The 112,522-nt window shown below is 71.6% G+C and carries 98 protein-coding genes and 1 other RNA gene (2 of these 99 cut by a window edge); 44 read left to right on the top strand and 55 right to left on the bottom strand.

Annotated features, from left to right (window positions below):
• The 3 genes in view from ACFQ2D_RS10025 to ACFQ2D_RS10015 are tightly spaced (at most 16 nt apart) and all read left to right on the top strand, a layout consistent with a single transcriptional unit that may run on beyond the window.
• A protein-coding gene (locus ACFQ2D_RS10025) for an NAD(P)-dependent alcohol dehydrogenase (RefSeq protein WP_280941485.1) crosses the window boundary here: on the top strand, window positions 1-1,021 show its 3' portion. It extends 20 nt beyond the left edge of the window; the window shows 1,021 of its 1,041 coding nt (coding positions 21-1,041); its start codon lies beyond the left edge, outside the window; the stop codon is at window positions 1,019-1,021.
• Complete coding sequence (locus ACFQ2D_RS10020; protein ID WP_280941486.1) at window positions 1,021-1,932, top strand: DMT family transporter; 912 nt, start codon at window positions 1,021-1,023, stop codon at window positions 1,930-1,932. The genes ACFQ2D_RS10025 and ACFQ2D_RS10020 overlap by 1 nt, the downstream gene beginning before the upstream one ends.
• A gap of 16 nt (window positions 1,933-1,948) precedes the next feature.
• The gene (locus ACFQ2D_RS10015) at window positions 1,949-2,497 is read left to right on the top strand and encodes a DUF1453 domain-containing protein (RefSeq protein ID WP_280941487.1); all 549 of its coding nucleotides are present in this window, start codon (window positions 1,949-1,951) and stop codon (window positions 2,495-2,497) included.
• A 69-nt stretch (window positions 2,498-2,566) separates the two neighbouring features.
• Here ACFQ2D_RS10015 and ACFQ2D_RS10010 read toward each other — a convergent pair whose 3' ends face one another.
• Window positions 2,567-3,184, bottom strand: a complete 618-nt coding sequence (locus ACFQ2D_RS10010; protein WP_280941488.1) for an OmpW/AlkL family protein — start codon at window positions 3,182-3,184, stop codon at window positions 2,567-2,569.
• 341 nt (window positions 3,185-3,525) lie between these two features.
• Between ACFQ2D_RS10010 and aceF the strand changes: the two genes are divergently transcribed.
• The 13 genes from aceF to ACFQ2D_RS09945 all read left to right on the top strand — a co-directional run bounded on the left by aceF (window position 3,526) and on the right by ACFQ2D_RS09945 (window position 18,414).
• Complete coding sequence (gene aceF, locus ACFQ2D_RS10005; protein ID WP_386795640.1) at window positions 3,526-5,064, top strand: dihydrolipoyllysine-residue acetyltransferase; 1,539 nt, start codon at window positions 3,526-3,528, stop codon at window positions 5,062-5,064.
• A 131-nt stretch (window positions 5,065-5,195) separates the two neighbouring features.
• Window positions 5,196-7,382: a dihydrolipoyl dehydrogenase gene (lpdA, locus tag ACFQ2D_RS10000; protein ID WP_280941490.1), complete on the top strand. Its 2,187-nt coding sequence runs from the start codon at window positions 5,196-5,198 to the stop codon at window positions 7,380-7,382.
• A gap of 926 nt (window positions 7,383-8,308) precedes the next feature.
• Complete coding sequence (locus tag ACFQ2D_RS09995) at window positions 8,309-8,629, top strand: hypothetical protein (protein WP_280941491.1); 321 nt, start codon at window positions 8,309-8,311, stop codon at window positions 8,627-8,629.
• 34 nt (window positions 8,630-8,663) lie between these two features.
• Entirely contained in the window at window positions 8,664-9,461 is a 798-nt protein-coding gene (atpB, locus tag ACFQ2D_RS09990; RefSeq protein WP_280941492.1) for a F0F1 ATP synthase subunit A, read from the top strand.
• Window positions 9,462-9,522: 61 nt separating this feature from the next.
• On the top strand, window positions 9,523-9,804 hold the full coding sequence (gene atpE / locus ACFQ2D_RS09985) for a F0F1 ATP synthase subunit C (protein ID WP_013534007.1): 282 nt from the start codon (window positions 9,523-9,525) through the stop codon (window positions 9,802-9,804).
• A 116-nt stretch (window positions 9,805-9,920) separates the two neighbouring features.
• Complete coding sequence (locus ACFQ2D_RS09980) at window positions 9,921-10,406, top strand: F0F1 ATP synthase subunit B (RefSeq protein WP_280941493.1); 486 nt, start codon at window positions 9,921-9,923, stop codon at window positions 10,404-10,406.
• Window positions 10,407-10,410: 4 nt separating this feature from the next.
• The gene (locus tag ACFQ2D_RS09975) at window positions 10,411-10,938 is read left to right on the top strand and encodes a F0F1 ATP synthase subunit delta (RefSeq protein ID WP_280941494.1); all 528 of its coding nucleotides are present in this window, start codon (window positions 10,411-10,413) and stop codon (window positions 10,936-10,938) included.
• Between the two features lie 137 nt (window positions 10,939-11,075).
• Window positions 11,076-12,641, top strand: coding sequence for a F0F1 ATP synthase subunit alpha (atpA, locus tag ACFQ2D_RS09970; RefSeq protein WP_280941495.1), 1,566 nt, complete (start codon window positions 11,076-11,078; stop codon window positions 12,639-12,641).
• Window positions 12,642-12,734: 93 nt separating this feature from the next.
• Window positions 12,735-13,598, top strand: coding sequence for a F0F1 ATP synthase subunit gamma (atpG, locus tag ACFQ2D_RS09965; RefSeq protein ID WP_280941496.1), 864 nt, complete (start codon window positions 12,735-12,737; stop codon window positions 13,596-13,598).
• Between the two features lie 37 nt (window positions 13,599-13,635).
• On the top strand, window positions 13,636-15,039 hold the full coding sequence (atpD, locus tag ACFQ2D_RS09960) for a F0F1 ATP synthase subunit beta (RefSeq protein ID WP_280941497.1): 1,404 nt from the start codon (window positions 13,636-13,638) through the stop codon (window positions 15,037-15,039).
• Window positions 15,040-15,183: 144 nt separating this feature from the next.
• Window positions 15,184-15,606 carry a F0F1 ATP synthase subunit epsilon gene (locus tag ACFQ2D_RS09955; RefSeq protein WP_027071026.1) on the top strand — a complete coding sequence of 141 codons (423 nt, stop codon included), beginning with the start codon at window positions 15,184-15,186 and terminating at the stop codon, window positions 15,604-15,606.
• Window positions 15,607-15,757: 151 nt separating this feature from the next.
• Window positions 15,758-17,056 carry an alpha/beta hydrolase family protein gene (locus ACFQ2D_RS09950; protein ID WP_280941498.1) on the top strand — a complete coding sequence of 433 codons (1,299 nt, stop codon included), beginning with the start codon at window positions 15,758-15,760 and terminating at the stop codon, window positions 17,054-17,056.
• Between the two features lie 215 nt (window positions 17,057-17,271).
• A complete protein-coding gene (locus tag ACFQ2D_RS09945; protein ID WP_280941499.1) occupies window positions 17,272-18,414 on the top strand; it encodes a P1 family peptidase in 1,143 nt (380 codons plus the stop codon).
• Window positions 18,415-18,453: 39 nt separating this feature from the next.
• Here the strand turns inward: ACFQ2D_RS09945 and ACFQ2D_RS09940 are convergent, their stop codons facing one another.
• On the bottom strand, window positions 18,454-18,837 hold the full coding sequence (locus tag ACFQ2D_RS09940) for a GtrA family protein (RefSeq protein ID WP_280941500.1): 384 nt from the start codon (window positions 18,835-18,837) through the stop codon (window positions 18,454-18,456).
• Between the two features lie 169 nt (window positions 18,838-19,006).
• On the opposite strand from ACFQ2D_RS09940, the gene glmU reads away from it, so the two are divergent.
• Window positions 19,007-20,374, top strand: coding sequence for a bifunctional UDP-N-acetylglucosamine diphosphorylase/glucosamine-1-phosphate N-acetyltransferase GlmU (gene glmU / locus ACFQ2D_RS09935; protein ID WP_280941501.1), 1,368 nt, complete (start codon window positions 19,007-19,009; stop codon window positions 20,372-20,374).
• Between the two features lie 153 nt (window positions 20,375-20,527).
• On the opposite strand, the gene ACFQ2D_RS09930 is transcribed toward glmU, so the two are convergent.
• The 8 genes from ACFQ2D_RS09930 to ACFQ2D_RS09895 form a co-directional block, all read right to left on the bottom strand.
• Entirely contained in the window at window positions 20,528-21,844 is a 1,317-nt protein-coding gene (locus ACFQ2D_RS09930) for a sensor histidine kinase (protein ID WP_280941502.1), read from the bottom strand.
• Window position 21,845: 1 nt separating this feature from the next.
• Entirely contained in the window at window positions 21,846-23,186 is a 1,341-nt protein-coding gene (locus ACFQ2D_RS09925) for a sigma-54-dependent transcriptional regulator (protein ID WP_280941503.1), read from the bottom strand.
• Between the two features lie 39 nt (window positions 23,187-23,225).
• A complete protein-coding gene (locus ACFQ2D_RS09920) occupies window positions 23,226-23,705 on the bottom strand; it encodes a nuclear transport factor 2 family protein (RefSeq protein WP_386795639.1) in 480 nt (159 codons plus the stop codon).
• 29 nt (window positions 23,706-23,734) lie between these two features.
• On the bottom strand, window positions 23,735-24,967 hold the full coding sequence (locus tag ACFQ2D_RS09915; RefSeq protein WP_280941505.1) for an ABC transporter permease: 1,233 nt from the start codon (window positions 24,965-24,967) through the stop codon (window positions 23,735-23,737).
• Window positions 24,968-24,993: 26 nt separating this feature from the next.
• Complete coding sequence (locus tag ACFQ2D_RS09910; RefSeq protein ID WP_280941506.1) at window positions 24,994-26,295, bottom strand: ABC transporter permease; 1,302 nt, start codon at window positions 26,293-26,295, stop codon at window positions 24,994-24,996.
• Window positions 26,296-26,356: 61 nt separating this feature from the next.
• Window positions 26,357-27,088, bottom strand: a complete 732-nt coding sequence (locus ACFQ2D_RS09905) for an ABC transporter ATP-binding protein (RefSeq protein WP_280941507.1) — start codon at window positions 27,086-27,088, stop codon at window positions 26,357-26,359.
• A gap of 105 nt (window positions 27,089-27,193) precedes the next feature.
• Entirely contained in the window at window positions 27,194-27,403 is a 210-nt protein-coding gene (locus ACFQ2D_RS09900; protein WP_280941508.1) for a hypothetical protein, read from the bottom strand.
• Window position 27,404: 1 nt separating this feature from the next.
• Window positions 27,405-28,700, bottom strand: a complete 1,296-nt coding sequence (locus ACFQ2D_RS09895) for an efflux RND transporter periplasmic adaptor subunit (protein ID WP_280941509.1) — start codon at window positions 28,698-28,700, stop codon at window positions 27,405-27,407.
• Window positions 28,701-28,878: 178 nt separating this feature from the next.
• Between ACFQ2D_RS09895 and glmS the strand changes: the two genes are divergently transcribed.
• Window positions 28,879-30,708 (top strand): glutamine--fructose-6-phosphate transaminase (isomerizing), encoded by a 1,830-nt coding sequence (gene glmS, locus ACFQ2D_RS09890; RefSeq protein WP_280941510.1) that lies wholly within the window; start codon window positions 28,879-28,881, stop codon window positions 30,706-30,708.
• A 345-nt stretch (window positions 30,709-31,053) separates the two neighbouring features.
• On the opposite strand, the gene ACFQ2D_RS09885 is transcribed toward glmS, so the two are convergent.
• Window positions 31,054-31,293, bottom strand: a complete 240-nt coding sequence (locus tag ACFQ2D_RS09885) for a hypothetical protein (protein ID WP_280941511.1) — start codon at window positions 31,291-31,293, stop codon at window positions 31,054-31,056.
• Between the two features lie 205 nt (window positions 31,294-31,498).
• On the opposite strand from ACFQ2D_RS09885, the gene ACFQ2D_RS09880 reads away from it, so the two are divergent.
• Window positions 31,499-33,565 (top strand): TonB-dependent copper receptor, encoded by a 2,067-nt coding sequence (locus ACFQ2D_RS09880; protein WP_280941512.1) that lies wholly within the window; start codon window positions 31,499-31,501, stop codon window positions 33,563-33,565.
• A gap of 244 nt (window positions 33,566-33,809) precedes the next feature.
• Here the strand turns inward: ACFQ2D_RS09880 and ACFQ2D_RS09875 are convergent, their stop codons facing one another.
• From ACFQ2D_RS09875 to ACFQ2D_RS09835, 9 genes are all read right to left on the bottom strand, one after another.
• On the bottom strand, window positions 33,810-35,030 hold the full coding sequence (locus ACFQ2D_RS09875; protein WP_280941513.1) for a Wadjet anti-phage system protein JetD domain-containing protein: 1,221 nt from the start codon (window positions 35,028-35,030) through the stop codon (window positions 33,810-33,812).
• Window positions 35,027-38,452, bottom strand: coding sequence for an SbcC/MukB-like Walker B domain-containing protein (locus ACFQ2D_RS09870; protein WP_280941515.1), 3,426 nt, complete (start codon window positions 38,450-38,452; stop codon window positions 35,027-35,029). Before ACFQ2D_RS09870 ends, ACFQ2D_RS09875 begins: the two co-directional genes overlap by 4 nt.
• Window positions 38,439-39,086, bottom strand: coding sequence for a DUF4194 domain-containing protein (locus ACFQ2D_RS09865; RefSeq protein WP_280941516.1), 648 nt, complete (start codon window positions 39,084-39,086; stop codon window positions 38,439-38,441). Before ACFQ2D_RS09865 ends, ACFQ2D_RS09870 begins: the two co-directional genes overlap by 14 nt.
• Entirely contained in the window at window positions 39,083-40,531 is a 1,449-nt protein-coding gene (locus ACFQ2D_RS09860) for a Wadjet anti-phage system protein JetA family protein (RefSeq protein WP_280941517.1), read from the bottom strand. Before ACFQ2D_RS09860 ends, ACFQ2D_RS09865 begins: the two co-directional genes overlap by 4 nt.
• A gap of 106 nt (window positions 40,532-40,637) precedes the next feature.
• Window positions 40,638-41,504 (bottom strand): pyridoxine/pyridoxal/pyridoxamine kinase, encoded by an 867-nt coding sequence (gene pdxK / locus ACFQ2D_RS09855; RefSeq protein WP_280941518.1) that lies wholly within the window; start codon window positions 41,502-41,504, stop codon window positions 40,638-40,640.
• Window positions 41,501-42,259 carry a YggS family pyridoxal phosphate-dependent enzyme gene (locus ACFQ2D_RS09850; protein WP_280941519.1) on the bottom strand — a complete coding sequence of 253 codons (759 nt, stop codon included), beginning with the start codon at window positions 42,257-42,259 and terminating at the stop codon, window positions 41,501-41,503. The genes pdxK and ACFQ2D_RS09850 overlap by 4 nt, the downstream gene beginning before the upstream one ends.
• Before the next feature lie 10 nt (window positions 42,260-42,269).
• The gene (hemF, locus tag ACFQ2D_RS09845; protein ID WP_280941520.1) at window positions 42,270-43,199 is read right to left on the bottom strand and encodes an oxygen-dependent coproporphyrinogen oxidase; all 930 of its coding nucleotides are present in this window, start codon (window positions 43,197-43,199) and stop codon (window positions 42,270-42,272) included.
• A gap of 83 nt (window positions 43,200-43,282) precedes the next feature.
• Complete coding sequence (locus ACFQ2D_RS09840; protein ID WP_280941521.1) at window positions 43,283-43,774, bottom strand: hypothetical protein; 492 nt, start codon at window positions 43,772-43,774, stop codon at window positions 43,283-43,285.
• A gap of 29 nt (window positions 43,775-43,803) precedes the next feature.
• Complete coding sequence (locus ACFQ2D_RS09835) at window positions 43,804-46,176, bottom strand: S9 family peptidase (RefSeq protein WP_280941522.1); 2,373 nt, start codon at window positions 46,174-46,176, stop codon at window positions 43,804-43,806.
• Between the two features lie 170 nt (window positions 46,177-46,346).
• Here ACFQ2D_RS09835 and ACFQ2D_RS09830 point away from each other — a divergent pair, with 170 nt between their 5' ends.
• The 3 genes from ACFQ2D_RS09830 to ACFQ2D_RS09820 all read left to right on the top strand — a co-directional run bounded on the left by ACFQ2D_RS09830 (window position 46,347) and on the right by ACFQ2D_RS09820 (window position 51,260).
• Window positions 46,347-46,619: a YcgL domain-containing protein gene (locus tag ACFQ2D_RS09830; RefSeq protein ID WP_280941523.1), complete on the top strand. Its 273-nt coding sequence runs from the start codon at window positions 46,347-46,349 to the stop codon at window positions 46,617-46,619.
• Window positions 46,612-49,905, top strand: a complete 3,294-nt coding sequence (locus tag ACFQ2D_RS09825; RefSeq protein ID WP_280941524.1) for an ankyrin repeat domain-containing protein — start codon at window positions 46,612-46,614, stop codon at window positions 49,903-49,905. Before ACFQ2D_RS09830 ends, ACFQ2D_RS09825 begins: the two co-directional genes overlap by 8 nt.
• A gap of 434 nt (window positions 49,906-50,339) precedes the next feature.
• Window positions 50,340-51,260 (top strand): energy transducer TonB, encoded by a 921-nt coding sequence (locus ACFQ2D_RS09820; RefSeq protein ID WP_280941525.1) that lies wholly within the window; start codon window positions 50,340-50,342, stop codon window positions 51,258-51,260.
• A 3-nt stretch (window positions 51,261-51,263) separates the two neighbouring features.
• Here the strand turns inward: ACFQ2D_RS09820 and ACFQ2D_RS09815 are convergent, their stop codons facing one another.
• From ACFQ2D_RS09815 to trxA, 3 genes are all read right to left on the bottom strand, one after another.
• Entirely contained in the window at window positions 51,264-51,794 is a 531-nt protein-coding gene (locus ACFQ2D_RS09815; RefSeq protein WP_280941526.1) for a GAF domain-containing protein, read from the bottom strand.
• 170 nt (window positions 51,795-51,964) lie between these two features.
• Window positions 51,965-53,725, bottom strand: a complete 1,761-nt coding sequence (rho, locus tag ACFQ2D_RS09810) for a transcription termination factor Rho (RefSeq protein WP_386795638.1) — start codon at window positions 53,723-53,725, stop codon at window positions 51,965-51,967.
• A 263-nt stretch (window positions 53,726-53,988) separates the two neighbouring features.
• Window positions 53,989-54,315, bottom strand: a complete 327-nt coding sequence (gene trxA / locus ACFQ2D_RS09805; protein WP_280941527.1) for a thioredoxin TrxA — start codon at window positions 54,313-54,315, stop codon at window positions 53,989-53,991.
• Window positions 54,316-54,683: 368 nt separating this feature from the next.
• On the opposite strand from trxA, the gene rhlB reads away from it, so the two are divergent.
• From rhlB to ung, 5 genes are all read left to right on the top strand, one after another.
• Window positions 54,684-56,441: an ATP-dependent RNA helicase RhlB gene (rhlB, locus tag ACFQ2D_RS09800; protein WP_386795637.1), complete on the top strand. Its 1,758-nt coding sequence runs from the start codon at window positions 54,684-54,686 to the stop codon at window positions 56,439-56,441.
• A 196-nt stretch (window positions 56,442-56,637) separates the two neighbouring features.
• Window positions 56,638-57,327, top strand: a complete 690-nt coding sequence (gene ftsE, locus ACFQ2D_RS09795) for a cell division ATP-binding protein FtsE (protein ID WP_280943753.1) — start codon at window positions 56,638-56,640, stop codon at window positions 57,325-57,327.
• Window positions 57,320-58,267, top strand: coding sequence for a permease-like cell division protein FtsX (gene ftsX, locus ACFQ2D_RS09790; RefSeq protein WP_280943752.1), 948 nt, complete (start codon window positions 57,320-57,322; stop codon window positions 58,265-58,267). Before ftsE ends, ftsX begins: the two co-directional genes overlap by 8 nt.
• A 4-nt stretch (window positions 58,268-58,271) precedes the next feature.
• Entirely contained in the window at window positions 58,272-59,117 is an 846-nt protein-coding gene (locus ACFQ2D_RS09785; protein ID WP_280943751.1) for a response regulator, read from the top strand.
• Window positions 59,114-59,815 carry a uracil-DNA glycosylase gene (gene ung, locus ACFQ2D_RS09780; protein WP_280943750.1) on the top strand — a complete coding sequence of 234 codons (702 nt, stop codon included), beginning with the start codon at window positions 59,114-59,116 and terminating at the stop codon, window positions 59,813-59,815. Before ACFQ2D_RS09785 ends, ung begins: the two co-directional genes overlap by 4 nt.
• Window positions 59,816-59,819: 4 nt before the next feature.
• Here the strand turns inward: ung and ACFQ2D_RS09775 are convergent, their stop codons facing one another.
• The 7 genes from ACFQ2D_RS09775 to aroQ form a co-directional block, all read right to left on the bottom strand.
• The gene (locus tag ACFQ2D_RS09775; RefSeq protein ID WP_280943749.1) at window positions 59,820-61,085 is read right to left on the bottom strand and encodes a copper resistance protein B; all 1,266 of its coding nucleotides are present in this window, start codon (window positions 61,083-61,085) and stop codon (window positions 59,820-59,822) included.
• Window positions 61,082-62,881, bottom strand: coding sequence for a copper resistance system multicopper oxidase (locus tag ACFQ2D_RS09770; protein WP_280943748.1), 1,800 nt, complete (start codon window positions 62,879-62,881; stop codon window positions 61,082-61,084). The genes ACFQ2D_RS09775 and ACFQ2D_RS09770 overlap by 4 nt, the downstream gene beginning before the upstream one ends.
• Before the next feature lie 102 nt (window positions 62,882-62,983).
• Window positions 62,984-63,352, bottom strand: coding sequence for a CopL family metal-binding regulatory protein (locus ACFQ2D_RS09765; protein ID WP_386795636.1), 369 nt, complete (start codon window positions 63,350-63,352; stop codon window positions 62,984-62,986).
• An 87-nt stretch (window positions 63,353-63,439) separates the two neighbouring features.
• Complete coding sequence (gene accC, locus ACFQ2D_RS09760; protein ID WP_280943746.1) at window positions 63,440-64,807, bottom strand: acetyl-CoA carboxylase biotin carboxylase subunit; 1,368 nt, start codon at window positions 64,805-64,807, stop codon at window positions 63,440-63,442.
• A 3-nt stretch (window positions 64,808-64,810) separates the two neighbouring features.
• Window positions 64,811-65,095: a hypothetical protein gene (locus tag ACFQ2D_RS09755; RefSeq protein ID WP_280943745.1), complete on the bottom strand. Its 285-nt coding sequence runs from the start codon at window positions 65,093-65,095 to the stop codon at window positions 64,811-64,813.
• Between the two features lie 7 nt (window positions 65,096-65,102).
• Entirely contained in the window at window positions 65,103-65,591 is a 489-nt protein-coding gene (gene accB / locus ACFQ2D_RS09750; RefSeq protein WP_280943744.1) for an acetyl-CoA carboxylase biotin carboxyl carrier protein, read from the bottom strand.
• A gap of 37 nt (window positions 65,592-65,628) precedes the next feature.
• Window positions 65,629-66,075 carry a type II 3-dehydroquinate dehydratase gene (gene aroQ, locus ACFQ2D_RS09745; protein WP_280943755.1) on the bottom strand — a complete coding sequence of 149 codons (447 nt, stop codon included), beginning with the start codon at window positions 66,073-66,075 and terminating at the stop codon, window positions 65,629-65,631.
• 187 nt (window positions 66,076-66,262) lie between these two features.
• On the opposite strand from aroQ, the gene ACFQ2D_RS09740 reads away from it, so the two are divergent.
• Window positions 66,263-66,880 carry a glutathione S-transferase family protein gene (locus tag ACFQ2D_RS09740; protein ID WP_280943743.1) on the top strand — a complete coding sequence of 206 codons (618 nt, stop codon included), beginning with the start codon at window positions 66,263-66,265 and terminating at the stop codon, window positions 66,878-66,880.
• Window positions 66,881-66,884: 4 nt separating this feature from the next.
• On the opposite strand, the gene ACFQ2D_RS09735 is transcribed toward ACFQ2D_RS09740, so the two are convergent.
• From ACFQ2D_RS09735 to cutA, 3 genes are read right to left on the bottom strand one after another with little or no spacing between them, the layout of a single operon-like run.
• The gene (locus tag ACFQ2D_RS09735) at window positions 66,885-67,481 is read right to left on the bottom strand and encodes a TlpA family protein disulfide reductase (RefSeq protein ID WP_280943742.1); all 597 of its coding nucleotides are present in this window, start codon (window positions 67,479-67,481) and stop codon (window positions 66,885-66,887) included.
• Complete coding sequence (locus tag ACFQ2D_RS09730) at window positions 67,478-69,865, bottom strand: protein-disulfide reductase DsbD family protein (RefSeq protein WP_386795635.1); 2,388 nt, start codon at window positions 69,863-69,865, stop codon at window positions 67,478-67,480. Before ACFQ2D_RS09730 ends, ACFQ2D_RS09735 begins: the two co-directional genes overlap by 4 nt.
• On the bottom strand, window positions 69,862-70,191 hold the full coding sequence (gene cutA / locus ACFQ2D_RS09725; protein ID WP_280943741.1) for a divalent-cation tolerance protein CutA: 330 nt from the start codon (window positions 70,189-70,191) through the stop codon (window positions 69,862-69,864). The genes ACFQ2D_RS09730 and cutA overlap by 4 nt, the downstream gene beginning before the upstream one ends.
• A 167-nt stretch (window positions 70,192-70,358) precedes the next feature.
• Here cutA and ACFQ2D_RS09720 point away from each other — a divergent pair, with 167 nt between their 5' ends.
• The gene (locus ACFQ2D_RS09720; protein ID WP_280943740.1) at window positions 70,359-70,853 is read left to right on the top strand and encodes an acyloxyacyl hydrolase; all 495 of its coding nucleotides are present in this window, start codon (window positions 70,359-70,361) and stop codon (window positions 70,851-70,853) included.
• Between the two features lie 30 nt (window positions 70,854-70,883).
• On the opposite strand, the gene alr is transcribed toward ACFQ2D_RS09720, so the two are convergent.
• Window positions 70,884-71,960, bottom strand: coding sequence for an alanine racemase (alr, locus tag ACFQ2D_RS09715; RefSeq protein ID WP_280943739.1), 1,077 nt, complete (start codon window positions 71,958-71,960; stop codon window positions 70,884-70,886).
• A gap of 2 nt (window positions 71,961-71,962) precedes the next feature.
• A complete protein-coding gene (locus ACFQ2D_RS09710) occupies window positions 71,963-73,246 on the bottom strand; it encodes a D-amino acid dehydrogenase (protein ID WP_280943738.1) in 1,284 nt (427 codons plus the stop codon).
• A 226-nt stretch (window positions 73,247-73,472) separates the two neighbouring features.
• Between ACFQ2D_RS09710 and ACFQ2D_RS09705 the strand changes: the two genes are divergently transcribed.
• The 3 genes from ACFQ2D_RS09705 to groL all read left to right on the top strand — a co-directional run bounded on the left by ACFQ2D_RS09705 (window position 73,473) and on the right by groL (window position 76,544).
• Window positions 73,473-73,946, top strand: a complete 474-nt coding sequence (locus tag ACFQ2D_RS09705) for a winged helix-turn-helix transcriptional regulator (protein ID WP_280943737.1) — start codon at window positions 73,473-73,475, stop codon at window positions 73,944-73,946.
• A gap of 603 nt (window positions 73,947-74,549) precedes the next feature.
• Window positions 74,550-74,840 (top strand): co-chaperone GroES, encoded by a 291-nt coding sequence (gene groES / locus ACFQ2D_RS09700; RefSeq protein ID WP_280943736.1) that lies wholly within the window; start codon window positions 74,550-74,552, stop codon window positions 74,838-74,840.
• 63 nt (window positions 74,841-74,903) lie between these two features.
• Entirely contained in the window at window positions 74,904-76,544 is a 1,641-nt protein-coding gene (groL, locus tag ACFQ2D_RS09695) for a chaperonin GroEL (protein ID WP_280943735.1), read from the top strand.
• A gap of 154 nt (window positions 76,545-76,698) precedes the next feature.
• Here groL and ACFQ2D_RS09690 read toward each other — a convergent pair whose 3' ends face one another.
• From ACFQ2D_RS09690 to ACFQ2D_RS09665, 6 genes are all read right to left on the bottom strand, one after another.
• Window positions 76,699-78,810: a hypothetical protein gene (locus ACFQ2D_RS09690; RefSeq protein ID WP_280943734.1), complete on the bottom strand. Its 2,112-nt coding sequence runs from the start codon at window positions 78,808-78,810 to the stop codon at window positions 76,699-76,701.
• Between the two features lie 336 nt (window positions 78,811-79,146).
• On the bottom strand, window positions 79,147-80,337 hold the full coding sequence (locus ACFQ2D_RS09685; RefSeq protein ID WP_280943733.1) for a hypothetical protein: 1,191 nt from the start codon (window positions 80,335-80,337) through the stop codon (window positions 79,147-79,149).
• A 239-nt stretch (window positions 80,338-80,576) separates the two neighbouring features.
• Window positions 80,577-82,202 (bottom strand): hypothetical protein, encoded by a 1,626-nt coding sequence (locus ACFQ2D_RS09680; protein WP_280943732.1) that lies wholly within the window; start codon window positions 82,200-82,202, stop codon window positions 80,577-80,579.
• Between the two features lie 82 nt (window positions 82,203-82,284).
• On the bottom strand, window positions 82,285-83,112 hold the full coding sequence (locus tag ACFQ2D_RS09675; protein WP_280943731.1) for a hypothetical protein: 828 nt from the start codon (window positions 83,110-83,112) through the stop codon (window positions 82,285-82,287).
• A 210-nt stretch (window positions 83,113-83,322) separates the two neighbouring features.
• On the bottom strand, window positions 83,323-85,980 hold the full coding sequence (locus ACFQ2D_RS09670; RefSeq protein ID WP_386795634.1) for a serine/threonine-protein kinase: 2,658 nt from the start codon (window positions 85,978-85,980) through the stop codon (window positions 83,323-83,325).
• Window positions 85,964-86,545: an ECF-type sigma factor gene (locus ACFQ2D_RS09665; protein WP_280943729.1), complete on the bottom strand. Its 582-nt coding sequence runs from the start codon at window positions 86,543-86,545 to the stop codon at window positions 85,964-85,966. Before ACFQ2D_RS09665 ends, ACFQ2D_RS09670 begins: the two co-directional genes overlap by 17 nt.
• 110 nt (window positions 86,546-86,655) lie before the next feature.
• Here ACFQ2D_RS09665 and ACFQ2D_RS09660 point away from each other — a divergent pair, with 110 nt between their 5' ends.
• Window positions 86,656-86,973: a GIY-YIG nuclease family protein gene (locus tag ACFQ2D_RS09660; RefSeq protein ID WP_280943728.1), complete on the top strand. Its 318-nt coding sequence runs from the start codon at window positions 86,656-86,658 to the stop codon at window positions 86,971-86,973.
• 43 nt (window positions 86,974-87,016) lie between these two features.
• Here ACFQ2D_RS09660 and ACFQ2D_RS09655 read toward each other — a convergent pair whose 3' ends face one another.
• On the bottom strand, window positions 87,017-88,531 hold the full coding sequence (locus tag ACFQ2D_RS09655) for an acetyl-CoA hydrolase/transferase family protein (protein WP_280943727.1): 1,515 nt from the start codon (window positions 88,529-88,531) through the stop codon (window positions 87,017-87,019).
• Between the two features lie 197 nt (window positions 88,532-88,728).
• Here ACFQ2D_RS09655 and ACFQ2D_RS09650 point away from each other — a divergent pair, with 197 nt between their 5' ends.
• From ACFQ2D_RS09650 to hemC, 6 genes are all read left to right on the top strand, one after another.
• On the top strand, window positions 88,729-89,838 hold the full coding sequence (locus ACFQ2D_RS09650; RefSeq protein ID WP_280943726.1) for a UDP-N-acetylglucosamine--N-acetylmuramyl-(pentapeptide) pyrophosphoryl-undecaprenol N-acetylglucosamine transferase: 1,110 nt from the start codon (window positions 88,729-88,731) through the stop codon (window positions 89,836-89,838).
• Window positions 89,839-89,896: 58 nt separating this feature from the next.
• Window positions 89,897-91,525: a phytoene desaturase family protein gene (locus tag ACFQ2D_RS09645; protein ID WP_280943725.1), complete on the top strand. Its 1,629-nt coding sequence runs from the start codon at window positions 89,897-89,899 to the stop codon at window positions 91,523-91,525.
• A 324-nt stretch (window positions 91,526-91,849) separates the two neighbouring features.
• A complete protein-coding gene (gene glnE / locus ACFQ2D_RS09640) occupies window positions 91,850-94,648 on the top strand; it encodes a bifunctional [glutamate--ammonia ligase]-adenylyl-L-tyrosine phosphorylase/[glutamate--ammonia-ligase] adenylyltransferase (RefSeq protein ID WP_280943724.1) in 2,799 nt (932 codons plus the stop codon).
• A gap of 31 nt (window positions 94,649-94,679) precedes the next feature.
• A complete protein-coding gene (locus tag ACFQ2D_RS09635; RefSeq protein WP_280943723.1) occupies window positions 94,680-95,366 on the top strand; it encodes an alpha/beta hydrolase in 687 nt (228 codons plus the stop codon).
• A 71-nt stretch (window positions 95,367-95,437) separates the two neighbouring features.
• Window positions 95,438-96,166 (top strand): LytR/AlgR family response regulator transcription factor, encoded by a 729-nt coding sequence (locus ACFQ2D_RS09630; RefSeq protein ID WP_280943722.1) that lies wholly within the window; start codon window positions 95,438-95,440, stop codon window positions 96,164-96,166.
• Window positions 96,167-96,203: 37 nt separating this feature from the next.
• Complete coding sequence (gene hemC / locus ACFQ2D_RS09625) at window positions 96,204-97,115, top strand: hydroxymethylbilane synthase (RefSeq protein WP_280943721.1); 912 nt, start codon at window positions 96,204-96,206, stop codon at window positions 97,113-97,115.
• Window positions 97,116-97,127: 12 nt separating this feature from the next.
• On the opposite strand, the gene ACFQ2D_RS09620 is transcribed toward hemC, so the two are convergent.
• The 3 genes from ACFQ2D_RS09620 to ACFQ2D_RS09610 all read right to left on the bottom strand — a co-directional run bounded on the left by ACFQ2D_RS09620 (window position 97,128) and on the right by ACFQ2D_RS09610 (window position 100,571).
• Window positions 97,128-98,000: a DUF481 domain-containing protein gene (locus tag ACFQ2D_RS09620; RefSeq protein WP_280943720.1), complete on the bottom strand. Its 873-nt coding sequence runs from the start codon at window positions 97,998-98,000 to the stop codon at window positions 97,128-97,130.
• Between the two features lie 67 nt (window positions 98,001-98,067).
• Window positions 98,068-98,745: a DUF481 domain-containing protein gene (locus ACFQ2D_RS09615; RefSeq protein WP_280943719.1), complete on the bottom strand. Its 678-nt coding sequence runs from the start codon at window positions 98,743-98,745 to the stop codon at window positions 98,068-98,070.
• Window positions 98,746-98,816: 71 nt separating this feature from the next.
• Window positions 98,817-100,571, bottom strand: a complete 1,755-nt coding sequence (locus ACFQ2D_RS09610) for an SLC13 family permease (RefSeq protein WP_280943718.1) — start codon at window positions 100,569-100,571, stop codon at window positions 98,817-98,819.
• A 174-nt stretch (window positions 100,572-100,745) separates the two neighbouring features.
• Here ACFQ2D_RS09610 and ACFQ2D_RS09605 point away from each other — a divergent pair, with 174 nt between their 5' ends.
• The 3 genes from ACFQ2D_RS09605 to ACFQ2D_RS09595 all read left to right on the top strand — a co-directional run bounded on the left by ACFQ2D_RS09605 (window position 100,746) and on the right by ACFQ2D_RS09595 (window position 103,033).
• Window positions 100,746-101,714 (top strand): helix-turn-helix transcriptional regulator, encoded by a 969-nt coding sequence (locus ACFQ2D_RS09605; RefSeq protein ID WP_280943717.1) that lies wholly within the window; start codon window positions 100,746-100,748, stop codon window positions 101,712-101,714.
• Window positions 101,714-102,622: a patatin-like phospholipase family protein gene (locus ACFQ2D_RS09600; protein ID WP_280943716.1), complete on the top strand. Its 909-nt coding sequence runs from the start codon at window positions 101,714-101,716 to the stop codon at window positions 102,620-102,622. Before ACFQ2D_RS09605 ends, ACFQ2D_RS09600 begins: the two co-directional genes overlap by 1 nt.
• 90 nt (window positions 102,623-102,712) lie before the next feature.
• The gene (locus ACFQ2D_RS09595) at window positions 102,713-103,033 is read left to right on the top strand and encodes a hypothetical protein (protein WP_386795633.1); all 321 of its coding nucleotides are present in this window, start codon (window positions 102,713-102,715) and stop codon (window positions 103,031-103,033) included.
• Window positions 103,034-103,081: 48 nt separating this feature from the next.
• On the opposite strand, the gene rpiA is transcribed toward ACFQ2D_RS09595, so the two are convergent.
• The 7 genes from rpiA to ACFQ2D_RS09560 form a co-directional block, all read right to left on the bottom strand.
• Window positions 103,082-103,732, bottom strand: coding sequence for a ribose-5-phosphate isomerase RpiA (gene rpiA, locus ACFQ2D_RS09590; protein ID WP_280942292.1), 651 nt, complete (start codon window positions 103,730-103,732; stop codon window positions 103,082-103,084).
• Between the two features lie 31 nt (window positions 103,733-103,763).
• Complete coding sequence (locus ACFQ2D_RS09585) at window positions 103,764-104,231, bottom strand: EVE domain-containing protein (protein WP_280942291.1); 468 nt, start codon at window positions 104,229-104,231, stop codon at window positions 103,764-103,766.
• Complete coding sequence (locus tag ACFQ2D_RS09580) at window positions 104,228-104,809, bottom strand: 5-formyltetrahydrofolate cyclo-ligase (protein WP_280942290.1); 582 nt, start codon at window positions 104,807-104,809, stop codon at window positions 104,228-104,230. The genes ACFQ2D_RS09585 and ACFQ2D_RS09580 overlap by 4 nt, the downstream gene beginning before the upstream one ends.
• A 102-nt stretch (window positions 104,810-104,911) precedes the next feature.
• Window positions 104,912-105,097, bottom strand: a non-coding RNA gene (gene ssrS / locus ACFQ2D_RS09575) — 6S RNA.
• A 101-nt stretch (window positions 105,098-105,198) separates the two neighbouring features.
• A complete protein-coding gene (locus ACFQ2D_RS09570; RefSeq protein ID WP_280942289.1) occupies window positions 105,199-105,498 on the bottom strand; it encodes a cell division protein ZapA in 300 nt (99 codons plus the stop codon).
• Between the two features lie 10 nt (window positions 105,499-105,508).
• Window positions 105,509-105,730: a TIGR02449 family protein gene (locus ACFQ2D_RS09565; protein ID WP_280942288.1), complete on the bottom strand. Its 222-nt coding sequence runs from the start codon at window positions 105,728-105,730 to the stop codon at window positions 105,509-105,511.
• A 30-nt stretch (window positions 105,731-105,760) separates the two neighbouring features.
• Entirely contained in the window at window positions 105,761-107,968 is a 2,208-nt protein-coding gene (locus tag ACFQ2D_RS09560; RefSeq protein WP_280942287.1) for a putative bifunctional diguanylate cyclase/phosphodiesterase, read from the bottom strand.
• A 169-nt stretch (window positions 107,969-108,137) separates the two neighbouring features.
• Between ACFQ2D_RS09560 and ACFQ2D_RS09555 the strand changes: the two genes are divergently transcribed.
• Both ACFQ2D_RS09555 and ACFQ2D_RS09550 read left to right on the top strand, forming a co-directional pair.
• Complete coding sequence (locus ACFQ2D_RS09555; RefSeq protein WP_280942286.1) at window positions 108,138-108,671, top strand: UPF0149 family protein; 534 nt, start codon at window positions 108,138-108,140, stop codon at window positions 108,669-108,671.
• Window positions 108,672-108,737: 66 nt separating this feature from the next.
• The gene (locus ACFQ2D_RS09550; RefSeq protein ID WP_280942285.1) at window positions 108,738-110,081 is read left to right on the top strand and encodes an aminopeptidase P N-terminal domain-containing protein; all 1,344 of its coding nucleotides are present in this window, start codon (window positions 108,738-108,740) and stop codon (window positions 110,079-110,081) included.
• On the opposite strand, the gene thrC is transcribed toward ACFQ2D_RS09550, so the two are convergent.
• The 3 genes in view from thrC to thrA are tightly spaced (at most 6 nt apart) and all read right to left on the bottom strand, a layout consistent with a single transcriptional unit that may run on beyond the window.
• Window positions 110,078-111,376, bottom strand: coding sequence for a threonine synthase (thrC, locus tag ACFQ2D_RS09545; protein WP_280942284.1), 1,299 nt, complete (start codon window positions 111,374-111,376; stop codon window positions 110,078-110,080). The genes ACFQ2D_RS09550 and thrC overlap by 4 nt on opposite strands.
• 6 nt (window positions 111,377-111,382) lie before the next feature.
• Complete coding sequence (locus ACFQ2D_RS09540) at window positions 111,383-112,357, bottom strand: homoserine kinase (RefSeq protein WP_280942283.1); 975 nt, start codon at window positions 112,355-112,357, stop codon at window positions 111,383-111,385.
• On the bottom strand, window positions 112,354-112,522 hold the 3' end of the coding sequence (gene thrA, locus ACFQ2D_RS09535; protein WP_280942282.1) for a bifunctional aspartate kinase/homoserine dehydrogenase I. It continues 2,384 nt past the right edge of the window; only the last 169 of its 2,553 coding nucleotides appear in the window; its start codon lies off the right edge, out of view; the stop codon is at window positions 112,354-112,356. Before thrA ends, ACFQ2D_RS09540 begins: the two co-directional genes overlap by 4 nt.

Below are 112,522 nucleotides of genomic sequence, written 5' to 3'. Positions count from 1 at the left end.
CCAGGCCGCCGGCGCGCCGCTGGCGCCCTTCATGCTCGAGCGCCGCCGTCCCGGTCCCCGCGACGTGCAGATCGAGATCCTGTACTGCGGCGTCTGCCATACCGACATCCACCAGGCGCGCGACGAGTGGGGCGGCTCGATCTTCCCGATGGTGCCGGGGCACGAGATCGTCGGCCGGGTCTCGGCGGTGGGCACGCAGGTCGACCGCCACAAGGTCGGGGACGCGGTCGGGGTGGGCTGCTTCGTCGATTCCTGCCGCGCCTGCGCGCCGTGCCGCAGCGGCATGGAGCAGTACTGCGACGAGGGCATGACCCCGACCTACAACGGCCGCGAGCGCGGCACCGGCATGCCGACGCAGGGCGGCTATTCCACCCGGATCGTGGTCGACCAGGACTACGTGCTGCCGATTCCCGCCGGCATCCCGCTCGACCGCGCAGCGCCGCTGCTGTGCGCCGGCGTGACCACCTGGTCGCCGCTGCGCCATTTCGGCGTGGTCGCCGGCCACCGGGTGGCGGTGATGGGCCTGGGCGGGCTGGGCCACATGGCGGTGAAGCTGGCCGTGGCGATGGGCGCCGAGGTCACCGTGCTCTCCAGCAACGCGTCCAAGCGCGAGGATGCGCTGGCGCTGGGCGCGCAGGATTTCGCCACCACCGGCGACGGCCGCGCGTTCAAGAGCCATGCCCGCCAGTTCGACCTGATCATCGATACGGTCTCGGCGCCGCACGACTACAACGCCTGCCTGGGCCTGTTGCGCGTGGACGGCACCCTGGTGCTGCTCGGCATTCCCGAGCCGTCGCCGGTGTCGGCCTTCCCGCTGGTGTCCAAGCGCCGCCGCATCGCCGGCTCGATGATCGGCGGCATCGCCGAGACCCGGCACATGCTCGATTTCTGCGCCGTGCACGGCATCGCCGCCGACATCGAACTGATTTCCGTCGACCGGATCAACGACGCCTACGAGCGCATGCTGCGCGGCGACGTGCGCTACCGCTTCGTGATCGACATCGCCAGCCTGGCGCGCTGATGTCCCGCCCGCTGGAACTTCGGCCGGGCGTGGCCGCGGCGTGGATGCTCAGCGCCGGCGCACTGTTCGCGGTCATGGACGCGGGCATGAAGTGGCTGGCCGCCGACTACTCGCCGTTCCAGGTCGCGACCCTGCGCAGCCTGGCCGCGCTGCCGCTGGTCGCGGCCTGGGTGCTCGCGCGCGGGCGCGCCCACACCCTGCTGCGGGTGCACTGGCCCCTGCACGTGCTGCGCGGCCTGCTGAGCGTGGGGATGATGGTGGGTTTCGTCTACGGCCTGGCCCGGATGCCGCTGTCGACCGCCTACGTGATCGTGTTCGTCGCGCCGCTGATGATCACCGCCCTGGCGGTGCCGCTGCTGGGCGAGAAGGTCGGACCGCGCCGCTGGACCGCGATCGCGCTCGGCCTGGTTGGCGTGCTGGTGGTGCTGCGGCCCACCGGCGACGGCGTGGCCACAACCGCCGGCCTGGTCCTGGTGCTGGCGGCGCTGTGCTACTCGATCGCGGCGATCACCGTGCGCAAGCTGGCGATGCGCGACAGCCCGGAGGCGATGGTGTTCTGGTTCCTGGCCCTGCTGGCGGTGTTCGCCGGCAGCGTGGCCGCCTTCGACTGGCGCCCGGTGCAGGCCGCGCACCTGTGGGTGATCGGCCTGGTCGGGCTGAGCGGTGCGATCGGGCAGGTGGCGCTGACCCAGGCATTCCGGGTCGGCGAGGCCAGCCAGATCGCGCCGCTGGAATACGCGGCGCTGTTGTGGGTCGTGCTGATCGACCTGGTGGTGTGGCAGGCCTTGCCCGACGGCAAGACCTGGCTGGGCGCGGCCATCATCGTCGCCAGTGGCCTGTACCTGATCCGTCGCGAGCGCGTGGTCGGCGCGTCGCACGCGGCCGGGTCCGCGCAGACGCCCCCGCCCTGAGCCGGCGCCGACCGCCATGCCGCTGCTGCTGTTGCCGGTCCTGCTGCTGTCGCTGCTCGCGCTGATGCTCCTGCTGTGGCCGATCGGGCTGTGGCAGCGCTATCGCGCCGGGCGCTCGCGCCGCCGCGCGCGCCCGGGCTGGGTGACGTTCAATGCGCTGGGCCTGGCGCTGTCGTCGGTCCTGTTCCTGGTGGGCGCGGCGCTGACCGCGCTGTGGATCGACGGGGCCGGCTGGAATGCCGCGGGCGGTCTGCTGGCCGGCCTCGTGCTGGGAGCGGCCGGCCTGCGGCTGGCACGTCTGGAGGCGGGCCAGGGGCAACTGCACTACACCGCGAACGCATGGCTGGTGACGGGTTTGACCGTCCTGGTCGCCATGCGCGTGGCGCTGGCCGCCTGGCAGCTCTGGCATCGCGCGCGGTCGGGCGCGCCGGCGCCCTTGCCTTGGGACTGGCTGGCGCAGCCTGCCAGCCTGTGGGCGATCGGCGGCCTGCTGCTTGGTTACCACCTGGCCTTCGCCTGGGGCCTGCGCCGCACGCTGCGGCGGCTGGGCATGCTGCGCCGCTGATTCCGGTGTCCGGATACGGCAACGGGCCCCGCAGGACCCGTTGCCTCGTAGGCGCGACAGCGGCGGGGATCAGAACCGGGCGCCGATACCGAAGCCCAGCGTCCACGGATCGAAGCCGACGTCGCGCTCGACCGTCTCGCCGGCGACCTTCAGGTCGGCGTCGCCATCCAGGTAGCGCGCGTCGACGCGCGCGAACCAGGTCGGGTTGATGTTGATGTCGAGGCCCACGGTGCCGATCGCGCCCTTGGGCGTGGTCATGCTGACGTGCTCGCCGGTGCCGATCGACTCGTCGCTGATGTTGGTCTGGTGGTAGCCCAGGCCCAGGAACGGGCGGAAGGTGTTGTCGGCGGCGCCGAAGTGGTACTGGCCGCTCAGCGCGATCGGCTGCGCGTCCACGGTGCCGAGGTTGCCGGCCTGGTTGCGCACGCGATGGTTGAACTTGTCGGCCGCGCCCCAGAGCTCGATGCCGATGTTGTCGTTGGCGTGCCAGGTGGCGCTCAGGGTCGGCGCGACGTCGCCGCGCACTTCGGCGCCCAGCGGGTCGGAATCGGGCTCCAGGATGGTCGCGCTGCCGACGACGGAGAAACGCTTGCCGGAAGCGGTATCGCCATCCTGGGCGAACGCGGCCGGGGCGGCCAGGAGGGCGGCGATGGCGGCGGAAATGCCGTAAAGACGCATGGACTGCATGGGGGACTCCTCAGTGGTTGTTGTAGATCGCCCTTGAGGTGGGCGGCGCCTAACCTAGGGATGCGCGGATGAACCTTCGCCGTGGCGAGGGTGAATCCACGCCGGCTCGTGCGGCCTGCATTCAGTGCGGTGAGTGCAGGCGATGCGAAGGTCGAACGTCGCGGTTGGCGCACGGATCGCGCAACCATGCGGCGCGGCGGCTATCGGGATTGCGCCGGGACGACGGCCCGTCGCGCGGTGGATGTGAAAGAAACCCGCGAGGCTGGGAAGCGCGTCGCATGCGGTTGCAGTCGCAACCATGCGCATTGCGGCGCGCTGGCAGGTCGGCACGGCGTCGGCCCGTGCGGATCCGACCCTGCGACCGCGCCCGCAAACCCCTTGGTCCAAGGCATCCGCGTGGCCGCGACGGACTGCATGCGGTGGCGCATTGCCGCGGTGGCTGGCGAGCCGGGGGGCATGCGGCCACAATAGGAATCCCCTTGCCGCTGGAGGGCCGCATGGCCGACCTCAAAGAATCACGCGTCCCCGATATCGGCGGTTACGACGATGTCCCCGTCATCGAGGTGCTCGTGGCGATTGGCGACACGGTGGCCCAGGACCAGGGCCTGGTCACGCTGGAGTCGGACAAGGCCACGATGGAAGTCCCCTCCCAGCATGCCGGCGTGGTGAAGGAACTCAAGGTCAAGGTCGGCGACACGCTGTCGGAAGGTGGCGTGGTGGCGGTGATCGAGGTGGCGGAATCCGGCGGCGAAGCGGCCCGGCCCGCCGCGGCCGCCGCCACCCCGGCCGCGGTGCCGCCTGCGCCCGCCAAGGGCAGGGAACCCGATCCGGTCGTCGAACCGGTGGCCACCTCCGGCCAGGCCGACAAGCTGGCCCAGGCCTCGATCGATGCGCAGGCCAAGGCGTCGCCGCAGGGCCAGCCGCCGCTGCGTTTCGAGGCCGACGCGCTGATCCCGGGCAAGGTGCCCTATGCCAGCCCCGCGGTGCGCCTGTTCGCGCGCGAGCTGGGCGTGGACCTGGGCCAGGTGGCCGGCAGCGGGAACGGCGGCCGCATCACCAGGGAAGACGTGCAGAAGTACGTCAAGGGCGTGCTGTCCGGCGCGGGCGCGGCGCCAGCGGCCGCAGCTGGCGGCGGCGCGGGCCTCAACCTGCTGCCCTGGCCGAAGGTGGACTTCTCCAAGTTCGGCGAGATCGAGGAAAAGCCGCTGTCGCGCATCAAGAAGATCTCCGGTGCGAACCTGGCGCGCAACTGGGCGATGATCCCGCACGTCACCCAGCACGACGACGCCGACATCACCGACCTCGAGGCGCTGCGCGTGGCGCTGAACAAGGAGAACGAGAAGGCGGGCATCAAGCTCACCATGCTCGCCTTCCTGATCAAGGCCAGCGCCAATGCGCTGAAGAAGTTCCCCGATTTCAACGCCTCGCTCGACGCTTCGGGCGAGACGCTGACGCTCAAGAAGTACTTCCACATCGGCTTCGCCGCCGACACGCCGAATGGCCTGGTGGTGCCGGTGGTCCGCGACGTCGACAGGAAGGGTGTGATCGAGATCGCGCAGGAAACCGGCGCGCTGGCGAAGAAGGCGCGTGACGGCAAGCTCGGCCCGGCCGACATGTCCGGCGGCTGCTTCTCGATCAGCTCGCTCGGGGGCATCGGCGGCACCGCGTTCACGCCGATCGTCAATGCGCCGGAAGTGGCGATCCTCGGCGTGTCGAAGTCGTCGATCAAGCCGGTCTGGGACGGCAAGGCCTTCCAGCCGCGGCTGGTGCTGCCGCTGTCGCTGAGCTACGACCACCGCGTGATCGACGGCGCGGCCGCCGCGCGCTTCACCGCCTATCTCGCCCAGCTGCTCGCGGACATGCGCCGCGTGCTGCTCTGACCGGCGAGCCGGTTGCGCGGCATGTCGCGCAATCCCGGAGAGCGCCCGGCCATGGATGGCCGGGCCGGACGTTCCGAGGTCGTTGCGATGACGCCAGGAGCGGCAACAACCCAATTCAAGCGAGGCCGTGAATGGCGAACACGATCGAAGTGAAGGTGCCCGACATCGGCGGCTACGACGATGTCCCGGTGATCGAGGTGCTGGTGGCGGTGGGCGACACCGTCGCCAAGGACCAGGGCCTGGTCACCCTGGAGTCGGACAAGGCGACGATGGAAGTGCCGTCCTCGCACGCCGGCGTGGTGAAGGAGATCAAGGTCAAGGTCGGCGACACGCTGTCGGAAGGCGGCGTGGTGCTGTTGCTCGAGGCCGAGGGCGCGGCTGCGCCTCCCCCGCCTGCGGGGCAGGGCGACGCGCGCAGCGCGGCGGGCGGGGGCAAGCGTGATGCTGCGTCCTCGCCCCCAGCCCAACCCTCCCCCGCGAGCGGGGCAGGGCGCGAGAACGCGAGCGGGGGCGGGAGCGGTGCTGCCGGTGGCGAGGGCGACGGCGTGGTCGAAGCCAAGGTGCCCGACATCGGCGGCTACAGCGACGTGCCGGTGATCGAGGTGCTGGTGGCCGTGGGCGATACCGTCGCCAGGGACCAGGGCCTGGTCACCCTGGAATCGGACAAGGCGACGATGGAAGTACCGTCCTCGCACGCCGGCGTGGTGCGCGAGCTGAAGGTCAAGGTAGGCGACACGCTCTCCGAAGGCGCCGTGGTGGCGCTGATCGAGGCCGAAGGCGATACGCCGCCCTATGCGCGTCCCGCGGAGAAGGTGGCGCCGGGCAGCAAGCCGCCGGTGGCGCCCTCGCACCGGGCGCCCGCCGGCCCGGCACCGGAAGCGGCCGCCGCGTCCGGCCGCAAGGCCGACGTGGAATGCGCGGTGGTGGTACTGGGCGCGGGGCCGGGTGGCTACACGGCGGCCTTCCGCGCCGCCGACCTCGATCTGGACACCGTGCTGATCGAGCGCTACGCCTCGCTCGGCGGCGTCTGCCTCAACGTGGGCTGCATCCCGTCCAAGGCGCTGCTGCACGCGGCCGACGTGATCGAGCAGGCCGCGCACGCCAGCGACTACGGCGTGGATTTCGGCAAGCCGAAGATCAACCTCGACACCCTGCGCGGCTACAAGGACAAGGTCGTCGGCCAGCTCACCAAGGGGCTGGCAGGCATGGCCAAGCAGCGCAAGGTGCGCGTGCTGCAGGGCGTTGGCAAGTTCGTATCGGCCAACGAACTGGAAATCACAGGCGACGACGGCAAGACCCAGCTGCTGCGCTTCGAGCACTGCATCATCGCCGCGGGCAGCCAGGCGCTGAAGCTGCCGGGCTTCCCCTGGGACGATCCGCGCATCATGGATTCCACCGATGCGCTGAACCTGGCCGACGTGCCGAAAAAGCTGCTGGTCGTCGGTGGCGGCATCATCGGCCTGGAAATGGCCACCGTGTACCGCAGCCTCGGCAGCGAGGTGACCGTGGTGGAGCTGGCCGACCAGCTGATGCCGGGCGCCGACAAGGACCTGGTCAAGCCGCTGGCCGACCGCCTGAAGAAGCAGGGCGTGTCCACCCATCTCAAGACGAAGGTAGTGGAAGCCAGGGCCGGCAAGAAGGGCATCGAGGTCAGCTTCGACGGCGACAACATCCCCGAGGGCAAGCTTTACGACCGCGTGCTGGTGGCCGTGGGCCGCGCGCCCAACGGCAGGAAGATCGACGCGGAGAAGGCCGGCGTGCGCGTGACCGATCGCGGCTTCATCGAGGTCGACGCGCAGATGCGCACCAACGTGCCGCACATCTTCGCCATCGGCGACATCGTCGGCCAGCCGATGCTGGCCCACAAGGCGACGCACGAAGGCAAGCTGGCGGCGGAAGTCGCGGCCGGCCACAAGAAGGAGTGGGTGGCGCGGGTGATCCCGTCGGTGGCCTATACCGATCCGGAAATCGCCTGGGTGGGCGTGACCGAGACCGAGGCAAAGGCCAAGGGACTCAAGGTCGGCGTGGGCAAGTTCCCGTGGGCGGCCTCGGGCCGCGCGATCGGACTGTCGCGCACGGAAGGCTTCACCAAGCTCATCTTCGATGAGGCGACCCACCGCATCATCGGCGCGGGCATCGTCGGCGTGCACGCGGGCGAGCTGATCGCCGAGGCGGCGCTGGCGATCGAGATGGGCTGCGAGGTTGCCGACATCGGCCACACCATCCATCCGCATCCCACGCTCAGCGAGTCGGTGGCGATGGCGGCCGAGGTGTTCGACGGCACCATCACCGACCTGTACCTGCCAAAGAGGAAGTAGCGCCAGGCGTGCGCCGGCGACGCGCCTCGGCGCGTTCCGGCGCGAAGGCCGGCGGGCGTTGTCCCGGGCGCGCCGGCGGGTTTCCGTAGCCGCCGCCCTCTTTCGGGAAGCGGGACCCGGTCGCGGGCGGCGGGTCGTCGCAGCGGAATCGCGGAGGAGGCATCCGCCTGCAGGCGGATGCCGGAAGACATTCGCGGAGAAGGCACGCCGGTTGCGGACGATCCCCCAGGTAGCGGTGGTCCCGTGCGTGCCTCGAGCGCGCGCGCCGGCCCAGGCAAGTTGCCCCGGGCCGGAGGCCGCGCCCTGGCAGCCGGGGCCCGCGCTCCGCTCGGTCGGGCCGCTGCGCGGGCCGGCCCGACCCAACCGAGTCGGGCGTTCGCGTGGATGCGCGGCATGCCGCGCAAGCGGTCCACGCTCACCCTGCTCCCACTCGCGCGCAGAACATCCATGTTCTGCTTCCCGCGAGCCCCGACTGCCAGCGCGCGGCTCTCGCGACCGGCACCCCCGCGCTGCGGTGGCCTCCGATCGGAGCCCATGCCGACGCAGGACCATTGCCGTAAGGGTCGGACTCGAGCCCTGCCGTCCAGGTCGATGCCCGGGCGTGTCAAAAGAAAGCCCCGGCACGGGCCGGGGCTTGGTGGCCCGGGGGATCGACGAGGGTGATCGCGGGCCTGCATGGGTGGACCCCGGGCCGCCCGGGGAAGTTCCCGGGGGCGACGTCGGCCTCATCGGTCCCGCTGCCCTCGCGACCGATTCCGACCGGCGCTTCAGGTTGTGCGCTGCAACACATTGCCGTTCAAAAGCCGCCCTTGCTATAATTTTGCGGCTTTGCCGGGCCGTTTCCTTTTCGGCCGACCCTCCGACGACCAGAGGCACGGGCTTTGCGCGATCCCATCTCCGCTCACCGGCGCGCCATCGCGCGGGCAGTGGCGCCACAGGCGATCGCGACGGGGCTCGCCGCGGTCGCCGCCCTCGTGCAGGGCGTGGAGTGGTCGCTGGGGGTGCTGGCCGGCGGAGTCGCGGTCATCGCCGGGGGCTGGCTGTCCACGCGCCTGGCGCTGGGCGGCGGTGTCGGTCCCGGCACCACGGCGCTGCTGCGGCTGATGGCCGCGATGCTGGCGAAGTGGGTGGTGGTGGTCGCCGTGTTGCTGGCGGCAGTGGCATGGGCCGGCTGGCCTGCATTGGCGGTGCTGGCCGGAACCCTGGTCGCACTGGTGGCGCAGATCGTGGCGCTGGCGTGGCGTTGATCCAGAAGCAGTCATCTACAGGACGAGTCGAGACATGGCGGGCGAGTCGGAACTGACCCCAACCAGCTACATCCAGCACCACCTGCACAACCTGACGGCGCAGGTGGGCGAGGGCGGCTTCTTCACGATCAACGTGGACACGCTGGCCACCTCGGTGACGATGGGCCTGTTCATGGTCTTCATCTTCTGGCTGGCCACGCGCAAGGCGACCGCCGGCGTGCCGGGCAAGTGGCAGGCCTTCGTCGAGATCATGCTCGAGTTCGTCGACCGCCAGGCGCGCGACACCTACCACGGCACGAGCAAGCTGGTCACGCCGATCGCGATCACGCTGTTCTTCTGGATCCTGCTGATGAACATGCTCAAGTTCATCCCGGCCGATTTCATCGCCAAGCCGCTCGAGCTGCTGGGCGTGCCCTACTGGAAGCCGGTGCCGACCGCGGACGTCAACGCGACCCTCGGCATGTCGTTCAGCGTGTTCTTCCTGATGCTGTTCTTCGCCCTGCGCTCCAAGGGCCTGGGCGGTTTCTCCAAGGAATTCCTGACCGCGCCGTTCGGCAAGTGGATGATGCCGTTCAACCTCATCCTCAACATCGTCGAGTGGCTGAGCAAGCCGATCTCGCTGGCGATGCGACTGTTCGGCAACATGTTCGGCGGCGAGATCGTGTTCCTGCTGATCTGGGTGCTCGGCGGCGCCAGCATCCTCGGCCTTGTCGGCGGCGCGCTGTTTGGCCTGGGCTGGATGATCTTCCACCTGCTGGTGATTCCGCTGCAGGCGTTCATCTTCATGATGCTGTCGATCGTGTACCTGAGCCTGTCGGAAGACGCGCACTGAGCCCCGTTTTCGTACCCCGCAATCCTTCACCCTTACCAAGCTCGTTGTTTCGGAGAAAACCATGGAAACCGCACTGACCGCCCTCGCTTCCGTCCAGGCTTCGACCGTTCTGGCCATCGGCATCATGATCGGCCTGGCCGCGCTGGGCGCCGGTCTGGGCCTGGCCATCATGGCCGGCAAGTTCCTCGAGTCGGCCGCCCGCCAGCCCGAGCTGATCCCGGTGCTGCAGGTCCGCATGTTCATCACCGCCGGCCTGATCGACGCCGCGTTCATCATCTCGGTCGCCGTCGGCCTGCTGTTCGCCTTCGCCAGCCCGTTCCTGGTCGGCGGCCTGGCCCCGTAACTGTCGGTTCCCGGAACCGACGGCGCCCCCGGGCGGACCTCGCGGTCCGCTTGGCGGCATGTGGGTAGCCCCGGCCATCCGGCCGGCGGCGCCCTGAGTACAGGCAGAGCGCACCAATGAACCTCAATCTGACCCTAATCGCCCAGGCCCTGGCGTTCGCCGCCCTGATCTGGCTGATCGCCAGCAAGATCTGGCCGCCGCTGCTGGCGGCGATCGAAGAGCGCCAGAAGAAGATCGCCGAAGGCCTCGCGGCCGCCGACCACGCCCAGAAGAACCTGGCGCAGGCCGAGGAAAAGGTCGCCGAGGAGCTCAAGGCGGCCCGCGCCAAGGCCAACGAGATCATCGAGCACGCCCACCAGCGCGCCAACCAGATCGTCGACGCCGCCAAGGCCGAGGCGCTGCTGGAAGCCGCGCGCCTGAAGGCCGCCACCCAGGCCGAGATCGAAGCCGCCACCACCCGTGCGCGCGAGGACCTGCGTCGCCAGGTGTCCACGCTGGCCGTGGCCGGCGCCGAGAAGCTGCTGCGCCGCGAGATCGACGCCAACGCCCACAAGGCGCTGCTCGACGAGCTGGCCGGCCAGCTGGCGGCAGAGGCGGGCTGATCCGATGAGCCAGGCCCTCACGCTCGCCCGTCCCTATGCCCGCGCCGCCTTCCTGATGGCGCGGGACGCCGGTGCGCTCGCGGCCTGGTCGCAGGCGCTGGCGTTCTCGGCGCGCATCGCGGCCGATCCGCAGGCGTCGGCCGTCCTCGGCCACCCTGCGCTGACCCGCGAGCAGGCGGTGTCGCTGCTGGCGCCGCAGGCGGAACTGGCCGGCTTCAACGACTACCTGTCGCTGCTGGCCGACAACCGCCGCATCGGCCTGCTGCCGGAGATCGCCGGCCTGTTCGAGGAGCTGCGCGCCGAGGCCGAACGCGTCGTGCGCGCCAAGGTCACCTCGGCGCTGGCGCTGCCGGACGGCGAACTCGAGAGCATCCGCGCGGCGCTGCGCAAGCGCTTCGGCCGCGAGGTCGAGGTCGAGACGGCGATCGACGAGTCGCTGATCGGCGGCGCGGTCATCGATGCGGGCGACGTGGTCATCGACGGCTCGCTGCGCGGCCGGCTCTCGCGCCTGCAGTCGGCGCTGGCGGGCTGAAGCCGTGATTCGCGACTCGTCAGGCGGCGTCCGGAAGGGCTGATCCAGCCCCCGACCACCGGCCACGATCGCCAGTCACGAACCAATACAGAAATCCGAGTGCCGCCCATCGCGGCATGCGACCAGGAAACGAAGCAATGGCAACCACCACGCTCAACCCGTCCGAAATCAGCGAGCTCATCAAGAGCCGCATCGAGAACGTCAAGCTGTCCGCGGAAGCGCGCAACGAAGGCACGGTGACCTCGGTCTCCGACGGCATCGTGCGCATCTACGGCCTGGCCGACGCGATGCAGGGCGAGATGATCGAACTGCCCGCCGCCGAGGGTGGCACGCCCACCTACGCGCTGGCGCTGAACCTGGAGCGCGACTCGGTCGGCGCGGTGGTGCTGGGCGACTACGAGCACCTGCGCGAAGGCGACGTGGCCAAGACCACCGGCGAGATCCTGTCGGTGCCGATCGGCCCGGAGATGCTCGGCCGCGTGGTCAACGCGCTGGGCGAGCCGATCGACGGCAAGGGCCCGATCGACGCCAAGCTGCGCGCGCCGGTCGAGCGCGTCGCGCCGGGCGTGGTGTGGCGCAAGTCGGTCGACCAGCCGGTGCAGACCGGCTACAAGTCGGTCGACGCGATGATCCCGATCGGCCGCGGCCAGCGCGAGCTGATCATCGGCGACCGCCAGACCGGCAAGACCGCGATGGCGATCGACGCGGTGATCAACCAGAAGGGCGCCGGCATCAAGTGCGTGTACGTCGCGATCGGCCAGAAGGCCTCGACCGTGGCCAACATCGTGCGCAAGCTGGAAGAGAACGGCGCGCTGGCGCACACCGTCGTCGTCGCCGCGACCGCCTCCGAGTCGGCCGCGATGCAGTACATCGCCGCCTACTCGGGCTGCACCATGGGCGAGTACTTCATGGATCGCGGCCAGGACGCGCTGATCGTCTACGACGACCTGTCCAAGCAGGCCGTCGCGTACCGCCAGATCTCGCTGCTGCTCAAGCGCCCGCCGGGCCGCGAAGCCTACCCGGGCGACGTGTTCTACCTGCACAGCCGCCTGCTCGAGCGCGCCGCGCGCGTGTCGGCCGAATACGTCGAGAAGTTCACCAACGGTGAAGTGAAGGGCCAGACCGGCTCGCTGACCGCGCTGCCGATCATCGAGACCCAGGCCGGCGACGTGTCCGCGTTCGTGCCGACCAACGTGATCTCGATCACCGACGGCCAGATCTTCCTGGAAACCGACCTGTTCAACGCCGGCATCCGCCCGGCCGTGAACGCCGGCATCTCGGTGTCGCGCGTCGGTGGCGCCGCCCAGACCAAGATCATCAAGAAGCTGTCCGGCGGCATCCGTATCGCCCTGGCGCAGTACCGCGAGCTGGCGGCGTTCGCCCAGTTCGCCTCGGACCTGGACGATGCGACCCGCAAGCAGCTCGAGCGCGGCCAGCGCGTGACCGAACTGATGAAGCAGAAGCAGTACCAGCCGATGTCGATCGCCTACCAGGCGCTGTCGATCTACGCCGTCGACAAGGGCCACATGGACGATGTGCCGGTCAACAAGATCCTGGCGTTCGAAGAGGCGCTGCACGCGCACTTCGCCAACACCCAGGGCGCGCTGATCGAGCGCATCAACGGCAGCGGCGACTGGAACGACGAGATCGAGGCGGCCTACAAGGCCGGCATCGAAGAGTTCAAGAAGACCGGCAGCTGGTAATCGCCGGCGCGCAGGACGGGCTCCGGCCCGTCCGGATGTAGCAGGCGACGATTCGCAACGGCGGGCCCTGGCCCGCCCCACGGGAAGAACGAGATGGCAGGCGGCAGGGAAATCAAGACCAAGATCAAGAGCGTGCAGAACACCCGCAAGGTGACGCGCGCGCTGGAGATGGTCTCGGCCTCGAAGATCCGCAAGGCGCAGGACCGGATGAAGGCCTCGCGCCCGTACGCGCGCGCGATGAAGCAGATCATCGGCCACCTGGCGCAGGCGAACACCGAGTTCCAGCACCCCTACCTGGTCGAGCGCAAGGACATCCGGCGCGTCGGCTACGTGATCGTCTCGTCCGACCGCGGCCTGGCCGGCGGCCTCAACAACAACCTGTTCCGCAAGCTGCTGGTCGAGATCCGGCAGTGGCAGGACAAGGGCGTCGAGGTCGACGTGGTCACCATCGGCCAGAAGGCGGCGGTGTTCTTCCGCCGGCTCAAGGTCAACATGCTGGCCAGCGTGGCGCACCTGGGCGACCAGCCCGAGGTCGAGCAGCTGGTCGGCGTGGTGCAGGTGATGCTCGAGGCCTACGACGCGGGCAAGGTCGACAAGGTGTTCCTGGTCTACAACGACTTCGTCAACACCATGGTCCAGCGCGCGGCGTTCGACCAGCTGCTGCCGCTGCCGGCGGCGGAGGCCATGGTCGCCAAGCACGACTGGGACTACATCTACGAGCCCGACGCCGAGCGCGTGCTGGCGCACGTGCTGACGCGCTACATCGAGTCGCTCGTCTACCAGGCGGTGATGGAGAACGTGGCGTCCGAGCACGCGGCGCGCATGGTGGCGATGAAGTCGGCCAGCGACAACGCCACCAAGCTGATCGACACGCTCAACCTGGTCTACAACAAGGCCCGCCAGGCGGCGATCACCCAGGAAATCTCCGAAATCGTCGGCGGCGCGGCGGCGGTCTGACCGCGCCACCACAGAATTCACTTAGAGGAATGCAGCAATGAGTCAGGGCAAGATCGTTCAGATCATCGGCGCGGTCGTCGACGTGGAGTTCCCGCGCAGCGAAGTGCCGAAGGTGTACGACGCGCTGAAGGTGCAGAACACCGCGATCACGCTCGAGGTGCAGCAGCAGCTCGGCGACGGTGTCGTGCGCACGATCGCGCTCGGCTCCACCGACGGCCTCAAGCGCAACCTGGTCGCCGAGAACACCGGCCGCGCGATCTCGGTGCCGGTCGGCACCGGCACGCTGGGCCGCATCATGGACGTGCTGGGCTCCCCGATCGACGAGGCCGGCCCGGTGAAGGCCGACACCACGTGGGAAATCCACCGCGCCGCCCCGTCCTACGAGGACCAGTCCTCGACCACCGAGCTGCTGGAGACCGGCATCAAGGTCATCGACCTGATGTGCCCGTTCGCCAAGGGCGGCAAGGTGGGCCTGTTCGGCGGCGCCGGCGTCGGCAAGACCGTCAACATGATGGAACTGATCAACAACATCGCGACCGAGCACTCGGGCCTGTCGGTGTTCGCCGGCGTGGGCGAGCGCACCCGCGAGGGCAACGACTTCTACCACGAGATGCAGGAGTCGGGCGTCGTCAACATCGCCGAGCCGGAGAAGTCCAAGGTGGCGATGGTGTACGGCCAGATGAACGAGCCGCCGGGCAACCGCCTGCGCGTCGCGCTGACCGGCCTGACCATGGCCGAGTACTTCCGCGACGAAGGCCGCGACGTGCTGCTGTTCGTGGACAACATCTACCGCTACACCCTGGCCGGTACCGAAGTGTCGGCGCTGCTGGGCCGCATGCCGTCGGCGGTGGGCTACCAGCCGACCCTGGCCGAAGAGATGGGCGTGCTGCAGGAGCGCATCACCTCGACCAAGACCGGTTCGATCACCTCGATCCAGGCCGTGTACGTGCCCGCGGACGACCTGACCGACCCGTCGCCGGCGACCACCTTCGCCCACCTCGACGCCACCGTGGTGCTGAGCCGCAACATCGCCTCGCTGGGTATCTACCCGGCGGTCGACCCGCTCGACTCCACATCGCGCCAGCTCGACCCGAACGTGATCGGCCACGAGCACTACGACACCGCGCGCCGCGTCCAGGCCACGCTGCAGAAGTACAAGGAGCTCAAGGACATCATCGCGATCCTGGGCATGGACGAGCTGAGCGAGGACGACAAGCTGGCCGTGGCCCGCGCGCGCAAGATCGAGCGCTTCTTCTCGCAGCCCTTCCACGTCGCCGAAGTGTTCACCGGCTCGCCGGGCAAGTACGTGTCGCTGAAGGAGACGATCCGCGGCTTCAAGGGCATCGTCGAGGGCGAGTTCGACCACCTGCCGGAGCAGGCGTTCTACATGGTCGGCACCATCGACGAGGCGGTCGAGAAGGCGAAGAAGATTTCCGCGTAAGCGGGAATCTTCTTGGGATTCGGAATTAGGGATTCGGAGAAGCGGGCACCGGTTTGAGGTCGACGAGGGCCATGCGCGGCATATGCCGTTGCGAATCCCGAATCCCGAATCCCGAATCCCGTTTCCGAGCGTAGCGAGGAAACAATGTCTACCATCCGTTGCGACATCGTCAGCGCCGAGGCCGAGATCTTTCAGGGCGAGGCCACGCTCGTGGTCGCCACCGGCGAGATGGGCGAACTCGGCATCGCACCGCGCCACGCGCCGCTGATCACCCGGCTCAAGCCGGGCAAGGTCGTGGTGACGCAGCCCGACGGCAGCGTGCTCGACTTCGCCATCGGCGGCGGCATCCTCGAGGTGCAGCCGCAGGTGGTGACCATCCTGGCCGATACCGCGATCCGCGCCGACGAGATCGACGAGGCCAAGGTGCGCGCCGCGAAGGAAGAGGCCGAGCGCGTGCTGGCCGGCCGCGGCGAGGCGATGGACGTGGCCGAGGCGCAGCAGAAGCTGGCCGAGGTGATGGCCCAACTCTCGGCGCTCGAGCGCCTGCGCAAGAACCTGAAGCACTGACCGGCGGCGCCAGGCCGTGTCACCGCAACGCCGGCCTCGCGCCGGCGTTTCGCGTTTCCGGAGCCGGTGAGCAGCGGATTGCGTGCCGCCGCGTGCAACCGCGGGCCCCTGGCCGGTATCTCCGTTCGCAACCCCATCGCGCGCGCCTGCCATGCTCCGGATCCTGTTCGCCGTTCTCCTCGCCCTTGCCGCCTGCCGCGCGCAGGCCGATGAATGCCTGGTCGGGGCCTATCGGCTGGGCGATGCGAGCCTCGACATCGCGCCGTCCGACGGCGGCCTGCGATGGCGCCACGTGGAAGGCGCGACCGGCCTGCTCGTCGCCGATGGCGCTGGCGGCTGGACCAGCCTGGAAGGCTGGACCGGGCGGCCGGACGGCCACCGCATCGAGTTCGCCGGCTGTGCGCAGGGCGAACTGCGTTTCGACGGCGTGGCCGCCCGGCGCATCCCCCTGCGGGTCACCGAAACCGCCTTCGCCGGGCGCGACGGCGTATCGCTGGCCGGCCGCCTGCTGATGCCGGAAGGAGAAGCGGTCGTGCCGCTGGTGGTGCTGATCCACGGTGCCGAGAACCTCTCCGCCCGTCGCTGGGACTTCATGCAGCGCCAGCTGCCGGCGGAAGGCGTCGCGGCGTTCGTCTACGACAAGCGCGGCACGGGGGAGTCCGGCGGACAATACACGCAGGACTACGATGTGCTGGCCGACGATGCCGTGGCGGCCCTCGCGGAGGCGCGACGGCTGGGCGGCGCCCGCATCGGCCGCAGCGGGTTCCGTGGCGGCTCGCAGGGCGGCTGGGTGGCGCCGCTGGCGGCCACGCGCACCTCCGCCGACTTCGTGATCGCGGCCTACGGACTCGCGGTGAGCCCAGTGGAGGAGGACCGCGAAGCGGTGATCCTGCAGATGCAGCTCAAGGGCCACGGTGCGGACGTGATCGAAAGCGCGCTGGAGATCGTCGACGCCGCCGCCGAAGTGGCGCGCAGCCGTTTCACCGCCGGCATCGACGCCTTCGATGCGGTACGTGCCCGGTATCGCGACGAGCCCTGGTACGACGACGTCCACGGCAACTTCACCCACCTGCTGCTGCCGCATTACGGCGAGGCGCTGCGTCGCGAAGGGCAGGCCTACAACTTCGGCACGCCCTGGGACTACGACGCAATGGCCGTGCTGCGGGGGCTGCGCACGCCGCAGCTGTGGCAGCTGGCGGAAGCGGACATCGACGCGCCGATGGGGGAGACGTTCCGCCGCCTGCGCCGGCTGGTCCGGGAGCAGGACGCCCCGGTCGGCATCGCCGTGTTTCCCGGCGCCGAGCACGGGATGACCCTGTTCGAGACCGCCGCCGACGGCAGTCGCACCTCGTTGCGGTATCCCGCCGGCTACACGCGCATGACCGTGGACTTCGCGAAAGGCCGGCTGGCCGGCGACTACGGCGACGCCCGGCTGTACCTGCCGGACTGAGCCTGCCGGTTGCCGCAACAGGTTCCAGTAGCGGGGCTCCAGGAAGTCCGCAGCCAGCGCGACCCAATGGGGACTTTGCGTCCATGCGCGCATTGCCAGGTATCGCCCGACAGGCGATGCAGGCCGCGGTCGACGAAGCTGCATATGTCCGTTGAACGGACGCCGTGCGCACGCTTGGGAGACAATGCCCGCCTACGATGTTCCCGGGAGCGCGCATGGCATCCACGCACTGGCTTCGGACCCCGCTGCTGGCCGGGATGCTGGCAACCACCGTCTCGGCGAATGCAGCCAACGCCGACGAGCGGCCACGGGCACGCGAGGCGGGCGTGACCATCGGCGTGCTGGCGCCCGGCCCGCGCAACGCCATCGTCGACGTCGCCGGCGTGGCGGTGGGCCATGCGACGGTGATCGAGGGCGATCGCATCCGCACCGGCGTGACCGCCATCGTCCCGCACCCGGGCGATCTGTACCGCGAGCGCGTGCCCGCTGCGATCGTGGTCGGCAACGGCTACGGCAAGCTGCTCGGCATCAGCCAGGTGGACGAACTCGGCGAGCTGGAAACGCCGATCCTGCTCACCGGCACGCTGGGCGTCTGGCGCGCGGCCGATGCACTGGTGGAGTGGCAGCTCGCGCGGCCCGGAATGGAGGAGGTGCGCTCGCTGAACCCCGTGGTCGGCGAAACCAACGACGGCTACCTCAACGATATCCGCGCCCGTCCGCTGCGTCCCGAGCATGTGCGCCGTGCGCTGGACACCGCCTCCGCCGACAACCTCGAGGAGGGTGCGGTAGGCGCCGGCACCGGCACGGTCGCCTTCGGCTGGAAGGGCGGCATCGGCACCAGCTCGCGCCGGCTCGAGCAGTCGCGCGGAGGCTACACGGTCGGCGTCCTGGTACAGAGCAACTTCGGTGGCCGCCTGACGATCGGTGGCGTGGCGCTGGATGCGCTGCGCCCGGAGCGGCTGGCCGCGCACCAGGCACCGCCTGCGGACGGAGACGGCAGCATCATGATCGTCGTCGCCACCGACGCGCCCCTCGATGCGCGCCTGCTGAGGCGCCTCGCGTTACGGGCGCTGCTGGGGCTGGGCCGAACCGGCGGCTCGATGAGCAACGGCTCCGGCGACTACGTGATCGCCTTCTCCACCGCGCCGGGCCTGCGCCGCGCCGGCGATGGCACTGCACCGGCGCCGGCGGCGAAGGTCGTGCCGAACGACGCGATGACGCCACTGTTCGAAGCGGTCGCCGAGGCCACCGAAGAGGCCATCGTCAACTCGCTGTTCCGGGCCCGGGACATGGACGGCCATCGCGGCGCCGTGCAGGCGCTTCCACTGGAGCGGGTCCTGCCGCTGCTGCGGCGCTGAAAACGCACCCGCGCCGCCGCCCCAGGCGGCGCCTGCCGCTCAGCGCCGGTAGATCCAGTGCCGCGACACCAGGAAGCCGACCAGGCCCAGCGCGACCTCCACCACCGGCTTGGCCAGCCACGCCCACTTCAGGCCCAGCACGTCGTCGACGGCACCCATGGAGAAGGTGCTGATGGCCGTGGTGCACAGCCACATGAGCGCGAAACGCTGGAACTGCACCCGGCCCATCGCGGTGTCCTCGCCGGCGAAGGTGAACTTGCCGTTGAGCCAGTAGCCGAGCAGCGCGCCGCTCACCCGGCCGGTGATGTTGGCCGGCTCGATCAGCATGCCCATGTGCGACAGCCAGACCGTCACGCCCCAGTCGACCAGATACTGCAGGCCGCCGATCGCGAGGTAGTGGCCGCCCTGGCGGCGCAGGCTCATCGGCTGCGCTCCTGCGGCGGGATGGGGCTGCGTGCGGTCATGGCCGCGAAAGGGTAGCGCCATTCCGGTTAAGGGAACATCCGGGCCGCGCCACGGTCCGGGCGCGGTCCGTTTCTGCGTACTGCACGGGATCGACCTAGAATTCGGGTCCGCCATCCGTGGAAGCCGCATGAGCCATTCCCTGCACGTCGTGATCCTCGCCGCCGGCGAGGGCAAGCGCATGAAGTCCTCGCTGCCCAAGGTCCTGCAGAAGGTGGCGGGCCGGCCGATGCTCGCGCACGTGATCGCCACCGCCCGCTCGCTGGGGCCGGCCGGCATCCATGTCGTCTACGGGCACGGCGGCGACCAGGTGCGGGCCGCCTTCGCCGACCAGGACGACCTGCACTGGGCCGAACAGGCGCGCCAGCTCGGCACCGGCCACGCCGTCCAGCAGGCGATGCCCGGCGTGCCGGACGATGCGCGGGTGCTGGTGATGTATGGCGATGCGCCGCTGTTCACGGTCGGGACGCTGCAGCGACTGCTCGCGGCGGGCGGGCGGCTGGCCGTGCTCGCCACCCAGCTCGACAACCCGACCGGCTACGGCCGCATCCTGCGCGACGCCCAGGGCAACGTCGCCGGCGTGGTGGAGGAAAAGGACGCCAGCGACGAGCAGCGCGGCATCCGCCTGGTCAACACCGGCGTGATCGCGGCCGACGCCACCGCGCTCAAGGGCTGGCTGGCGCGCCTGTCCAACGACAACGCGCAGGGCGAGTACTACCTCACCGACGTGGCCGGGATGGCCGCCGCGGATTTCACCGCCGCCGAGCTGGTGGTGGTGGAGGACGCGCGCGAGACCGAGGGCGCGAACGATCCCTGGCAGCTGGCCCAGCTCGAACGCGCCTACCAGCAGCGCGCGGCGCGAGCGCTGTGCCTGCAGGGCGCGCGGCTGGCCGACCCGGCGCGCGTCGACATCCGCGGCGAGGTCGTCGTCGGCCGCGACGTGGAGATCGACGCCAACGTGGTGTTCGAGGGCCGGGTCGAACTGGGCGACGGCGTGCGCGTGGGCCCGTTCACGCGGCTGTGCGACGTGGTGCTCGCCGCGGGCACGCAAGTGCGCGCGCACTGCGACCTCGAGGGGACCCGCACCGAAGGCGCGGCCCTCATCGGCCCCTTCGCGCGCCTGCGGCCGGGCACGGTGCTGGCCGAGGGCGTGCACGTGGGCAATTTCGTCGAAACCAAGAACGCGCGCCTGGGAGAAGGCAGCAAGGCCAACCACCTCACCTACCTGGGCGACGCGGTGGTCGGCGCCAAGGTGAACATCGGCGCGGGCACCATCACCTGCAACTACGACGGCGCGAACAAGTCGACCACCACCATCGGCGATGGCGCCTTCATCGGCTCCAACGCCGCGCTGGTGGCGCCGGTCACGATCGGCGCGGGCGCGACCATCGGCGCGGGTTCGGTGATCGGCATGGACGCGGCGCCCGGCAAGCTCACCGTCGCGCGTGCGCGGCAGGTGACGATCGAAGGGTGGGAGCGGCCGCAGAAGAAGGTGTAGGAGCAACAGCGTGCGGCGGCAGGTTCTGTCGCGCGTGCGGACGCGTTTGTCCCGAAGGGGCACGCATCCGCGTTGTGGCACGACAGATGCAACAGTGCGCGGCCGTCAGTTTCTCGCGCGTGCGGACGCGTTCTTCCCGCATGCGGCTGATGGTTACGTTTGGCCGGGCAGTACCAGCGACACGCACAGGCCGCCGCCGTCGCGGTTGAGCAACGCGATGCGGCCGCCGTGGGCCTCGGCGATCTCGCGCGCCAGCGCCAGTCCCAGGCCGGTGCCGCTGCGCTTGGTCGAGTAGAACGGCAGCAGCGCATTGGCCAGGACGGCTTCGTTCATCCCGCTGCCGCGGTCGAGCACGTCGATGCGCCAGCCTTCGCCGATCCGGCGCACGGACATCGACACCGCCTCGTGCGGCGAGCCGGACTCGTGCGCGTTCTTGAGCAGGTTCAGCAGCGCCTGTTCCACCTGGGCGGGATCGAATCGCACCACCTCGTCGGGCACCACGCCCTCGATCGCGAACTCCACCTGGCTGCGCAGTTTCTCCACGAACCGGGCCAGCGGCACCGGCTCGCCGCGCGGCGTCGGCAGCTTGGCGAAGCGGGCGTAGTCGCGCAGGAAGCCTTCCAGGTGGCGCGCGCGCTCCTCGATGGTGGCCAGGGCCAGCGGCAGCTTGTCGTGCTGGCCGCGGCGCAACAGCTCGGCGCCGGAATGGGCCAGCGAGGCGATCGGCGCCAGCGAATTGTTGAGCTCGTGGCTGATCACCCGGATCACCTTCTTCCAGGTATGCACTTCCTGGCGGCGCAGTTCGGCGGTCATCTGCCGCAGCAGGATCAGTTCGTGCTGGCGGCCGTTGAGGCGGAACATGCGCCGCGCCAGGTGGTAGATGTCCTCGTGCTCCTCGTCGCCGACGGTGAACATGCCGTCGCCGCCGCGGGCGAAGGCCTCGCCCAACGCCGGCGGCGCGTCATGCAGCAGCTCGTCGAGCGAGCGCCCCTCGAGCTTGCGGCCGTCGCCCAAGGTGCGGCGTGCGGCGATGTTGGCCAGCACCACGCGCTGGCCCGGGTCGAGCAGCAGCATCGACACCGGCGTGTTCTGCACCATCGTGTCGAGCAGCAGTTCGCGCTGCACCAGCGACAGGCGCTGCTCGCGCAGCGCCTGGCCGAGTTCGTTGTGCGCGTTGACCAGTTCGATCAGGTCGCCGTAGCGGTCCCAGGTGATGCCGAAGCTGAAATCGCCGTCCCGGTAGCCGGCCACCGTGCCGGTCAGCGCCCGGATCAGCGCCCGCAGCGGCACGAAGGTACGCCAGACCACGATGCCCATGAACCCGCCGCTGGCCAGCGTTGCCGCCACGGCGGCCAGCCACGCCGGAACCCAGGTCGACAGCAGCGCGGTAAGTGCGGCGGCGGAGGCGACCGCCAGCACCACCAGCGCCACCATGCGGATCGCCAGCGGCAGGACGCGGAGGATGCGCATGTCAGCCGCGCGGGATGCCGTAGCGGTCCAGGCGCCGGTACAGCGCCTGCCGCGACATGCCGAGCTCGGCGGCGGCCTGCGCCAGCACGCCACCGGCACGCTGCAGCGCGGCCTCGATCGCGGTGCGGTCGGGATCGTCGCCGTGGCCGGGCGCCACGCCGTCCGGCGGTGGCGACAGGCCCAGCGCCGCCGCCTCGATCCGCTCGCCCGACAGCAGCGCCGCGCGCTGCACGGCATTGCGCAGTTCGCGCACGTTGCCCGGCCAGGGATGTTGCAGCAGGGCGCGCTCGGCCGCGGGGCTGAACTGGTGTCCGGCCGGCAGGAAGTGGCGGGCCAGCGGCAGGATGTCGCGCGGGCGCCGGGCCAGCGCCGGCAGGCGCAGTTCGATGCCGTTGAGGCGGTAGTACAGGTCCTCACGGAAGCTGCCCTCGCCGATCATCGCGGCGAGATCGGCATTGGTCGCGCTCACCACGCGCACCTTGACGCTGCGCTCCTGGTTGCCGCCCAGGCGCTGGAAGCGCCCGGTCTCCAGGACGCGCAACAGCTTGACCTGCCCGGCAGGGGGCAGGGTGCCGATCTCGTCGAGGAACAGGGTGCCGCCATCGGCGGCCTCGAACTTGCCGGTCCGCGCCTTGTTGCCCGCGCCGGTGTAGGCGCCCGGTTCGGCGCCGAACAGCTCGGCCTCGATCAGTTCGCTCGGCAGCGCGCCGCAGTTCACCGCCACGAACGGACCGGACTTGACCGCCGAGTTGTGGTGGATGATCTCGGCGTACTTCTCCTTGCCCGCCCCGTTGGGCCCGGTGATGAGCACCGGCAGGTCCGAACGCGCCACCTGCAGCGCCAGCGACAGTACCGTTTCGCTGGCGACGTCATCGTAGACCAGGCCGCGCAGGTCGTGCTGGCGCGCGAGCGCCTCGCGGCGCCCGCGTTCGCCGGCACTGCGCGCGGCCAGTTCCCGGCGCGTCTCGACCAGCTCCAGCAGGTTGTTCACCGCGGCCAGCAGCTTGTGGTCGTCCCAGGGCTTGCCGATGTAGTCGGCAGCGCCGGCCTTGACCAGGTCGACCGCCGACTCCAGCCGCGTCCAGGCGGTGAGCAGGATGACCGGCATGTCCGGATGCTCGGCGCGGATCTGCCGGAACAGCGCCACGCCTTCGTCGCCGGAGGTGGTGTCGGCATGGAAGTTCATGTCCTGGATCACCAGGTCCACGCCGCCCTGGCGCAGCACTTCCAGGCCCGCGTCGGGAGTCTCGGCGCGCAGCACGTCGATCTCGTGCAGCGAGAACAGCAGTTCGAGTGCGGTGCCGACGGACGGGTTGTCGTCGATGACCAGAAGGGTGGGCATGGCGGGAGGGGTGCGGACCAGTGCGTATCCTAGCGACGTTCAGTCGCCGGCGGCGCGGTGGCCGTAGCTGAGTACGCGGGTGATGCTCCAGCGCCCCTCGTGCAGCCGCCACACCATGGTGAAGTCCGCCAGGCCGTCGCAGGCGCGGCCGGCGCTGTCGCAGAAGCGGTGCCGCCCCTGCGAGATCGCTCCGAAGCCCGCCACCGGATGCACCTGCAGGCTGCCCTCGACCAGTTGGCGCGTGTAGCGCCCGCAGGCATGGCGGCGGGTGTTGTCGAGCATCGCCTCGCGGGTCCAGGTGACCCCGCCATTGTCGTGGTAGAACTCGACGGCGGGATCGAAGTGATCCGCGTGCCGCTCCAGCTGCGCCGGGTCGGCGCAGCGGTTGAAGGCGTCGAACACCTCGCCGTCGAGGGTCGCGATCGTCGCGTGCAGAGAGGCGGCGACGGGCTCACCACCGGCGCTGGCGCCGGTGGTGAATACGAGGGCCGCCGACAGCAGGGCCAGGTGCGCGGCCATGCGGCCCCGGAGCGGACGCGGCGCCATCCTCAGACGCTGCGGGTGGCGATGGCGGGCGGCACCGACGCGGCGCGGCGGGCGGGGCCCAGCACCGAGATCTGGCCCAGCAGCCACAGCGCCAGCGCGCCCAGCGGCAGGTAGTACAGCGGCAGCCGCGCCAGTTCGTACTCGCTCATCAGCACCTGGTTGATGCCGTAGGCGGCGAGCATGCCGAGCGCGATGCCGATGCTGGCCAGCAGGAAGTTCTCGGTCTGGAAGTAGCGCAGGATCTGGCCCTTGGTCGCGCCCAGCGCGCGCCGCACGCCGATCTGCTTGGTGCGCTGCTGCACCCAGAAGCTGGCCAGGCCGACGATGCCCAGCGAGGTGATGAACAGCAGGCCCAGGCAGACGATCCCCAGCAGCCAGGCCATCGCCCTGGGCGCCTGGTAGAACTCCTCGCGCAGCGCCTGCATGCTCTTGGTGTTCTCCTCCAGCACGATGCGCCGGGGGCCGCTGCCGCGCAGGGTGTCGGTGGCCGCCGCGAGGATCTCGGCGCGGCGCTCGGGCGCGGTGCGGATCACGTAGTTGCCGCCTACCGCGTAGGTCGGCCGGATCGGAAACACCATGCTGTACTCGCGCCCCTCCGGGCCGCCCTGCAGGCTCGGCCGCACCAGGTGCTCGACCACGCCGACGATGCGGATCGGCTCGTCGCCCCAGCTGTAGAAGTTCTTGCCTACCGCATCCTCGCCCGGGAACAGGCGCTCGGCCATCTTGCGGGTGACGACCGCACCGGGGATGCGCACCGGCCCCTCGGCCCGGTCGACGGTTTCGAACTCCAGGAACTCGTCGGGCTGGAACCAGCGCCCCGACACCAGGCGCAGGCCCAGCGTGTCCATGAACTGGTCATCGGCCATGTAGACCGTGGCCACCATGTTCGGCTGGGTCTGCTCGGTGCTCAGGCGCACGCCGCTGTTCCAGGACGAATTGGTGAAGGGCACCTGGTTGATCACCGTGGCGCCGGTGACCCCGGGCAGGCCGCGCAGCGCCGCGAGGTCGGTGCGGGTCTGCGCGGCGGCGTTGTCGTCGTTGCCGATGCCGGTGATCTGCACGCGTACCAGCTCGTCCTCGGCCAGGCCGCTGGCCTCGTTCACGAAGGTAATGCGCTCGCCGATCATGAACAGGGCATTGCAGATGATCGCGCAGGTCAGTGCGATCTCGAGGACGATCAGGGTCGCGGCCGTCTTGTGCCGCATCAGGGTGGAGAGGATCGGACGGATTTCCATGGCTGTCTCCGGGAATGCGGCGGGCGTTACTGCGACTTGAGCTGCAGCGCGGGGGTGACCTGCATCGCGCGCCAGGCCGGCAGCACGCCGGCGAACAGGCTGGCGACGATGGCAAGCGCGAAGGTGGTCAGCAGCATGGCCGGATCCAGGTGTGCGAGTTCGGCATAGCTGGCCGGCTGCTGCCGCACCGCCCACAGCCCGAGCAGGGCCAGGCCCAGACCGATGACGCCGCCGGCCAGGCCGATGGTGCCGGCCTCGACCAGGCACTGCTTCAAGATCTCGGCGCGCGAGGCGCCCAGCGCGCGGCGCACGCCGATCTCGCTGCTGCGGCGCAGGAACTTGGCCAGCAGCAGGCCGACGGTATTGAGCAGGCACACCAGCAGGAAGCCGAAGCCCAGCCACAGCTGCATCACCACGTCGTTGGGCACCACGCGGTTGTAGTCCAGCCACTCCATCACGCTGCGCAGGCGCACGTTGGTGGGGCGCTCGAAGCGGCCGGCGGCGCGCTGCTGCTCCGAGTAGCTGGTCAGGTAATCGAAATAGGCCTTGCGCTTGTCGTCCGAGCCCAGTTCCACCCAGTACTGGATCCAGGCGCATGGCACGTTGAGCGCGGTATTGTCGCCGCGCGAATCGCCCCAGCAGTTCATGTTGCCGCTGCGGCCCATCTGCAGGTCGCGCGAGGTCGAGAACGGCAGGAACACGTCCTCCAGCTCCCCGTAGCGGTCGCTGTTCATGTCGTAGAAGCGCGGGGTGGGGCGCCACTCGTCGATCACGCCGATTACAGTGAAATCGGTCTGGTCCAGACGCAGGCGCTGGCCGACGCTGTTGGTGCTGCCGAACACACGCTCGTTGAGGTCGCGCGAGATCACCACCACCCGCGCGCGCGCCTCGTCGTCCGCCTCCGTCCAGCCGTTGCCGTGCAGGAACGGCACCTGGAACATCGGGAAGAAGTCGGTGCTGGCGTAGCGCGCGTCGGACACGAACGGCGTCAGGTCGGCGCGGTCGGGGGTCACCGAGACGCCGCCGCCGGTCATCATCGCCTGGCGGTCGCCGCGCTTCTCGCGCAGCAGGGTTTCCGCGTCGGTGCGGGTCACCTGGTCATTGGGTTCGCTGCCGGGGGTGTACCCCTGCATGCCCTCGGGATCGAGCTGCACGTAGTACAGCTGCCCGCTCTTGCCGGGGATCGGATCGCCCGACAGCACGCGGAACACGGTGAGGGTGGTCATGCAGGCGCCGATGCCGAGCGCGATGGCCAGCACCATCAGCGCGGTCAGCACGCGGTTGCGGCGGAAGCTGCGCAGCGCCAGGTCGAAGTAGTAGCCGAACATGGGAGTGGCTCCATTGGGCGGGCCTGGCCCGCCATCGCGCGAAGGGGGTGCGTGGGCGGCGTCAGGCGGTGGCCAGGGACGCGGGCTCCGCCTGCGGGGCCGCCACGCGGCCCAGGCTCGACTCGACCGACAGGTCGGTCGCCATGCCGTCGACGATGTGCACGTTGCGCTGCGCGCGCGCGGCCAGTTCCGGGTCGTGGGTGACCATCACGATGGTGGTGCCGCGGCTGTTGATGTCCTCCAGCAGCTCCATCACGCTGCGCGCCATCTGCGAATCGAGGTTGCCGGTCGGTTCGTCGGCCAGCAGCAGGCGCGGCGAACCGGCCAGGGCGCGGGCGATCGCGGCGCGCTGCTGCTGCCCGCCCGAGAGTTCGGCCGGATAGTGCTTCATGCGCGAGCCCAGGCCCACCTGCGACAGCGCCTCCTCGATCCGCAGCTTGCGCTCGTTGCCCGGCATGCCGCGGTAGCGCAGCGGCACCTCGCAGTTGTCGAACAGGTTGAGGTCCGGGATCAGGTTGAAGCTCTGGAAGATGAAGCCGATCTTCTCGTTGCGCAGGCGCGAACGCTGGTTGTCGTTGAGCCCCTTCACGTTCACCCCGTCGAGGTGGTAATCGCCACCGGTGAACGTTTCCAGCAGGCCGGCGATGTTGAGGAAGGTGGTCTTGCCCGAGCCAGACGGGCCGGTGACGGCGACGAACTCGCCGTCGCGCACGTGCAGGTCCAGCGAGCGCAACGCGTGGGTTTCGACGAGTTCGGTGCGGTAGACCTTGTTGACCTGGCGCATGTCGAGCATGGTGGTGTCCTTCGAGGTGCTGCTGGGAAGAGGAAGACCATCCCGCCGCCGCAGCGCGCCCGGAGAGAGTCGGGCGCGGACGGCAGCCGGGATGAAAGGGGGGGGTCAGCCGATGCCGAAGCGGGCGGGGAGCTGCGAGCGCGCGGCGTAGCGCCCGGAGGCGGGCCGCGCCCTGCGCGCGCCATTGGCGGCGTCGCATGCGGATTCGCGGTTCGCGTCGAACGCGTACAGCTCGTGCAGGCGCAGCGGGACGGCGTCGGTCAGCTGCTGCGCGGTCCAGTGGAGGCGGGGAGGGAAGCGGGCGAAGGTGTCCATGTCATTGTCCCGAGATGCGGACGCGGTCCGCGTTGGCGAACTGGTCGGTGCCGGAGACGACGATGCGCTCGCCCTCCTGCAGGCCCGACACGATTTCAACGGCGTTGAGGCTGCTGGCGCCGGCCTGGATCGGGCGGCGCACGGCGCTGGAGCCCTCGACCACCCAGGCGAAGCGGCCGCCGTCCTGTTCCAGGAACGGGCCGCGCTCGACCATCAGCACGTTCTCGCGCGTATCGAGCACGATGCGCGCGGACAGGCGCTGGTTCTGCCGCAGGTTGGGCGGCTGCTGGCCCTCGTCGAAGCGCAGGCGCGCGGTGACCTCGCCGTTGACCACTTCCGGCGACACCGCTGAGACCTTGGCCGCGTAGCGGTTGCCGCTGCTGGTGATCTGCGCTGGCACGCCGATGGCGAGGTCGCGCGCGAAGCTTTCCGGCACGCGGATCTCCACCTCGAACACGCTCAGGTCGATCACGCTCAGGATCGGCGCGTTGATCGCCACGTTGGTGCCCTGCGCGACCTGCACCTGGCCGACCTGGCCGTCGAAGGGGGCGCGCAGGGTGAGCGCGTCGACCTGGCGGCGCAGCTCGGCCACCACCGCCTGCTGGCGGTCGGCGAGCAGGCGCTTGTTGCGCGCATCGATGCCGGCGCCCTGGCCCTGCAGGGCGAAGTCCTTGCGCGCCGCGGCCAGGCCGAGGTCGGCCTTCTTCAGGCCGTCCAGCGCGCGGTCGTACTCGTTCTTCGAGACGGCGCCGCCCTCGAAGGCACGCTCGTAGCGCTCCACGTCGCGCTGCGCGGCGGTGTGGTCGATCTGCGCCTGGTCGAGCAGCTTCTGCGCCTCCGAGCGGGTGAGCTGCGCGTCGAGCACGGCGCGGTTGGCCTCGCCCTCGAGGTTGGCCAGGGTGGATTCCTCCTGCACCAGGCGGCTGCGCAGCTCGGGACTGTCGATCACCGCCAGCTCCTGGCCGGCCCCGACCACGTCGCCCGCCACGACCTTGAGCGCGACGGTACCGCCGGCGATCGCATACAGGGTGGGGCTGTTGGCGGTGATCACGCGGCCGTCGGCCGACAGGTCCCGCACCAGGTCGCCGCGGCTCACCTGGGCGATGCGCACGCGCGAGGCGTCGTAGGACGAGGCGCCGGAGGCCCAGCCGCTGGCGACCCAGGCCGCGAGCGCGCCCACGGCCAGCACGGCGCCGCCGGCCACCAGCCAGGACTTGCGCACGCGGCGCAGGCCGCCCGGGCGGGACAGGACCTGGTCCTGTGCGGAGGTGTCGCGGATGCGGGCTTGGGTGTCCATGTCTGGATGTGGATGCAGGAAGGCCTGCCGGGGTTGCACGCAATCCCCGTGCCAACGCTCATGTGATTGATTCGAATGGAAAATCAGCGCGCGCTCTACGTCCGTCCGGACGCCGGACGTGTCCGGCCGGACAGCCCTTTCACGTACACTCGGCAGACCCTCGAGGAGTAGCGGATACATGTGCGGCATCGTCGGCGCGATCGCGGATCGCGATGTGGTTCCCGTCCTGATCGACGGCCTGAAGCGTCTCGAATACCGCGGCTACGACTCCGCCGGCATCGCCCTGGTCGAGGCCGGCGACGTGCGCCGGGTGCGTCGCACCGGGCGCGTGGCCGAGATGGAAGCCGCCGCACAGGGCGAGGGCGTCGAGGCCACGCTGGGCATCGGCCACACCCGCTGGGCGACCCACGGCGGGGTTACCGAGGCCAATGCGCATCCGCACATCAGCCACGGCGTGGCCCTGGTGCACAACGGCATCATCGAGAACCACGAACAGCAGCGCGCGCGCCTGCAGCAGCTGGGCTACGAGTTCGAGTCGCAGACCGACACCGAGGTGATCGCGCACCTGATCCATCACTACCTCAAGTCCGGCGACGACCTGCTGGGCGCGCTGCAGCGCGCGGTCAAGGAACTGCACGGCGCCTATGCGCTGGCCGTGGTCAGCCGCAAGGAGCCGCACCGCATGGTGGTCGCGCGCATGGGCTGCCCGCTGCTGGTGGGCCTGGGCGAGGGCGAGAACTTCGTCGCCTCGGACGTCTCGGCGATCGTGCAGGCCACGCGCCGGGTGATCTTCCTGGAGGAAGGCGACACCGCCGAGATCAGCCGCGATTCGGTGCGCGTGTTCGACGGCGACGATGCGCCCGTCGAGCGCGAGGTGCACCTGTCGGACGTGTCGCTGGCCTCGCTCGAACTGGGTCCCTACCGGCACTTCATGCAGAAAGAGATCCACGAACAGCCGCGCGCGGTCGGCGACACGCTTGAGGCGATCATCGACGCCGCCGCGTTCGAGCCCGAGTTGTTCGGCAAGGACGCGCGCCAGGTGCTGGGCGAGGTGGAGGGCGTGCAGATCCTCGCCTGCGGCACCAGCTTCTATGCCGGCTCGGTGGCGCGCTACTGGATCGAGGCGATCAGCGGCCTGCCGTGCAGCGTCGAGATCGCCAGCGAGTACCGCTACCGCGAGGCGGTGGCCAACCCGAAGCAGTTGATCGTCACCATCTCGCAGTCGGGCGAAACGCTGGACACGATGGAGGCGCTCAAGTACGCCAAGTCGCTCGGCCATGCGCACACGCTGTCGATCTGCAACGTGCCCGAGAGCGCGATCCCGCGCGCCAGCCGGCTGGTGTTCTACACCCGCGCCGGCGCCGAGATCGGCGTGGCCTCGACCAAGGCCTTCACCACCCAGCTGGTCGGCCTGTTCGCGCTGGCGGCGACCCTGGCCAAGCTGGGTGGCCGGCTCGATGCGGAAAAGGAAGCCGAATACATCGAAGCGCTGCGCCACCTGCCGGGCAGCGTGCAGCACGCGCTCAATCTCGAGCCGCAGATCGCCTCATGGGCCGAGCGTTTCGCGCCGAAGCAGCACGCGCTGTTCCTGGGCCGCGGCGTGCATTACCCGATCGCGCTGGAAGGCGCGCTCAAGCTCAAGGAAATCTCCTATATCCATGCCGAGGCGTATCCGGCCGGCGAGCTCAAGCACGGTCCGCTGGCGCTGGTGGACGTGGACATGCCGGTGGTCGTGATCGCGCCCAACGACGGCCTGCTGGAGAAGGTGAAGTCCAACATGCAGGAGGTGCGCGCGCGCGGCGGCGAGCTGTTCGTGTTCACCGACGCCGACAGCAACTTCAGCGAATCCGAGGGCGTGCACGTGATCCGCACCCCGCGCCACGTCGGCGTGCTCAGTCCGATCGTGCACACCATCCCGGTGCAGATGCTCGCCTACCACGTCGCGCTGGCGCGCGGCACCGACGTCGACAAGCCGCGCAACCTGGCCAAGGCGGTGACGGTCGAGTAGGCGGGGCCGCGAGCCTCCGGGCTCGCGCAAGAGTGGCATCCACGCGCGCCCTGGCGCGCGCCCCGGGTCCCGGTCTTCCCCCGCAAGTGGGGAAGGAGCAGGCGCAGCACCCGGCAGCGGGCGCCCTCCGCGTGTGCGGGCCTGCGCTTCGCTGACGCAGAAGGCTCCCGACACGATCTCCGGGGCATCGCGTGGCGAGCGCCATGCCCTGGCGCGGGCCGGGGAGGCGCCTGCCGCGCGCGATCTCGCGATGGGCCCAGTCGCAGGATGGGAACGCGGCCATCGACCGCAGGCGAAGGCCGTGGAGGCACCAGGCCTCCGCATGGTGCCGGACGAGAGCGGGCGTCAGCCCCCGCAGCCGCCGCAGCAGGTCGAAGCCTGGCGTTCGATCGCGTGCACGGGAACGGCGATGCCCGCGCGGGCCAGCCCGGCGGCGATGTCGTGTTCCTCGAGGCTGGTGGAAATGCGCAAGGTGCGGCCGAGCGTGTCGAAGTCGGCCATGGCCGACGGATCCAGCGACTGCAGCTGCTGCTCCAGGGAGGTCAGGTCGATGCGGCCGGTGTCGAGCTGTACGTTGAATTGCATGGGGTTCCCGAAACGGTGACGGCCAGGGCCGACGGCTGCGCCAGCATGCGCGCCGGGGCCGCCACGCGCCTTGATCTGGATCAGCCGCCGGGCGCCGGATGCGCACCTCGTGACGCAGGTCAAGTCGCCCCGAATTCCGGACATTTTGTCCATTCCCTGCCGTATCGGAGCGCGTTGCAATGGCGCCACGAACGGAGGATCAGAGATGAGAAGCAAGCTGTTGTACCTGGGCGTGGCGGCGGTGCTCGCGCAGCTCGCCAGCGGCGCCGCATGGGCGGCGAACGGAGCAGAAGCGCCCGCCGAAGAACGCGTGGTCAACCTCGACACGCTCGTGGTGGTCGGCGTGGCGCCGGTGGCCTCGCTGACCTGGGTGACCGACCCGCGCCTGCCGCGGCAGCCGGTGCCGGCCAGCGACGGCGCCGACTACCTCAAGACCGTGCCCGGCTTCGCCACGCTGCGCAGCGGCGGCACCAATGGCGACCCGGTGCTGCGCGGACAGTTCGGCTCGCGGCTCAACCTGCTGGCCGGCGATGGCGCGCTGATGGGCGCCTGCCCCTCGCGCATGGACAACGCCATGTCCTACGTCTCGCCCGAGACCTACGACCGCCTGACCATCGTCAAGGGCCCGCAGACGGTGCTCTGGGGCGGCGGCGCGTCGGCGGGCACGGTGCGTTTCGAGCGCGAGATCCCGTACTTCGACGAAGCCGGCCTGCGCCTGGACGGCAGCGTCATGTTCGCCAGCCACGGCCGCAACGACCAGGTGCTCAATGCCCTGGCCGGCAGCCCCGAGTTCTACGGCCGGCTGACCGCCAACCGCTCCGAGTCGGGCGACTACGAAGACGGCGCCGGGCGCCGCGTGCCCTCGGCCTGGGACAAGTGGAACGCCGACGCCGCATTCGGCTGGACGCCGGATCCGGACACGGTGCTGGAAGCCAGCGTCGGTGCGGGCGACGGCCAGGCGCGCTACGCCGGGCGCGGCATGGACGGCTCGCAGTTCGACCGCACCACCTACGGTCTGCGCTTCGAGAAGAAGGGCATGGAGGGCCGGCTGCGCGAGATCGCCGCGAACGCCTACTACAACGACGTGGACCACGTCATGGACAACTACACCCTGCGCAACCCCGATCCAAACGGGATGATGCCGATGGCGACGGCGAGCAACGTCGCCCATCGCACCAGCGGCGGACGCGTAGCCCTGGGCTTCGGCGGCGAGCATTGGGAGCTGACTGCCGGCGTCGACGCGCGCAGCAGCCGCCACGCGCGCCGCAGCGCACAGGGCCGCGGCCAGTATCTCGCGCAGCCGTGGATGGTCGATGCGCGCTTCCGCCAGGCCGGCGCCTTCGCCGAACTGCACTGGCACCTCGACGCACGCAACCACGTGATCGCCGGTGCCCGCATCGACCGCGCCGAGGCCGAAGACCGCCGCGCCAGCACCGCCGGCATGATGCCGATGCCCAACCCGACCCTGGGCCAGACGCGTTCGGAAACCCTGCCTTCGGTCTTCGCGCGCTTCGAACAGGACATCGACGGCAAGCCGCTGCGCTGGTATGCGGGCGTCGGCCACACCCAACGCATGCCCGACTACTGGGAGCTGTTCTCGCCCAATCGCGGGCCGGATGGCGCAGCCAACGCGTTCGCCGGCGTGCAGCCCGAGCGCACCACCCAGCTCGACATCGGCATGCGCTATGCCGGAAAGCGCGTCGATGCCTGGGTGTCGGCCTATGCCGGCCGCATGACCGACTACATCGCCTTCGACTACATGACAGGGCCGATGGGCGCCAGCACCCGCGCGCGCAATGCCGATGCCAACATCCGCGGCGGCGAGGCGGGCGTGGAGTGGCGCGCGGCCGAGCACTGGAAGCTCGGCGGCACGGTGGCCTGGTCCTGGGGCGAACTGGCCGATACCGGCCAGGCGCTGCCGCAGATGCCGCCGCTGGAGGCGCGCCTCAACGCCGGCTTCGACAACGGCACCTGGTCGGCCGGCGCCCTGCTGCGCGCGGTCGCCTCGCAGGACCGCGTCAGCCCGTCGCTGGGCAACGTGGTCGGACGCGACCTCGGCCCCAGCAGCGGCTTTGTCGTGTTCTCGCTCAACGGCGCGTACCGGATCAACGACCAGCTGCGCCTGGCCGCCGGCATCGACAACCTGTTCGACCGCGACTACGCCGAGCACCTCAACCTGGCCGGCAACAGCGCCTTCGGCTACCCGGCCGACCCGGTGCGCATCCACGAGCCGGGGCGCACCGCGTGGGTGAAGCTCAGCGCGAGCTTCTAGGGCAGCTGCGCACGAAGGGGCGCGGCGTGGCAGCGGCCGATCGCGCTGGCCTTTCGTGATGGCGCGATAGCGCGATGGCCGCTGCGTCGCGGTCTCGGGTGTCGCTGTCTCGACAGGGCGAACCGGATCTGCGACGACGAGAAGAGCCGGCACACAAGAACGGTTACCACGAATGCGCGCCTGCCATGACGCACCGGCGGTGCTGCGGAAGCCTAAGGATGGTCGCCGCAGCGGCTTGTGCCACTCAGCCTGGCGGCGCGGTCGGCAGGCCGATGTCGGCGCGGGCCGGATCCAGCGCTTCCTGCTCGAGCCGGATCGGGCGCTGCCGCAGCGCGTTCGCGACCTCGATCCAGCCGGCACGGATCGCCCAGCGTTGCATCGCCTCCAGGACGGCGCGGTCCGGAACGGCGGCCATCGCGGTGATGTCTTCAGGCAGCGTGGCGGCCGACATGCGCCAAGGGCGCAACCCGCGCCCTGTCTCCGCTGCCGCCTCCGCCAGCACGGCGGCGATCCGGAATCCGCCTTCGTCGATATCGCCCCAGTGGTACAGGGCGGCGTTGCCAGGCAACCCGGCGAGCAGGCGGACATAGGCGCGTCGCCACGCGGGCGACGGCATGCCGCCGGTGTAGAGCAGCAGGAGATCGGCCGCCTTCGTTGTGCGGGCTGCCTCGTGGAAGCTCGCCAGGTTCTCGATGCTCAACACCCGGCGCGCCGGGGTGTCGAGCGCTTCGACGCATTCTGGCGGCACGCCAAGCCAGGGACGCACCAGCGGCAGTCGAGCGCCGTCGAGGAGGAGCTGGCCGCTGCCCGACAGCAGCAAGGGCTGCGGTTCGCGGCGCAGGCCCAGGGCGGCCCAGGTATGCGCCCTGTCGGAGTCGCGCGCCGCGATCTCGCCGGTGACCAGCAGGTCCAACCAGGGCGTCAGCGCTTCGAGCCGCTTGCTGTCGCCGAACAGGCGGACGCTTTCCCGGCGCAGCAGGCGCTCCCGGGAGCTGTCCTGGGCGCAATGCGCGACAACGCGCGCCGCATCGGCGAGATCGCCCGCCGCCTCAGGGCCGCAAGCCCTGACCTTGCGGCCGCCCCGCCATGCCTCGAGGACCGCCTCCACGATCGGGAATGTGGTTGTCCAGCCGGCGAGCGCGCACGTCGCCGCCTCGATGCGGCTGGCATGTAGGGAAACGCCCAGGAAGGCGGCCAGCGCCCCGGCATCGGCCAGGGTAATCCGCAGCAGCTGCTCGCTATCGCCACGGTTCCGGTCGCGCAGCACCGTGATCGCGCCGGCGCGTTCGGCCAGCGCGATCTGGCCGTGGAAACGCTCGCGCTCGGCCAGCGTCGCCAGGGCGAGATACTCGCGCGCGCTGGAGGCCGCGGTCATCGGCAGCGACACGGGCTTCGGGTCGCCGCGCAGGCTGGCCGCCTCGCCCCTGCGCAACAGTCGCTGCAGCAGGGGCGTGGCATCGCTCACGGCGCCCTTGTCTGCCGCTGGATGCTGGCGATCTCCGCGGCCAGCAGCTCCGGATGCAGGTCGAACTGGTCGGACAGCAGCAGCTCGCGCGCGGCGGCCTGCACCTCGATGCGTTCGGCCTGCAGCAGCTCGCCGTCGCGGAACAGTTCGATGTAGCTCTCCAGCACGCCGCTGAGCGTGCCCTGGGCGGTGTCGGGCGCGGCCAGCACCAGCTGCAGGCCGAGCGAGCGCAGGTAGTTGGTGGTGGCGCGGGCATTCTGCGCGTCGATCTTGTCGCCGAATTCGTCGAGCAGGATCAGCCCCATGCCGCCGGGCTGGGCCTCGGTCTTGCCGTAGGCCGCGGCCAGCGCCGCGCCGGCGATGACGTACAGCGGCGCGCGGTGCTCGCCACCCGAACCCGAGCGCATGCGCTCGCTGAGCGTGCCGATCACGCGATCGTCCTGGCGGATCTGCACCTCGAAGCGGAAGAAGCGACGGTAGTCGTCCAGCGGCGAGGTCGCGGTGCGCGCGGCGGCGTCGTCTTCGATCAGCTCGCGGAACGCGGCAGGCACCTCGCCGGCGCTGCCGAACAGCCCGTCCTCGCCGACGTCGGTGGCGCGTTTGATGAAGCGTTCCAGGTCGCGGAACTCCGGCACCACTTCGTAGTGGAACTGGTAGCGCTCGTTGTTGGAGAACGGCGGGCTGCTGCGCAGGGTGCGGTTGAGGGTGGCGATCTGCTGACGCAGGCGCACGAAGTTGTCGTTGAGCGCGGCCGCGACGCTGGAGCGGAAGGTCTCCACCGCGGTGTCGTAGGCCTGGCAGGCCTCGCCCTCGTAGCGGACCAGGTCGGTCTCGCGCAGCTGGGTGAGCTCGCGGCGCAGCAGCGCCAGCGCCTGGCGCCAGGCGTTGCCGTCGAACTCCAGGGTCAGGCCATGGTCGCGCGCGTACTGCGCCAGCGCGCTCCAGGCTTCGGGCAGCAGCCGGGCCAGCTGGCGGTCGCTCTCGTCGGCGCGGCGCTCGCAGGTGCGTGCGCGCTCTTCCAGCGAATCCACCTTGTCGTCGAGCTCGTCGCGGTGGCGTTCGACCAGGTTGGGGTCGACGTCCGGATCCTTGAACGCGTCCACCGCGCGCCGGGCGACGATCGCCTCCTGCTCGCGCAGGCCGGCCAGCAGGCGGCGGCGTTCCTCGCCCTGCCGCTTTACCACGGCCTCCTCGCCGATCAGCTCTTCGACCCGGCGCTCGCTGGCCTCGAGCGCGCCCTTCAGCGCACGCACCTGCTCGGACAGGCGCAGCAGGTCGGGATCGTGCTCCACCTCGCGGCTGTCGAGCGCGCTGCGGTAGCGCTGCCGCGTCTGCTGGTATTCGAGCCCGCGCGCATGCAGGGCCTGGGCCAGGGCATCGGCATCGGCCAGGCGCGCGAGCTGGCGGCGGTGGCCGTCGATCTCGCGCAGCACCGGCTCCAGCGCCTGCACCTCGCGCTCGGCCGCCTCCACGTCCTCGCGCAGCACGCGCAGGCGTGCGCGGTTGTCGGAGGCGCCGATCTTCAGCTCGCTGCCCGCCGGCAGCCGCAGCCGTTCGATGCTGCCGCCGCGGGCGAGCAGGCCGTCGCGGGTCAGGCCCTGGCGGCTGCGCACCAGTTCGGCCTTGCTGTCCACGCACTGCAGCTCGCCAAGCTGGCGGCGCAGGAAAGCCAGGGCTTCGGCATTGACGCCGTCGAGCAGGGCCGCGACGGTGCCCGCCGCCGGCGCCTGCGCGCGGCCGCGCCGCGCCTGGCTCGACAGCGCCAGCTTGACGCCGTACACCGCGCGTCCGCCACCGAGGCCGCGATAGAGCCTGGTCGCGCGCTCCTCGTCGGCCTCGGGAATCAGCAGCGCTTCGACATTGCTGCGCAGGTAGCCCTCGATCGCCGCCTGCCAGGACTTGTCGACGACCTGGACCAGGTCGCAGACCGGGCGCGCATCGATGCCGGCCTCGCGCAGGTAGCTCATCAGGCGCACGGTGTCCGGATGCAGTTCGGCCTGGCCGGCCGTGATGCGCTTCTGGTTCTGGCGTGCGGCGTCCAGTCGGTCGCGCGCCTGGTCGAGCGCTTCGCGCTGCGCGTGGGCCAGTCGCTCGACCGCATCGATCAGGGGCGCGGCCGAGCGCAGCGCTGCGTGCGCCTCCTCGTAGAGGCGCTCGGGCGTCCACGGCAGCGGCGCCGCATCCTCCAGCGCGCTCAGCGCGTCATGCAAGCGCGACCAGTGCGCGGCGGCGTCGCCGGCACCGACGGCGATGTCCGGCGCCAGCGACAGGCCGGCGGTCGCGCGCAGCTGGTCGCGCACCTGCGCGGTTTCGCGCAGCAGTTCGGCGCGCAGCTGGCGCAGGCGGTCGAGATCGCGACCGCTCACCTCGTCGAAGCGCGACTGCTCGCCATATCCCGCGCTGCCCTGCAGCAGGACGCTGGCGCGCTGCAGTTCGTCGCGGCCCAGGTCGCGCTCGCCGCGCGCCTCGTCCAGCGCGCGGCGCAGCCCGGCCAGCAGGGCGTCGCCGGCCTGCACGTCGTCCTCGGCCTGTTCCACCTGTTCGGCGTACAGGTCGCGCGCGTACTCGGCGGCCAGCGCGCGGTACGAGGCCGCGCGCACCGACTGCGCGGCGATCCGGTCGTACTGCTGCTCCACGCCCTCGGCCGCCTCGATGCGCAGGCGCACCTGCTCGATGCGGTCGCGGATCTGGCGGAAGCTCTCGAGCAGGGCGCGGAAGCGCGCGACGTCGGTCGGCCGGTCCTCGGCCACCAGGGTGCGCACGAACAGGTCCACGTCCTCCACGCGCTGCAGGTTGAGCGCGTTGAGGAAGGCCTTGCGATAGGCGTTGACATCCGGATTGGCGCCAGGCGAGGCGCGCAGGCGATACAGCAGGTCCTTGACGAAGCGCTCGGCGACCGTATGCAGCTCGGGCCGGGTCCCGGCGTCCCGGCAGCGCCTTGCGGCCTGTTCGCGGAACGTGCCCCAGGCCAGCGGCAGCTCCTTGCCCTTGACGTGCTCCAGGTGGTCGTCGAGCTCCAGCGCGACGCCCGGCAGCAGGTACATGCCGTGCAGGCGGTGGTCCGGTTCGTCGACCGTGGCGCCCAGCGATACCCCGGCGGTCAGCGCCTCGCCGGTCTCGGTGTCGCGGAACACCAGCGAGATGTAGGTGGTGGCGGTGCGCCGCTTGCGCCCTTCGTCGCCGCTGCGGTACACGCCCAGGCAGTAGTCGCGGATGCTGCGCGCGCGGTGGCTGCCGCCGGCCTGCGCGTTGAAGCGGATGCGTGACCGGTCCACGCCCAGCAGCACGATCTGCAGCGCGTCGAGCAGGGCGCTCTTGCCGGCGCCGTTGGGGGCGATGATGGCGCTGGTGGCATCGAGTTCGAGGGTCTGCGCCTCGAACAGGAAGAACTGCACCAGGTGCACGCGCTCAAGCAGCTGCATCGTCGCCCTCCGCGGCGGCGTCGGCATCGTTGCCGGCATCGGCCGGGTCGTCATCGCGGTTGTGCTGGTCCAGCCGCTGCAGCCAGTGCTCGCCGACGATGTCGACGATGGCCGGGCGCACCTGCAGGTGGAAGGGCTGCGGATCGTCGCCCTCCGAATCGACCAGGCGCGCCACGCCCCAGCGCCTGAGCGTGCGACCTAGCTCGCGCAGGCTGCCGATGTCCGGCATCGGGCGGCCGGCCAGCGCCTGGTAGGCCTCCTGCAGCTCCGGCAGTTCCACCGTCACCACGCCCTCGTCCTCGACCAGCCCCTGCCGCATGGCCTCGTCGTAGCGCTGGCGTAGCACCAGCAGCAGCAGGGTTTCGGCCAGCGACACCGGCACGCCTTCGCCGTGCACGGGCAGGGCGACGATGTAGCGATGGTGCGCGTTGCGCTCCAGGCGGATGCCCAGCGGCGCCAGCGCGGCCACGAAGTCGTCGTAATGGTCCTCGACCAGGTGATAGGCCAGCCGCGTATTGCGGTCGGCCGCGTACAGCACCTGCTCGACCACCAGGCGATAGGCGGCGCGCTCGAAATCCTGCACGGCGTAGACGCCGTTGGACTGTTGGCTCAGCGTGTTCCAGCTGCGTTTCATGCGGTCTTCCGTGTGGTCTGGCCGACGCGTCGTACCACGAATCGCGGCGCGCGCAGGTAGCCATTGTCGTCGCGCTGGCCGGCATCGAGCAGTTCGACGCGATAGCCGCGCAGCAGGCGGCCGAGCGGATCCTCGCGGCGCAGGCCGCCGATGCGGTGGCTGCGCAGGGCGAGGGTGAGCAGGGTCTGGTAGGCGCGCAGGTCTTCGATGGTCGCGATGGCGAAGGCGGCGGACTCGACCTCGGCGCGGTCGCCCAGGTGGCGGCCGACGAAGCGCGCCATGTCCTCGGCGGTGACCAGGCGCGCGCGCTTCATCCGCCGCAGCAGCGACAGCCGCGCCAGCTGCTCGGGCGAGGGCGGCACGGTGGCGTTCGCGCTGCGCGGGATCGGCGCGGGCTTCTGCCGCGGCGGCCGCAGGCGCGCCGCGTCCATCAGCGCGCCGGGCGCCACCGGCAGGCGCAGCGCCTCGGCCGGCGCCGAAAGCACGCCGCGGCAGGCGCGGCGCAGCAGCGCATCGAGGCGGTCGGGCGCGCGCAGGCGGTAGTCGAGGAAGGCGAGCGCGCGCCGGTTGGCCTGGCGGATATCGTCGTCCAGGCGCGCGAGGTATTCGTCGATGCGCTCGAGCTCGTGCAGCCGGCGCAGGCTGCGGCCGAAGCGCTGTTCGGCGCGCGCGGCATCCCCGCCGGTGGCGTGCCCGGCGTACCAGGCCAGCAGCGCCTCGCGCTGCGCGCCCGATTCGAGCTGCTGGACCATCGCCAGGATCGCGCTGCGCCGCGCGAGCGGGTGGTCGGCCTTGTGCAGCTCGGCGTAGTCGCCGATGAAGAAGTCGCTGACGTAGCGCTCGAACCACTGCCGCGCGAACTGCGCCGTGGTCTCGGCCTTGCTCAGCTCGGGCATCAGGTCGCGCACCTGCAGGCTCATCGACGAGAGCGAGACCAGCAGCCGGCGCGACTGGTCGGCGGCCTCGTCCAGCGCATCGCCCGCGGCCTTGCCCTCTGCCACCTGCTGCAGCTGCAGCTCGATCGAGCGCATGCGCGCGGACACGAAGGTGGGCCCGTGTTCGGCGAACTCGACCAGGGTGGAGAGCAGCTGCGAGACCGCCGGCGGCATGCTCACCATCTCGCGCGCGCCGATGCGCTCCTGGCGCAGCCAGCCGGCGTTGCGGAAGCGTTCGTAGATATGGGCGGCGCGGACCGGCCGCGGGGTATCGGGCGTATCGCCGTCCTCGTCCTCCCAGGGGTCGTCGCTGAGCAGGTAACGCTCGATCGCGGCGGTGATCTCGCGCCGCGGCAGGCCGATGCTGGGCGGCAGCGGCGCATCCGGGCCGAAAAACTCCTCGAACAGCCGGCACAGCAGCAGCCAGTAGTGGGCCCGGTTGGCCGAGGCCAGCGGGCCGAACAGGCCCGGCGGCACGACGGAGAACAGGGGCGGCGGCGTTGTCGTCAAGCAGGGGTCCGGGCCGGGCGAGGCTCCGGCGATTGCGCCGCCAAGGATAGTGCGCGGCGGCGCATGCGGCGAGACTGCAGCCCCGCGCGACGCGGGTGTCCGGGCTTCAGTCCAGTCCGCGGGCGAGGTGTCGTGGCAGGGCGAGCTCCTGCCAGCCCTGCGCCTGCACGTGGGCCAGCACCTGAACGATGTCGTCGCAGGCCTGGCGCACGGCGCGGTCCAGCGCGGCGCCGCGCAGCAGCCGGCCGGCGACCAGCGAGGCGAACAGGTCGCCCACGCCCTTGACCGGATGCGGCACCAGGGCGTGCTCCAGCGTCGTGCTGCCCCCGGCCGTCGCCACCACCAGCTGCAGGCGCCCGGGCGGACAGGTGGCGGGCGCTGCGCTGGTCACCACCACCCAGCGCGTGTGCGCGCCCAGCAGGCCGCGCGCGGCGTGCGCGCACTCTTCCAGCGTGTCCAGGCGGCGGCCGCTGAGTTGTTCGAGCTCGTAGTGGTTGGGCGTCAGGCCTTGCGCGCGCGGCATCAGCGCATCGCGCCACACCGGCTCCAGCGCCGGATCGGTGTAGCGGCCGCTGTCGTGGTCGCCGATCACCGGGTCGATCTGCACGGACAGGTCGGGATTGCGCGCGCGGATGCGGTCGATCCAGCGCGCCAGCGCCTGCCCCTGCTGCGGCGAGCCGAGGTAGCCGACCAGCAGCAGGCGCGCGCGCGTGGCCACTTCGCGCGCCTCCAGGTCCTCCAGCAGCCCCTCGAACCAGTCCAGCGGCAGCGGCCCGCCGTGCATGCTCGGATAGTGCGGCGTATTGCCCAGCAGCACCGTCGGCACCGGCGCCACCTGCAGGCCCAGCGCCTGCAGCACCGGCACCGCGATCGAATTGCCCACGCCGCCGTAGGCCACCTGCGACTGCACCGAGACCACGTCGACCAGGCGCGCGCCCGCGGTGGGCGCGAATCCGGATTCCGCCTCGCTCATGGCGTGCCCGCGCCGCTGCCGGCGAAACCCGGCCAGTAGGCGCTGTCGGGTGTGGCCCGGCTGCCGAAGATGGCCGTGCCCACGCGCACCGTGGTGGCGCCTTCGGCGATGGCCAGTTCGAAGTCGCCGGACATGCCCATCGACAACTCGTCCATCGCGATCCCCTCCGGCGCCTCCTGGCGCAGCCGCTCGCGCAGCTCGCGCAGGCGCACGAAGCAGGGACGCACTCTCGCCTCGTCGTCGGAGAACAGCGCCAGCGTCATCAGTCCGCGCACGCGCAGCGAGGCGAAGGCCGGCAGCTGGCGCACGAAGCCCGATACCTCTTCGGGCACCAGCCCGAACTTGGTGGCCTCGCCGGAGGTGTTGACCTGCACCAGCACGTCCAGCGCGCGACCCTGCTTCTGCAGCTGCGCATCCAGCGCCTCGGCCACGCGCAGGCTGTCGAGCGCCTGGAACTCGCTGGCGAAACGCGCGGCGTACTTGGCCTTGTTGGTCTGCAGGTGGCCGATCAACACCCAGCGCAGGTCGGGCAGGTCGGCCATCGCCTCCCACTTGCCCATCGCCTCCTGCACCTTGTTCTCGCCGAACTCGCGGATGCCGATGGCGTGCGCCTGGCGCAGCCGCGCCTCGTCGACGGTCTTGCTGACCGGCAGCAGGCGTACCTCGCCAGGATCGCGCCCCGCCGCGCGGCAGGCCGCGTCGATGCGCGCGCGGATCGCGTCGAGGTTGTGCCGGAGTGCGGCGAGCTCATCCATGGCGCAGCCCTCAGGTCCCCGCCAGCCAGTCGCGCGGCACCAGGTAGTCGTGCAGCAGCGCTTCGGCGCTGCCGGGTTCGGGCGCGTAGCCGTATTCCCAGCGCGCCAGCGGCGGCATGCTCATCAGGATCGACTCGGCGCGGCCGCCGCTCTGCAGCCCGAAGTGGGTGCCGCGGTCGTAGACCAGGTTGAACTCCACGTAGCGCCCGCGCCGGTACAGCTGGAACTGGCGCTCGCGTTCGCCGTACGGCGTGTCCTTGCGACGTTCGACGATCGGCAGGTAGGCATCGAGGAAGCCGTCGCCGACCGCGCGCAGGTAGGCGAAATCCTGCTCCATGTCGCCGTGCAGGTCGTCGAAGAACAGCCCGCCGATGCCGCGCGTCTCGTTGCGGTGCTTGAGATAGAAGTACTCGTCGCACCAGCGCTTGTGCGCCTGGTAGCGTTCCTGCCCGCCGAAGGGCTCGCACAGCGCCCGCGCGGTGCGGTGCCAGTGCCGCACGTCCTCGTCGAACGGGTAGAACGGCGTGAGATCGAAGCCGCCGCCGAACCACCAGGCCACGGTCTGGCCGTCGCGCAGGGCGCGGAAATGGCGCACGTTGGCATGCGTGGTGGGCAGGTAGGGATTGCGCGGGTGGAACACCAGCGAGACGCCCACCGCCTGCCAGGAGGCGCCGGCCAGTTCGGGGCGCGCGGCGGTGGCCGACGGCGGCAGCCGGTCGCCGGACACGTCGGAGAAGCCGATGCCGGCCTGTTCGAACACCGCGCCCTCGCGCAGCACGCGCGTGCGCCCGCCGCCGCGCAGGTGGGTCGAGGCATCGTGCGGGTCGCGCTCCCAGGCGTCCTCGACGAAGCGGGCGCCGCCGTCGGCGGTTTCGATGGCGCTGCAGATGCGGTCCTGCAGCCCCGTGAGGTAGTCGCGGATATCGTCGAATCGGTCCATGCGCGACATTCTAGGCGCGTGCGGTGTGCGTCGCGTTGCGCCCGATCAAGCGGGGGGCGATGGGTGCGGCCGCCAACTCGGGATCAGGCGCGGCCCGGATGGCGTGCGCACCAGGCCTGGCGGTGGCGCTCCAGGCGCCGCACCAGTTCCGCGGGATCGAGCCGGTAGCGGTCGGGCAGGGCGCCGTGGAAGCCGCTGACCCGGCGGTTGACCCGCTGCAGGCGCCCGTCGCCACGCGCGCCATCGACGAAATCGAAGCCGACCAGCCGCTCCAGGCCCACGCGCACTTCGCCGAAGCGCGCGACCTCGCCCCAGCCGACGCGCGCGCGCCGGAACAGCGAGACGATCTCGAAGCCGTCCTCGTTCAGCACCAGCGCGCTGGCGCCCGGCAGCAGGCTGACCAGCGCCACGCCGACGCCCAGGCCGAAGAAGGCGATGCAGCTCCAGGCCAGCGCCGGGTGGCTGGGCATGATCACGCTGCCGGCCCAGACGAAGCCGGCGCAGATCGCGCCCGTCGCCAGCCAGCGGACCGGCGAGGGGCGCAGGATCTCCGGGCGAGGCGCCTGCGCGTCCACGGACCAGTCCCGCCCCTCCGCGCGCTGTCTCACTTCAGCGCGCGCTCGAACAGCTCCAGGATGCGGCGGTACTGGTCGTACCACGAATCGGCGTGCACGTAGCCATGCCGCTCCATCGGATAGCTGGCCATCTCCCACTTGTCCTTGCGCAGCTCGATCAGGCGCTGCGCGAGCACCACCGAGTCGCGGTAGAACACGTTGTCGTCGATCATGCCGTGGGCGATCAGCAGGTGGTCCTGCAGGCCCTCGGCGTACTCGATCGGCGAGGACTTGCGGTAGGCCTCGGGATCGATGTCGGGCGTGTTGAGGATGTTGGCGGTGTAGGTGTGGTTGTACTGCGACCAGTCGGTGACCGGGCGCAGCGCGGCGCCGGCCTTGAACGTGCCCGGCTCGCGGAACAGCGCCATGAAGCTCATGAAGCCGCCATAGCTGCCGCCGTAGATGCCCACGCGGTCGCGGTCGGCCTGGCGGTGCTCGACCAGCCACTCGATGCCGTCCAGGTAGTCCTCCAGCTCCGGGTGGCCCATCTGCCGGTAGATCGCCGTGCGCCAGTCGCGGCCGTAGCCTTCCGAGGCCCGGTAGTCGAGGTCGAGCACGATATAGCCGCGCTGCACCAGCAGGTTGTGGAACATCTGCTCGCGGAAGTAGTTCGGATAGCGGTCGCTGACGTTCTGCAGGTAGCCCGCGCCATGCACGAACAGCACCACCGGGTACTTGCGCCCCGGCTCCATCGTCGCAGGGCCGTAGTACTTGCCCCAGATCGTGCCGGCGCCGTGCCTGGAGGGCACCTGCACGGTCTCGGGCTGCAGGAAGTCGATGGCGCGGTACTCGGGCTTGCGCGTGTCGGTGAGCGTACGCAGGTTGCCGCCGCCGGCGTCGATCACCGCCAGCTGCGGCGGCAGGTAGCTCGAGGAGTGGCGCAGCAGCACGCGGGCGCCGTCGGGCGAGGCGACGAAGTCCTCGACGCCACCCAGGTCGGTCAGCTCCGCCACTTCGCCGCCCGCGGCCGGCACCGCGCACAGCTCGTAGTCGCCCGGGCGGCTGCGGTTGCAGGTGAACAGGAAGCGCGTGCCGTCGGGCGACAGCGCCGGCTGCGTGACCTCCCAGCGCCCCGAGGTCAGCGCGCGCGTGCGGCCGCCGGCGGCCTCGACCGCGTACAGGTGCGCGTAGCCGCTTTCCTCGGACACGAACCACAGCGTGCGCTGGTCGGGCATCCAGCCGAACTCGTTGAAGCTCCAGTTGATCCAGGCCGGGTCGGTGAGCCGGTGGCGCGACTGCAGCGTCGCTTCTTCCGGACGCAGCGTCGCCAGCCAGCGGTCCTTGTTGTCGACCGCGTGCAGCATCAGCGCGAGGTGGCGTGAATCCGCGCTCCACAGCATGCCGGCGCCCGGATCCTCCAGCCGCAGCGCGCGTGGGCCCTTCAGCGCGTCCTTGCCGGCGGCCTTGCGCAGCGCGGCCAGCGGATCCTGCCCGACGCCGGGCAGGCCTGCGACGGAGAGTTCGCGGCGCGAGCCGTCGCGCATGTCGACCAGCCAGAAGCTCTGCGCGCGCGGCAGGTTGCGGCCCACGCGCGTGCGTACGTCCTCGAATTCCTCGTAGCCCGACTCGGTCACGTACTTGGGCATCTTCCCGCCCTGGCCGCGGTCGTCTGACTTGCGCTCGGTGGCGACCGCCAGCCAGCGGCCGTCGGGCGAGAGCGCGGTGGCGGCGATTTCCACGTCCTTGCCCAGGTACACCGGCGCCGGCGCGCGCGTGGGGTCGGCGCGGCGCAGTTCGGTCTCGCGGGTGCGCTGGGCTTCGCGGCGCTCGCGCTCCAGGCGCAGCGTTTCCACCAGGCGCAGCTGCTCGTCTCGCAGCAGGTCGGGCTTGGGCGCCGCGGCCGGGTCGTCCTGGGCCTGCGGCGAGGCGGCGTGGGTGAACGCGCGGTCGGTCGCGCTCCAGCGGAACCAGTCGTGGCCGCTGCGCCAGACCAGGGCGCCGTCGGTCGACCAGCGCGGCGAGGACTCGGTGGCCTCGGTGCGGGTGAGCTGGGTCAGCGCGCCGTTGCGCAGGTCGCGCACGAACACGTCGCCGTTGCGCACGAACGCCATGCGCGTGCGCTGCGGGTCGAGCACCGGCTGCGCGGCGTCGATGCCGGCGCGCGAGGCGCCATCCACCACCTGCGACGCGCCGCCGGCGATGTCCTGCACGTGGATGTCGCGGATGCCGCTGCCGTCGCGCTTGAGCAGGTAGTAGGCCTGGCGCCCGTCCCACGACCACCAGGCCTGCTCGACCGGCGGTCCGATCCAGTCCGGGTCGTCCATGATCCGGTCGAGCGTCAGCGGTTGCGCCGGCTGCGCCTGGGCGAGCGCGGCGAAGGCGGAGAGGAACAGGCACGACAGCAGCGGGATGGATCGATGCATTGCACGGCACGGGCAGCGGGGATCACGACAGCCTAGCAGTCGCGTGCGGCGCGCCGGCCGTGCCGGGGGTCATGCCCGGATCGCGGCGCCGCGGCCGCGCCTGAACGCCGCGACGTTCCCCGCAGGGCCGATTTCCCGCACAATTCAGCGACCTGCGACACTGTGCGGACATGCACGCCTACGTCTACAAGAGCCAGCGCCGGGCCGACACCTACGTCTACCTCGCCGCCCGCGACGATTTCGAGCGGCTGCCCGACGCCCTGCGCACGCGCCTGGGCCCGCTGCAGTTCGTGCTCGACGTGGCGCTGGTGCCGGGCCGCAGCCTCGCGCGCGAGAACCCGGACGAGGTTCGCGCCAACCTGCTCGGCCGCGGGTTCCACCTGCAGTTCCCGCCCGGCGCCGCCGTCGATCCGATGAGTGAGGACTGGGGCACCGATGCCTGAGCAGCCGGTGCCCACGCCCGTCCCATCCCGAAGCGCTCCCGCCGCCGCCGCCTCGGTCGGCGTCGTCCTGGCGCTGGCCAGCGGCTTCGGCGGCCTCGCCGCGCTGGTCGCGGGCCTGCTGGCCCAGCCCGCCTTCGCCCTGGCCGTGCGTGGCTGGCGGGGCGGGTTGTCCGCTGGCGGTCCCGCGCTGGTGGGCGACGCGCGCGCGCTGCTGGGCCTGTGGGCGGCGGGCCTCGGCGTCGCCGCGCTGCTGGCGAGCTGGCCGCTGCTGGCGCTGCTGCGCAGCGGCGGCCTCGGTGCCGCGCTGGCGCTGAGTGCGCTGTCGGGCCTGTGCGTGCTGGGCCTGTGGCGCAGCTGGCCGGTGTGGCACGCCGTCGAGTGCGACGGCGGCCCGCTCGCGCGTCACTGGCTGGCGCTGCCCTCGCGCGATGCCTCGGGCTGGACCGGGGCCGCGGCCGCGTCCTGCGTCGCCGCGATCCTGGCCAGCATCGTCCTGCTGGCCTGGCCGCAGCTGCTGGGCGGGCCCGCACGCTGGGTGCTGGCCGGTGCCTGCGTCATCGGCTGGCCGCTGCTGCACCTGCTGCTGCAGCGGCTGCCGGCGCCTGCCGAGGCAGTGCGTCCGATCCCGGTGGTGGAGATGGACGGCGAGTCCTCCAACCTGCCGCCGCCCGCGCTCGACGGCGACCTGGACCGGGCGCTGTACGCGGCCGCCCGCGCCGGACGGGTCGACCCGGCCCTGGCCCTGGTCGAGGCCGGCGCCGACGTGCATGCGCTGCCGCTTCCGGACGAGCGCGACCAGCGGGGTCTCCCGGTGCTGGCCGCGGTGCTGCCGGACCTGCGGCTGCTGCGCGCGCTGATCGCGCGTGGCGTCGACCTCAATGCCGCCCATGCCGGACTGACCCCGCTGCTGGCGGCCACCCGCGACAGCTGGCACGGCCGGCCCGAAGCGGTCATGACCCTGCTGGCCAATGGCGCCGACCCGCGCGCGGCCGACCGCGACGGCAACACGCCGCTGCACCACGCCGCGCGCAGCTCCGACCCCGGCGTCGCCGCGCTGCTGCGCGACGCCTCGGCCGAACTCGACGCCGCCAACCACGACGGCCTGACCCCGCTGGGCGTGGCCTGCGCGGCCGGCAACTGGCGGCTGGCGCGCTTCCTGCTCGAACGCGGCGCCAGGCCGCTGGTGGCCGATGGCACTCCGGCACTGCTGGCCGCGGCCGGCGGCGACGAGGACGATCCGGCCGGCGTGCAGCTGCTGCTGCGGCACAAGGCCCGGGTCGATGCCCGCGACCGCGAGCAGCGCACCGCGCTGCATGTCGCCGCGCTGCAGGGGCATGCGGCCATCGTTTCCGCCCTGCTCGATGCGGGCGCGGACGTGCAGGCGCGCGATGCCGCCGGTGCCACGCCGCTGCTGGAGGCCGCGCGCGGCGGTTCGCTCTCCGCCTTCGAGGCGCTGCTGGCCGCCGGCGCCGACCCGCGCGCGGTCGATGCGCAGGACCGCGGCGCGCTGCTGCTGGCCTGCCAGGCCGAGACGCCGTCCTCGGCCCTGGTCGGGCGCCTGATCGAACTGGGACTCGATCCCCGCGCCGCCGGCCGCGACGGCCGCACGCCGGCCGCGCTCGCCGCCGAAGCCGGCCGCTGGCGCCTGGTGGCGATGCTCGATCCCGATTACGCGCTGCCCGCCGCGGTGCGCCCCGACGCCGGCGAGGCGGTGCCCGAACAGCGTGCGCCGGTGCTGCTGCTGCGCGAGGGACTGGATGCCGGACGCCACGACGGGCTCGACCGCGTCGCCGCGCTCGTCGCGCCTGCGGAACTGGGCGCCCTGCTGTACGAAGGCGACGCGATCCCGTCGCCCGGGCGCATCGACTGGCTGGTCGCGCAGGGCGCCGACTGCGAAGTCCGCGACGCGGCCGGCGACACCGCCGCGTTCCGCCTGCTCTCGCGCGGACCGGCCGGACTGCCCGCACTGCAGGCGCTGCTCGGCCATGGCGCTTCGCCGGCCGGTGCGGGTGGCCTGGCCCGGTTCCTCGCCGCCTGCGTCAAGGGCGACCAGGCCGGGCGCGCGCTGGAGCAGTGCGCGCTGGACCTGGTCGAGCATGGCGCCGATCCGTTCGGCAGCTCCACCGACGGCGACCCGCCGCTGTCGCTGGCCGTGCACCTGGGCTGGAACCGGTTGATCGCGAGGCTGCTCGAGATCGGCGTCGATGCCGATGCCCGCGACGCGCGCGGCATGAGCGCGCTGCACCTGGCCGCGGCGCTGGCACGCGAGGACGTGCTCAAGACCCTGGTGCGCCACGGCGCTGCGGTCGACGTGCGCGCGCAGGATGGACAGACCCCGCTGGGCGTGGCCCTGGCCAGCGGTCGCCGCGACCTCGCGGACTGGCTCGACTGGCGCGGTTGGGCACTGCCGCGCCGCGCGCTGCAGTCGTCCGACGTGCCGGCCGCGGCGATGGCCGGCGACGCCGACGCGGTGCGCCGCCTGGTCGACCTCGGCCTGCCGGTCGACGCCGTCGACGCCCAGGGCTGCACCGCGCTGCTGCGCGCCTGCGGGGGCGGCCATCGCGCCGTGGTCGAACTGCTGCTGGCGCGCGGCGCCAATCCGCAGCACGTCGCACATACCGGGGCGACTCCGCTGTCGGCGGCGGTGAGCATGCGCCACGGAGAACTGGTCGAACGCCTGCTGGCCGCCGGTGCGAAGCTCGAACAGCGCCTGCCCGGTGAAGTCACCGTGCTGATGCTGGCCTCCGCGCTGGGCCTGCCGGACCTGTGCGCCAAGCTGATGACCGCCGGGGCCAACGTCCACGCCACCGATGCCCAGGGCCTGACCCCGCTGCACTGCGCCGCGCTGTACGGTTTCACCGCGCGCGACCGCACCCGCCTGGTCACCCTGTTCGACACCCTGTTGCTGGCCGGCGCCGAGGTCGACGCGGTGGCCGCGGGCGGCGTGACCCCGTTGCTGCTGCTGCTGGGCGCGCGCGCCGAACCCGGCACCGCATGCGACGAGGACGTCCTGCTGGCCGTGCTCGAGCACCTGCTCGACGAGGGCGCGTCGCTCGAGGCGCGCGATCCGCGCGGCTTCGGCCCGCTGCACCTGGCGGCCCTGCACGGCCTGCTGCGCCTGACCCGGCGCCTGCTGCGCGCCGGCGCCGATCCCGAGGCGCGCGACGCGCTCAACCGCACCCCGCGCGAGATCGCGGTGATGCGCGGTTTCGTCGATGTCGCCCACGAGTACGTCCCGGTGCAGTCGGGGGTGTCGATGGCCCGGTTCCTGCGCGACCGCGGCTGAGGTCCTGGCGCCTGGCGCCCGCCGGGGCGCTATGATCGCCGAAGGCGCCTGCGTGGGGGCTGCACGGTGGCAGGGGAACGTCGGACGTGGGGTCTTTCCGCAAGGGCGATTGCCGTCCATCGCGCGCCGGCTGCGTGTGCCCGTTACGGCGGATCGGCCGGAATCCGCCTGCGCCGGTGCAGGTCCATGAGCGGCGCATTCGGTGCGCGCTGCGGGGTCCGCCGCGTTTCGCACCCGGAGCGCCGGCATCGTGGCCTGAGCCCGGGGACCGGCGTGTCCATGGCGGCACCGGATTGCGTCATCCTTCCATCCGGGGCGTCACGCGCGCTGTCGCCGTCGCGTCCACCCTTCCGGATGTGGGCCAGCGCCCGGGGTGCAGTGCCCTCGCCAGGCCGTTTGCGGTGCTCTCAACGATCCAGGGACAGGAGCTCGAGATGAAGATGATCCGTGACGTATCGACACTGTGGCTGTGCGCGGTGCTCGCCTGCTTCGCATCGGCCGCGGACGCCCAGAACGTCAGGGCGGTGCGCAAGCAGATCGAGGGCAGCATGCTGGTGACCGGGCGCGTCACGATCACGCGGGAAGGCACCGTCGGCGACTGGTCGATCGACCGTCGCGAGGACCTGCCGCCCGCGGTGCTCAACGTGATCGACGCCTCGGCGCCCGGCTGGCGCTTCGAACCCATCCTGGTCGATGGCAAGCCCGCGCACGGCAGCGCGCGGATGAGCCTGCGCATGGTGGCCGAGCGCATCGACGACGAACGATTCCGCGTCTCGATTCGCGACGGCTACTTCGGGCGCGAAGCCGTCCGCATGGCGCAGCGGGTCGACGATCGGCCGGATGCGGCCGCCGGCGAGGTGCCCACCGACCAGGTGAGCAGTGCGCGGATGGACGCTCCGCGCTACCCGGAACTGGCACTGCAGGCGGGCGTGACCGGCACGGTCTACCTGGTCGTGCGGGTGGGGCCCTCGGGGCAGGTCGAGCAGGTCGTGGCCGAACAGGTCAACCTGCGGGTGGTGGGCCTGGAGCGCGAGATGGCGCGCATGCGCGAGATGCTGGGTCGGTCGGCGATGGCCGCTGCACGCCGCTGGCAGTTCCGCCCGCCGAGCAGCGGAGAGGCGGCCGACGCCCCGTTCTGGTCGGTGCGGGTACCGGTCGACTACCGGATCCACGGCGTGGGGCCGCCGGAGGAATACGGGCGCTGGGAGGTCTATGTGCCGGGGCCGCGCATGCCGGTGCCGTGGCAGATGGAAAGCCTCGAAGGCATCGACATCGCGCCCGATACCCTGATCGCCGGCGAGGTCTATCAGGCGGGGATGGCGCTGAAGCTGCTCGGGCCGCTGGACGGCGGCTGAGGCTCAGGCCCCGGCGGGCTTCGCCAGCGCCAGCGCCCGCAGTCGGCGCGCCCCGCGTTCTGCGATCGCCTGCAGCGCATGCTCGTGGGCGAGGCTGTAGTGGTCGGCCTCGGGGTGCTCGCTGTCGAGCACGCCGTACAGGTGTTCGCCGCACAGGATCGGCACCGCGAGTTCGGACAGGTTGGCCTGGTCGTCGGGCACGTAGCGCGCGTCGAAGCGCGCGTCGCCGGTGCGCTGCGGCAGGCACGCCTTCGCGCAGTGGCCGACGAGGCCCTGGCCGAGCGCGAGGGTCAGGCGCGATTCGAGCACCCGGCTGGCGGCGCGCTTGGGACCCCACGCGGCCTGCTGGGTCAGGGTGCGGCCGCAGGAATCGGACAGGTAGACGACCACGTCCACCAGCTCCAGTTCCTTGCCGGTGAAGCGGCACAGCGTCCAGGCGACGTCGCCGGGGGATTGCGCATGCGACAGCGCCTCGTCCAGCGGCGCGAGCCGGCGTGCGGCGTTGGCCAGGAACGCGGTGGCGGTTGCGCCCATCGCGACGGCTCCATCTGTGCGACGGGCACCATGGTGCGGCGGCAGGCGGCCGGGCGCAACGGGCGAGGGTCGCCTGCGCGAACCGCTGCGCCGGCGGCGGCGTTCGAACGCGTGCAGCGAAAACGCGGAAGGCCCGCATCGCGCGGGCCTTCCGGGTCGAACCGACGGACTCAGCGCTTCATCGAAGCGAAGAACTCGTCGTTGGACTTGGTGCTCTTCATCTTGTCGAGCAGGAATTCCATCGCCGCGATCTCGTCCATCGGATGCAGCAGCTTGCGCAGGATCCAGATGCGCTGCAGCAGGTCGGGCTCGATCAGCAGGTCCTCGCGGCGGGTGCCGGAGAGGTTGACCGCGATCGCCGGGTACACGCGCTTCTCGGTGATGCGGCGGTCCAGGTGGATTTCCGAGTTGCCGGTGCCCTTGAACTCCTCGTAGATCACCTTGTCCATCGCGCTGCCGGTGTCGACCAGGGCGGTGGCGATGATGGTCAGCGAGCCGCCTTCCTCGACGTTGCGCGCGGCGCCGAAGAAGCGCTTCGGACGGTGCAGGGCGTTGGCGTCGACGCCGCCGGTGAGAACCTTGCCCGAGGACGGCACCACGTTGTTGTAGGCGCGGGCCAGGCGGGTGATCGAGTCGAGCAGGATCACCACGTCCTTCTTGTGCTCGACCAGGCGCTTGGCGCGCTCGATCACCATCTCGGCGACCTGCACGTGGCGCGCGGCCGGCTCGTCGAAGGTCGAGGAGACCACTTCGCCGCGCACGGTGCGCTGCATTTCGGTCACTTCTTCCGGACGCTCGTCCACCAGCAGCACGATCAGGTGCACTTCCGGGTGGTTGGTGGTGATCGCGGTGGCGATCTGCTGCATGAGCATGGTCTTGCCGGCCTTGGGCGGCGAGACGATCAGGGCGCGCTGACCCTTGCCCTGCGGCGCCATCAGGTCGAGGATGCGGCCGGCGATGTCCTCGCTCGAGCCGTCGCCGCGCTCGAGCTTGAAGCGCTTGCGCGGGAACAGCGGGGTCAGGTTCTCGAACAGCACCTTGCCCTTGCTGGCTTCCGGCGGCTCGCCGTTGATCGTGTCGACCACGTTGAGCGCGAAGTAGCGCTCGCCGTCCTTGGGCCAGCGGATGCGGCCGGACAGGTGGTCGCCGGTGCGCAGGTTGAAGCGGCGGATCTGGCTGGGCGAGATGTAGGTGTCGTCCGGGCCGGCCAGGTAGCTGGCCTCGGCGCCGCGCAGGAAGCCGAAGCCGTCGGGCAGGATCTCCAGCACGCCGTCGGCCTGCACGCCCTCGTTGGTGCGGGTGAGCACCTTGAGCAGGGCGAAGATCACGTCCTGCTTGCGCGCGCGGGCCACGCCTTCGTGGATGTTGAGCTGCTCGGCGATGTCGAACAGCTTGTGCGCCGGCATCCGCTTCAGGTCGCCCAGCGAGTACTGGGGGAAGCCTTCGGGGATGTTCGGCGGCGGCATGCGGTTGGCCTGCTCGTGGCCGTTGCCGCCGTCGTCCTGCGGCAGGCCACCGTCGCGGTGGCGGTCGCGCTGGCGGTCGCGGCGGTTGCGGAAGCGGTCGCGGCGGTTGTTGCCCTGGCCTTGGCCCTGGCCCTGGTTGCCGGGCTGCTGGTTGCCGCCCTGGCGGTTGTCGTGTTGCGGGCGCTGCGGCTGCCCGCCGCCCTCGGCCGGTGCCGCCTCGCCGCCGCCCTGCGCGGGTGCGGACTGGCTGGAGCCGGTCTCGGCGGCCGGCGCGGGCCGGGCCTCCTGCTGCACGGGCGCGTCCTGCCGCGGTTCGGCCCGCGGCGCGGAGGGAGCGGGGCTGGACTCGAACAGGTTGGGCGTGTCCGCGTCGGCGGACTTGACGACCTTCTTCGTAGTGCGCGCGGCCGTCTTGCGCACGCGCTTGGCGACGGTGTCGCCGGCGTCGGGGGTGTTGTCGGACAAGTGCGAATTCCTCGCTCGGTGCGAGCGCCCGTAAGGGGGCGGGGATGTCGGAAGGGGATCCTGCAGACGGGGTGCGGCGCCGAATTCCACGCCGGATGCAGGCAAACTACCACCTGCGGCGGGCCGCCGGCAAGCAGGCCGCCGGCGTGGCGTTCATGCGGCGGGCGCCGCATGCGCGCGTTCGAAGCTGCGGCCACAGCTTGGGCGTGGCCGCGTGATGCCGGCGTCAGGCCGGCGAAGGGGCCGGGGGCCCCGGGCGGTGCTCAGACCGCCTTGTCGATCATCTGCGCCAGCTGGGCCTTGCCCACCGCGCCGATCTGGGTGGCCTGCACCTGGCCGTCCTTGAACAGCAGCAGCATCGGGATCGAGCGCACGTGGTACTTCAGGGCCGTGGCGCGGTTCTCGTCCACGTTGACCTTGGCGATCTTGACCTTGCCGGCGTACTCGTCGGCGAGTTCGTCCAGGGCCGGCGCGATCATCTTGCACGGTCCGCACCAGGGCGCCCAGAAATCGACCAGCACCGGCTCGGCGGACTGCAGCACGGCGGCATCGAAGTCGGCGTCGCTGGCATGGATGACGTGTTCGCTCACGGAAGGCTCCTGAAGGGTAAAGGGGGCGGCCGGCGGGCGGCTGCGGGGATGGATGGTAAACTTGGGCGATTCGCGGCCCGATTCAAGGGCCTCCCGCCCGGGACGCCCGGACCGGGAACGCCGGGCACCCCACGAGCCCATGGTCCGCGAGCCCCCGGGACCGCGCTCCGGCGCCGTCCCGTTCCAAGGCAGTCTGCGATGCGGGCGCCACCCACGCAAGCGCCAGAGCGTGTCATGCAGCTTGAACGACTTCCCTGCCCGTTTGGGTCGCCGGTATGCGGGACAGCCCCCCGCATTGCGCCGACGCAAGCGGACCGGGAGCCGCTTCGAGCCACGCACGCCCTGGCGCCGCACTCAAGATCCCATACATGAGCGACAAGCCACTTACCGACGTCACCTTCTCCAGCTTCGAACTGCATCCGGCCCTGCTGGCCGGCCTCGAGTCCGCGGGATTCACCCGCTGCACTCCGATCCAGGCGCTGACCCTGCCGATCACCCTGGCCGGGCGCGACGTCGCCGGCCAGGCCCAGACCGGCACCGGCAAGACCCTGGCCTTCCTGGTCACCGTCATCAACCGCCTGCTGTCGAGGCCCGCCCTGGCCGAGCGCAAGCCCGAGGATCCGCGCGCGCTGATCCTGGCGCCCACCCGCGAGCTGGCCATCCAGATCCACAAGGACGCGATGAAGCTCGCGCCGGAGCTGGGCCTGAAGTTCGCCCTGGTCTACGGCGGCGTCGACTACGACAAGCAGCGCGCCCTGCTGCAGGCCGGCGCCGACGTCATCATCGCCACCCCGGGCCGCCTGATCGACTACGTCAAGCAGCACAAGGTGGTGTCCCTGCACGCCTGCGAGATGTGCGTGCTGGACGAGGCCGACCGCATGTTCGACCTCGGCTTCATCAAGGACATCCGTTTCCTGCTGCGCCGCATGCCGGCCCGCACCGAGCGCCAGACCCTGCTGTTCTCGGCCACGTTGAGCCACCGCGTGCTCGAACTCGCCTACGAGCACATGAACGAGCCGGAGAAGATCGTCGTCGAGGCCGAGACGATCACCGCCGCGCGGGTGCGCCAGAAGCTGTACTACCCCTCCGACGAGGAGAAGCTGCCGCTGCTGCTGGGCCTGCTCTCGCGCAGCGAGGGCGCGCGCACGATGGTGTTCGTCAACACCAAGGCCTTCGTCGAGCGCGTGGCGCGCGCGCTGGAGCGCGCCGGCTACCGCGTCGGCGTCCTGTCCGGGGACGTGCCGCAGAAGAAGCGCGAATCGCTGCTGAAGAAGTTCCAGGCCGGCCAGCTCGAGATCCTGGTCGCCACCGACGTGGCCGCGCGCGGCCTGCACATCGACGGCGTCAGCCACGTCTACAACTACGACCTGCCGTTCGACGCCGAGGACTACGTGCACCGCATCGGCCGCACCGCGCGCCTGGGCGCCGAGGGCGACGCCATCAGCTTCGCCTGCGAGCGCTATGCGATGGGCCTGCCGGACATCGAGGCCTACATCGAGCAGAAGATCCCGTCCGAGCCGGTGACCGCCGAACTGCTGGTGCCGGTGCCGCGTCCGGAGCGCGCCAGGGCCGTCGATGGCGGCGACAACGAGGACGGCGACAGCATCGGCCAGATCTACCGCGAGGTGCGCGAAGCGCGCGCCGCCGAGGACGCCAAGCGTGGCGGTGGGCGCAGCAGCGGCGGCCGCGGCGGTCCCGGCGGCGGTGGCCGTGGCCCCCGCAGCGCCGGCGGCGAGCGCGAGCGCCCGCGCCGCCAGCCGCGTCCGCGCCCCGAGGGCGAGGCCGCGCCGGAGGCGGCGCAGGCCGCGGCCCCGGCGACGGCGCCCGCCGGCGCCGGGCCGGTCGACGGCACCGCGCCGGCCATGTCCGACGAGGCGCGCGCGCCGCGCAAGCGGCGTCGCCGCCGTCGCGGCAAGCCGGTCGAGGGCGGCGACGCCGCGGCGACGGGCAATACCGCGCAGGCTGCTCCGCCATCCAGGCCGCGCGAACCGCGTCCGGCCCAGGCGCCGCGCGCACAGGCCGCCCCGCGCGCGACCGAGCCGGCCGCCGCATCGGGCTCGCTGATCTCGCGCATCGGCGCGCGCCTGCGCAAGCTGGTCACCCGCGCTCCGCAGAACCAGCACTGAGCCTGCGGACGCCGGCACATCGCGCCGGCGTCCCGCGACCGTCCGCCGCATCGCGGCGGACGTTGGCCGCGCCGGCGCGGCGACTTCTCCGGCTCCACGGGCATGCCGCATCGGCCGCGCGACGTGCCTGCGCGCGCCATCGCAGACCCGGCATGCGGGCGTTCGGGCCACGCCAGTTCTGCGATACTCCCCCGCCATGGCCGTCCTGCGTTTCGACAGCGTCAGCAAGCAGTACACCGGTGGGCGCACGGCGCTCGCCGAGGTGAGCTTCGAGGTGGCCGCGGGCGAGATGCTGTTCCTCACCGGACACTCCGGCGCCGGCAAGAGCACCCTGCTCAAGCTCATCCACCTGGCCGAGCGGCCCAGCCGTGGCGCGGTGCTGTTCAACGACCGCAACCTGCTCAAGGTGCGCGGGCGGCGCGTGGCCCTGCACCGGCGCGAGGTCGGCGTGGTGTTCCAGGACCACCGCCTGCTCACCGACCGCAGCGTGTTCGACAACATCGCGCTGCCGCTGATCCTGCGCGGCATGCGCCGGGCCGAGATCGGCAAGCGCGTGCGCAGCGCACTCGAGCGGCTGGGCCTGGCCGACCGCGAGGCGGCGCTGCCCGGGCAGCTGTCGGCCGGCGAGCAGCAGCGGGTGGGCATCGCCCGCGCGCTGGTGGCCGAACCGCGGCTGCTGGTGGCCGACGAGCCCACCGGCAACCTCGATCCCACGCTGTCGGCCGAAATCATGGCGCTGTTCGCGTCCTTGCCCGAGCGCGGTACGAGCGTGCTGGTGGCCAGCCACGACCTGGGGCTGGTCAAGCGCATGCGCAGGCGCGTGCTGGTGCTCGACCACGGGCGGCTGGTGGACGACATCGCGCCGGAGGACCTCGCCGATGGCTGAGGACAACCTGCGCGCGGCCGGCGCCGGATCGGGCCTGGGCACCTGGTTCGACCACCATCTCTACAGCCTGGTGGCCAGCCTCGGCCGCGTGTTCCGCAAGCCGGGCGCGGCCCTGCTCACGGTCTCGGTGATGGCGCTGGCGCTGGCGCTGCCGCTCGGGCTGTGGCTGGTGCTGGGCAACGTCGAGCGCCTGGCCGGGAACGTCGAACGCTCGCGCGAGATCAGCGTGTTCCTGCGCCAGGACGTCGCCGACGCGCGTGCCGCGGCGCTGGCCGGGGAACTGCGCGCGCGCAGCAATATCGCCGGGGTGGTGCACGTGACTCCGGAGCAGGGGCTGGCCTCGCTGCGCGAAGGCGGGGCGCTGGCGGGCATCGTCGACGCGGTGGGCGAGGACAACCCGCTGCCGCACCTGCTGGTGGTGACGCCGGCGGGCGACGAGCTGATGGTGGCCGGCTCGCTCGAACAACTGCCCGAAGCCGAACAGGTGCAGCACGACGTGCGCTGGCGCGAGCGGCTCGACGGCTGGCTGCGCTTCGGCGGCCGCGTGTCCTGGGTGCTGGCGGTGCTGCTCGGCCTCGGCGCGCTGCTGGTGGTGGGCAATACGGTGCGCCTGGACATCCAGTCGCGGCGCGAGGAAATCGGCGTGCTGCAGCTGCTGGGCGCGACCGATGGCTTCATCCGGCGCCCGTTCCTGTACCTGGGCGCGTGGTACGGACTGGCCGCCGGTGCGCTCGCGGTGGCACTGCTGGGCCTGGCCGCGCTGGCGCTGCGCGAGCCGCTGGCGACGCTGGCGGCGAGCTACGGCAGCAGCTTCGCGCTGTCGGGCATCGACCTGCCCTGGGCGCTGGCCGTGATCGCCGGCGCGAGCCTGCTCGGATGGCTGGGCGCCGGCCTGGTCACCGGCCATTTCCTGCGCCAGACGCGCCCCACCGGACTCTGAGCGCATGAACACGCACGATCTCCGCCACCTCGAATCCGACCAGCCGCGCGTGATGGTCGTGGACGGCTCCAAGCTCGTGCGCAAGCTGATCCAGGCGGTGCTGGTGAAGGAACTGCCGGGCGTCCAGGTGGTCGAGGGCGGCAGCCTGGCGGATGCGCGCGCGCTGCTGGCCGGCGAGCCCATCGACCTGGTCACCACCGCCCTGGTGCTGCCCGACGGCGACGGACTGCAGGTGGCGCGCGCGGTGCGCGAGGCCGGCGGCCAGCGCTACGTGCCGGTGATCGTGATCTCGGGCGACGTGCAGTCGCACCTGGAGGACCGGCGCTTCACCGAGGACGTGACCGACTATTTCGACAAGTCCCTGGGGCACAACGCGTTGGCCGCCTTCATCCGCGGCTACGTGCAGCCGCAGCCGATTCCGGACGCGCACGTGCTGTACATCGAGGACAGCCGTACCGTGGCGGTGGCGATCCGGCGCATGCTCGAGGCGCACCAGATGCGCGTCACCCACGTCACCACCGCCGAGGACGCGATCGCCTACCTCGAGGCCTACGCCGGCACCGAGGCCGCGCCCGGCGCCGACCTGGTGCTGACCGACCTCTACCTCAAGGGCGACCTGAGCGGGCGCGACGTGCTCGACAGGGTCCGCAACGGATTCGGCTACGGCAAGCGCCGGCTGCCGGTGCTGGTGATGACCGGCGACGACAACCGCGCCAACCAGGCCGCGCTGCTGCGCGACGGCGCCAACGACCTGGTGCTCAAGCCGATCGAGGAGCGCCTGCTGGCGACCAAGGCGCTGTTCCAGCTGCGCCTGGCGCGCATGCCGGTCTCGCCCGCGCAGCAGCCGTGAGCGGCGAGGTCCGGCTCGATCCATCGTGGAAGGCCCGCGTGGGCGACTGGTTCGCGCGCGAGGACATGCGTGCGCTGTCGGCCTTCCTGCGCCAGCGCAAGGCGGCCGGCGCGCGCATCTATCCACCCGGGCCGCAGATCTTCGCCGCCTTCGACGCCACGCCGTTCGATGCGGTGAAGGTGGTGATCCTCGGCCAGGACCCTTATCACGGCCCCGGCCAGGCGCACGGCCTGTGCTTCTCGGTGTCGCCGGGCGTGCCGGTGCCGCCGTCGCTGCAGAACATGTACAAGGAACTGCAGCGCGACCTCGGCATCGCGCCGCCGGGCCACGGCTGGCTGATGCCCTGGGCACGGCAGGGCGTGCTGCTGCTCAATGCGGTGCTCACCGTCGAGGAGGGCCGCGCCGGCGCCCACCAGGGCAAGGGCTGGGAGGGCTTCACCGACCACGTGGTCGATGTGCTGGGCCGCGAGCGCGAAGGCCTGGTGTTCATGCTCTGGGGAAGCTACGCGCAGGCCAAGGGCAAGATGATCGACGCCCGCCGCCATCGCGTGCTGCGCACCACCCATCCCTCGCCGCTGTCGGCGCACCGCGGCTTCCTCGGCTGCGGGCACTTCTCCGCGGCCAACGAGTACCTCGCGCGCCGCGGCGTGGCGCCCATCGACTGGGCGCTGCCGCCGCTGGACGCCCCGGCCGCCTGAGCGTTCAGAACCAGAGGCGCACGCCGGCCACCAGCCGCGTCTCGCGCGAGGCCTCGCCGGCCGCGTCGCGCAGGTCGGCGGTCCCGCCGAAGCTGCGCTCGTGCGCGATGCCGAGGTAGGGCGCGAACCTGCGCGTGACCTCGTAGCGCAGGCGCAGGCCGGCCTCGGCACTCGACAGTCCGCTGCCGGTGCCGCGCGCGGGATCGTCCCGTGCCTGCAGTTCGAGTTCCAGCACCGGCTGCAGCACCAGGCGGTTGCTGAAGCGCAGGTCGTACTCGGCCTCGAGTTCGACGCCCGCCCCGCCTTCCCCGAGGTAGGCCATCGCCGAGACCTCGAACTGGTACGGCGCGATGCCCTGCACGCCGAACGCCGCGCGGGTGCGCGAGGGGGCGTTTCCCGTGTCGTGACGCAGCCCCGCGACCACGTCCCACCAGCGCGCGACCGCGCGCGCGAGGTGCAGCTCCGCGTTGGCGTGGCCGGTGCGGCCCCCGCTGCGGCTGCCGCTGCTGCGCAGCCACAGGCGATGGATATCGCCGCCGGTCGAGGCGTGGGCCTCCCATGCCTGGCCGCGATGCGCGTCGTCGTCCCAGCCTTCGAGCCGGTTGAAGGTGACCCGCGTGTAGGTCGCGGGCCCGTGGTCCGCGTGGGCGTGCGCGAGCAGCGGGAATGCGGCGTCGCGATCGGCCTGGGTCACGGCGGGAATGGGTTCGCGCGGCGGCTGGATGACGGTGGCCGGCGAGCAGTGGCCCATAGCGGCATGCGCGGGGGGGCAGGCGGTACGGTCGTGGACGCCATGCCCGACGGGATGGGCTCCGGCGTGGGCGTCGTGCGGCGTCTTCCCGGCCGGCATGCGACAGTGGCCCATCGCGGCGTGTTCCGGCGTGCAGCCGCTCGTGTCCGCGGTGTCGTGGCCCGCATGGCCCGGCTCGTGACCCGGCGTCGGGACCGGCGACGCCGGCGTGCAGTGGCCCATCGCCGCATGCGCCGGCGTGCAGGTTTCCAATGCCGCCGGTCGAGGCCGTGCGGAGTGGCCGTCTTCGCCGGCATGGCCCCGCGGATGCGCGTGGCCGGCGTGGCCTTGCGCAGGCGCATCGGCTGCCGGCGCATCATCCACGGGCGTGCAGTGGCCCATGGCCGCGTGCGCTGGCGGGCAGTCGCGCGGGGCGCGTGTGGCGTGCTGCGCATCGGGGGCGTGCTGCGCAAGCGCGGGGCCGGCGGCGACGCCCGCGAGCAGCAGGACGATGGCGTGGAAGGGGAATGTGCGGTTCATGCGCCTTCCTCCACGCGCACCTCGCGCATCATGCCCGCGTCCATGTGGTAGAGCAGGTGGCAGTGGTAGGCCCAGCGGCCCAGCGCGTCGGCGCGCACGCGGTAGCTGCGGCGCGTGCCCGGCGGCATGTCCACCGTGTGCTTGCGCACCATGAAGCGGCCGTCCTCGTCCTCGAGATCGCTCCACATCCCGTGCAGGTGGATCGGGTGCTGCATCATCGTGTCGTTGACCAGCACGATACGCAGTCGCTCGCCGTAGTTGAGCCGCAGCGGTTCGGCGCTGGCGAAGGGAATGCCGTCGAACGACCAGGAGAATTTCTCCATGTGCCCGGTCAGGTGCAGTTCGATCGTGCGTCCGGGCTCGCGGCCGTCGGGATCGTCGAACAGGCTGCGCAGGTCGCCATAGGCCAGCACGCGGCGGCCGTTGTCGCGCAGGCCGATGCCGGGGTCGTCCAGACGTGGGGTGGGCGCCATCGTCTGCATGTCGACCAGCGGATTGCCGTCCTCGCTGGCCGGGTGCGACTGCATGTCCGCGTCCTGTGCCGCGTGCATCGCGTGGCCGGCATGCGCGCCGGCGCCGCCAGCACCGCCGTGCATGGCGTGGGCGTCCGCCATTCCATGCGCACCGTGCGCGCCGTGGTCGCCGTGGCCCATCTCGGCCATGGTGAGCCGCGGTCGCGGATCCAGCGACGGCACCGGCGCCTCCAGCCCCGCGCGCACCGCCAGCGTGCCGCGCGCGTGGCCGGTGCGGCCCATGTCCTGGGCGAAGATGGTGTAGGCGTCCTGGCCCGAGGGTTCGACGATCACGTCGTAGGTCTCGGCCGCGGCGATGCGCAGTTCGTCCACGCTGACCGGATGCACGTACTGGCCGTCGGCGGCGACCACGGTCATCTTCAGCCCCGGGATGCGCAGGTCGAAGTGGGTCATCGCCGACGCGTTGACCAGTCGCAGCAGCACGCGTTCCCCGGCCCGGAACTCGCCGGTCCAGTTCCCCGCGGGCGTCGTCCCGTTCATCAGGTAGGTGTAGGTGTGCGCGTTGACGTCCGACAGGTCGCTCGGCGTCATCCGCATCTGCCCCCAGGCGCGGCGGTCGGCCAGCGCGGCGGCCAGCCCGTCGCGTCGCGCGTCGCGCAGGAAATCGCCGACCGTGGGCTTGTACCAGTTGTCGTGGTGCGGGGCTTTTTTCAGGCGCAGGAACAGGTCGGTCGGATCGAGGTCGGTCCAGTCCGACAGCAGCACCACGTGTTCGCGGTCCCAGCGGTAGGGCGCCGGTTCGATGGGGTCGACGATGATCGCGCCGTACAGTCCGGCCTGCTCCTGGCGCAGCGAATGGCTGTGGTACCAGTAGGTGCCCGACTGCCGCAGCGTGAACCGGTACAGCCAGGATTCGCCGGGCATGATCCCGTCGAAGCTCATGCCCGGAACGCCGTCCATGTTCGCCGGCAGCAGGATGCCGTGCCAGTGGATCGAGGTCTGCACGCCGGCGGGCAGGTGGTTGCTCGCGCGCAGCGTCACCGTGTCGCCTTCGCGCCAGCGCAGCAGCGGCGCGGGCAGGCCGCCGTTGACGGTGATCGCAGGACGCGGGCGTCCGGTGAAGTTCACCATCGAGGTGCCGATGTCGAGCTGGAAATCGCGTCCGGACAGCACTTGGCCCGGCGCGGCCCACGCCGGCTGGCGCGCATGCGCGGGCAGGCGCAGGGTGCCGGCGGCGAGCGCGGCACCGCCCAGGGCAAGGCCCTGCACGAAGCGCCGGCGCGACGGCGACGCGGCATCGGCGCGGGAAGGAGGAAGGTGCATGGCGTGCTCCACTGCGGACGCGTCGGGCGTCCGCACATCGTCGGTTCGGGAAGGCGTCGCGCACGCTGGCGGACGCGGGGCGGGCCGCGACTGCGGCCGAGCTCAGGCGATCGGAGGACGCAGGATCGGCGTGGCGTGCGCGGTGGCGACCTGGGCGCCGGCCGGGCGCACCGGGATCGCACCAGGATCGGGGCTGGCCAGCGCGATCATCGCCGGGACCGCCGCCACACAGTGCTTCAGGCACAGCTCCAGGCAGCGTTCGAGGCAGTCCTCGCCGGGCGTGTCGTTCGGGGCCTGCCCAGGTGCGGCATGGCAGTCCGCGTCGACGCCGTGCGTGCCGTCATCCTGATCGCCCGGCACCGCATCCGTGGGCACATCGGCCATCGCCAGGTGCGTAGCCGCCATCGCCGGGCCGACGGCGTCGGCCAGCAGGCACAGGCACAGCAGCAGGCGGAGCAGGGACGGGAGCATTCGGGCGGGAGGGTCGCGGCTGCGGCGAGGATACCGCAGCCGCCCGGCGCACCGCGCGTCGCCGTGATGGCGATGCGCGGCCGTGGTTCAGCCGATCGACAGCGCCTTGTCCTTGCGCTCGGCCAGGCGCTTCTCGAGGTAATGGATGTTCTGGCCGCCGGCCTGGAAGCCGCCGTCGGCCATGATCCGCTGCTGCAGCGGGATGTTGGTCTTGATCCCGTCCACCACCATCTCGCTCAGGGCGACGCGCATGCGCGCGATCGCCTGGTCGCGGTCGGCCCCGTGCACGATCAGCTTGCCGATCATCGAATCGTAGTTCGGCGGCACCGCATAGCCTTCGTAGATGTGCGAGTCCACGCGCACGCCGGGACCGCCGGGCGAATGGAAATGCTGGATCAGGCCGGGCGAGGGCAGGAAGGTGTCCGGGTCCTCGGCGTTGATGCGGCACTCGATCGCGTGGCCGCGCAGCACCACGTCTTCCTGCCGGATCGAGAGCTTCTGGCCCGAGGCGATCTTCAGCTGCTCGCGGATCAGGTCGATGCCGGTGACCATCTCGGTCACCGGATGCTCGACCTGGATGCGGGTGTTCATCTCGATGAAGTAGAAGCGCCCGTTCTCGTACAGGAACTCGAACGTGCCTGCGCCGCGGTAGCCGATGCGGATGCAGGCTTCCACGCAGACGCGGCCGATCTCAGCGCGCTGCTGTTCGGTGATGCCCGGCGCCGGCGCTTCCTCCACCACCTTCTGGTGGCGGCGCTGCATCGAGCAGTCGCGCTCGCCCAGGTGGATGGCGTTGCCCTGGCCGTCGGCGAGCACCTGGATCTCCACGTGGCGCGGGTTCTCCAGGAACTTCTCCATGTAGACCATGTCGTTGCCGAACGCGGCCTTGGCTTCCTGCTTGGTGGTGGCGATAGCGTTGACCAGCGCGGCCTCGGTATGGACCACGCGCATGCCGCGCCCGCCGCCGCCGCCGGCCGCCTTCACGATCACCGGGTAGCCGATCTCGCGCGCGATGCGCACGTTGGCCTCGGCATCGTCGCCGAGCGGGCCGCCGCTGCCGGGCACGCAGGGCACGCCGGCGTCCTTCATCGCGCGGATCGCCTCGACCTTGTCGCCCATCAGGCGGATGGTGTCGGCCTTGGGCCCGATGAAGATGAAGCCGGACTGCTCCACGCGCTCGGCGAAGTCCGCGTTCTCGCTGAGGAAGCCGTAGCCGGGGTGGATCGCCTGCGCGTCGGTGACCTCGGCCGCGGCGATGATCGCCGGCATGTCGAGGTAGCTGCGGTTGGAGGGGGCCGGGCCGATGCAGACCGACTCGTCGGCCATCGCCACGTGCTTGAGGTTGCGGTCCACCGTGGAGTGCACCGCGACGGTGCGGATACCGAGCGCGTGGCACGCGCGCAGGATGCGCAGCGCGATTTCGCCACGGTTGGCGATGACGACTTTATCGAGCATGGCTCACATTGTTCCCTTGGCCCGGTACCACACGCGGATGACCTGCAGCCGCTGCGAACCGATTTCCAGCCCGCCGATGTCGAGCTGGATGTTGTCGTGGAATCCGGTCTCGTTCTTCTCCGCCGTGGACACCGGCAGAAGCACGGTCTCGACGTTGAGCACGGCGATGCCCTCGGCGGCGATCCAGGCGTTGGCGCGTGCCAGCACCGCCGCGGCGTCCTCGCGGCTGCGCGTGAGCGCCAGCGTGCGGGTGGTGTCGAGAGGAACGAAATCGCGGAAGCGGATCATCGCCGGCTCAGCCGATCACGAACAGCGGCTGGTCGAACTCCACCGGCTGGCCGCTCTCGCAGGCGATCGCCAGCACCGTGCCCGAGGTATCGGCCTCGATCGGGTTGAACATCTTCATCGCTTCGATGATGCCGAGGGTGTCGCCCGCCTTGACCGCCTGGCCGACGGTGACGAACGGCGGCTTGTCCGGCGCCGGCGAGGCGTAGAACGTGCCCACCATCGGCGAAGTGACTACGTGCCCGGCAGGCAGTCCCGAGCCGGATTCGGCGGACGCGGGTGCACGGCCGCCGGTGGCGGCCTCGACCGGCGACTGCATCGGCATCACCTGCTCGGCGCGCTGGAACTGCTGCGCGGGGGCCTGGGCGTACACCATGGGCGCGCCGGCGCTGGAGCCGCGCGACAGGCGCACCGACTCCTCGCCCTCCTTGATCTCGATTTCGGCGAGGTTCGACTCCTCGAGCAGTTCGATGAGTTTCTTGAGCTTGCGAAGGTCCATGGACGGCCTCGTGTTCGGGCTTGCGAAGAGAAGGGGTTCAGGCGGCGGCCGGCAGCCGGCGCAGGGCCGCGTCGAGCGCGTAGCGGTAGCTGTCGGCGCCGAAACCGCAGACCACGCCCACCGCCTTGTCGCTGAAATAGCTGTGCTGGCGGAAGGGCTCGCGGGTGTGCGGGTTGGACAGGTGGATCTCGATGAACGGGATCGCGACCGCCGCCAGCGCATCGCGCAGGGCGACGCTGGTATGGGTGAAGGCGGCCGGGTTGATCAGGATGAAGGCGGTGCCGTCGCCGCGCGCGGCCTGGATGCGGTTGACCAGCACGTGCTCGGCGTTGGACTGCAGGCTCTCGAGCGCATGCCCGGCGGCGGCGGCGCGGGCCTCGAGGTCTGCGTCGATGTCGGCCAGCGTGGCGTGCCCGTAGACCTCCGGCTCGCGCGTGCCGAGCAGGTTGAGGTTGGGGCCGTGCAGGAGCAGCAGCTGGGCCATCGGGCGGACGGTGCGGGGCAAGGCGCGCAGTCTGGGGGAAGTCGCGGATGCTGTCCAGTTCGCCGAAGTTTGCCGGATTTAAGCGGGTGTTTGAGTTTCCGGCCGGTCAAGGGGGTTGTGCGCGGCATCCGTGTCGATCGAGACCATCGTCGCTCGACGGGAAGGAGACCCGACCGGAGCGGACACGATGGCAGCCAGCGACACCCTCTACTACTCCCACAACCTCAACCCGCGCGTCGCCGTGGCCGTGGCCCGCCACGTGGGCGCGCCGCTGCGCTTCGTCCGGGCCGATCCGATGGGCCGCGACCGGGACGCGTTCCGGCCCATCAATCCCAATACCCGGGTGCCGGTCCTGGTCGAGCCGGGCCTGACCCTGTGGGAGACCGACGCCATCGCCATGCGCCTCGCCGCCCGCTACGCGCCAGGGTTCTGGCCGCAGGAGCGGCGCGAGGAGGTGATGATGTGGGTGAGCTGGAGCGCCCACCACTTCACCCACTGGGCGGGGGTGCTGTATTTCGAGCGGATCGTGGTGCCGCGCCATTTCGCGCGTGGGCCGGACGAGGCGCTGGCCGCGGCCGCCGAGGCCGAACTGGCACCGTTCACCGCCGTGCTCGATGCTGCCCTGGCCGGCCGCGACTGGCTGGTGGGCGAGACCCCGACCTACGCCGATTTCCGCGTGGCCTCGGCGCTGCCCTTCGCCGCGCAGGCGCGGATTCCGCTGGACGGGTTCGCGAACGTGCGCGCCTGGCATGCGCGGCTGCAGCGGATCGAGGCCTGGCGCGCTCCCTTCGCGGGCCTGGACTGAGCGCTCAGTGCCGGGCCCAGTCGTCGATCTCGCCCTCCTCGAACGGGCCGATCTTCTGCTTGAGCAGGCGCCCGTCGGCCGAGACCAGGATCGAATAGGGCAGCACGCCCTTGGGATTGCCCAGCTGCACGCCGGCATCGGCCGGGCCGGGCACGTCGATCGCCTGCGCGTAGCGCACCGGGATGCGCTGGAGGAACTCGAGCACCGCCTGGCGGTCGTCCAGCGCCAGGCCGAGCACCTGCACGCCGTCGTCGCCCTGGTCGCCGGCGAAGCGGTCGAGTTCGGGCATTTCCTTGATGCACGGCCCGCACCAGCTGGCCCAGACGTTCACCAGCAGCGGCCGCCCGGCGAAGTCGCCCGGCAGGATGAACCCGCCGCCCTCCAGCCCGTCCACCTGCACGGCCGGCAGCGGCTCGCCGCGCCGCGCCACGCGCACGCCGTCCGGCGCGTCGGCAGTCGCGGTCAGCGCATCGTTGAGCACCCGCTGGCCGAATTCGCTGTCCAGCAGCGGGCCGGGGCCGGTGGCGAAGATGCCCGCGAGCACGCCCAGCGCGCCCGCGCCCGCCGCGACCAGCACGATCTTCAGCGGCGTGAGCTTCATGGCGCGGCCCTTCGCAGCGCCGCGACCACGATGTCGTCGGTGAGCAGGGCCGGCAGCACCTGGCCTTCGCCGCCGCCGCGCGGATAGACCACGTACAGCGGCACGCCGACGGCGCGATGGCGGTCGAGGTAGGCGGCGATGGCCGCATCGGTATTGGTGTAGTCGCCCACCAGGTAGACGGCGCCGGCCTGTTCCAGCGCGTCGCGAAAGGCCGGCTGCGACAGCACCCGCCGCTCGTTGGCCTTGCAGGTCACGCACCAGTCGGCGGTCATGTTCACGAACACCGGACGGCCTTCCTCGCGCAGGGCCTGCAGCCGCGCTTCCGACCATGCTTCGCGCCCTTCCGCCGCCTGCGTCGCCTGCGGCGGCTGCAGCGACCCGACCTTCCACACCGGCACCAGCGCCAGCGCGGCCAGCGCCAGGGCCAGGGCGCGTCCGGGCAGGCCACCGGTCCAGCGCCGGCGCTCGTGCCACCACAGCCCGAGCGCGAACAGCGCCAGGCCCGCCGCCACCAGCGCCATCGCGTCCACGCCGCGCTGCTTGCCCAGCACCCACAGCAGCCAGATCGCGGTCAGGTACATCGGGAAGGCCAGCACCTGCTTGAGTGTTTCCATCCACGCCCCCGGCCGCGGCAGGCGGTCGGCCAGCGCCGGCACGAAGCCGACCAGCAGGAACGGCAGCGCCAGCCCCAGGCCCAGCATCAGGAACACGGCCAGCGCCAGCCACGGCGCGGCGGTGAACGCGAACGCCAGCGCGCCGCCCATGAAGGGCGCGATGCAGGGACTGGCCACCACGCAGGCCAGCACGCCGGTGAAGAAATCGCCGGCCGGCCCGCCGCGCGCGGCCAGCGACTGGCCGAGGCCGCCGAGGCCCGCGCCGAGGGTGAATACGCCCGACAGGCTCAGGCCCACCGCGAACATCAGGTACACCAGGGCCGCGACGAACCAGGGTTGCTGCAGCTGGAATCCCCAGCCCAGCGCCTGTCCGCCGGCGCGCAGCGCCAGCACCAGCGCGCCGATCGCGGCGAAGGCCACCAGCACGCCGGCCGTGTACCAGAGCGCATGGCGGCGCGCGTGCGCGCGGCTTTCGCCGCTCTGCGCCAGGCCCAGCACCTTGAGCGAGAGGATCGGCAGCACGCAGGGCATCAGGTTGAGCACCAGGCCGCCGAGCAGGGCCAGCAGCAGCGCGCCCAGCGCGCCGCCCGCGGGCAGCGTCGCGCCCGGTGGTGCGGTACGCACGGCGTTGTCGGCGGAGGCGTCCGTCGGCGAGTCGGCGCGCGCGTCCGCGACCGGATCGGTGCCGGCCGAGGCTGCCGCCCCGGAGTCGTCGCCGTGCCGGGGGGGCGGTGCGTCGTCGGCCGAGCTTGTCGATGCGACCGCTGGCTCCTGTGCCGGTGCGCCAGTCTCCCCGGCGGCAGGTGCCGTGGGCGAAGCGGCCGTCACCGTTCCCGCCGGCAGCGCCACCTCCACCGTGCGCGTCATCGGCGGATAGCAGATGCCCTCGTCCTGGCAGCCCTGGAAGCTGGCGGTCACGCGCACGGTCGCCGCTTCGGTGCTGTCCCGCAGCAGCGGCAGCGGCACGTCGACCTGGTCGAAATACACCACCACCTCGCCGAAGTGCTCGTCGCGATGCGCGGTTCCGCGCGGCCAGTCGGGCGCGCCGGCGCGGATGCCGGGATGGCCCTCGACGCGGACGCTGCCGCGGTCGCGATACAGGTAGTAGCCGCGCGCCGGGGTGAAGCGCAGCAGCACGGTATTGCCGTCTGCGGCGATGGCCTCGAAGCCGAAGGCCTGCTCCGGCGGCAGGGGCAGTGGCTGGGTCGCGCCGCTGGCGTCGATGCCGAGCGGCGCGGTGGCTGCCGGCCCGCCGGACAGGCTGCGGCCGAGCGCGGCGAAGCGGGGATCCGGCGCGGACGCGGCGCCAGGCTTGCCTGCGTCGGCGGGCAGGGCGACCTTGAGCGTGCGCGTCTGCGGCGGATAGCAGATGCCGAGGTCAGCGCAGCCCTGGTACTTCACCTGCAGCGAGAGCTCGCGCGCGCTGTCGGCCGCCGCGCCGGTGAGCGTCGCCACGAGCCGGTCGCGATAGGTCTCCACCTCGCCGAAGAACTCGTCGGTGTGGCGCCGGCCCGGCGGCAGCTGCAGCGGATTGGCCTTGAAGCCGCCTTCGACCACCTGCACCGAGGTGCGGTGGCGGTAGAGGTAGTAGCCGTCGGCGATCGTCCACTCGATCGCGATCCGGCCGCGATCGGTCGCCTGCGCCTGCAGTGCGAACGCCTGGTCGACCGGCAGCAGCTGGCTTTCGTCGACGGCCGCGGCGGCGGGCAGGACGATGGCCAGCAGGGTGCACGCCGCGGCGCGTGCCAGGCGGTCGATGAACCGGCTCACGCATCGGCTCCGGTGCGGGTCGCGTCTTCGATCCAGGCCAGGTAGTCCGGCAGTCCGCCTGCGAGATCGACCGCCACCACCTCGGGCAGTTCGTAGGGATGCAGCTGGACCACGCGCGCGGTCAGCGCGTCGAGGCGCGCGCGGACGGTCTTGATCACGAGCAGCACTTCCTCGGCGCGCTCGACCCGCCCCTGCCAGCGGTACACCGAGCCCACGCCCGGCAGCACGTTGACGCAGGCGGCCAGGCGTTCGCCCACCAGCGCCTCGGCGATGCGCGCGGCGGTCGCGGCATCGGGGCAGGTACACAGGCAGGCGAGGGCGGTCACGGTGGGGCGGCAGCAGGCGTCGGGGGCCCGATAGGTTAGCCGACCGCGGGCGAGGGGCCCCGGACGCGCACCGCCAGCCGCGCGGGACGGATTGTCCCGCCATCCCGCATCGCCCGGTTCACCGGGCTGCCGGTATCCTTTGCGCCCCCCGACTCGCCCCGATCCCCATGTCGCGAATCCCCCGTGCCGGGCTGCGCCGGCTTGCCATCGCGTTGCTGCCGATCCTCGGCGGCTGGAGCGCCGCCGCCGCGGCCCAGGTCGAAGTCGGGGCCGGCATTTCGCTGACCCGCGACAACGAGGACACCCCGGTCGTGGCCGTGGCCTGGTTGCCGGAATGGCGCGAATTCCGCGGCGGCACGCTGCGCTGGGAAATCGGGGCGATGCACCTGCGCGGGCGCAGCGATTCGTCGTACGACAACGACGACGACGTCAGCGTGCTGCACGGAGGACTCCGCTACGAGCGGCCCAGCGGCCTGGTCGCCGGTTTCGGCGTGGGCGTGCAGAGCGGCTGGACCGAGGCCCTGTCGGGCGATCCCCAGTTCATCAGCACGTTCGGCTGGCGCTGGGGCCGCTTCTCGCTGCTGGCGCGCCACATCTCGAATGCCAGCCTGCACCAGCCCAACGACGGCGAAACGATGCTGCAGGGCGCCTGGCGCTTCTAGCGCCGTGGATGCCGGCGTCGGGACGGCGGCTCAGTCGCGATAGACCCGCGGGACCCGCTTGAGTCCGGTCAGCAGGCGATAGGGGCTGTTGCCGCTGCGCGCGGCCACGTCGGCCACGGCCAGCCGCGGCCCCCACAGTTCCACCGTGCTGCCCAGCCCGGCCTGGGGATGGTCGGTGAGGTCGATGGTCAGCATGTCCATCGACACCCGGCCGATCAGCTCGCCCGGGCGGCCGTCGATCACGACCGGCGTGCCGGAGGTGGCGTACTGCGGATAGCCGTCGGCATAGCCTGCCGCGACCACGCCCACGCGCGTGGGCCGGGTGGTGGTGAAGGTGCCGGCGTAGCCGATCGGTTCGCCCGCGGCCAGTTCGCGCACCGCGATCACCTTCGATTCGAGCGTCATCACCGCACGCAGCGCGTCGGCCGCTGCGCAGGGCGCGTCGAGCATGTGCGAGCCGTACAGCATCAGCCCCGGCCGTACCCAGTCGCGGCGCGCCATCGGCCAGGCCATCAGCCCGGCCGAGTTGGCGATGCTGGCGGGCGCGGCGTGCGGCAGCTGCGCCAGCGCGGCGTCGAAGACCGCCAGCTGGTCGGGCGTGCTCGCGTGGGCCAGTTCGTCGGCGCGCGAGAAATGGCTCATTGCGACCAGCGTATCGATCCACGGCAGGGCGCGCAGGCGATGCCAGGCGTCGCCGTACTCCTCCGGCGACAGGCCCAGCCGGTGCATGCCCGAATCGAGCTTCACCCACACCTGCCAGGGGCGCGTGGCGCGATGCGCCTCCAGCGCCTCGACCTGCCAGGGCGAGGCCACCACCGTCCACAGGCCGTGGCGTTCGATCAGCGGCAGCTCGGCGGGGTCGAAAAAGCCTTCCAGCAGCAGGATGGGCGCATCGATGCCCGACTCGCGCAGCTCCAGCGCTTCCTCGATGCTGGCCACGCCGAAGCCGTCGGCCTCGGGCGCCAGCGCCTTCGCGCAGGGGACGGCACCGTGGCCGTAGGCGTCGGCCTTGACCACGGCCAGTGCGCGGCCGCCGCCGAGCGCGCGCGCATGGCGGTAGTTGTGGCGCAGGGCCTGCAGGTCGATCGTGGCGCGCGACGGACGCATGCTCAGCGCAGCCCGGTGGGATTGGGCCAGGGGCGGTCGTAGCGCGAGATGTCCAGGCCCTCGGTATCGATGGCCGGCGTGCGGCCGTCGACCAGGTCGGCCAGGTAGCGCGCCGAGCCGCAGGCCATGGTCCAGCCCAGCGTTCCGTGGCCGGTGTTGAGCCAGAGGTTGCGGTAACTGGTCGCGCCCACCACCGGCGGGCCGTCGGGCGTGGACGGGCGCAGCCCGGTCCAGAACTCGGCGCGCGACAGGTCGCCGCCGTCGGGATACAGGCTGCGCACCACCAGCTCGAGCGTCTCGCGCCGGCGCTGCGGCAGCGTCAGGTCGTAGCCCGACACCTCGGCCATGCCGCCGACGCGGATGCGCGCATCGAAGCGGGTGATGGCGACCTTGTAGCTCTCGTCGAGCACGGTCGAATGCGGCGCCATCTCCGGGCGGGTGATCGGGATGGTTAGCGAGTAGCCCTTGAGCGGGTACACCGGCAGGCGGATGCCGAGCGGGCGCAGCAGCCTGGGCGACCAGCTGCCCAGCGCCAGCACGTAGCGGTCGGCGGTTTCGACGCGGCCGTCGATCCGCACGCCCGAGACGCGATCGCCGTCGGCCAGCAGCGCTTCCACGGTCTGGCCCGGGCGGAACTCGACCCCGGCCTGCGCCGCCATCGCCGCCAGGCGGGTGGTGAATAGGTGGCAGTCTCCGGTCTCGTCGCCGGGCAGGCGCAGCGCGCCGGCGAGGGTGTCGCGCACCGCCGCCAGCGCAGGCTCGACCCGGACGATGCCGTCCGCGTCCAGCAGTTCGTAGCGCACGCCGTACTCGCGCAGCACGGCGATGTCGCGTTCGGCCGCGTCGAGCTGGGCGCGGGTGCGGAACAGCTGGGTGGTGCCGAGGGTGCGCTGTTCGTACTCGATGCCGGTGGCCACGCGCAGATCGGCCAGGCAGTCGCGGCTGTACTCGGCCAGGCGCACCATCCGCGCCTTGCTCACCGCATAGCGCGGATGGGTGCAGTTGCGCAGCATCGCCCACAGCCAGCGGTACTGGTCGAGGTCGCCGGTGGGGCGGATCGCCAGCGGCGCGTGGCGCGAGAGCAGCCACTTCACCGCCTTGAGCGGGATCCCGGGCGCGGGCCAGGGCGATGCGTAGCCGGGCGACACCTGGCCGGCGTTGCCGAAGCTGGTGGAAAGCGCCGGGCCGGCCTCGCGATCGACCACCACCACGTCGTGGCCCTGCTGGCGCAGGTACCAGGCGCTGGTCACGCCGATCACGCCGGCACCGAGGATGAGGATACGCATCGCCGTAGGTCTCGACGTCGGGTCAGGGCTGGGCAGGGCTGGCGCAAAGCCGCGCCACAGGGCCGGGCACCGCACGGACCCGGGAGGGATGGGCCGGCACGGGCCCGGCCTGGGCGCGCAAGGCCGGGACATCCACCAGTATAGGAGCTGCCTTCCAGTCCGATTTCCCGTTTTTGTGCCGCATGGCAGGTAGAATCCCTGCGGAACAGGCTTCTGGCGGGACCACGTGAAGGCGCGCGACCTCGACCGCATCGACCGCCGCATCCTGCGCATCCTGCAGCAGGAGGGGCGGATCTCGTTCACCGAGCTGGGCGAGCGCGTCGGGCTGTCGACCACGCCCTGCACCGAGCGTGTGCGCCGGCTGGAGCGCGACGGGGTGATCACCGGCTACCACGCGCGGCTGGCGCCGGAGGCGGTGAAAGCCGGGCTGCTGGTGTTCGTGGAGATCAGCCTGGCCTACAAGTCCGGCGACATCTTCGAGGAGTTCCGCCGCGCGGCCCTGCGCTTGCCGAACGTGCTCGAATGCCATCTGGTCTCCGGCGACTTCGACTACCTGATCAAGGCGCGCATCTCGGAGATGGCCTCCTACCGCAAGCTGCTGGGCAGCACCCTGCTGACCCTGCCGCACGTGCGCGAATCCAAGAGCTACATCGTCATGGAGGAGGTGAAGGAGACGCTGGAGCTGCCGGTCGCCGACTGAGGCGGCTACGTCTGCTAGCCGACGGGGACCCCCAGCCTGGCGCGTGCCAGTGTCGCCGCCGATAGCGGGGCGACCTGAAGGAGCCCGCCGCGGCCGGCAGGCCCCTGGGGCGAATGTCCCCCGGCCTCCGCCTGCGGCGAAAGCTTCCTCCTCGATTTCGCCCCAAGGGGCTGCCCACCCCGGCGGGCGCGGCTGCCGGCGACTGCGTGCCGGGGCGTCGCCTTTCATCAGGCGCGACGTCCTGTCCAGACGGATGCGGGGAGTCCCGGGGACGAAATCAAGGAGGAGGCGCCGACCGCAGGCCGGTGCCGGGGGACATTCGTCCCCGGGACTCCCCGTAGCCGGCCCACCGCAACGGCCCACCGCAACGGCCCACCGCAACGGCCCACCATTGCAACTGGCGACCGGCAGGCTGCCGCTTCGGGCGGGACGCGAAAAATTCCTCGCGGCGGCCCTTGAAAGCGCTGTGAAGCCTCCCCATGTTCGGCCGCACCTCCCGGTCCGTCCGGGATTTTCGCGCCCGCGGTTCTGGCAGTCTCCACCTGCGACTGCTAAGATCGCCGCAAATTCTGTAGTCCTATCAATCACTTGCGAGGGTTGAACATGAGCAACATCAAGCCGCTGTACGACCGCGTGGTCATCAAGCGCATGGAAGAAGAAAAGATGTCCGCTGGCGGCATCGTGATCCCGGACTCGGCCACCGAGAAGCCGATCAAGGGTGAAGTCGTCGCCGTGGGCGAGGGCAAGGTGCTCGACAACGGCAGCGTGCGCGCCCCCAAGGTCAAGGCCGGCGACAAGGTGCTGTTCGGCAAGTACAGCGGCACCGAGGTGAAGCTCGATGGCGCCGAGTACCTGGTGGTGAAGGAAGACGACATCTTCGCGATCCTCGGCTGATCGCGGGATCGCTTCCGCACGACCTTTCAACACTCCATATCAAGACACTGAGGTAAATCAGCCATGGCTGCCAAGGAAATCCGTTTCGGTGAGGACGCGCGCTCGAAGATGGTGCGCGGCGTCAACGTGCTCGCCAATGCCGTGAAGGCAACGCTCGGCCCGAAGGGCCGCAACGTCGTGCTCGAGAAGAGCTTCGGCGCCCCGACCATCACCAAGGACGGCGTGTCCGTCGCCAAGGAAATTGAGCTGGCCGACAAGTTCGAGAACATGGGCGCGCAGATGGTCAAGGAAGTCGCGTCCAAGACCTCCGACAACGCCGGCGACGGCACCACCACCGCCACCGTGCTGGCGCAGGCGCTGATCCGCGAAGGTTCCAAGGCGGTCGCCGCCGGCATGAACCCGATGGACCTCAAGCGCGGCATCGACCAGGCCGTCAAGGCCGCGGTGCAGGAGCTGAAGAACATCTCCAAGCCCACCGCCGACGACAAGGCCATCGCCCAGGTCGGCACGATCTCGGCCAACTCGGACGAGTCGATCGGCAACATCATCGCCGACGCGATGAAGAAGGTCGGCAAGGAAGGCGTGATCACCGTTGAAGAGGGCTCGGGCCTGGACAACGAGCTCGACGTCGTCGAGGGCATGCAGTTCGACCGCGGCTACCTGTCGCCGTACTTCATCAACAACCAGCAGTCGATGTCGGCCGAGCTGGATGACCCCTTCATCCTGCTGCACGACAAGAAGATCTCGAACGTGCGCGACCTGCTGCCCGTCCTCGAAGGCGTGGCCAAGGCCGGCAAGCCGCTGCTGATCGTGGCCGAGGAAGTCGAGGGGGAAGCCCTGGCGACCCTGGTGGTCAACACCATCCGCGGCATCGTCAAGGTCTGCGCCGTCAAGGCCCCGGGCTTCGGCGACCGTCGCAAGGCGATGCTGGAAGACATGGCCGTGCTGACCGGCGGCACCGTGATCTCCGAGGAAGTGGGCCTGCAGCTGGAGAAGGCCACGATCCAGGACCTGGGCCGCGCCAAGAAGGTGCAGGTCTCCAAGGAGAACACCACCATCATCGACGGCGCCGGCGACACCTCGGCGATCGAGGCCCGCATCAAGCAGATCAAGGCGCAGATCGAGGAGACCTCCTCGGACTACGACCGCGAGAAGCTGCAGGAGCGCGTGGCCAAGCTGGCCGGCGGCGTGGCGGTGATCAAGGTCGGTGCCTCGACCGAGATCGAGATGAAGGAAAAGAAGGCCCGCGTCGAAGACGCCCTGCACGCCACGCGTGCGGCGGTGGAAGAGGGCGTGGTCCCGGGCGGCGGCGTCGCGCTGATCCGCGCCAAGGCCGCGATCGAAGGCCTGAAGGGCGCCAACGAGGACCAGAACCACGGCATCCAGATCGCCCTGCGCGCCATGGAAGCCCCGCTGCGCGAGATCGTCACCAACGCCGGCGAAGAGCCCTCCGTGATCGTCAACAAGGTCAAGGACGGTTCGGGCAACTTCGGCTACAACGCGGCGAACGGCGAGTTCGGCGACATGGTCGAGTTCGGCATCCTGGATCCGACCAAGGTGACCCGCACCGCGCTGCAGAACGCGTCCTCGATCGCCGGCCTGATGATCACCACCGAAGCGATGGTGGCCGAGCTGCCGAAGAAGGAAGAGCCGGCGATGCCGGGCGGCGGCGGCATGGGCGGCATGGGCGGCATGGATTTCTGATCCGGCGCCAACCGTTCCACTGCGACACGGAAAACCCCGCCGCGAGGCGGGGTTTTTCTTTATGGGGCCGATGGCGGCCTCCTGCGATTGCCGGCCCCGGGATGAAGAACCCCGCCCTGCGGCGGGGTTCCGGAAGGGCGGGAGAGCCTTGGCCTCAGAGGTCGATGCCGAAGCCGACGCCCGCCGAGCGCTCGCTGCCGCTGAAGGCGCCGCCGAGGGAGAACGAGGCGCGGCCGACGCGCTTGCCGTAGCCCACCGAGAGGCCGCGTTCGCCTCCCTGGAAGCCCGCGCCCACGGCGATGCGGCCACGGTCGCTCTGGCTGCCCGCGGCGTTGATCGCCATGTTCAGCATCGCCGCGCTCATCGCTCCCATGCGGTCGATGCGGCGGTCCTGCTGGCGCACGCGGCGGTCGAGGCCGTCGAAGCGGTCTTCCAGCGCGCCGAGGCGGTCGTTGATCCCGCCGACGTCGAAGCCGACCAGTTGCTGGATGGCGGTATCGGTGTAGTCGTTGGCGGCGGTCAGGGTGGCGGTGTCACCCGCCTCCAGGTCTTCGCGCACCGCCTCTTCGCGCTCATCCGTGTAACCGGTCGCGGTGGCCAGCGTGGCGTCGTCGCCGACCTCGGCGACGTCGGTGGCGATCGCCTGCACTTCGGCTTCGGTGAGACCATCGCCACCGCCGGGCCCTGCAGGCCCCTGCGGCCCCTGCGGACCCTGCGGACCCTGCGGCCCGACCAGAGATGCGAGCCAGTCGCTCTCCGTTCCGCTGTAGCCATTGCCCACCGCGACCTCGTAGGCGCTCAGCCCCTGCGGGCCGGGCGCGCCGCCCGGGGGCAGCGCCTCGATCGCGCCGATGCGGCCGTCGAGGCCGGTCAGGACACCGTCGACCGCAGCAAATGCGTCGCCGACGTTGCCATGGCTGCCGCCCTGGATCACGTAGACCGGCGCCGTCCAGGCGCCGTTGGCATAGGCCGCGCCGCCGCCGAAGTACGCCGCCACGGTGCTGCCCATGTCCGACAGCTGCGACACGTTGACCGCGTCGGTGTCGGCGGTGCCGGCCGCCACGTGCACCAGGCGGCGTTCGTTGCCGGCATCGCCGAAGGAAACGGTGTCGGCTTCGCTGGCCACCGAGTGCGCGCCGATCGCGACCGCATTGGTCGCCTCGACCGCAACCAGCGTGTTGTTGCCGATCGCGATGCTGGCGGTTGAAGTCGCGCCGGTTGCGCCTTCCGCCAGCACCGAGGCGTCCCTGCCGATGGCGATGGCCTCGTAGCCGGTTGCTTCCGCGCGGACGCCAATGGCGAGGCTCTGATAGCCGGCGGCCGTCGAGTCGTATCCGAAAGCGTGGCTGCGCGTGCCGCTGGCGACATTCAGGTAGCCGAACGCGCTGCTGCGCTCGCCTCCAGTGGTGTTGTCCGTGCCGAACGCGTTGCTGCCAGATCCGGTTGCTTCGTTGCTTTGACCGAACGCGTTGCTGCTGCCGCCACTGGCGCTGTTCGCGTAGCCGATGGCGGTTGCGTTGTTGGCCGTGACCTCGTTCATGTAACCGAACGCGCTGGCCGACGTGTTGCTCGACGTGTTCCGGTACCCCACAGCGGAGGCTGATCCGCCGGCAGCCCGGTTGTTGGCCCCGAAGGCGACACTGCCGCTGCCGCTGGCGGTGTTGTAGTAGCCGAACGCGTTGGCATTCGCGCCGCTGGCGGTGTTTTGCCAGCCGAATGCGTTGGCGTAGGAACCACTGCTGGTGTTGGAGATGCCGAACGCGGCGCCGCTGTCGGCCGTGTTGAACGTACCGACGGCAGTGCTGTTCTGGGCGACCGCTGTGTTGCGGTGGCCGATGGCCGACGACTGCACGCCGCCGGCGCTGTTCCGGTCGCCGACCGCGGTGCTGCTTGCGCCGCTGGCGGTGTTGGTGCCGCCCACCGCGGTGCTGCCGTTGCCGCTGGCGTCGTTGGCATTGCCGAGGGCGGTGCTGCGATCGCCGCGGGCGATATTGCCATTGCCGACGGCGGTACTGTCCGCGGCGCTGGCATTGTTGCCTTCGCCGTAGGCGCTGGCGTCGGCGAAGCAGGTCGTGTTGGCGTTGCCATGCTCGCTGCCTTCGGTGCGGTTGGTGGTGTCGCTGCTCTGCTCCCAGACGCCGGAGGTCGTGTTGAACGTCCAGCAGCCCGGCCCGGCGGGATCGGCCTGGACGGTCGGGGCGACGGCCAGGCCGATGGCGAGCATCAGCGGCGCGACATGGTGCGGCTTGCGGAATTGCGGGGTCATGCGGTGGATCTCCTTGTTGGACAGTCGTTGTTCACCGGGTGCTGCGGGCGGCGCGATGGCCCGGTCCGGGGTCGCGCCGTGAGTGCCGACCGACGGCGTCTGCCGACGACGGGCGAAAAGCAGTGGGTGCGCGCCAGGTGGCTGGTCGCCGTGCCCGCCTCCAGCCACGAGATCCGGGGGCGCCGACTGACAGGCCCCCGACGGGGAGGCGATGGCGGGGAGCGACTGGCCTCAGGTCGAAGGCGGGCCTGCGCATGCGGCCGCTGCCAGACCCGCCGGGCAATCGCGAGTTGCTCCGGTGGAGCCGTGCGCAGGCGGCCGCGCGCGTCGCGTGCGTCAGTTGCCGAGCAGCCCCCGCAGCAGCCCGCGGGCGGACTCCCTCGCGGCGGGCTTGGCCGCATCGCGGGTGGCACCGGCCATGCCGGGCACGAGCATCGCAGTCGACTTGCTGCGCACGCGCACGGTCCAGGCCGGGGACCAGTCGCGTCCGGCGTCGGCCGGGCGCGGCTCGGCGATGCTGCGCTGGCTGCCGTAGGCGATCATCTGCACCATCGGCGCGGCATCGACGCCGGCGAACGCTTCGGTCGGGATCCGGCAGCTGCGCGCGTCGGCGCCGAGCACGGTGCGCTTTCCAGTCCACTGCGCGAGCAGCGATTCAGGCAGGTAGTCCATCAGTTCGGGACCGGCGTAGCCGTCCTCGGAACTGCTCCACATCACGATGGTGTCGCCCTGCGATGCCATGGCATGGATGAAGTAGCCGCGCGCGCCGTCGACTGGCGTCCACTCCAGGGTCATGCCTTCGCCGGGGCTGCCTGAGCTGTCGAGTTCGAGCCTGGGCAGGAAGTCGTCGGCCTGGCCGAGCGCGAACTGCATCGCGCCGGGCAGGCCGTCGCCTTCGAGCTGGTGGCTGCCGACCAGCGAGGCCTTGTCGGACACCGCGCGGCGCGCGCCCGGGTTGGGCCAGAGCACGTGCTGCGGACCGACGTCGGGGGCCTGTTCCGGCACGGGGCGCGGCGCCATCGCGCGCCCGCCCTGCACCGGCTTGCCGTCGCGGATGGTCATCGAGTATTCCACCGGCTGGCGGCCGCGGACCTGCTCGCCGCAGCCCCAGAAGTAGCGGATCCGGTAGCTGCCGCCATCGGCGAGGCCCAGGCTGCCGCTGGCGTCGTGGCTGCCGCCGGTCTCGCCCTGGCTGCGCTCGCGCGGCAGAAGCTCGATGCGGGTGCCCAACTGCAATCCCTTGGGGACGGCCTGGGTGGCCGATTGACCAGGCGCGTTGCGGTTGTGCAGCGCGACGTCCATGTAGCGACCGGGCATGCCCGGGTGGCGGGTCATGCCGTAGGCGGGGCGCTGGCCGCCCATGGCGCCGGCCAGGCGGCCCATCGCGCCCATGCCGGGCATGCCAGGCATGGTGTGGGTGGCGACGTCGATGTAGAGCTCGGTCGGCGCCGCCTGCGCGTGCGCAGGCAGGCTGGCGGACAGGGCGAGCGCCAGCGTCGAAGCGGTGGCGATGAAGGAAACATGCATGATCGTGCCCTTGCAGGAAGACGGGCCGAACGGCGGCCCGGCCGGACCCGGTGCATCCAGGTGCCCCATCCACGAGAAACCGCGGCGGGAACTGACAGGCACGGCGCGGGTCGTCCCGGCATTCCGAACGGGAAGAGGGTCAAACCCTGTTCTTCTTCGTGAGCGGAGTGCCCCGCGTTGGGTGCGGGCATCGAGGCGCGCGGCGCGCCGATGCCTGCAGGTCGTGGCCAGGGCGATGGTCAGCGCGGGGTATGCCGCAGGGTGGCGATGCCGACATCCTCGACCGAGGCGTTGGCGCTGAGCCGGTTCATGACGGACCACTCGGAGGTGGCGGTGACGAACGCCTGGCCTGCGGCGGTTGTGGCGCCATGGATCTGCCAGTCGCGGATGAAGCCATCGCCATGGTTGAGCAGGTAGGCAGCCGGTGCGCCTGTGAGGTCGGCCGCTGGCGCACTGGCGACGCCGGCACACGACATGCCGGAGATCGTCACCGTGGGGGACGGCAGCCCGAGTTCGACCTCGATATCGGTGACGCCGCCGCCGCCCTCAAGGAGATCTGGCGGATCTGTGATGAGCTGCATCGCCAGGAAATGCCCGGTATCGCGCCAGGTCGACACCGTGCCCGGAACGCAGCCAGGGGCTTTTTGCCGATAGACCTGCTTGAGCGATTCCATCGGCCCGCTGGAGGGCTCGAAAGCATTGCTCATGTCCACGTAAGCGTCGTCCACGCTCAACGCTACCTCGGCGTCCAATTCGGTGCTTTCCGCGTACGACAGGTAGCTCTGGTTGATGGATCGCGTGTCGAGTTCGAACCGGGTATCGAGCGTGAACTCCAGATCGAAATGCAGACATTTCTCGACCTGTACCTTCATCTTTCCGAGGGCCGGCGAGTTATCGATTCCACGCTGACTGAACTGCCTGGAGAACGCCTGATACGCCGGGAAGATCCGATGGACGATGTGCTCGTTAACGCACATTTCGTATTCCTCGTCCATGCATTTGGGGGCGACGGTCTCGAGCAGTTCGTCGACCAGGTCTCCTGCTTCATCCTCGTACCCGAGCAGTACGCGCTGATGGGCGTAGCTGCCTACGGTCTGGATGGCCGCGCGCCCGGCAGCGCAGCTCTGGCCAGCGGCCTCAATGCGCGGAATCACGACTTCCCGCTGCAGCTGATCGAAGTACGGATCGAGCAGAGAAGCGAGGTTCGTTGACTCTCCCCGCAGCTCGGCCTGCCGAGCCGCCTGCATGATGGCCCGCATTTCGCTGGTGATCCGCTCCTCCGCCGATCCGCCGATGCGCTTGCGCGCCGCCTCGACGTCGCCCATCAGTCCTCTGGCGGCCCCGTAGCCGCTGAAGTGGCTCACCGCGATGGCAATGCCGTCGGCGTCCATCACCGGCTCGGCGAAGCTGAGCTGGTCGTCCGAATAGCCATACAGGATGCGTTCGCCGGGCGGGATCGCCGTCGCCGGCGCGATGGTCAGCGTGGCTGGCACGTCGAACACCAGCCCGGAGGGCTGCAGGTCCACGGTGACGTCGCTGCCGTTGCCGAACGGCAGGCCTTCGAGCCGGGTCACCGGGGTCATCGTGATGCGCGTGAGCTGGCGCAGCGAGTCGGCGGGGACTGCGAGGGTGAACACGGTCCCGTCGGCGCCGGTGGCGGTGATGGTACCGCCGGCGAAGCCGATGGTCTGGGTGACCGCGCGTGCCGGATCGAGCGCGGGAACCACCCGGATCGGATTGTCGACAGGGCCCAGGTCGACCGGGGCGGAGGCACCACCGCCGTCGCCGGGCGTGCAGGCCGGAAGCAGGAGCGATGCGCAGGCAGCAAGGATGGCCAGGCCTGTGGCGAACAGTCTGTTGTGCATGGTGGGTGTCTTCGATGGAATGGGTGCTGCGCCACTCCCGGGCGGTTCGCTAGGGCGGCGGGTGGATGCGGCTGCGCCTGCCTCAGTCGGCGACTGCAGCCAGGTCCATGTAGCGCGTGTACAGCGGCTGCAGCTCGGACATGCGTGCCAGCACCATGTCGCGTTCGGCTGCCGACAGGGCCGCGTACGGATCGCGTGCCAGCACTTCCAGCGCGTGTTCGCGCTTGTGCGGCTCCAGCCGCGCCAGCCGCGCCTGGCCGTCCGCGCCGGCGTAGCGCGCGTGCAGCATGCGTTCGTACAGCAGCGTCTGCATGGCGTTGCGCAGGCCACGGTACTCGGCCAGCGACAGCTCGGCCGCCGTGGCGATCTGCCGGCCCTGCGCGTCGTACTGCGATAGCGATACGAAATGGCTGCCGCTGGCCCGCATCAGCGCGATCTCTTCGCCCATGCCGCGCACGTAGGCGTCGAGCATGGCGTCGTCGAGGACCGGGCGCGGATCGGCTTCCCGTGGGCGCCGCTCGGCAGGCGCGGCGGACGTGGCAGGCGTGGCGCCCTGCGCTGCGGCCACCGGGCAGCGGACGCGGATCGAATGGATCCGCTCCCGGGCCGTAGCGGCTTCCTTGCCGAAACGCGACTGCAGCCCGGCGGCGTCCACGCCGGCCACCCAGCCTTCCGTGGCCATCGCCACGATCGCTGCGCTGTCGCAGGGCGCATCCCCACCCTCCGTCCACGACGCGTCGAGTTGCCGCCACGACGCTTCGAGGGCTTCGGCCAGCTGTGGTTGGGCCAGACGCATCGCCGGATGGGCCGGTGGCGTCTCGCCGCAGCCGGCGAAGACGGCCGACAGGGCGAGCAGGGCGCCGGCAGCGACGCTGCGCGTGATCGACCGGCATGACAGGAGGGTGGACATCGACGCTGTGCCTCGGCGGAACGGGACGGGGGCCGGGCCGTCCGCAAGGCCGGGCACGTCATCCACGAGATCCGCTGGCGGGAACTGACACGATGCGGGCGCCTGCCGCCCCGAAACGGCGCGGTCTGTCGCCATCGGGGGCCCCGTCCAGTCATCCGGGTGCCGGTTGGCTCCGCGTCCCCAAGCCATCTGGACCGACGGGCCGGAGATTCAGGGCAGCGCCAGACAGGTCGTTTCGCCCGGGTTGGCCAGGCACCGCGACAGCGGCGCGGTGGCGGCGTGGGCGCCGGCCGCGACCGCCAGCGGGGCGACGGCATCCGGGTCGCCGGTCGCCCGGGCCAGCAGCGCCGACAGCATCCATGGGCGCATCCAGTCGCGCTGGATGTCCTCGGGCGACTGCCGGCTGCGCAGCGTGTCCAGCAGGCCGGCGGCCTCGACGTGCGCGCCGGTGGCCACGAGCCATTCGGCGCGCGCCTGCAGGTAGCCCGGCGGGGCCTTGTCCGTATCGGTCGGGACGCAGCCGTCCAGGGTGCGGCCGGCCGCGCCGGCATCGCCCTGGCGCAGCTGGACGGAGGCGCGCAGGCCGCAGACCGCGAGCGCGTCGGGATGCCGCGCACGTCCATTGGCCGCCAGGATCTCCGCGCTGCGCGCGAGCGCGGCCAGCGCCGCCGGGTGGCGGCCGGCGGCCGCGGCGGTGTAGGCCAGGCCGGTGAAGCAGCGTTCGGTCGACAGGTTGCTGCCGCCCAGTTCGTCGAGCAGGCGGGCGCTTTCCCCGAACGTGTCCAGCGCCTCGTCCAGGCGTCCGCGCTGGAGCAGCACCAGGCCGAGGTTGCAGCGCGACAGCCCGCGCAGCATCAACGGATTCTGCAGGCTGCGGTCGGCGACTTCGACCGACTCGCGCGCCAGCTGCTCGGCGCGGTCGAACATGCCCAGCACGCGGAAGGTGTGGGTCACGTCGCTCAGGGTGTGGGCCAGTCCGCCGCCGTCCTCGCCGTACAGCGTGCGCGCGATGCGCAGACGCTCCTCCTGGATCGGCACGCGCAGGCGTTGGTCGTGCTTCGGGCCGGAGAGCGCGATCGACAGGCCGTTGAGGGCATTGATGTGGCGTACCGAATCCTTCAGCTCGCTGGCCTCGATTTCCGCCACCAGCGTGCGGAACGTCTCCGCGGCCGCGTCGCGGTCGGTGTACAGCAGCGCCTCGCCGACCGCGATGCGGGCACGGAAGGTTTCGTTGGGCGGCGCGTCCCACAGCGCATTGAGTTCGACCGATTCGCGCGCGTGGGCCAGCATCGCCTCGTGGTCGCCGCGGTGCTTGGCGTGGCGCATCAGCTCCCAGTGCGCCCGCGACATCTCCCCGGCGGCAACGTCCCTGTGCGGCGCGAGCAGGGCCAGCGCGTCCTCCAGGTCGGCGAGCGAACCTTCGTAGTCGTCGAGGTTGTAGCGCACCGTGCCGGTGAGCAGCAGCACGTCGGCGGCGGTCAGCGGCTGGTCGGCCAGGGCGTCGCCGCGCGCGCCGTCGGCCGCGGCGCGCATCACGTCGATGACCCGGGCGCTGCCGCCGTCGTCGGCGCGGGTGGTGATGAACATGGTGCCGAGGAAGTCGCGCACGGCCTCGGTACGGCGTGCGCGCTGGCTGGCATTCTCGGCTTCCTGGCGGGCGAGCGCGGCCTGCTGCTGCGCTTCGGACGCGTGCCGCCGCGCTTCGCCGGCCTGCCACAGCGTGGCCGCCACGCCGGCGGCCAGGCTCGCCGCCAGCAGCACGCCGGCCGCCACCGCGCCCCGGTGGCGCAGCACGAACTTGCGCAGGCGGTAGCCGGCGCCGGGCGTCTGCGCCAGCACCGGCCGGCCGTCGAGCCAGCGGCGCAGGTCGTCGCACAGCGCGTCGGCGGTGGCATAACGCTGCTCGGGTTCCTCGGCCAGTGCCTTGAGCAGGACCCGGTCGAGGTCGCTCCTGAGCGGCACGTAATGGCGGTGGTAGGCATCGGATGCGTCGCGCACCAGCAGCGACGGGCGCGTGGTGTCGTGGCCGGCGGTCGCCGACTGCGGGGTGCGTCCGGTCAGCAGCCGGTGCAGCAGGGCGCCCAGGCCATAGACATCGACCGCGGTGCTGGCCGGTTCGCCGCGCAGCTGTTCGGGTGCCGCGTAGCCGGGGGTCATCGCGCGCCACAGGGTGCGGGTGCGCTCGCCGGTCGCGTCGGCGAACTGGCCGATGCCGAAGTCCAGCAGGCGCACGTGCCCACTCGCGTCCACCAGCACGTTCGACGGCTTCAGGTCGCGATGGATGACCAGGTTGCGATGCGCGTAGGAGACCGCGCCGCAGACCTGCAGGTACAGGCGCACGATCGCCTGCGCATCGGGCGCGTTCGCTTCGCACCAGCGGTCGATGCGCTCTCCCTCCACCAGCGGCATCGCCAGCCAGCAGGTGCCGTCGCCGGCGACGCCCGAATCGATCAGGGCCGCCGCGTTGGGATGGTGCAGCCGCGCGAGGATCTCGGCCTCGCGCTGGAAGCGCTCCTGTCCGGCGGCGCCGAGCGCGCCCAGGGTCAACACCTTGACCGCGGCCTGCTGGCGCGCCATGCCGCTGTCGCGCCAGGCGCGATAGACCACGGCCATCCCGCCGCGGCCGAGTTCTTCCTCCAGGGTCCAGTCGCCAAGACGGCGGCCGGCGAGTTCGCCGCCGGCGGATTCCAGCACCGGCTGCGGCTTTACGTGCGCGGCGATCATCTGGTCGAGCCGGCGGCGCACCTGGTCGGGGATGTCCTGTGCCCGCAGCCAGGCCTCGCGTTCGGGTCCGGGCACGTCAAGCCACTGGCCGAAGAGCGCATCCGCGGCGTGCCAGTGCGCGAGGCGGTCAGGATCCATCGCCATCACTGCCAGCCGCACTGTCGTCGAGCATCGCCTGCAGGAAGGCGCGCGCGCGCTCCCATTCGCGGTACACCGTGCGCTCGGAGATTTCCAGCAGGCGCGCGATCTCGGCGAACTCCATTCCGGCGAAGTAGCGCAATTCGACGATCTGCCGGCGCTGCGCACTGATCGATTCCAGCGCCTCCAGGCCCTGCTCGAGCGCCAGCACGCTGGTCCGCGCCTGCGGGGCGTCGGCGATCCGTTCGTCGAGGCTGACCATGACCTGGTCGCCGCCGCGCTTGTCGGTGGCGCGCTGGCGCGCGTGCTCGACCAGGATCCAGCGCATCGCGCGCGCCGAGGCGGCCATGAAATGCTGGCGGTCGATCACCGACAGCGGCGTTCCCTGGCTGATGCGCAGGAACAGCTCGTGGACCAGCACGGTCGGGGTCAGCGTCGACTCGCGCCCGCGCATGCGCGAATTGGCCAGGCGTCGCAATTCCGGATACAGCGCCTGGAAGACCGCGTCCATGCGCGCCGAATCCCCGTCGCGCGCCTGCGCCAGCAGCTGTGTGATCTCGTCGCCCGACACGTCCTGCGTCCCCTGCTTTCCGGGGGCGACGCTAGCATCCGGGTCGGGACGGCGCAAACCGCTGGGAACCCGGGCTGCGCGCGCGCCGGGGTTCAGGCATCCTCCCGCGCATGCGCACGCCCGCTTGCCCAACGCATGCCCGTCCGGACGATGTGCCGCTGGCCCAGCCCCAGGGGCAGGGCGGCGATGGCTGGTGGCTGTACCTGGTCGAATGCGGCGACGGCAGCTGGTACGCGGGCATCAGCAACGATGTCGCCGCGCGGCTGCGCGCGCATGCGGCCGGCAAGGGCGCGCGCTATACGCGCGGGCGCGGCCCGTTCCAGCTGCTGGCGCAGCGCGCCTATCCCGATCGCGCCGCGGCCTCGCGCGCGGAATGGCAGCTCAAGCGCCTGCCGCGGCAACGCAAGCGGGCGTTCTTCGACGCGTGAACGGCGCGCATTGGCGCGTGCGCCGGTCCGGTCGCGATGCAAATCAGCCGAGCATCGAGCCGCTGTCGAGCCAGCGCTGGTGCCAGGACAGCGCTTCCGGCAGCAGGTGCGGGGTGTGCTTGCCGTAGCTGTCGCGCAGTGCCCGGTCGAAATAGTCCTGCAGCGCGTCGCGGTAATCGGGATGCGCGCATCGCTCGATCAGCACCTTCGCGCGCTGCTTGGGCGACAGCCCGCGCAGGTCGGCCAGGCCCTGTTCGGTGACGATGATCGACACGTCGTGCTCGGTGTGGTCGACGTGGCTGACCATCGGCACGATCGAGCTGATGCTGCCGCCCTTGGCGGTGCTGGGCGAGAGGAAGATCGACAGGAAGCCGTTGCGGGCGAAGTCGCCCGAGCCGCCGATGCCGTTCATGATCCGGCTGCCCATGATGTGGGTCGAGTTGACGTTGCCATAGAGGTCGACCTCCACCATGCCGTTCATGCCGATGCAGCCCAGGCGGCGCACCAGTTCGGGGTGGTTGGAGATCTCCTGCGTGCGCAGGATGATCTTGCCTCGGAAGAAATCGATCTCGCGCTTGAAGGCCTCGTTGGCCTGCGGGCTCATCGCGAAGCCCGTGCACGAGGCGCTGGCCAGCACGCCGCTGCGCAGCAGGTCGAGCATGCCGTCCTGGATCACCTCGGTGAACGCGGTGAGATCGCGGAAGCCGCTCTTCGCCAGTCCGGCCAGCACCGCGTTGGGGATGTTGCCGACGCCCGACTGCAGCGGCAGCAGGCTGGCCGGCAGGCGGCCGCGCGCGACCTCGTGCTGCAGGAACTCGATCAGGTGGCCGGCGATCAGCTCGCTGGTGGCGTCGGCGGGGCTGAACGGGCTGTTGCGGTCGGGTCCGTGGGTCATCACCACCGCCACGATCTTGTCCGGATCCACGCGCAGCGCGGTCTCGCCGATGCGGTCGCCGGTGTGCTCGAGCGGGATCGGCCTGCGCTGCGGCGGCAGGGCGGTGCCGTAGTAGATGTCGTGCATGCCCTCCAGCCCTTCGGGCTGCCAGGTATTGACCTCGACGATCACCTTCTTCGCCAGGTCCAGCCAGGTCTTGCTGTTGCCCACCGAGGTGGAGGGCACGATGCCGCCGTCCTCGCGGATCGCCACGGCCTCGACCACGGCGACGTCGATCTCGCCGTAGAACCCGAACCAGGCGTGCTGGGCGACGTGGCTCAGGTGCGCGTCGATATAGGCCAGCGAACCGTCGTTGATGCGCTGGCGCGTGTCCGGGTCGCTCTGGAACGGCAGCCGCAGGGCGATGCCGTCGACCTTGGCCAGGGCGCCGTCGAGTTCGGGCGCGGTCGAAGCGCCGGTCAGCAGGCGGATCTGGAAGGCCTCGCCCGCATCGTGGGCCTGGCCGATGCGCTCGGCCAGCGCCAGCGGCACCTGCTTGGGGTAGCCCGAGCCGGTGAAGCCGCTCATGGCGACGGTCTGGCCGGGGCCGATATGCGCGGCCGCGGCGGCCGCGTCGACGATGCGCGCCCGCAGCGGCGCGCACCGGATCCTGTCGTGGGGCATGGGACAACTGCAGCGTGGGGAGCCGGCCATTATCCCCCGGCCGGCGGGCCCGCGTCCGCCGACGGGTCGCCAGGAACGGCCCGTGCCCCGCCCGGCGCATGCGCCGGCAGGGCAACTGCGTCGGCCTGCCCATGCGCTCCCCGCGGGGCGCGGGCGCCGCGCGGCTATAGTGTCGACCCCCTGACGCTCTCCGTCCGATGTCCCGCTCCAGCCGCGCCACCATCGCCCTCGCCGCCGGCGGCACCGGCGGCCACCTGTTCCCGGCCGAGGCGCTGGCGCGCGAGCTGATGGCGCGCGGCCACGCGGTGGTGATCCATACCGAGCGGCGGGGCGCGCAGTACCAGCAGGCGCTGGCGGGCATCGACCACGTGGTCCTGCCGGCCAGTTCGCTCGAGGGCGGGATCGCGGCCAAGGCCAGCGCCGCGCTCGCCATCCTGCGCGGCGTGCTCGCCTCGCGCCGCGACCTGCGCCGGCGCCGCGTCGCGCTGCTGGTGGGTTTTGGCGGCTATCCCAGCTTCGCGCCCGCGCTCGCCGCCAAGAGCCTCGGCCTGCCGCTGCTGCTGCACGAGCAGGCCACGCGCCTGAGCAAGGCCAACGCGCAGCTGCTGCGGCTGGCCGACGGCCTGGCCACCTCGTTCCCCACCGTGGCGGGCGCAGACGCTTTCGACGCATCGAGGATCGTGCAGACCGGCAACCCGGTCCGCCAGGCCATCCTGGCCGCGCGCGGCGACTATCCGGGGCTCGACGCGCGTGCGCCGCTGCACCTGCTGGTTGTCGGCGGCAGCCAGGCCGCCGCGGTGTTCGGGCGCGTGGTGCCGCCGGCGCTGGCGCTGCTGCCGGAGGCCCTGCGCGCGCGCCTGCGCGTGTCCCTGCAGTACCGTGGCGACGACGCCGACGCGATCGACGCGCAACTGCGCGAGGCGGGCATCGAAGCCACCGTGCAGCCGTTCTTCGACGACATGGGCGAGCGCCTGCGCGACGCGCACCTGGTGCTCACCCGCGCCGGCGCCACCACCGCCGCCGACCTGCTCACCATCGGCCGGCCCGCGGTGTTCGTGCCCCTGCCGCACGGCGGCGCGCGCGAGGAGCAGCGCCGCAACGCCGAGACCCTCGCCGCCGCCGGCGTGGGCTGGCACCTGCCGGAGGCGGAACTCACGCCGGCCGCGCTGGCCGCGATCCTGCGCGAGGCCTTCGAATCTCCCGACCGGCTGCCTGCCGCCGCACGCGCCGCGGCCGCGCTGGGCCGGCCCGATGCGGCCGCCCGCCTGGCCGACGCGGTCGAGCGGCTGCTGGCGTCGCACCGCTAGCGCGACGGCCGCGCCGCGCGCGCCGCCTACAATCCTGCCTCGCGCATCCGGCGCGGACATGGGCGAAGGGCGCATGCGCGAGCGGCAGGACGTACTGATCATCGGCGGCGGCCACAACGGCCTGGTGTGCGCGGCGTACCTGGCCGCGGCGGGGCTGTCGGTGACCGTGCTCGAGCGTCGCGGCGTGGTCGGCGGCGCCGCGGTCACCGAGGAATTCCACCCCGGTTTCCGCAACTCGACCGCCAGCTACACCGTCAGCCTGCTCGATCCCAAGGTGATCGCCGAACTGCGCCTGGCCCAGCACGGCCTGCGGGTGGTCGAACGTCCCTACGCCAACTTCCTGCCGCTGCCGGACGGCAGCGCCTTCCGCCTGGGCAACGGCCAGACGGAGGCCGCGCTGCAGTCCACCTCGCCGCGCGACATCGAACGCCTGGCCGGCTACGGCGCGATGCTCGACCGCGCCGTCGCGGTGCTGCGCGAACTGATGCACCGCACGCCGCCCAACCTCGGCGACGGACTGTCGCTGGCCGATTGGCTGACCTCGCTGGACGCCGCGCGCCGGCTGCGCCACCTCGACCTGCGCGGCCGCCGCGACCTGCTCGACCTGTTCACCAAGTCCGCCGGCGAACTGCTCGACCACTGGTTCGAATCCGGGCCGCTCAAGGCGGCGCTGGGCTGGGACTCGATCGTCGGCAACTTCGCCAGTCCGTACACGCCGGGCAGCGCCTACGTGCTGCTGCACCACGTGTTCGGCCAGACCAATGGCAAGCCCGGCGTCTGGGGTCATGCGATCGGCGGGATGGGCGCGATCACCGGCGCGATCGCCGCCGAATGCGCGGCGCGCGGCGTACACGTGCATCGCGGGCAGGCGGTCGAGCGCGTGCTGGTCGATGACGGACGCGCCTGCGGCGTGGTGCTGGCGGACGGCCGCGAACTGCGCGCCGGCGCCGTCATCTCCAACCTCAATCCGAAACTGCTGTACACGCGCCTGGTCGAGCGCGCCCACCTGGACGAGGACACCGCGCAGCGCATCGAACGCTACCGCTGCGGCTCGGGCACCTTCCGCATGAACGTGGCGCTGTCCGAGCTGCCCGACTTCAGCGCGGCCCCGGGCACCGCACTGCAGCCGCACCACCAGAGCGGCATCCTGGTCGGCCATTCGCTGCAGTACTTCGAGACCGCCTACTTCGACGCGCGATCGCGCGCGCACAACCCCGGCTGGGCGCGCGCGCCGGTGGTCGAACTGGTGATCTCCTCGACCCTGGACGACACGCTGGCGCCGCCGGGCCAGCACGTGGCCAGCCTGTTCTGCCAGCACGTGAATCCCGAGGTCGACGGCGGCTGGGACGCGCACCGCGACACCGTGGCCGGGCTGATGATCGACACGGTCGATGCGTACGCGCCGAATTTCAGGCGCAGCGTGCTCGGCTACCGCGCGCTGTCGCCGCTGGACCTGGAGCGCGAGTTCGGCCTGGTCGGCGGCGACATCTTCCATGGCGCCCTGGGACTGGACCAGATGTTCAGCGCGCGCCCGCTGCTGGGGCAGGGCAGCTACCGCGGCGCGCTGCCGGGCCTGTACCTGTGCGGCTCGGGCAGCCATCCGGGCGGTGGCGTCACCGGCCTGCCCGGACGCAACGCCGCGCGCGAAGTCCTGCGCGACCTGCGGCGGCGCCCGCGCCCGGACTAAACCCGTCGGGCCTGGCCGCAACGCCAGCGGCTGCACCGCCGTCGCGACGCAAGTGGATGTAATCGTTACCAGTCGCCGGACGGCGGGACGCGCTTAGTAAACCGGCCGGTATCGTTTTGCGGTGCAGCGTGCAACCGGGGTCACACATCGTTCACGATGCCCCCGCACCCGACGTGGGGGAGGGAGCAAAGCCCGCTGGCAGGCAACTGCGAGCGGGCTTTTTTATTGCCCGATGGCCGCGCCAAGGGCGTTTTCACCGGCGAGTCCGCGGTTCGGCCGGGCCCCGCCCACCGCCGTCGCGCCGCCTGCTGCCACAATCGCGGCATGGATGACGCCGCTACCCAGTCCGACGCGATCGCCGAGCGCGCACTCGCCCGCTTCACATCGCTGACCGACGACAACTTGCGCGCACGCCTGCGCCAGCTCGCGCTGGCCAGCGATTTCGCGATCGACGTGCTGGTGCAGCAGCCGGCCCTGCTGGCCCAGCTTGCGCTCGACGACGGCGCGCGGCCGCTGGCGCCGCCCGCGCTTGAGCCCGAGGCGCGCGAGGACTGGCCGCGCCAGTTGCGCCAGTACCGCCGCGCCGAATCCACCCGCCTGGTCTGGCGCGACGTGTTCGGCCTGGATGGGGTGGAGGACACCCTGGCCGGCACCACGCGCCTGGCGGAGCAGTGCCTGCAGCGCGCGCTGGACGCGCTGGAAGGCGATTTCGCCCGTCGCCACGGCGTGGTCCGCGACGACGAGGGCCAGCCCGTGCGGCTGGTGGTGTTCGGCATGGGCAAGCTCGGCGGCGGCGAGCTCAACTTCAGCTCCGACATCGACCTGGTCTACGCCTACGAGCACGGCGGCGAGAGCGGAGCGGACGACGACAGCAGCGTGCGCCCGCTGGCGGCCGAGGACTATTTCGCGCGGCTGGGCCAGCAGCTGGCGCGCCTGCTCGACGAGACCACGGTCGACGGCTTCTGCCATCGCGTCGACCTGCGCCTGCGGCCGTTCGGCAACGTCGGGCGGGTGGCGATGAGCTTCGCCTCGCTGGAGCTCTACTTCCAGCGCGAAGGGCGCGACTGGGAGCGCTATGCCTGGCAGAAGGCGCGGCCGGTGGCCGGCGACCTGGAGGCCGGGCAGCGCTTCCTCGATGCGCTGCGCCCCTTCGTCTACCGCCGCTACCTCGATTTCGGTGCACTCGACGGCCTGCGCCAGATGAAGGGCATGATCGCGGCCGAGGTCGCCCGCCAGGAGTTGGCCGACGACATCAAGCGGGGCCCCGGCGGCATCCGCGAGATCGAGTTCCTGGCCCAGGCGCTGCAGCTGATCCGCGGCGGCCGCGAGCCGGCGCTGCGGGAGCCGCGCCTGCTGCCCGCGCTGGAGGCGCTGCGCGAGGCCGGCCAGGTCGGCGCCGAGACCGCGGAGGCACTGGCGGCGGACTACCGTTTCCTGCGCCGGCTGGAAAACCGCCTGCAGATGCTGCGCGACGAACAGACCCATGCGCTGCCGGACGGCGCGGTCGATCGCGACCGCATCGCGCGGGGCCTCGGCCATGCGGGCTGGGACACGCTCGCGGTCGAGGTCGGGTTCCACCGCGGGCGCGTCGCCCAGGAGTTCGATGCGCTGCTGTCGCAGCGCGGGGAGCAGCCGGGCGTCGCGCACGACATCGCGGCCTACTGGCGCGCGTTGCCCCAGGGCAGTGGGGCCGGCGCGCTGGCGGCGGCCGGCTTCGGCGATGCGGCCGACGTCGATGCCGCGCTGCGCGACTTCGCCCGCTCGCCCAGCGTGCGCGAACTGTCCGACGCCACGCGTGCGCGCCTGGACCGGGTGATGCCGGTGCTGCTGCAGGCCTCCGTGCCCGCCGACCGTCCACTGCAGGCGATCCGCCGGCTGCTGGCCCTGCTGCACAACATCCTGCGCCGCGCCAGCTACCTCGCCCTGCTGGATGAGCATCCGCCGGCGCTGGCGCGGCTGGTCGACGTGGTCACCCGCAGCGCCCTGCTGGCCGAGCGACTGGCCGCGCATCCGCTGCTGCTCGACGAACTGCTCGATGCGCGCGCCGAAGGCCCGCTGCCCACCCGCGAGCTGTTCGACGCCGCCTGCCAGGGCATCGAGGCCGGCGACACGGAAGGTGCGCTGTTCGCGCTCAACGAGGTGCGCCAGCAGCTGAGCTTCCGGATCGCGCTGGCCACCCTCGACCGCCGCCAGCAGGCGACCGACAGCACCCGCCAGCTCGCCTGGATGGCCGACGCGGTGGTGCGCGCGGTGCTGGAGCTGGCGCGGCGCGAACTGCACGCCAAGCATGGCGCGATGCCCGGCGCCGGCTTCGCGGTGCTGGGCTACGGCAGCCTCGGCGGCGAGGAGCTCGGCTTCGGCTCCGACCTGGACCTGGTGTTCCTCTACGACGCGCCGCTGGACGCGCAGTCCGACGGACCGCGGCCGCTGGACGCGACGCGCTGGTTCGCGCGGCTGGCGCAGAAGATCGTGGGCCTGCTGGGCGCCGTGACCGGCGCCGGGCGGCTGTACGACATCGACGTGCGCCTGCGGCCGGACGGCGGCAAGGGCCTGCTGGTGTCCTCGCTGGCCAGCTACGGCGACTACCAGCGCGAACGCGCCTGGACCTGGGAGCACCAGGCGCTGGTGCGCGCGCGCTGCGTGGCCGGCGATGCCGAACTGGCGGCCGCGTTCGACAGCGTGCGCGACGCGACGCTGGGGCGCGCGCGCGATCCGGATGCGCTGCGCGACGACGTGGTGTCGATGCGCGCGCGCATGCGCGCCGAACTCGATCGCGGCGACGGGGCGCGCTTCGACCTCAAGCAGGGCGAGGGCGGGCTGGTCGACCTGGAGTTCCTGCTGCAGTACCTGGTGCTGCGCGAGGCGGCGTCGTGCCCGGAGCTGCTGCAGCCGCGCGCCACGCCGCTGCTGGTCGATGCCCTGGCCGACGCCGGCGTGCTCGATGGCGCCACTGCGGAGGCGCTGTGCGAAGCGCATGCGCAGCTGGTCGCCGCGGGCCTGGACTGCACGCTCGACCGGCGCGCGCGGATCGTGCCGCCCGACGCCCGGCTCGAGTCGGCGCGCGAGTCGATCCGCGCGGCATGGCGCGCGCACGGACTGGCCGCGCCGCCGGCCACGGTATAGTGCGCCGCTGCATCGAACGGGACATCACGCGATGAGCGAAGGCGGGACGACGTTGCTGGACGCGATCGAGCGCGAGACCGGCGCCGATCCGGCGTGGAGCGTGCTGTGGCTGCATGGCCTCGGCGCCGACGGCAGCGACTTCGTGCCGATCCTGCCCGAGCTGGTGCGGCGCGACTGGCCGGCGATGCGCTTCGTGTTCCCGCATGCGCCGATGCGCGCGGTCACCATCAGCAACGGCGCGCGCATGCGCGCCTGGTACGACATCCGCGACTTCGACCTGGCCAACCGCGCCGACGAGCAGGGCGTGATGGAGTCGGTGGCGCAGGTCACCGCGCTGATCGACCGCGAGATCGCGCGCGGCATCCCGGCCTCGCGCATCTTCCTGGCCGGCTTCTCGCAGGGCGGCGCGATCACCCTGGCCGCGGGCCTGCGCCGCAGCGTGCCGCTGGCCGGCCTGGTCGGGCTGTCGACCTACCTGCCGGGCGCGACCACCGCCGCCGCGGCCCTGGTCGAGGGCGCCACCGCGCAGCCGCTGTTCATGGCGCACGGCACCGGAGACCCGGTGGTGCCCTATGCGGCCGGCGAACAGACTGCGGCCTGGATGCGCCAGCGCGGTTTCGAGGTCGAGTTCCATCGCTACCCGATGCCGCACTCGGTCTGCCTCGAGGAGATCCGCGACCTCGGCGACTGGTTCTCGGCGCGCCTGGCCGCCGGCTGAGGCCGTTTGGCGGCCGCCCGGGCTGCGGCTACCATGCCGTCGACGCGTTTTTCCTGGAACGGGATGCCCCAGTGAAGATCGTTATCGCCGACGACGAGCCGCTTGCCCGGGAGCGCCTGCGCGCGCTGCTGGCCGGCCAGGCCGACGTCGAGGTGGTGGCCGAGGTCGGCGATGGCCACGAGACCCTGCACGCCTGCGCGCAGCACGATCCGGACCTGGTCCTGCTCGACATCGCCATGCCCGGCATCGACGGGCTGGAAGTGGCGCGCCACCTGCAGGCCTTCGAACCGCGCCCGGCCGTGGTGTTCTGCACCGCCTACGACGCGCACGCGCTGTCGGCCTTCGACGCGGAGGCCGTGGACTACCTGGTCAAGCCGGTGCGGCCCGAGCGCCTGGCCTCGGCCCTGCAGCGCGCCCGCATGCTCACCGCCGGGCGCCAGCAGCGCAGCGGCGAGGCGGACGGCGCGCGCCGCACCCACCTGTGCGCGCGGCTGCGCGGCAGCCTGCGCCTGATCCCGCTCGAGGACGTGCGCTACCTCCAGGCCGAGGAGAAGTACGTGGTGGTCCACCACGCCCGCGGCGAGGACCTGATCGAGGAATCGCTCAAGTCGCTGGAAGACGAGTTCGGCGAGCGCTTCGTGCGCATCCACCGCAACTGCCTGGTCGCCCGCCACGAGCTGGTGGAACTGCGCCGCGGCCTGGACGGGCACGTGCAGGCCATCCTGCGCCACGGCGACCGCCCGCTCGAGGTCAGCCGCCGCTGCGTGGCGCAACTGCGCGAGACCATCCGCAGCCTGTAGCGACCCGCGGCGCGGCGCGGCGGGGGATAATGCGCGGATGGACATCCTCCGCATCGCCACCCGCAAGAGCCCGCTCGCCCTGTGGCAGACCGAACACGTGGCCGCGCGCCTGCGCCAGGCGCATCCGGGGCTGGAAGTCGCGCTGGTGCCGCTGAGCACCCGCGGCGACGAGGTGCTGGACCGCTCGCTGGCCGCCATCGGCGGCAAGGGCCTGTTCCTCAAGGAGCTGGAGCTGGCGATGCAGCGCGGCGAGGCCGACTGCGCCGTGCATTCGCTCAAGGACGTGCCGATGGAGCTGGAGCCGGGCTTCGTGCTGCCGGCGATCCTGGAGCGCGCCGATCCGGCCGACGCCTTCGTCAGCAACCACTGCGACGGACTCGATGCGCTGCCGCTGGGCGCGCGCGTGGGCACCTCGTCGCTGCGCCGGCAGGCGCAGCTGCGCGCGCGCCGCCCGGATCTGCAGCTGCGCGACCTGCGCGGCAACGTCAACACGCGCCTGGCCAAGCTGGACGCGGGCGAGTACGACGCGATCGTGCTCGCCTGCGCCGGGCTGCAGCGGCTGGGCCTGGACGCGCGCATCCGTGCGCGCCTGCTGCCGCCGCAGTGGCTGCCCGCGCCGGCGCAGGGCGCGATCGCCATCGAAAGCCGCGAAGGCGACGACCGCATCGCCGGCCTGCTGGCCGCCCTCGACCACGCCCCGACGCGACGCCGCGTCGAGGCCGAGCGCGCGATGAACCGCGCGCTGCACGGCAGCTGCCACGTGCCTGTCGCGGGCTTCGCCGAGGATGCGGGCGATGGCGGCCTGCACCTGCAGGGCCTCGTGGGCGATGCGAGCGATGGCCGGCTGGTGCGCGCCGAGGCGACCGGCCACGACGTCGAAGCGCTGGGGCGCGAGGTCGCCGCCCGGCTGCTGGCCGCCGGCGCGGGCGAATTCCTGCCGCCGGCCTGAGCCGTCCCGCCCCTAGCGGAAGCTGTAGACCAGGTTGAGCGTGGTCAGGGTGTCGGTCTTGCGCACGCCGGCTGCGGCATCCACGTCGGTGTTGTGGCGGGTCTGCAGGCCCGCCTTGAGCGCCAGCGCCTCGCTCATCGCCACGCTCAGCGCCAGGTCGTTCTGGGCGAAGGTGTTGTCCGAGCCGGACTCGACCAGCAGGGTGTTGACCAGCTGGGTATTGCCGGTGAGGCGATGGCTGAGTTCGGCGCGCGCACGCAGGATCGCATCGCCCTGGCGTTCGCCGGTCTCGGCGTTGCGCGCGCGGCGCAGGCCGGGGCCGATCTCGCCGGACAGCGTCGTGCGCTCGTTTTCGACCACCGTGCGGCCGTAGCTGAGCGACAGCGTGGCCTGTTCTTCCCAGGCCGAGAAATCGTCGTGCTCGTAGCGCGCGCTGCCGACCAGGGCGTGGCGCGGATCGAACTTGTAGCCGCTGGACCCGCCGAACTCGAAGCGGTTGGCGCTCAGCTCGTAGCGCCGCTCGGCCACGCCCTCGCCGTCGAGGTCGCCCGTGGCCTCGCTGCGCGCCCGCAGCGCGGCCGCATGCAGGCGGTGCTTCCACTGCGCGTCCTCGCGGGCGAAGGCGAGCCGGGTATTGAGGCTTTCCGAGCGCGCGTTGCCGCGCGAGAGCGCGAAGCCCAGCTCGCCGGTGCCGGTCCAGCCGGAAGCGGACGCATCGGCGACCGAGGGGGCCGGTCCGGAATGCGCCGGGGATTCCGGCGCTTCGGCGGCATCGGCGGAGGCGGCCGGCTCGCCGGACCGCGGCGGATCGCCGGGACCGGCGGCCAGCGCGGGCAGGGCGGCGCAGGACAGGAGCAGGGCGGGGAGGACGGAACGCAGGTTCATGCTTGGGGACGGACGTGGGGAAATGGGCTGGCGCGCCGGGCGTGCCAGCCGGAGGAAAAGGCCGGGCTCAGAAGGCGTAGCGCAGCCGCAGCGAGCCTTCGCGGTCGGTATGGCCGTCGCCGCCGTCGGCGGCGGTGTCGTGGCGCAGTTCGAAGTCGCCGAGCAGCGACCACTGCGGCGCGAGCTCCAGGTCCACGCCGATGGTCTGGCGCAGATAGGCGTTCTCGCGCCCGCGCTCCAGCCGCACCTGCTGGCGCAGCGAGCCCAGTCCGCCGAGACGCTGCGACAGCCGCAGCTGGCCCATCGCGACCGGGCCCTGCGCGGCGGTGCCGTAGTTGGCGTAGGGCTGCAGGCGGTAGCCGGTCCCGAGCTCGACCTGGAGGCTGGTGGCGCCGCTGCGCACCGCCTCCATGCCGTAGCGCGCGTCGACCAGGGCGGCGCCGCCGCTGGTGTCGAACCAGTCGCGACGCGAGGCCGGGGAATGCAGGCCGATGAAGCGCCGGGTGGCCAGGCGCGGCAGCCGCTGCGGCCGGATCTCGTCGACCACCCCGGGCGCGCGGGGGGGCGCGAGGGTGCGGCGCGCCTGCTGCCATTCCGCGTCCGGGCAGACCAGGCGCAGGCAGGGCTGCCGCAGCGACACCCGCCCGGACGCGACCGCCACCGCCGCCGGCTGGTCCGGCGCTTCGGGCAGGGGCTGCAGGAACACGGGCAGGCCGATCACGGCCAGCCACCAGCTGGCGAACACCAGGGGACTCCGCGGGTGGAAACGGTTACCCCATTGTCGCCGGTGCGGCCGTCACATACCTGAATGCTGCTTCAGAACGGGAAGAACCTGGGGATCAGCACGATCGCGGCGGTACAGAACACCACGTTCAGCGGCAAGCCCAGCCGCACGAAATCCGAGAACCGGTATCCCCCGGCGGTGAACACCATGGTGTTGGTCTGGTAGCTGATCGGGGTGGCGAAGCTGGTCGAGGCGGCGAACGCCACCGCCACCAGCAGCGGCTTGGGGTCGATTCCCATCGACTCGGCCGCCGCCAGCGCGATCGGCACGACCAGCACGGCCGAGGCGTTGTTGCTCATGAACTCGGTGGCGATCGAGGTCATCAGGTAGACCGCCGCCAGCGCGGCCAGCGGCCCGAAGCCGCCCAGGGTGCCGATCATGAAATCCGCCGCGAGCGCCGCCCCGCCGGTCTTCTGCAGGGCGATGCCGAGCGGCAGGATGCCGGCCAGCAGCAGGATCACCCGCCAGTCGATGGCGCGGTAGGCCTCGTCGGGCTCGATCAGGCCGGTCACCAGCAGGATCCCGCAGCCGATCAACGCCGCTTCCACGATCGACAGCCAGCCCAGGGCCGCGACCGCGATCGTGGCGACCATCACCAGCACCGACAGGCTGGCGCGGACCGCGTCGACCTTGGCCTGCCGGCGGGTGCCCAGCACGATCATGCCCTTGTCCGCGCGCAGGTCGTCGATCGCGCGCGCCGGCGCGTCCAGCAGCAGCACGTCGCCGAGGTCGAGCGGCACCTGGTCGAGCGGCTGGCGGATGTCGAGCAGGCGCCGGTGGATGCCGTGCACCCGCGCCCGGTACATGTGCCCGAAACGCATGCCCGACAGCGTGTGCCCGATCAGGTGCGAGGCGGGCGAGACCATGGCCTCGACCTGCAGGCGTTCGGCGTCGATGTCGCCGTCGAGGTCGCGCGCGACATGGTCGAAGCGCAGCTTGCGCGCCTTGCGCACCGCCGCCACGTGCTTCCACTCGCCGCGCAGCAGCAGCCGGTCGCCGGGTTCGACGCGCGCGTCCTGGCCGGCCAGCGGCCGCCCGTGGCGCAGGATCTCCAGCAGCACCACGTCGTCGATGTTCGCGGGCACCACCTCGTGGCGCTGCAGGCCGACCGCCGTCGAGTCTTCCGCCACCAGCAGCTCGGCGACGTAGCGGCCGACGTGCTCGAGTTCCTCGGTGCCGGGGACGCCCCGATCGGGCAGGAGCCAGCGCCCGACCGTCATCAGGTACAGCATGCAGAGGCCGACGAACACCAGGCCCAGCGGCGCGAACTCGAACAGGCTGAAGCCCACGCCCGCCGCATCGCGCGCCATCGAGTCGACCAGCAGGTTGGTCGAGGTGCCGATCAGGGTGCACACGCCCGCGGCCTGCGACATGTACGACAGCGGGATCAGGAACTTCGAGGGCGCCCAGCGGTTGGCGGTGCTCGCGGCCAGCACCAGCGGCAGGAACACCGCCACGGTGGCGGTGTTGTTGACGAAGGCGGCCACGCACGAGACCAGCACCAGCATCACCAGCAGGAACAGCCACTGGTGGCGGATCCGCGACAGCACTTCCCCGATCGCCGCGACCGCGCCATTGCGCTGCAGCGCCGCGCTCAGCACGAACATCGCCGCCACCATGATCGTGGCCTGGTTGCTGAAGCCCGACAGGCCATCGGACAGGCTGATCGTGCCGGTCACCACCAGCGCCGTCATCACCAGCAGGGCCACCACGTCGACGCGCAGCTTCTCGGTGACGAACAGGGCGATCGCCCCGGCCAGGATGGCCAGGGTCAGCCACAGGTCCATCGGGCCCTCCCGCCATCCGCTGCCGCCATGCTGCCGTGGGCCATGTCCGCCCGGGTCCTCCGCTCGATCCGGCGCACATGGTGCGGCCCGCAACCCCCGGCTGCAAACCGGGCGCATGCAGCGCGCCGTTCCGGCCCGGCCCGCCGGGCGGCCGGACAGCGCATAATCGGGCGCATGGACCGATACGAACGCATCCTGTCGCTGCACCGCATCCTCAAGACCTCCCGGTACCCGGTGACGGTCGCGCGCCTGCAGGAGGAGCTCGAATGCTCCCGCGCCACCGTCTACCGCGACCTGGCCTTCCTGCGCGATGCGCTGATGGCGCCGATCGTGGGCGACGGCGAAGCCGGCTTCCGCTACGACGCCGACGAGGGCGGCCGCTTCGAGCTTCCCGGGCTGTGGCTCAATTCCGACGAGCTGCATGCGCTGCTCGCCGCGCAGCAGCTGCTCTCGCGCAGCGCCGGCGGCGTGCTCTCGAGCGCGCTGGCGCCGCTGCAGGCGCGCATCGACAAGCTGCTCGACGAACATTCGGCCGGCAAGCACTGGCCGGTGGAACGGGTGCGGGTCATCCCGCACCGCGGCCGGCGCATGGACGAGCACGTGTTCCGCAACGTGTGCTCGTCGGTGCTGCAGCGCCGCCAGCTCGCCTTCGACTATCGCGCCCGCTCCACCGACGAGAAGACCCGGCGCACGGTCTCGCCGCAGCGCATCACCCACTACCGCGACAACTGGTACCTCGATGCCTGGGACCACGAGCGCGAAGCGCTGCGCAGCTTCTCGGTCGACCGCATCGCCGCCGCGCGCGTGCTCGACGGCGACGCCCGCGACATCGCCGAGGCCGAACTCGACACCCACCTGGCCGGCAGCTACGGCATCTTCTCCGGCCCGGCCAAGGGCGTGGCGACCATTGTGTTCAGCGCCAAGGCCGCGCGCTGGGTGGCGGACGAACACTGGCATTCGCAGCAGCAGGGCCGGCTGCTGCCCGACGGGCGCTACGAGCTCAAGCTGCCCTACAGCGCCTCGCGCGAGCTGCTGATGGACGTGCTGCACTACGGCGCCGATGCCGAGATCGTCGGCCCGCCGGTGCTGCGCGAGCAGGCCAAGGCGCTGCTGCAGCTGGCCCTGTCGAACTACGAGCGGTGATGGCGGCCGCGTCCGGCGCCCTCGTGCAGGCCGGGCGCGAACCGGTGGCGCTGGCGCTGGGCGCCGGCGGCGCGCGCGGCCTGGCCCAGATCGGCGTGATCGAGGTGCTGGAGGAGCGCGGTTTCCGGATCCGGGCGGTGTCCGGTTCCTCCAGCGGCGCCCTGGTCGGCGGCATCTTCGCCGCGGGACGTCTGCGCGAGTTCGACCAGCGCCTGCGCGCGATGTCGCGCAACGATTTCCTGCGCCTGCTCGACCCCGGCTGGCGCCGGTCGGGCGTGCTGCGCGGCCGACGCCTGGTCGATGCCATGCGCGAGGTGGTCGGCGACCCGCTGATCGAGACCCTGCCGGTCCAGTTCACGGCCATCGCGGTGGACCTGGAGCGCCAGCGCGAGGTCTGGATCCGCGAGGGGCGGCTGTGGGATGCGCTGCGCGCCTCGTTCGCGATCCCGGGCCTGTTCACGCCGCACCGGATCAACGGGCGCGCCCTGGTCGACGGCGGGCTGCTGGCGCCGATGCCGATCACCGCCACCCGCCTGGCCGACGCGCACCGGCTGGTCGCCGTCGACATGCACGGCTGGCCGCGCCGCCCGCCGGGGGAGCCGGCCGATCCGCAGCCTCCGGTCGAAGAAGCGGGCATCGGCGGTCGCGTCGGCCAATGGCTGGAACGCGCCGTGGCCGGCGAGGCGGAGGGCGACGCCCTGCGCATGGGCCTGCCCGAAATCATGTCGCGCTCGCTCGATACCATGCAGGCGCAGATCGCGCGCGTGCAGCTGGCGCTGGATCCTCCCGAACTGCTGATCCGGATTCCCCGCGACGTCTGCCAGTTCTACGAGTTCTGGCGCGCGGCCGAGCTGATCGACGTCGGCCGCGCCGTGGCCACCCGCGCGCTGGACGCGGCCGGCTACTGAGCGCGATCCGTCCACGCCGCCCCGGCGCGGGCGTCGCAGCCGTTGAGATGTCCCTGCGCGAGGCTGCACGCCCGCCCTGGAGCCGCCGCCATGAACGCCATCACCCAGACCCGACCCGCCCGCGACCCGATGCGCCCGGTCGAAGCCGCGCTGCTGGGCGCGCTGTTTCTCGGAGCGGTGGCGGCGCTGTCGCTGCCGCTGCCGGCCGGGCTGTCGCTGTGGCTGCTGCTGGTTCCCGGGACCGCGCTGGCGATGGCCGGCGCGCTGCGCCTGGCGCGCCGGAAGGGCGGAGCGGCGCCCCCGGCGGCCGTCGCCCCGCGGCGCCGCCGCGCGGCCCAGGCGGTCGCGTCGCGCCGCCGCGGGCCCGCCCCGCGCCGCGCGCGCCTGTTGGCGGCGCTGGCCCTGGGTTGATCCTGGTGTCGGCGACGGGCAGGCAGCGGCCGGCCCGAAGCGCGCCCGTCAGCGCAGGACCAGCGGTGGTTCCCCGCCGACGATCACCACGTCCGCGGGGCGGCGCGCGAACAGGCCCACGCTGACCACGCCGGGGATCTGGTTGATCGCGGTCTCCAGCGCCACCGGGTCGGCGATGCGCAGGTTGTGCACGTCCAGCACCACGTTGCCGTTGTCGGTCACTACGCCCTGGCGCCACACCGGCTGGCCGCCGGTCGAGGCCAGGATCTCGCGCGCGACCAGGCTGCGCGCCATCGGGATCACCTCCACCGGCAGCGGGAAACGCCCCAGCACGTCGACGCGTTTGGCCGGGTCGATGATGCACACGAAGCTGCGGCTGGCCTCGGCGATGATCTTCTCGCGGGTCAGCGCCGCGCCGCCGCCCTTGATCAGGCGGCGCTGCGGATCGCACTCGTCGGCGCCGTCGACGTAGAGGGGCAGCGGGCCGGTCGCGTTGAGGTCGAGCACCTCGATGCCGTGCTGCTTCAGTCGCGCCGTACTCTGTTCCGAACTCGACACCGCGCCGGCGATCCGATCGCGGATGCGGCCGAGCGCGTCGATGAAATAAGCCACGGTCGAACCGGTGCCGACGCCGACGACCATGCCGTCCTCGACGAATTCGATGGCTTTCTCGCCGGCCAGGCGCTTGGAGTCGGACATGGGGGTCTCGTGGTTCGGTGGTCGGGTGGCGCTATTCGAGCGAGAGCAGCAGCTTCCATTGCGCGGCGGTGACGGGCAGCACCGACAGCCGCGAACCCTTGCGGATCAGCGCGAACTCCTCGCCCAGCGCGTCGGCGTGGCCGCGGATCTCGTCGAGCGGAATCGGCCGCGCGAGCTTGCGCACGAACTTCACGTCCACCAGGTCCCAGCGGGGCTGCTCACGCGTGGCCTTGCCGTCGAAGTACTTGGACTTCTTCTGGAACTGGGTGGGATCGGGATAGGCCGTGGTCGCCACCTCGGCCAGGCCGTAGATGCCCGGGACCTCGGTATTGGAGTGGTAGAACAGCACGCCGTCGCCGACCTGCATCTGGCGCATGAAGTTGCGCGCCTGGTAGTTGCGCACGCCGGTCCAGGGTTCGGTGACGACACGCTCGAGGTCGTCGATCGAGAAGTCCGTGGGTTCGGACTTCATCAGCCAGTAGCGCTTGCGGGAACTCATGGGCTCACCAGGAAGGTGTCGGATTCGGTGCAGACCGCGTCGAGCGGGATGTCCCATGGCTCGGGGGCAATAGCCTCGGCCTGCTGCACGGCGAACGCAGCGCCGACCAGCCGCGGCGGAGCGGGCGAATCGACGCGGAACGCGAAGCTGCGATCGTACCAGCCGCCACCCATGCCCAGCCGGTGCCCGCGGGCGTCGAAGGCGACCAGGGGTGCGACCACGAGGTCGAGCTGGTCGGGGCGCAGCAGCTGGTCCTCCGGCACGTCCGGCTCGGGAATGCCGTAGCGGTTGTTCGCCAGCGGCGCGCCCGGGCGCCACGCCGCGAAGCGCAGCGTGTCGTCCCCGTGCAGCACCGGCAGGCAGTAGCTGAGTTCGCGCGGCAGGCGCATCTGCCAGACATGCAGCGCGATCTCGCCGTCGAGCGCCCAGTAGCCGGCCACGTGGCCGCTGCGCGGGAAAAAGGGCAGGGCCAGCAGGCGCGCGGCCAGCGCCTCGGCCGAGGCGATCCGCTGCGCCGCCGGCAGCGCGCGCCGGCGCTCGCGCATCGTGCGGCGCAGCGCGGCGCGGTCGTCGTTCATCGGTGGGATCGGCGCGGGAACATGCGCCTATTGTGACCGGCGCGGTGCCGTGACTGGAAGCGCGCCGCGGTTCGCCCGCGCGGCGCGCGCCCTGGAATGAATACGTCCTCCGCCTGTGCCGATGCCTGCGAAACGACCTTGAACCCGGGGTTCAAGTGGGGACGCTTGGGATCCATCGGGCTTCCCGCTACGAGGCGGACCTGCACACCCGGATTCCGCGGCGCCCCCGTGGTCGTCATTAAGGGACAAGGCGAATGTTGCGCATGCCGTCGGTCACGGCAGAGGACGCGAATGCAGTATAGCCGGCATGCAAAACCTGCCAAGCCCGTTCGTCGGCCTGACGGTGGAGCGGTTCATGCACGTCGTGCCCGCGTCTGTGCGCGCGCGGCTCAGCGGGCGTCGATCAGGCCGTCGAGCTTGCGCTGCAGGCCTTCGAGCAGGCCGGAGATTTCGCGGTCGCGCTGCGCGTTCTCCTCGCGCAGCTGCTGCAGCTCGTGCGCCAGGTTCAAGGCGGCGAGCACCGCCACGCGGTCGACCGCCGCCATGCGGTTGTTGCCGCGCACCTCGCGCATGCGCTCGTCCAGCACCCTGGCCGCGGCCACCAGGCTGTCGCGGCCCTCGGCGGACACGCCCACGGTGTACTCGCGGTCGAGCAGGCGGACGTTGACCGCTTCGCTGGCGCTGCTCATGCGCGCGCGCTCACGTGTGCTGCTCCAGCGACTTGAGCCGCGCGATCATCGCCTCGACGCGCGAGCGCGCCTGTTCGTTCTTGGCCAGCAGCTGCGAACGCTCGCCGGAGATCTGCTCGTGCTGCTGGCGCAGCGAACGGTTCTCCTCGGCCAGCTTCTGGGCGCGGTCGACCAGCGCATCGATGCGCGCGGTCAGGGCGCGAAGCTGGGCGATCACGTCCGGGCGGTCCATGGCGGCACGATAGCAGGCCGGGGCGGCCGGTCAAGGCGCGGTGGCGGCCGCCGGCGCAGCCTGTTCCCGGCCCGGGCGCCAGTTGCGGATGAAGGCCAGGCAGGCGTGCGCCTCCAGCGGCCGCGACAGCCAGAACCCCTGGACCTCGTCGCAGCGGTGGTCGCGCAGGAAGCGCACCTGGGCTTCGGTTTCCACGCCCTCGGCGACCACGTTCAGGCCCAGCGAATGGGCCATGGTGATCACCGTGCTGGTGATCGCCGCGTCTTCCGGGTCATGGGTGAGGTCGCCGATGAAGGCCTTGTCGATCTTGATGGTGGTGATCGGCAGGCGCTTGAGGTAGGCCAGCGAGGAATAGCCGGTGCCGAAGTCGTCGATCGCCAGCGACACGCCGAGTTCGCGGAACGACTGCAGCTTGGCCGCAGCGTGCTCGGCGTTGGCCATCAGCACGCTCTCGGTCAGTTCCAGCTCGAGCATGCTCGGCGGCAGGTCGATATCGGCCAGCACCCGGCTCACCACCTCGGGAAAGTCGCCGCGCAACAGCTGCAGCACCGAGACGTTGACCGAGACGGTGAGGTCGGTCAGGCCGTGCTGGCGCCAGCGCTGCAGGGTCAGGCAGGCCTCGCGCAGCACCCACTCGCCGATCTCCAGGATCAGCCCGCTTTCCTCGGCCATCGGGATGAAGTCCGAGGGCGGGATCTCGCCGTGCTCGTCGCTGTTCCAGCGCAGCAGCGCCTCGACGCCGGTGATGCGGCCCTCCGCCAGCGCCAGCTGCGGCTGGAACACCAGGTGCAGCTCGCCGCGGTCGAGCACCTTGCGCAGCGCGCCGGAGATGGTCGCGCGCTGGCGCACCACCACGTCCATCGCGTCGTCGTAGCGCATGAAGGTGCGGCGGCCGGCGGCCTTGGCCTGGTACATCGCGGTGTCGGCCTGCTTGAGCAGTTCGGTCGGCACGTGCGCATGGTCGGGATAGAGGCTGATGCCGATCGAGGGCGAGATCGCGATCTCGCGGCGGTCGTCGAGCAGCAGCGGCGCCTCGAACGCCATGATGATCTCGCGCGCCACCCGGTCGGCTTCTTCCGGCGCTTCCAGGTTCTCAAGTACCACGGTGAACTCGTCGCCGCCCAGGCGCGCGACGGTGTGGTGCATGCCCACGGTCTGCTGCAGGCGCGCGGCGGCGGCGCGCAGGATGCGGTCGCCGGCGGCGTGGCCGAGCGAGTCGTTGACGTCCTTGAACCGGTCCAGGTCGAGGAACAGCACCGCGATGCGGTTGTCCTCGCGGTGCGCGCGCACGATCGCCCGCGACAGACGCTCGGACAGCAGCGAGCGGTTGGGCAGGTTGGTCAGGGTGTCGAAGTTGGCCAGGTAGCGCAGCTCCTGCTCGGCGCGCTTCTGCTGGGTGATGTCGTTGAGCACGATCACGTACAGGATCAGCTGGCCGTTCTTGTCGTGGACGGTGCTGGTCTCGATCTGGCAGAGGAACTCCTCGCCGTCCTTGCGCCGCTGCCAGATCTCGCCGGTCCAGCGGCCCTTGCGCCGGATCTGCTCGCGGATGTGCTGGTAGAAGGCGCTGTCGTGCTGGAGGCTGTCGAGGATGCTGGCATTGCGGCCGACCACCTCGTCCTCGTCGTAACCGGTCATGCGCAGGAAGGCGGGATTGACCGAGACGAAGTCGAAGTTGCGGTCGACCACCACCACCGCCTCGTTCATGCTGCGCAGCACCTCGCTGGAGATGCGCAGCTCGCGCTCGGCCGCGCGCGTGCCGGTGATGTTGAGCGCGGTGCCGGCGATGCGCAGCACCCGGCCGTGTTCATCGCGCGCCACCGCGCGCCCGCGCGCGCGCATCCACACCCACTCGCCCTCGCGCTGGACGCGCAGTTCCGCCAGCAGGGTGTCGGTATCGCCGGCGATGTATTCGGCGATGCGCTGGCGCACCATCGGCAGGTCGTCGGGATGGATGATGGCGCCGATCTCGACGATGTCCTCGTCGAGCTGGCCGCCGGGCTCGTGCGTCTCCAGCGCCAGCCGGTTGACCCGGCCGCTGGCCAGGTCGTAGTCCCAGTAGCGCTCGCCGGTGGCCCACAGGGCCAGCTTCAGCCGCTCTTCGCGGTCGCGCAGGCGGGCGAGGTGCGAGCGTTCGCTCTGGCGGCGGCGCACGATCAGGACCACCAGTGCGACCAGCAGCACCGACACGGCGGCGGCCGCGCCCATGAGCTGGAGATCCCCCGGATTGGTCGACACGCGGAGAACCCCTGCGCGCTGCATTCATGGACATGACGAGTGTAGGCGCCCGCGCGGCCCGGCGCCAAGCGCGGGTATCGCCTTCACGGACCGTGCGGCATGCGCGGCTGGCGTCGACGTTCTAGACTTGGCGGCCCCCGCCCGGAAACCGCGCCTCGTGCCCAAGGCCTTGCCCCCACTGCAGGACGTCGAATCGGCAAGCCGCAGCCGCCAGCTTGGCGCCAGCGCCAGCGAGCTGCACGGCGGCCTGTGCGGCTGGCTGGCCGGTGGCGGCGCCCAGGGGCCCGAGTGGCTGGCGCAGGTACTGGCCGACGACGGGATCGAAGCGGTCGCCGAGGGCGATGTGCTCGACCGGCTGCGCGAGGCCAGCGCGGCGCAGCTGGAGGACCGCGAGTTCGGCTTCGAGCTGCTGCTGCCCGCGGCCGAGGCCAGCCTCTACGAGCGCAGCGGCGCCCTGTTCGACTGGTGCCGCGGCTTCGTCGGCGGCTTCGGCCTGGCGGCCGGGGCCAGCCCGCCGCTGTCGGAGGAAGGCCAGGAAGCCCTCGCAGACCTGGTCCGGCTGTCCTCGGCGGCGCCCGAGGAAGGCGGCGACGAGGAAGACGAGGACGCGCTGGCCGAGATCGAGGAATACGTGCGCGTCGCCGTGCTGCTGCTGCACGGCGACTGCGCCATGGGGCCGCGCCACCGCGCCCGCCTGAACTAGCTCGCCGATGTCCGCATGTCACGGCCGCCGCCCGCCGCCGCCCGCCACGCCATGGGGCGTGCGCTGATGCGCCCTTCCGCCGGGATCACGGCGCAGGCCTACGCCCGCCGCCGGCGCCAGCTGATGCGCATGGCCGGCGACGACGCGATCCTGGTGCTGCCGGCCGCGCCCGAGCGCGTGCGCAGCCGCGACACCCTGTATCCGTACCGGCAGGACTCCGACCTGTGGTACCTGACCGGCTTCCCCGAACCCGAGGCGGTGCTGGTCCTGGTGCCGGGCCGTGCGCACGGCGAGACGCTGCTGTTCTGCCGCGAGCGCGATCCCGAACGCGAAGGCTGGGATGGCCCGCGCGCTGGCCCGGAGGGCGCGGTCGAAGGCTACGGCATGGACGATGCCTATCCGATCGACGACCTCGACGAGATCCTGCCGGGCCTGCTGGAAGGCCGCACCCGCGTCTACTACCACTTCGGCCGCGACACCGAGTTCGACCTCAAGCTGATCGGCTGGCTCAACCGGGTGCGCGCGCAGGTGCGCCTCGGCGCCCAACCGCCGCACGAGTTCCTCGAGCTGGGGCACCTGCTCGACGAGATGCGCCTGTTCAAGACGCGCGACGAACTGAAGCTGATGCGCCATGCGGCCAGGATCAGCGTGCAGGCGCACGAGGCCGCGATGCGTGCCGCGCGGCCCGGGGTGCACGAGTACGTGCTGCAGGCCGAGCTGGAGCGCGTGTTCCGCGCCGCCGATGCGGAGCCGGCGTATCCGAGCATCGTCGGCGCCGGCGCCAACGCCTGCGTGCTGCACTATCGCGACAACCGCGGCCAGGTGCGCGACGGCGACCTGGTCCTGGTCGACGCCGGCGCCGAGTACCGCGGCTATGCCGCCGACATCACCCGCACCTTTCCGGCCAACGGCCGCTTCAGCGCCGCGCAGCGTGCGCTGCACGATCTGGTCGGCGAGGCGCACGCAGCGGCGCTGGTCCAGGCGCGGCCGGGCGTGCCGTACGAGGCCGGGCACAACGCCGCGGTGGAGACGCTGACCGAGGGCCTGCTGCGGCTGGGCCTGCTCAAGGGCAGGCTGGAGAAGAACATCGCCGACGGCAGCTACAAGCGCTACTACCGGCACAAGACCGGACACTGGCTGGGCCTGGACGTGCACGACGTCGGCGACTACCGCATCGACGGCGAATCGCGCCTGCTCGAGCCGGGCATGGTGTTCACCATCGAGCCCGGCCTCTACGTGCCGGTGGACGACACCTCGGTGGCCGCCAGGTGGCGCGGCATCGGCATCCGCACCGAGGACGACGTGGCGATCACCCGCGACGGCCACGAGGTGCTGACCACGGGCCTGGCGCGCAGCGCCGACGAGATCGAGGCGTTCATGGCCGACGGCCGGGCGGCCCTCGCCCGCTAGCCTCCAGCGGCCGGAACCAGTATCGCGCGCAGGGCGTCGTAGTCGGCGGCCAGCGCCCGGGCATGCGCGGGGCGCGCCAGGCATTCGGCCAGCGCCGGCGGCGGTTCCACCACATGTCCCACCAGCGGCTCGACGATGCCCTCGAACTTGGCCGGGTGCGCGGTCGCGACCACCGCCCAGTCGCGCGTGTCGCCAGCGGCGCGCAGGTCCTGCAGCAGCTTCAGCGCGGTGGCCGTGTGCGGGCAGGCGACGATGCCGTGGCGTTGCGGCGCATCGCGCACGACCTCGCGGATGGTCGCGTCGTCCACCGCCTCGGCCACGAAGGCCGCGCGCAGCGCCGCATCGTCCGCGTGCCAGTGGCGCAGCCGCTCGAAGTTGCTGGGCGCGCCCACGTCCATGGCGTTGGCCAGGGTGGCGCGCGTCGCCGCCGGCGCGTAGTCGCCGCCGGCGAAATAGCGCGGCAGGGTGTCGTTGGCGTTGCAGGCCAGGCGGATCTCGCCGACCGGCGCGCCCATCGTGCGCGCGACGAAGGCGGCGCTGGCGTTGCCGAGGTTGCCGGTGGGCACGATGACATGGAGCAGGCGCCCATGCACGGCATGGAAGTGGCTGGCCGCGTGCGCGTAATAGGCCGCCTGCGGCAGCAGCCGCCCCAGGCTGATGCTGTTGGCCGAGCCCAGCGGCACCCGTGCGCGCAGCGCCTCGTCGGCGAGCGCCTGCTTGGCCAGGCGCTGGCAGTCGTCGAAGCTGCCGTCGACGCGGAACGCTTCGACGTTGTCGCCCCAGCAGCCGAGTCCGTGGGCCTGTCGCGGCGAGACCATGCCGTCCGGGTACAGGATCACCACGCGAAAGCCCGGTCGCCGGTGGAAGGCCGAGGCCACCGCCGCGCCGGTGTCGCCCGAGGTGGCCACGACGATGGTGGTGGGCGGCGCAGCGGGATCGCGCAAGCCTTCGAGCGCGCGCGCCAGAAAGCGCGCGGCGTAATCCTTGAACGCCGCCGTCGGCCCGTGGAACAGCTCGAGCACGTGGTCGCCCGCGCCCGCCAGCGGGCGCAGCGGCGCCTCGAACGAGAATGCGTCGGCGCAGATCCGCGCCAGCCGCCCGCTCAGCGCGGAGTCGACGAAGTAAGGCGCCAGGGTGCGCAGCGCCGTCACGGACAGCCGTGGATCGGGCGCGGAGAAGTCGACCGTCGGGATCGATCCGGGCACGTAGAGGCCGCCGTCGGGCGCGAGGCCGGCGACCAGCGCGGCGTCGATCGGAGTCGGGGCGGTGTGCCCGCGGGTGCTGACGAACTGCATGGTGTGCTACCGGCCTCCCACCCGCTTGACGTCGCGTGCGTGCGGTTCCGCCGCGAGCACGTCGGCGCGCTGCGCGTCCACCGGCGTCACGTAGGCGCGCGCATCGAAACCGGCGTCGACGAATCCCTCCCGCATCGCCGGCGCGGCACGTTCGGCCTGCTCGCGCGAGGCGAACCAGGCGAACACGCTGGGGCCGCCGCCGGAGATGCTCGAACCCAGCGCGCCATGGTCGAGCGCGGCCGCCTTGACCGCGGCGAAGCCGGGGATCAGCGGCGCGCGCCTCGGCTCGACCAGGACATCGCGCAGGCCGTCGCGGATCAGCTCCGCGTCGCCGCGCTGCAGGCCCAGCAGGAACTGGGCGAGGTGGGCGGTCTGCTGCACGAGGTCGGGCAGCCGGTAGGGTTCGGCCAGCACCGCGCGCGAGCGTCGCGTCTCCAGCACCTGGTCCGGATGCACCACCACCGCGTGCAGCCACGACGGCACCTCGATCCGCAGCGCACGACTGGCGGTGGCCACGGTGACGCCGCCCAGCAGCATCGGCGCCACGTTGTCGCCGTGGCGGCTGCCGCTGGAGAGCACCTCGCCGTCCAGCGCGAACCCGTACAAGGCCTCGCGCGGCAGCGGCGCGTCGAGCAGGGCATTGGCCGCGACCAGGGCGGCCACGCACGAGGCCGCCGAGCCGCCGAGGCCCGAACCCAGCGGAATCCCCTTGTGCAGCGAGAGCGCGAACCCGAACGGCAGGTCGAGCGCATCGCGCAGGGCGAGCAGGGCGCCGCCGGCGGTGTTGCGCGCGGCCTCCAGCGGGAGCCGCTCGACGCCGGCGATGTCGCCGTCGATCGAATCGATGCGCACGGCGGGCGCGTCGATGCGGCGCACCGTGGCGATGTCGCGGGGGCCATCGACCGCATGGCCGAGGAGGTCGAAGCCGACCCCGATATTGCCGACGCTGGCGGGCGCGAATGCGCTGACTGCTCCGCTCATGCCTGGACGCCGACCCCGGCGCTGAGCGAATGCGCGATCGCCAGCACGTCGCCGAACACGCCGGCCGCGGTGACCTGCGGGCCGGCGCCCGGGCCCTGCACCACCAGCGGGTTGTCCGCGTAGCGCCCGGTGGTGAACTGGACCAGGTTGTCGGTGAGCCGCGTA

It is taken from the genome of Luteimonas composti, assembly GCF_042678665.1.
GTDB classification, from domain to species: domain Bacteria; phylum Pseudomonadota; class Gammaproteobacteria; order Xanthomonadales; family Xanthomonadaceae; genus Luteimonas; species Luteimonas composti.
This window is presented reverse-complemented; position numbering and strand designations above follow the sequence as displayed.

Bases quoted from the DNA above. Each gene is read 5' to 3' on its own strand.
- ACFQ2D_RS09830 (WP_280941523.1), top strand. From the start codon at position 46,347: ATGCACGCCTACGTCTACAAGAGCCAGCGCCGGGCCGACACCTACGTC.
- ACFQ2D_RS10020 (WP_280941486.1), top strand. From the start codon at position 1,021: ATGTCCCGCCCGCTGGAACTTCGGCCGGGCGTGGCCGCGGCGTGGATG.
- ACFQ2D_RS09945 (WP_280941499.1), top strand. From the start codon at position 17,272: ATGGCATCCACGCACTGGCTTCGGACCCCGCTGCTGGCCGGGATGCTG.
- ACFQ2D_RS09740 (WP_280943743.1), top strand. From the start codon at position 66,263: ATGGCAGCCAGCGACACCCTCTACTACTCCCACAACCTCAACCCGCGC.
- ACFQ2D_RS09900 (WP_280941508.1), bottom strand. From the start codon at position 27,403: ATGGACACCTTCGCCCGCTTCCCTCCCCGCCTCCACTGGACCGCGCAG.
- ACFQ2D_RS09915 (WP_280941505.1), bottom strand. From the start codon at position 24,967: ATGGAAATCCGTCCGATCCTCTCCACCCTGATGCGGCACAAGACGGCC.
- ACFQ2D_RS09885 (WP_280941511.1), bottom strand. From the start codon at position 31,293: ATGCAATTCAACGTACAGCTCGACACCGGCCGCATCGACCTGACCTCC.
- ACFQ2D_RS09635 (WP_280943723.1), top strand. From the start codon at position 94,680: ATGAGCGAAGGCGGGACGACGTTGCTGGACGCGATCGAGCGCGAGACC.
- rpiA (WP_280942292.1), bottom strand. From the start codon at position 103,732: ATGTCCGACTCCAAGCGCCTGGCCGGCGAGAAAGCCATCGAATTCGTC.
- accC (WP_280943746.1), bottom strand. From the start codon at position 64,807: ATGCTCGATAAAGTCGTCATCGCCAACCGTGGCGAAATCGCGCTGCGC.
- atpE (WP_013534007.1), top strand. From the start codon at position 9,523: ATGGAAACCGCACTGACCGCCCTCGCTTCCGTCCAGGCTTCGACCGTT.
- atpA (WP_280941495.1), top strand. From the start codon at position 11,076: ATGGCAACCACCACGCTCAACCCGTCCGAAATCAGCGAGCTCATCAAG.
- alr (WP_280943739.1), bottom strand. From the start codon at position 71,960: ATGCGTCCGTCGCGCGCCACGATCGACCTGCAGGCCCTGCGCCACAAC.
- ACFQ2D_RS09815 (WP_280941526.1), bottom strand. From the start codon at position 51,794: ATGGGCGCAACCGCCACCGCGTTCCTGGCCAACGCCGCACGCCGGCTC.
- ACFQ2D_RS09775 (WP_280943749.1), bottom strand. From the start codon at position 61,085: ATGAACCGCACATTCCCCTTCCACGCCATCGTCCTGCTGCTCGCGGGC.
- ACFQ2D_RS09980 (WP_280941493.1), top strand. From the start codon at position 9,921: ATGAACCTCAATCTGACCCTAATCGCCCAGGCCCTGGCGTTCGCCGCC.
- ACFQ2D_RS09710 (WP_280943738.1), bottom strand. From the start codon at position 73,246: ATGCGTATCCTCATCCTCGGTGCCGGCGTGATCGGCGTGACCAGCGCC.
- ftsE (WP_280943753.1), top strand. From the start codon at position 56,638: ATGGCCGTCCTGCGTTTCGACAGCGTCAGCAAGCAGTACACCGGTGGG.
- ACFQ2D_RS09650 (WP_280943726.1), top strand. From the start codon at position 88,729: ATGTCCCGCTCCAGCCGCGCCACCATCGCCCTCGCCGCCGGCGGCACC.
- ACFQ2D_RS09940 (WP_280941500.1), bottom strand. From the start codon at position 18,837: ATGAGCCTGCGCCGCCAGGGCGGCCACTACCTCGCGATCGGCGGCCTG.
- ACFQ2D_RS09955 (WP_027071026.1), top strand. From the start codon at position 15,184: ATGTCTACCATCCGTTGCGACATCGTCAGCGCCGAGGCCGAGATCTTT.
- ACFQ2D_RS09655 (WP_280943727.1), bottom strand. From the start codon at position 88,531: ATGCCCCACGACAGGATCCGGTGCGCGCCGCTGCGGGCGCGCATCGTC.
- ACFQ2D_RS09600 (WP_280943716.1), top strand. From the start codon at position 101,714: ATGGCGGCCGCGTCCGGCGCCCTCGTGCAGGCCGGGCGCGAACCGGTG.
- ACFQ2D_RS09835 (WP_280941522.1), bottom strand. From the start codon at position 46,176: ATGCATCGATCCATCCCGCTGCTGTCGTGCCTGTTCCTCTCCGCCTTC.
- groES (WP_280943736.1), top strand. From the start codon at position 74,550: ATGAGCAACATCAAGCCGCTGTACGACCGCGTGGTCATCAAGCGCATG.
- ACFQ2D_RS09765 (WP_386795636.1), bottom strand. From the start codon at position 63,352: ATGCTCCCGTCCCTGCTCCGCCTGCTGCTGTGCCTGTGCCTGCTGGCC.
- atpD (WP_280941497.1), top strand. From the start codon at position 13,636: ATGAGTCAGGGCAAGATCGTTCAGATCATCGGCGCGGTCGTCGACGTG.
- ACFQ2D_RS10010 (WP_280941488.1), bottom strand. From the start codon at position 3,184: ATGCAGTCCATGCGTCTTTACGGCATTTCCGCCGCCATCGCCGCCCTC.
- ACFQ2D_RS09920 (WP_386795639.1), bottom strand. From the start codon at position 23,705: ATGGCCGCGCACCTGGCCCTGCTGTCGGCGGCCCTCGTATTCACCACC.
- ACFQ2D_RS09680 (WP_280943732.1), bottom strand. From the start codon at position 82,202: ATGCACAACAGACTGTTCGCCACAGGCCTGGCCATCCTTGCTGCCTGC.
- ACFQ2D_RS09580 (WP_280942290.1), bottom strand. From the start codon at position 104,809: ATGAACGACGACCGCGCCGCGCTGCGCCGCACGATGCGCGAGCGCCGG.
- glnE (WP_280943724.1), top strand. From the start codon at position 91,850: ATGGATGACGCCGCTACCCAGTCCGACGCGATCGCCGAGCGCGCACTC.
- ACFQ2D_RS09925 (WP_280941503.1), bottom strand. From the start codon at position 23,186: ATGCCCACCCTTCTGGTCATCGACGACAACCCGTCCGTCGGCACCGCA.
- ACFQ2D_RS09905 (WP_280941507.1), bottom strand. From the start codon at position 27,088: ATGCTCGACATGCGCCAGGTCAACAAGGTCTACCGCACCGAACTCGTC.
- ACFQ2D_RS09735 (WP_280943742.1), bottom strand. From the start codon at position 67,481: ATGAAGCTCACGCCGCTGAAGATCGTGCTGGTCGCGGCGGGCGCGGGC.
- ACFQ2D_RS09585 (WP_280942291.1), bottom strand. From the start codon at position 104,231: ATGAGTTCCCGCAAGCGCTACTGGCTGATGAAGTCCGAACCCACGGAC.
- ACFQ2D_RS09850 (WP_280941519.1), bottom strand. From the start codon at position 42,259: ATGGATGAGCTCGCCGCACTCCGGCACAACCTCGACGCGATCCGCGCG.
- lpdA (WP_280941490.1), top strand. From the start codon at position 5,196: ATGGCGAACACGATCGAAGTGAAGGTGCCCGACATCGGCGGCTACGAC.
- ACFQ2D_RS09605 (WP_280943717.1), top strand. From the start codon at position 100,746: ATGGACCGATACGAACGCATCCTGTCGCTGCACCGCATCCTCAAGACC.
- pdxK (WP_280941518.1), bottom strand. From the start codon at position 41,504: ATGAGCGAGGCGGAATCCGGATTCGCGCCCACCGCGGGCGCGCGCCTG.
- ACFQ2D_RS09930 (WP_280941502.1), bottom strand. From the start codon at position 21,844: ATGCGCATCCTCCGCGTCCTGCCGCTGGCGATCCGCATGGTGGCGCTG.
- ACFQ2D_RS09770 (WP_280943748.1), bottom strand. From the start codon at position 62,881: ATGCACCTTCCTCCTTCCCGCGCCGATGCCGCGTCGCCGTCGCGCCGG.
- thrC (WP_280942284.1), bottom strand. From the start codon at position 111,376: ATGCAGTTCGTCAGCACCCGCGGGCACACCGCCCCGACTCCGATCGAC.
- ACFQ2D_RS09895 (WP_280941509.1), bottom strand. From the start codon at position 28,700: ATGGACACCCAAGCCCGCATCCGCGACACCTCCGCACAGGACCAGGTC.
- ftsX (WP_280943752.1), top strand. From the start codon at position 57,320: ATGGCTGAGGACAACCTGCGCGCGGCCGGCGCCGGATCGGGCCTGGGC.
- ACFQ2D_RS09670 (WP_386795634.1), bottom strand. From the start codon at position 85,980: ATGGCGATGGATCCTGACCGCCTCGCGCACTGGCACGCCGCGGATGCG.
- ACFQ2D_RS09975 (WP_280941494.1), top strand. From the start codon at position 10,411: ATGAGCCAGGCCCTCACGCTCGCCCGTCCCTATGCCCGCGCCGCCTTC.
- ACFQ2D_RS09820 (WP_280941525.1), top strand. From the start codon at position 50,340: ATGAAGATGATCCGTGACGTATCGACACTGTGGCTGTGCGCGGTGCTC.
- ACFQ2D_RS09870 (WP_280941515.1), bottom strand. From the start codon at position 38,452: ATGCAGCTGCTTGAGCGCGTGCACCTGGTGCAGTTCTTCCTGTTCGAG.
- glmU (WP_280941501.1), top strand. From the start codon at position 19,007: ATGAGCCATTCCCTGCACGTCGTGATCCTCGCCGCCGGCGAGGGCAAG.
- ACFQ2D_RS09675 (WP_280943731.1), bottom strand. From the start codon at position 83,112: ATGTCCACCCTCCTGTCATGCCGGTCGATCACGCGCAGCGTCGCTGCC.
- hemF (WP_280941520.1), bottom strand. From the start codon at position 43,199: ATGGACCGATTCGACGATATCCGCGACTACCTCACGGGGCTGCAGGAC.
- aroQ (WP_280943755.1), bottom strand. From the start codon at position 66,075: ATGGCCCAGCTGCTGCTCCTGCACGGCCCCAACCTCAACCTGCTCGGC.
- hemC (WP_280943721.1), top strand. From the start codon at position 96,204: ATGGACATCCTCCGCATCGCCACCCGCAAGAGCCCGCTCGCCCTGTGG.
- accB (WP_280943744.1), bottom strand. From the start codon at position 65,591: ATGGACCTTCGCAAGCTCAAGAAACTCATCGAACTGCTCGAGGAGTCG.
- glmS (WP_280941510.1), top strand. From the start codon at position 28,879: ATGTGCGGCATCGTCGGCGCGATCGCGGATCGCGATGTGGTTCCCGTC.
- ACFQ2D_RS09645 (WP_280943725.1), top strand. From the start codon at position 89,897: ATGGGCGAAGGGCGCATGCGCGAGCGGCAGGACGTACTGATCATCGGC.
- atpG (WP_280941496.1), top strand. From the start codon at position 12,735: ATGGCAGGCGGCAGGGAAATCAAGACCAAGATCAAGAGCGTGCAGAAC.
- ACFQ2D_RS09910 (WP_280941506.1), bottom strand. From the start codon at position 26,295: ATGTTCGGCTACTACTTCGACCTGGCGCTGCGCAGCTTCCGCCGCAAC.
- ACFQ2D_RS09865 (WP_280941516.1), bottom strand. From the start codon at position 39,086: ATGAAACGCAGCTGGAACACGCTGAGCCAACAGTCCAACGGCGTCTAC.
- ACFQ2D_RS09785 (WP_280943751.1), top strand. From the start codon at position 58,272: ATGAACACGCACGATCTCCGCCACCTCGAATCCGACCAGCCGCGCGTG.
- ACFQ2D_RS09595 (WP_386795633.1), top strand. From the start codon at position 102,713: ATGAACGCCATCACCCAGACCCGACCCGCCCGCGACCCGATGCGCCCG.
- ACFQ2D_RS09550 (WP_280942285.1), top strand. From the start codon at position 108,738: ATGCGCCCTTCCGCCGGGATCACGGCGCAGGCCTACGCCCGCCGCCGG.
- ACFQ2D_RS09880 (WP_280941512.1), top strand. From the start codon at position 31,499: ATGAGAAGCAAGCTGTTGTACCTGGGCGTGGCGGCGGTGCTCGCGCAG.
- ACFQ2D_RS09825 (WP_280941524.1), top strand. From the start codon at position 46,612: ATGCCTGAGCAGCCGGTGCCCACGCCCGTCCCATCCCGAAGCGCTCCC.
- ACFQ2D_RS09570 (WP_280942289.1), bottom strand. From the start codon at position 105,498: ATGAGCAGCGCCAGCGAAGCGGTCAACGTCCGCCTGCTCGACCGCGAG.
- ACFQ2D_RS09540 (WP_280942283.1), bottom strand. From the start codon at position 112,357: ATGAGCGGAGCAGTCAGCGCATTCGCGCCCGCCAGCGTCGGCAATATC.
- rhlB (WP_386795637.1), top strand. From the start codon at position 54,684: ATGAGCGACAAGCCACTTACCGACGTCACCTTCTCCAGCTTCGAACTG.
- ACFQ2D_RS09565 (WP_280942288.1), bottom strand. From the start codon at position 105,730: ATGGACCGCCCGGACGTGATCGCCCAGCTTCGCGCCCTGACCGCGCGC.
- ACFQ2D_RS09660 (WP_280943728.1), top strand. From the start codon at position 86,656: ATGCGCACGCCCGCTTGCCCAACGCATGCCCGTCCGGACGATGTGCCG.
- ACFQ2D_RS09690 (WP_280943734.1), bottom strand. From the start codon at position 78,810: ATGACCCCGCAATTCCGCAAGCCGCACCATGTCGCGCCGCTGATGCTC.
- ACFQ2D_RS09620 (WP_280943720.1), bottom strand. From the start codon at position 98,000: ATGAACCTGCGTTCCGTCCTCCCCGCCCTGCTCCTGTCCTGCGCCGCC.
- ACFQ2D_RS09755 (WP_280943745.1), bottom strand. From the start codon at position 65,095: ATGATCCGCTTCCGCGATTTCGTTCCTCTCGACACCACCCGCACGCTG.
- ACFQ2D_RS09720 (WP_280943740.1), top strand. From the start codon at position 70,359: ATGTCGCGAATCCCCCGTGCCGGGCTGCGCCGGCTTGCCATCGCGTTG.
- ACFQ2D_RS10015 (WP_280941487.1), top strand. From the start codon at position 1,949: ATGCCGCTGCTGCTGTTGCCGGTCCTGCTGCTGTCGCTGCTCGCGCTG.
- atpB (WP_280941492.1), top strand. From the start codon at position 8,664: ATGGCGGGCGAGTCGGAACTGACCCCAACCAGCTACATCCAGCACCAC.
- groL (WP_280943735.1), top strand. From the start codon at position 74,904: ATGGCTGCCAAGGAAATCCGTTTCGGTGAGGACGCGCGCTCGAAGATG.
- ACFQ2D_RS09685 (WP_280943733.1), bottom strand. From the start codon at position 80,337: ATGCATGTTTCCTTCATCGCCACCGCTTCGACGCTGGCGCTCGCCCTG.
- ACFQ2D_RS09950 (WP_280941498.1), top strand. From the start codon at position 15,758: ATGCTCCGGATCCTGTTCGCCGTTCTCCTCGCCCTTGCCGCCTGCCGC.
- ACFQ2D_RS09610 (WP_280943718.1), bottom strand. From the start codon at position 100,571: ATGGACCTGTGGCTGACCCTGGCCATCCTGGCCGGGGCGATCGCCCTG.